This is a genomic window from Kitasatospora sp. NPDC048296 (assembly GCF_043201815.1).
Lineage (GTDB): Bacteria > Actinomycetota > Actinomycetes > Streptomycetales > Streptomycetaceae > Kitasatospora.
In genome coordinates this window covers 1-96,985 of sequence record NZ_JBICZB010000027.1, presented here as the reverse complement: position 1 = coordinate 96,985, position 96,985 = coordinate 1, and the positions used below count along the sequence as shown (strand labels likewise).

Genomic DNA, 96,985 nt, shown 5'->3' with positions numbered 1-96,985 from the left:
TGTCCCCCCCACCCCCCCCCCCCCACCCCTCCCCCCCACCGTCTTTTTGTGTATACGGTTTTTTCCCATTGGGGGGGGGCCCCCCCCCCCCCGGGGGGGCCCCCCCCCCCCCCCCGACGGGGTGAAGCAGGTGGGTGTCAGTGGAAGCTGTGCTCCGCCGCCGGGAAGGCTCCGGTGCGGACCTCCTCGGCGAACTCGCGGGCGGCCTCGCCCAGGACGCCGCGCAGGTTGGCGTACTTCTTGACGAACTTGGGCACCCGGCCCGCCGTCATGCCGGCCATGTCGGTCCAGACCAGCACCTGGGCGTCGGTCTCCGGCCCGCCGCCGATGCCGACGGTCGGGATCGCCAGCTGCTCGGTGACCTGGGCGGCCAGCTCGGCCGGGACGGCCTCCAGGACCACCGAGAAGGCGCCGGCCTGCTGGACGGCCTTGGCGTCGCGCAGCAGCTGGTGCGCCGCCTCGTCGCCGCGGCCCTGGACGGGGTAGCCGCCGAAGGCGTGCACGGACTGCGGGGTGAGGCCGATGTGCGCCATCACCGGGATGCCGGCCTCGACCAGCAGCTCGATCGAGCGGGCGCTGCGCTCGCCGCCCTCCAGCTTGACCGCGCCGACCCCGGCCTCCTTCATCAGCCGGGCGGCGTTGTGCATGGCCTGGGCGGGCGACTCCTGGTACGAGCCGAACGGCAGGTCGGCGACGATCATCGCGCGCTGGGTACCGCGGACGACGGCGGCGGAGAGCATCGCCATCTGATCCATGGTCACCGGCACGGTGGTCTCGTAGCCGAGGTGGCAGTTGCCGGCGGAGTCGCCGACCAGCAGGACGGGGATCCCGGCCTCGTCGAACACCCCTGCGGTGAGGGCGTCGTAGGCGGTCAGCATCGCCCACTTCTCGCCGCGCTGCTTGGCGGCGGCGAGGTCGCGGACGGTGACGCGGCGGTTGGTGATCCCGCCGTAGAGGGTGGTGGTCGACGCCTGGTTTTGGGCAGGCGAAGGCGAAGAAGCGTTCATCGAACGGACTCCTGAAGGGTTGTCGTCTCGTGGCGCCGTGCGGCGTCCCCGGATCACCTCCATGCTTGCACGCCCCGACGTGAGCGCAAAGAGGGGTGCGCGCGACCGGGTGCGATCCACGCCACACCGGCCCCTCCGGGCCATCCGGGCTTTGCCTCCATTTTACGAAACGGATTCGTCTCGTATCGTATTGGCCGCTACTCTGGTGCGGGGGGTTACGAGACGTCCGCGACTCGCAAATGCCCGCCAGTGCCACGCCAACACGGACGGGAAGACCAATGACCACCGCAGCCGCGCCACCCCGTGTGCCGGAAGCCATCCACCGCAGACGCTGGGCGATCCTGTGCACCCTGGTGCTCGCCCTGCTCGTCGTCGTGCTCGACAACTCGATCCTCAACGTCGCGATGAAGACCATCGCGACCCCCGCCCCGGTCGGTCTGGGCGCCACCCAGAGTGACCTCGAATGGGCGATCAACTCCTACACCCTGGTGTTCGCCGGGCTGCTCTTCACCTCGGGCCTGCTCGGTGACCGCTTCGGCCGCAAGCGTGCCCTGCTGGCCGGCATGGTGGTCTTCGGCATCGCCTCGCTGCTGTCCGCGATGGCCGGCTCGCCCGGCGAACTCATCGGCTACCGCGCCCTGATGGGCGTCGGCGGCGCGCTCGCGATGCCCGCCACGCTGGCGATCATCATGAACGTCTTCGAGCGCGAGGAGCAGCCCAAGGCGATCGGCATCTGGGCCGGCGCGGTCGGCCTGGCCATCGCCATCGGCCCGATCACCGGCGGCGTGCTGATCGAGCACTTCTGGTGGGGCTCGGTCTTCCTGGTCAACGTCCCGATCGTGGTCGTCGCGGTGATCGCGATGGCGATCCTGGTCCCCGAGTCCAAGGACCCGAACCCGGGCAAGATGGACCCGGTCGGGGTGCTGCTGTCGATCATCGGCCTGGTCGCGCTGATCTACGGCATCATCAAGGGCGGCGAGCTGGCCGACTTCACCTCCTTCGAGGCCTGGGGCCCGACCCTGCTCGGCGTGCTCGCGCTGGTCGCCTTCGTCTGGTTCGAGCGCCGCACGCCGTTCCCCGCGCTGGACGTCACCTGGTTCCGCAACAAGGTGTTCAGCGCCTCGGTGGTGGTCGTCGCCGTGATCTTCTTCGCGCTGATGGGCGTCTCCTTCTTCGGCGTCTTCTACACCCAGAGCGTGCGCGGCTACAGCGCCCTGCAGGCCGGTCTGCTGATGCTGCCGCTGGCCGTCGCCCAGCTGATGTTCGCCCCGCGGGCCCGGCTGGTGGTCGACCGCCTCGGCGTCGCCGCCACCGCCGCCGGCGGCATGGTGCTGGTCGCGATCGGCTTCGTCGGCTACACCGTGCTGACCGCGACCACCCCGATCTGGGTGCTGATCGTGCTCGGCCTGGTGATGGGTGCGGGCATGGCGCACGTCATGCCCCCGGTCACCGTCGCGATCATGGGCTCGCTGCCCCGCGAGAAGGCCGGCGCCGGATCGGCCGTCAACAACACCTTCCGCCAGGTCGGCGGCTCGCTCGGGGTCGCCGTGCTCGGCGCGGTGCTCTCCAGTGTCTACCGGGACGGGATGGCCGACACCCTCAACCACCTGCCCGAGGGGCTGCGCGAGAAGGCCGGCGAGTCGCTGGAGTCCACCCTGGCCATCGCCGAGCGGATCCCGAACGGCGCGGGCAAGGCGCTGATCGCCCCGGCGAACGACGCCTTCATCCACGCCATGCACGTGGTGGCCTCGCTCTCGGTGGGCATCTCGCTGGTCGGCGCGCTGGTCGCCTGGTTCCTGCTGCCGCGCCGCACCGCCGCCCCCGGCGGCCCGGCCGGACCGGCCCCGGCGCAGCCGGGCCAGGCCCGGGAGGCCGCGGCCGCCGACGCCTGATCTGCGGATCAGCTGCGCGACAATGGCCCTGCCGACCGGTGCACCCGGTCGGCAGGGCCTCGGTCCAGGCGGGGCCACCCGCCCGCGGACCCACCCACCGAAACGCCACGGCGCCCGCGCGCGCAGGGGTCAGCGAGGGAGAGACATCGGGGATGAGGACGGACACGCCGAGCGCCGACACCGGGCAGCACTGTGCGGCCGCACGCCGCGGCCGGCCCCGCAGTGAGGCCGCCGAGCAGGCCATCCTCACCGCCGTCGAGGAGATGATGGCGGCCGGCACCACACTCTCCGAGCTCACCATCGAGGGCATCGCCACCGCCGCCGGCGTCGGCAAGGCCACCATCTACCGGCGCTGGTCCAACAAGGAGGCCCTGCTGGTCGACGTGGTCAGCCGGCTGGAGGTCCCGGTACCGGAGCCGTCCGGCGGCAGTGCCCGGGACGACCTGATCGAGATGATCGACTACGTCCGCCGGCGCGGCCTCGCCAAGCGCACCCGCTGGGTGCTCAAGGCCGCCCTCGGTCAGATGCAGACCCTCCCCGAGCTGTACGCCGCGTACCGCGAGCGGGTGATCAAACCCCGCCGGGAGGCCGGGCTCGGCCTGATCCGCCAGGCCGTCGCCGAGGGCATCATCCGTGACGACCTCGACCTGGACCTGCTCGGCGACCTGCTGATGGGCCCGATCCTCTACCGCAGCATCCTGTGGGACGACTCCGACCTGGAGGACCCGGACCTCGCCCGCAAGATGGTCGACGCCCTGCTCGACGGCCTCGCGCCCAAGTAGCGCCCACGCAGCGCCCACGCAGCGCCCAAGCAGCGCCCGAGTGGATCGTGTCCGGACGTGGCCTGGCTCACCAAACCGGGCCACGCCGGAACCCGCTCCCGGGGGCGGGCGTCTGTCCCGGCATAGGCTGAGCCGGGTATCCGATCAAACCGGCACCAGTCCGGCACTCCGCCCGTACCCGCACGGACCGGACGCCGGACCGGCGACGGCACGAACGAGGGAGCCACGGCATGACGCAGGCGGACAGCACCGACCGCATCACGGCCGCCTGGGGCACGGGCGCCGCCCCCGGCGGCCGTACCGGCGGCTTCCTCGGCCTGCGGGGCTGGGGCCGGGACGGCCGCGGCAGCAGCACCTGGCGGCGCGGACTGGTGATCGCGCTGCTGGCCGTGCTCACCGCCGTGCTGCTGGCCTTCCACGCCGAGGTGCCCAACGGCGTCGGCAACCTCGGCAGCCTGCTGGAGACCTTCCTGCCCTGGCTGGGCCTGGCCGTCCCGGTGCTGCTGGTGCCCGCGCTGCTGCGCCGCTCCGCCACCGCGCTGCTCGCCCTGCTGCTACCCGCCGTGCTGTGGGCCAACCTGTTCGGCGGGCTGCTGACCGACAAGAGCGGCGGCAAGGGCGACTGGACGGTGGTCAGCCACAACGTCGCCGCCGACAACACCGACGTGCCGGGCACCATCCGCGGCCTGGTGGCCTCGGATGCCCAGATCGTCGCCCTGCAGGAGCTGGCCGGCAAGGCTCTGCGGGCCTACGAGACCGGCCTCGCCGACGCGTACCCGTACCACGCGGTGGAGGGGACGGTCGGGCTCTGGTCGAAGTACCCGATCAGCGGGGTCTCCCCGGTGGACCTGAAGATGGGCTGGACCAGGGCGTTCCGGGCTCAGGTGGCCACCCCGCAGGGCCCGGTCGCGGTGTACGTCGCGCACCTGCCGTCGGTCCGGCTCAAGGCCGAGAGCGGTTTCACCGTCGACCAGCGGGACGTCAGCGCCCAGGCGCTCGGGGACGCGATCCAGGGCGAGCAGCAGAAGAAGGTCCTGCTGCTCGGCGACCTGAACGGCACCATGAACGACCGCAGCCTGGCGCCGGTCACCTCGCAGATGCGCTCGGCCCAGGGGGCCGCCGGGGACGGCTTCGGCTTCAGCTGGCCGTCCGCCTTCCCGATGGCGCGGATCGACCAGATCATGAGCAAGGGCGGGCTCAAGCCGGTGGACTCCCGCACCCTGCCCCGGGACGGCAGCGACCACCTCGCGGTGGCCGCCGCCTACCGGTACTCCTCGTAGGTCAGCCGCGCCGCCAGCGGTTGGTGATCGGCAGCCGGCGGTCCCGGCCGAAGTTCTTCACCGAGATCTTCGGGCCCGGCGGGTACTGGCGCCGCTTGTACTCGGCGGTGTCGACCAGCCGGACCACCCGGTCCACCACGGCCGGGTCGAAGCCGGCCGCGACGATCGCATCCCGGCCCTCGTCGCCCTCGATGTAGCGGTCCAGCACGCTGTCCAGCAGGTCGTAGTCGGGCAGCGAGTCGGTGTCCTTCTGGTCCGGCCGCAGCTCGGCGGACGGCGGCTTGCTGATCGTGTTCTCCGGGATCGGCGGCATCTCGCCGCGCCGCTCGGCCTCCTCGTTGCGCCAGCGGGCCAGCCGGAAGATCAGCGACTTGTAGACGTCCTTGATCGGCCCGAACGCGCCCACCGAGTCGCCGTACAGGGTCGAGTAGCCGACCGCCAGCTCGCTCTTGTTGCCGGGCGCGAGCACGATGTGCCCCTCCTGGTTGGAGATCGCCATCAGCAGGGTGCCGCGCAGCCGGGACTGCAGGTTCTCCTCGGCCAGGCCGGTCAGCTCGGTGGCACTCAGGTAGGCGTCGAACATCGGGGCGATGGAGACGGTCCGGAAGTGCAGCCCGGTGCGGCGGGCCAGCTCGGCCGCGTCGTCCCGGGAGTGCTGGGAGGAGTAGCGGCTGGGCATCGAGACGCAGTACACGTTCGAGGGCCCGATCGCGTCCACCGCGATCGAGGCCACCAGCGCCGAGTCGATGCCGCCGGAGAGGCCGATCAGCACCGATTCGAAGCCGTTCTTGGTCACGTAGGCCCGGGTGCCGGCGACCAGTGCCGCCCAGATCTCGGCCTCGTCGGACAGCCGCGGCGCGACCCCTGCGTCGAGCCGTCCGGCGGGGGCCTCGGCCTGCTCGCCGCCCAGCTCGGTGCGGACCAGGCGGAGCCCGTCGCTCAGCAGCAGGCCGTCGGTGCGGTCGCTGCTGGCCGCCGGCAGGTCGAGGTCCAGCACCAGCAGGTGCTCCTCGAACTGCGGGGCGCGGGCGAGGACTTCGCCGTGCGCGCCGACCACGATCGAGTCGCCGTCGAAGACCAGCTCGTCCTGGCCGCCGACCATGTTGACGTACGCCAGGGTGCAGCCCGCCTCGGCCGCGCGCCGCTGGACCAGCTCCAGCCGCTGGTCGTCCTTGTTCCGCTCGTACGGCGAGCCGTTGACCACCAGCAGCAGTCCGGCCTCGGCCTCGCGGGCGGCGGTGACCCGGCCGCCGTCCTGCCAGATGTCCTCGCAGATGGCCAGCGCGACGTCCACCCCGTGCACCCGCAGCACCGGCAGCTGGTCGCCCGGGACGAACCAGCGGTACTCGTCGAAGACGCCGTAGTTGGGCAGGTGGTGCTTGGCGAAGCGGGTGACCACCTCACCCCGGTGCAGTACGGCGGCGCAGTTCTGCGGCGACCCGGCCGGGCGGCCGAAGCGCGGCGAGGCGTGGTCGGAGCGCCCGAGGTAGCCGACCACCACCGGCACCTCGCCCAGCCCGTCGTCGGCCAGCCGCCCGGCCAGCTCGACCAGCGCACCGCGGGAGGCCTCGACGAACGAGCTGCGCAGGGCGAGGTCCTCGACCGGGTACCCGGTCAGGGCCATCTCGGGGAACGCGACCAGCTGGGCACCGGACTCGACGGCCTGCCTGGTCCAGCGCACCACCTCATCGCTGTTGCGGGCGATGTCACCGACCCAGGGGTCGATCTGGCACAGGGCGAGACGGAGATTGGGCATGCCCCGAGTGTAATCGTCTAACTGACGCAATGTCCCGCGCGGGGGTCCGGAACCGGGGTCGGCACTGCCGGGCGGCGCGATGATCGGCCATGATGGGGGCAGTCGCCGCGCGAGGTCTTTCGGGGGTCGCCCGGGCGTAACACGAGCGTAAAGAGCAGAGGTGAGACTGTCCCCATGGGCAAGCAGCAGCAGTTCGTGCTTCGGACGCTCGAAGAGCGTGACATCCGGTTCGTCCGGCTGTGGTTCACCGATGTGCTCGGGTTCCTGAAGTCGGTCGCGGTGGCGCCGGCCGAACTGGAGCAGGCATTCGAGGAGGGCATCGGCTTCGACGGCTCGGCGATCGAGGGCTTCGCCCGGGTCTACGAGTCCGACATGATCGCCAAGCCGGACCCGACGACCTTCCAGATCCTGCCGTGGCGTTCGGAGACCCCGGGGACCGCCCGGATGTTCTGCGACATCCTGATGCCGGACGGCTCGCCCTCCTACGCCGACCCCCGGTTCGTGCTCAAGCGCACCCTGGAGAAGGCCTCGGACCTGGGCTTCACCTTCTACACCCACCCCGAGATCGAGTTCTTCCTGCTGAAGAACCTGCCGGGCGACGGCACCCCGCCGATCCCGGCCGACCAGTCCGGCTACTTCGACCACACCCCGCGCGGGGTGGGCCACGACTTCCGCCGCCAGGCGATCACCATGCTGGAGTCGATGGGCATCTCGGTCGAGTTCTCGCACCACGAGGGCGCCCCCGGCCAGCAGGAGATCGACCTGCGCTACGCCGACGCGCTGTCCACCGCCGACAACATCATGACCTTCCGGCTGGTCATGAAGGAGGTCGCGCTGGAGCAGGGCGTGCACGCGAGCTTCATGCCCAAGCCGTTCTCCGAGCACCCGGGCAGCGGCATGCACACCCACGTCTCGCTGTTCGAGGGCGACCGCAACGCCTTCCACGAGTCCGGCGCCGAGTACCAGCTCTCCAAGGTCGGCAGATCCTTCATCGCCGGCCTGCTGCGGCACGCCGCCGAGACCGCCGCCGTCACCAACCAGTGGGTGAACTCCTACAAGCGGATCTGGGGCGGCTCCCAGCGCACCGCCGGCGCCGGCGGCGAGGCCCCCTCGTACATCTGCTGGGGTCACAACAACCGCTCGGCGCTGATCCGGGTGCCGATGTACAAGCCGGGCAAGCAGGGCTCCACCCGGATCGAGGTCCGCTCCCTGGACACCGGCTGCAACCCGTACCTCGCCTACGCCGTCACCCTCGCGGCCGGCCTCAAGGGCATCGAGGAGGGCTACGAGCTCCCGCCCGGCGCCGACGACGACGTGTGGGCGCTGTCCGACTCCGAGCGCCGCGCCCTCGGCATCCAGCCGATGCCGCAGAACCTCGGCGAGGCGATCGACCTGATGCAGCGCAGCGAGTTGGTCGCGGAGACGCTGGGCGAGCACGTCTTCGACTTCTTCCTCAGGAACAAGCGCCAGGAGTGGGAGGAGTACCGCTCCGAGGTCACCCCGTTCGAGCTGCGGAAGAACCTCCAGGTGCTCTGAGCCCGGCTCAAACCCCTTCGGGCCCGTTGTCGTTCGTTCGGACGACGGCGGGCCCGCGGTGCGGCGGGGGCGGGTTCCAACGGCCGGGCCGGTCCACCCGCCGGTCATGCCCGGCGCCGCGCCGCGCGGGCGCGTAACCTGCTGGGGGGACGGATGGAGGGGCCGATGGCGGCGGAGGAGCAGCGGGCCGGGAGCCGGGTCAGCCGGCCCGAGATCAGGCTGGTCCGGCGCGGGTTCACCGACCCCGCGCAGGCGGTGCGGCTGCTGGCGGGCCCCGCACTGGTGGGCCTGGCCGACGACCCGGTGGTGCTGGACGCGCTCGGCGCCACCGCCGACCCCGACCTCGCGCTGCTGGGCCTGGCCCGGCTGCTGGAGGCCGCCGACGAAGGCGAGCGGCACACCCTGCGCGACACCCTCGCCACCTCCAAGCCGTTGCGCGACCGGCTGTTCGGCGTGCTCGGCGTCTCCACCGCGCTCGGCGACCACCTGGCCCGGCACCCGCACGACTGGCACGTGCTGGTCACCTTCGAGCTGCGCGACATGCACCCCGGCCCGGAGGACTTCCGCCGCGCCCTCGCCGAGGGCGTCCGGGACGACACCCTCGGCCCGGCGAACGCGCTGCGGGTCGCCTACCGCCGCTGCCTGCTGGCCATCGCCGCCCGCGACCTCACCGGCACCACCGACCTCGCCCAGACCGCCGCCGAACTCGCCGACCTGGCCGGCGCCACCCTGCAGACCGCCCTGGACCTCGCCGCCGAGCAGGACCCGGAGGCCGCCGCGGCCTGCCGGCTCGCGGTGATCGGCATGGGCAAGTGCGGCGGCCGCGAACTCAACTACGTCTCGGACGTGGACGTCATCTTCGTCGCCGAGCCGCGCGAGGGCGTGGACGAGCACGAGGCGGTCAAGGCCGCCACCCGGCTGGCCGCCGCACTCACCCGGCTCTGCTCGGACACCACCGGTGAGGGCACCATCTGGCCGGTGGACGCCAACCTGCGCCCGGAGGGCCGCAACGGCCCGCTGGTGCGCACCCTGGCCAGCCACCTCGCCTACTACCAGCGCTGGGCCAAGACCTGGGAGTTCCAGGCGCTGCTCAAGGCCCGCCCGGTCGCCGGGGACGCCGAACTCGGCGCCGCGTACGTCGAGGCGCTCGCCCCGATGGTCTGGCAGGCCGCCGCCCGGGAGAACTTCGTCACCGACGTGCAGCAGATGCGCCGCCGGGTGATCGACTCCATCCCGGTCACCGAACTGGACCGCCAGCTCAAGCTCGGCCCGGGCGGGCTGCGCGACGTCGAGTTCTCCGTCCAGCTGCTCCAGCTGGTGCACGGCCGCACCGATCCGGCGCTGCGCAGCGGCAACACCCTGGAGGCGCTGGCCGCGCTCTCCCGCGGCGGGTACGTCGGCCGGGCGGACGCCGCCTCGCTGGACGCCGCGTACCGCTTCCTGCGCTCGCTGGAGCACCGCATCCAGCTGCACCGGCTGCGCCGCACCCACCTGATGCCCACCGCCGAGGAGGACCAGCGCCGCCTCGCCCGCTCGCTCGCCGCGCTGATCAACGACGACACCCGCTCCGACCCGGTGGCCGCGCTGCAGCGCGAGTGGAAGCGGCACGCGGTGGAGGTCCGGCGGCTGAACGAGAAGCTGTTCTACCGTCCGCTGCTCGACGCCGTCGCCGAGCTGCCGCCCGGCGCCGCCGGGCTGACCCCGGACGCGGCCCGGGCCCGGCTGGAGGCGCTCGGCTACGCCGATCCGGCCGCCGCGCTGCGGCACATCAGTGCGCTCGCCTCCGGGGTGAGCCGCAAGGCGGCGATCCAGCGCACCCTGCTGCCGGTGCTGCTCGGCTGGTTCGCCGACTCGGCCGACCCGGACGCCGGGCTGCTCAACTTCCGCCAGGTCTCCGACGCGCTCGGCCGCACCCCCTGGTACCTGCGGCTGCTGCGGGACGAGAGCGCCGCCGCCGAGCAGCTGGCCCGGGTGCTGTCGGCCGGCCGGCTCGCCCCCGACCTACTGCTGCGCGCCCCCGAGGCGGTGGCCATGCTGGGCGACCCGCAGGGCCTGGTGCCGCGCGGCCGGGCGGCGCTGCAGTCGGAGATACTGGCCGCCGTCGGCCGGGCCGGGTCCACCGCCGCCGCCGTGGCCGCCGCCCGGTCGGTGCGCCGCCGGGAGCTGTTCCGTACGGCCGGGGCGGACGTGCTCGGCCGGCTCGGGGAGGACCCGGGCGAGGCGCTGGACACCGCGGGGGAGGCGCTGACCGCGCTCAACGGCGCCACCCTCCAGGGCGCGCTGCGCGCCTGCGTGGCCGGCTGGGAGGCCGAGCACGGGGACCTGCCGACCCGGATCGCGGTGATCGCGATGGGCCGTTTCGGCGGTCACGAGCTGGGCTACGGTTCGGACGCCGACGTGCTCTTCGTCCACGAGCCGCTGCTCGGCTCGCTGGAGCAGGAGGCGGCCCGGGCCGCCCAGGCGGTCTGCAACGAGCTGCGGACCCTGCTGGCCGCGCCGTCCACCGAGCCGCCGCTGCTGGTCGACGCCGACCTGCGGCCGGAGGGGCGCAGCGGCCCGCTGGTGCGCACCCTGGCCTCGTACGCCGCCTACTACCGGCGCTGGTCGCACGCCTGGGAGAGCCAGGCGCTGCTGCGGGCCGAGCCGGTGGCCGGGGACGAGGAGCTGGGGGCGCGGTTCCGGCAGCTGATCGACCCGCTGCGCTTCCCGGGCACCGGAGTGCCGGAGCGGGACCTGGTGGAGATCCGCCGGATCAAGGCGCGGATCGAGGCCGAGCGGCTGCCGCGCGGGGCCGATCCGACCACCCACACCAAGATCGGCCGGGGCGGGCTGGCGGACGTGGAGTGGACGGTGCAGTTGCTCCAGCTCCAGCACGGGCACGAGCTGCCGGCCCTGCGCACCACCAGGACCAGGGCCGCGCTGGCGGCCGCCACGGAGGCCGGGCTGGTCGAGCCGACGGACGCGGAGGTGCTGGACACGGCCTGGGTGCTGGCCTCGCGGGTGCGGGCGGCGGTGATGCTGGTGCGCGGGCGGCCGGGGGACAGCTTCCCGGGCGAGGCCCGGGAGCTGGCCGGGGTGGCCCGCTACCTGGGGTACGGCGCCGGGCACAGCGGGGAGCTGGTGGACGACTACCGGCGCACCACCCGGCGGGCCCGGGCGGTGGTGGACCGGCTGTTCTACGGGTCCGGCTGAGCCTTCACGGGCATGTGAAAGGGGCCCCCGCGTGAGGGGCCCCTGTTCGGTACGGCTACCGCCGCGCGGTGCTGACCGCCGGCTCGCTCCACTGCTCCGGGACGGTGATCGGCTCCTCCGTCGCCGTCTCCCGGGCGGGCACCTGCGGCAGCTTGTAGACCCACTCGTGGTAGATCCAGCGGGCGGTGAGGAAGCCCACCGCGAGGCAGATCTCGCCGCCGACGGCGTCCATCCAGAAGTGGTTGGCGGTCGAGATGATGACCGTCAGGGTGGTCAGCGGGTACATCAGGCCGAGCACCCGGACCCAGGTCCGGCGGGCCAGGTAGAAGATCGCCAGACCGCACCACATCGACCAGCCGATGTGCATCGAGGGCATGGCCGCGTACAGGTTGGAGACGTGCGCGGCGGGACCGGAGGCGAAGGAGCCCCAGGTGTGGTGGACCTGGACGGTGTCGATGAAGCCGCCGCCGGTCATCAGCCGGGGCGGGGCCAGCGGGAAGAAGTAGAAGCCGATCAGGGCGATCCCGGTGGTGACGAACAGCGTCGTGCGGGCCGCGACGTAGCGGCCGGGGTGGCTGCGGTAGAGCCAGACCAGCACGCCGATCGTGATGATGAAGTGCAGCGTCGCGTAGTAGTAGTTCATCCCGGTGATGAGCCACCCGACGCTGTCCATGGCGTGGTTGATCGAACGCTCGACGGCGATGCCGAGGTGCTGCTCCAGCTCCCAGATCCAGCGTGCGTTCCGCTGCGCCACCGCCTCCTGTTCGGGGACGGCGTTGCGCACGATCGAGTAGAGCCAGTAGCTGATCCCGATCAGGGCCAACTCGAACCAGATCCGCGGCCGGGCCGGTGAGCGGCGTTGGTCGCGGATGCGGCCGCGCAGAGCGGCGGTGCGGGACTGGGCGGCACGGGTGGCTCCATCGGGCAGCCGGGCCGGGGCGGCCGCCGCTGCTTCGGAACCGCCACCGTGGGCCGCGTCGGCGCGCCCGGCGTCGCCTCGCTGGATCTCGGTCGGTTCCCCCATGGTCGGCAAGTCTGCCAGACCGCTCGTAGCCGTCTGCTCATCCTCTGGAAGTGGATTCTTCACCGGCTGTCCCCCTTGAGGGCTAGGGGGCGGATCCCACCGGGGTAGGGGGTGCGATCGGTTCTGGTGCTTACCGGTGGAGCGGACATACGTCCCATTGTCAGGCCGGCGGCCGAAGGGGCGTAACCGGGGTGGTCCGGAGCGCCCGTGGCCTGGATTTTCCCGGCACGAAACGCTTTCTGCATCTTGCTGAAACATATTGCAGGCCGCTAGCTTCCTGGGAAATCGATCGCCCTTCCCCCTAAGGGAGCCCCTCAGTGGCCGATACGCCGCTCCGCCCCCGACGGAGCACCGCCCGACGGAGCACCGGCCGCCGCAGACCCGGCCGCACGGCCGTGCTGCTGGCCGCCGCACTGACCGCCGCCACCCTCGGCGGCGCCCCTGCGGCCCTCGCCGCCGCCCCGCCGCCCCCGCCCTCGGACGCCGCGCTGGCGGCCACCGCCGGGCGGCACGACCTCACCCGCGAGCAGTTCTACTTCGTCCTGCCCGACCGCTTCGCCAACGGCGACACCGCCAACGACACCGGCGGCATCACCGGAGGCCGGCTGGACAACGGCTTCGACCCCGGCGACAAGGGCTTCTACCACGGCGGCGACCTGGCCGGACTGATCCAGAAGCTCGATTACATCCAGAACCTCGGCACCACCGCGATCTGGATGGCCCCGATCTTCAAGAACAAGCCGGTGCAGGGCAGCGGAGCCGACGCCTCGGCCGGCTACCACGGCTACTGGATCACCGACTTCACCCAGGTCGACCCGCACTTCGGCACCAACGAGCAGCTGAAGGAGCTGATAGCCAAGGCGCACGCGCGCGGCATCAAGGTCTTCTTCGACGTCATCACCAACCACACCGCCGACGTCATCGACGACGCCGAGCAGCAGCACGGCTACCGCTCGGTCGGCGCGTACCCGACCCTCGACGCCGACGGCAATCCGGTCGACGAGACCGCGATCGCCGACGCCCGGGCCCCCTGGCCGAAGATCACCAAGGACTCCTTCCCCTACACCCCGGTCTTCCGCACCCCGGCCGACGCCAAGGCCAAGAGCCCGTCCTGGCTCAACGACCCGGCGCTGTACCACAACCGCGGCGACTCGACCTTCGTCGGCGAGTCCGCCACCGAGGGCGACTTCAACGGCCTGGACGACCTGGACACCCAGAACCCCCGGGTGGTGAAGGGCTTCGAGCAGGTCTACCAGCAGTGGGTCAAGGACACCGGTGTGGACGGCTTCCGGATCGACACCGTCAAGCATGTCGACATGGCCTTCTGGCAGCAGTGGGCGCCCGCGCTCAAGGACTTCGCCACCAAGCAGGGCAACAAGAAGTTCTTCATGTTCGGCGAGGTCTACTCCGGCGACCCGGCCGTCACCTCGCCGTACGTCACCAAGGGCAAGCTGCAGGCCACGCTCGACTTCCCGTTCCAGGGCGCGGCCCGCTCCTACGTCTCGCAGGGCGGCTCGGCCAGGAACCTCGCCGACGTCTATGCCCAGGACTACCGCTACACCAGCGCCGACACCGACGCGTACGAGCTGCCGACCTTCCTCGGCAACCACGACATGGGCCGCTTCGGCTCCTTCCTGCTCGCCGACAACCCGGGCGCCGACGACGCCACCCTGCTGAAGAAGGACCGGCTCGGCAGCGAGCTGCAGTTCCTCACCCGCGGCCAGCCCGTCGTCTACTACGGCGACGAGCAGGGCTTCACCGGCGCGGGCGGCGACAAGGACGCCCGGCAGGACATGTTCGCCTCCAGGACGCCCTCCTACAACAGCGACCGGGTGCTCGGCGGCGCCTCCGGCCCGGCCGACCGGTACGGGCAGGGCGGCGAGCTCTACCAGGGCATCGCGGGCCTGGCCAAGCTGCGCCGGGACAACCCGGCGCTGGCCGACGGCGCGCAGATCGAGCGCTACGCGGCCGACGGCGCGGGCGTGTACGCCTTCTCCCGGATCGACGCCGGCCAGCAGGTCGAGTACCTGGTGGCGGTCAACAACGCCACCGAGGCGAAGACCGTCACGCTGGACACCTTCTCGGCGGGGATGGGCTTCGACCCGATCTACCCCTCGGCCGGAGCGCGGGTCACCAGCGGCGCGGACCGCAAGGTGACCGTGACCGTCCCGGCGCTGTCCTCCGTGGTGCTCAAGGCGGGCGCCGAGCTGGCCGCCGCCACCGCCTCCAAAACCGGTGCCGCGCCGCAGCTCTCGGTGCAGCCGCCGACGGACGGCTCGACCGGCCCGGTCACGGTCGGCGCCACGGCGGACGGCGGCGGTTTCAACCGGGTGAGCTTCGCCGCGCAGATCGGCAACGGGCCCTGGCAGACCCTGGGGACGGCCGACACCGGGAAGTCCGGCTCCGACGGGCAGAGGCTCTTCGCCGTCACCCAGGACCTGAGCGCGGTCGCGCCCGGCACGGTCGTGCGGTACAAGGCCGTCGTGCAGGACTCCAGCGGCCATCTGCGCTCCGCCACCGCGAGCTTCACCACCGGCACCCCCGCGCCCAAGCCGGTGCCCACCGCCGGCGCCCGCCCGTACGCCGTCGTCCACTACAACCGGCCGGACGGCGACTACGACGGCTGGATCCTGTACGCCTGGGGCGACCTCGCCGACGGCGAGGGCACCCAGTGGCCGGCCGGGCACCCCTTCATCGGGCGGGACGCGTACGGGGCCTTCGCCTACGTGCGGCTGAAGCCCGGGGCCTCGGACGTCGGCTTCATCGTCGAGAAGAACGGCGTCAAGGACGTGGACGCCGACCGGCACATCGACGTCGGCGCCACCGGCGAGGTGTGGCTGAAGCAGGGCGACGCGACCGTCCGCACGGCCGACCCCGGCCCGGCGGCCGGGTCGACCGGTTCGGGAATCCCGGCGAACACCGCCGTGATCCACTACAACCGGGCCGACGGGAACTACGACGGCTGGGGCCTGCACGACTGGACCGGCGCCGCCAACCCCACCGACTGGGGCAAGCCGCTGATGCCGGCCCGCCGGGACGCCTTCGGCGCCGTCTTCGAGGTGCCGCTCGCCCCCGGGGCGACCAGCCTCAGCTACATCCTGCACAACGGCAACGACAAGGACCTGCCCGCCGACCAGTCGCTGGACTTCGCCGTCAACGGCAAGGAGGTGTGGATCCTCGGCGGCCGTGAGGGCTACCTGCTGCCGCAGAACCCCGCCGCCTCCTCGCAGTTGGACCTCTCCGGCGCCAAGGCCCAGTGGATCGACGCGAAGACCGTCGTCGTCCCGGCGAACTACGGCGCCACCGACCAGGCCCTGGCCGGCGGCACCAGCGCCCAGCTCGTCTACGACCCCGAGGGCGGCATCCGCGCCGACAAGGGCGTGCTGACCAAGCCGGGCAAGTGGATCCGCCTCAACCCCGTGGCCGGCGGGCTGACCGACGCCCAGAAGGCCAAGTACCCGCACCTGGCGGGCTACCGGGCCTTCTCCGTGGACGCCCGGGACACCGCCCGCGTCCCGGCCGCGCTGCGCGGCCAGCTGCTGTTCACCGAACACCTGCCGAGCGGCGCGGTGCTGGCCGGGACGGGCGTCCAGACCCCGGGCGTGCTGGACGACCTGTACGCGCGCCGCACCGGCAAGGTGGACTTCGGTCCGGCGTACTACGACGGCAAGGTCGCGCTCTCGCTCTGGGCGCCGACCGCCCAGGAGGTGTCCGTCCAGGTCTTCGACAGCGCCACCGGGGGCACCCCGAGGACGCTGCCGCTGAAGCTGGACGACGAGACCGGGGTGTGGGAGGTCGTCCGCGACAAGCAGGAGTTGGACGGCAAGTACTACCTGTACCAGGTGAAGGTCTGGGCACCGTCGGTGCAGCAGCTGGTGGTCAACACCGTCACCGACCCGTACTCGGTGGCGCTGTCCACCGACTCCAAGCGCAGCCTGGTCGCCGACCTGGACGCCAAGGAGCTCAAGCCGCAGGGCTGGGACGACCAGCCCCGCCCGCAGGCTGTCCCGCCCGCGCGGCAGCAGATCCAGGAGTTGCACGTCCGGGACTTCTCGGTGGAGGACACCACCGTCCCGGAGGCCGAGCGCGGCACCTACCTGGCGTTCACCGAGTCCGACTCGGCCGGGATGAAGCACCTCCGGGACCTCGCCAAGGCCGGGGTGACCACGGTGCACCTGCTGCCGACCTTCGACATCGCCACCATCCACGAGAACCGGGCCGACCAGAAGCTGCCGGCCTGCGACCTCAAGTCCCTGCCGCCGGACAGCCCGAAGCAGCAGGAGTGCGTGGCGGCCGTCGCCGCCGACGACGCGTACAACTGGGGCTACGACCCGCTGCACTACAACGTGCCGGAGGGCTCGTACGCCACCGACCCGAACGGTACGGCGCGCACCGTGCAGTTCCGGCAGATGGTGCAGGCGATGCACGCGGCCGGGCTGCGGGTGGTGCTGGACGTGGTCTACAACCACACCGCCGCCAGCGGCCAGGCCGAGCACTCGGTGCTGGACAAGGTCGTACCCGGCTACTACCAGCGGCTTGACGCCGACGGCAAGGTGACGGCGGACAGCTGCTGCGCCGACACCGCGCCCGAGCACGCCATGATGAACCGGCTGGTGGTCGACTCGGTGACCCTGTGGGCCCGCGAGTACCAGGTCGACGGCTTCCGCTTCGACCTGATGGGCTTGGACCCGAAGTCCACCATGCTGGACGTGCAGGCCGCGCTGCGGAAGATGACGCCCGAGTCGGACGGCGTGGACGGCAAGAACATCTTCCTCTACGGCGAGGGCTGGAACTTCGGCACCGTCGCCAACAACGCCCGGTTCCAGCAGGCCACCCAGCAGAACATGGCCGGCACCGGCATCGCCACCTTCGACGACCGGATCCGCGACGCCGCCCGCGGCGGCAACTTCATGCTGAGCTCGGCGCCGCAGCAGGGCTTCGCCTCGGGCCTGTACACCGACCCCAACGGCTCGCCCGCGAACGGCGGCCCGCAGGAGCAGAAGGCCCGACTGCTGCACCAGATGGACCAGTTGAAGGTCGGGCTGACCGGCAACCTGGCCGGCTACTCCTTCACCGACAGCTCGGGCAAGGCCGTCACCGGCGCCCAGGTCGACTACAACGGCGCCCCGACCGGGTACGCGGCCAAGCCGGGCGAGGCGGTGGAGTACGTGGACGCCCACGACAACACCGACCTGTTCGACGCGCTCGCGTACAAGCTGCCGACCGGCACCGCGCCCGCCGACCGGGCCCGGATGCAGGCGCTCGGGCTGTCGCTGACCGCGCTCACCCAGGGCGCGGGCTTCGCCCAGGCCGGCAGCGACCTGCTGCGCTCCAAGTCGCTGGACTCCAACGCCTACGACTCGGGCGACTGGTTCAACGCCATCCACTGGGACGCGACTCAGGGCAACGGCTGGGGCCGCGGCCTGCCGATGGCCAAGGACAACCAGGAGATGTGGCCGACCGCCCGATCCCTGCTGGCCAACCCGAAGTTGACGGTGGGCGCGGCCGACATCCGGGCGACGACCGCGCAGTTCCAGGACTTCCTGCGGATCAAGCAGTCCTCGCCGCTGTTCTCGCTCCCCACCCTGGCCGACGTCCAGCAGCGGCTGTCGTACCCGCTCTCCGGCACGTCCGGCGAGACGCCCGGGGTGATCACCCTGCACCTGGACGGCGCCGGGCTGCCGGGCGCGGAGAAGGGCATCACGGTGGTCTTCAACGCCACGCCCGCCACCCAGACCCAGGCCGTCGCCGAGCTGAAGGGGACCGGCCAGACGCTGCACCCCGTCCAGGCGGCCGGGGTGGACCAGGTGGTGAAGCAGTCCGGCTTCGACGCCGCGACCGGGACCTTCACCGTGCCGGGTCGTACCGTGGCGGTATTCGTCCAGAACTGACCAACTGATTCCGACTGTCCGGTAACTCCCGGGCCCCGCACCGCTGTTACAGCCGGTGCGGGGCCCGGTTCCGTTTCGGCCGGGGAATGGCCGGAATCCGGCGGTGGCACGGCCGGAACTGTGACGTGCCGCACCCGCGCGAGGCTGCCGCCCACCGCGCGGTAGGCGCCGGAGGACTGAGCGCTGGTCAGTCACCTCCGACTGTGATCGAACTTTGTCAGGACCATGAAAACCGTGTTCAAGACTTGGTCATGCCGTAACACAGCTGACGGACCGTTGTGCATACGGTTTCGGTAATGAATCGGCCAATCAGTGGCATGCATCTGTCATTAACGGCGCGTTTGCTGCCACGATTCCTCCGGCTGCAGACGAGGGGGCCCCACCCCCCGGTGCAGTCGCTCCAGTTGAGGTGCAGCGCGTCCCAACCCTGCAACGAACCCCTGCAACGCCCGTGAGCACCGCAACCGCACCCCCGTCGCACCGGGCGGGGGCCCCCACTGCGCCGCAACCCCGCGGCCCAGATTCTCTCCACCGCGCGCGAACCGGCGCCGGTCGGAAAAGGAGTCCGCATGTCCCGTTACGCTCACACCCGGAAGGCGGCGGTCGTCCTGGCCGCCACCACCGCGCTGCTGGTCACCGGCATACCCGTGATCGCCCAGGCCGCCCCGGACGCGCCGGCCGCCGTCGCCGCCCAGCAGACCACCCGGGCCGCGCTGATCGCCTCGGCGAACCAGCAGACCGCCTCCCTCGCCCAGACCCTCGGCCTGGACGGCAAGGAGAAGCTGGTCGCCAAGGACGTCGTCCAGGACGCCAACGGCGGTCGCCACCTGCGCTACGAGCGCACCTACGCCGGACTTCCGGTCCTCGGCGGCGACCTGATCGTCCACCAGGACGCGGCCGGCGCCACCAAGAGCGTGACCAAGGCCAGCGAGGCCAACCTCGCGGGCGTCGACACCACCCCGACCCTGGCCGCCCCGAAGGCCCAGGAGGCCGCCCTCGCCGCCGAGCAGGGCTCGGTCGACTCCGCCCCGCGCCTGGTAGTCTGGGCCGCCGACGGCACCCCGAAGCTCGCCTGGGAGACGGTCGTCAACGGTCGCGAGTCCGACGGCACCCCGAGCAAGCTGCACGTGGTCACCGACGCCAGGACCGGTGACGTGCTCAGCAAGGCCGACGGCATCAAGCGCGGCAGCGGCACCGGCGTGTTCGTCGGTCAGGTTCCGCTGACCACCACCCAGAGCGGCTCGCAGTTCCAGCTCAAGGACGCGAGCCGCGGCGGCCAGTACGCCACCGACATGGCCAACGGCACCTCCGGCAACGGCACGCTGTTCACCAACTCGACCGACACCTGGGGCAACGGCCAGGTCAGCAACCGTCAGTCCGCCGCCGTGGACGCCCAGTTCGGCGCCGCGGCCACCTGGGACTTCTACAAGAACACCTTCGGCCGCAGCGGCATCAAGAACGACGGTGTCGGCGCCATGAGCCGGGTCCACTACGACACCGGCTACGTCAACGCGTTCTGGGACGACGGCTGCTTCTGCATGACCTACGGCGACGGCGCGAGCGACACCCACCCGCTCACCGAACTCGACGTCTCCGGCCACGAGATGAGCCACGGCGTCACCTCGGCCACCGCCAACCTGAACTACTCGGGCGAGTCCGGCGGCCTCAACGAGGCGACCTCCGACATCATGGGCACCGGCGTCGAGTTCTACGCCAACCTGCCCGCCAACCCGCCGAACTACCTGATCGGCGAGCTGATCAACATCAACGGCAACGGCACGCCGCTGCGCTACATGGACAAGCCCTCCAAGGACGGCTCCTCGGCCGACTCCTGGTACTCGGGCGTGGGCAACCTGGACGTCCACTACTCGTCCGGTGTCGCCAACCACTTCTTCTACCTGCTGTCCGAGGGCAGCGGCGCCAAGACCATCAACGGTTTCAGCTACAACAGCCCGACGGTCAACAACATCACCGTCGCCGGCATCGGCCGGGACAAGGCGCTGCAGGTCTGGTACAAGGCGCTGACCGCCTACATGACCTCCACCACCGACTACGCCGCCGCCCGCACCGCGACCCTGAACGCGGCCACCGACCTGTACGGCGCGAACAGCACCGAGTACAACCAGGTCGCCACCGCCTGGGCCGCGGTCAACGTTGGCTCGCTGCCCAACCCGGGCGGCATCACCGTCACCAGCCCGGGCAACCAGTCCACCGCGGTGGGCGGCTCGGTCAACCTGCAGATCAAGGCCTCGGGCGGGACGGCTCCGCTGTCCTACTCGGCCACCGGTCTGCCGGCCGGCCTGGCCATCAACGCCGGCACCGGCGTGATCACCGGCACCGCGACCACCGCGGGCAACTCCAACGTGACGGTCACGGTCACCGACTCGGCCGGCAAGACCGGGACCACCAGCTTCACCTGGGCGGTCACCGGTGGTGGCGGCAGCTGCACCCCGGCGCAGCTGCTGGGCAACCCGGGCTTCGAGACGGGCACGGCGGCGCCGTGGACGGCGAGCTCGGGCGTGGTCGACAACAGCTCCTCGCAGGCGGCGCACGGCGGTTCGTGGAAGGCGTGGCTGAACGGCTACGGCAGCACCCACACCGACACGCTGTCCCAGACGGTGACGATCCCGGCGGGTTGCAAGGCGACGCTGAGCTTCTGGCTGCACATCGACACCGCCGAGTCGGGCTCGACCGCGTACGACAAGCTGGCCGTGTCGGTGAACGGCACCACGCTGAAGACCTACTCCAACGTGGACGCCGCGGCCGGTTACCAGCAGCGCACCTTCGACCTCTCGTCCTACGCGGGCCAGACGGTCACCCTGAAGTTCACCGGCACCGAGGACTCCTCGCTGCAGACGAGCTTCGTGATCGACGACACCTCGATCCAGACCAGCTGACGTCCGGTCGGTAGGCAAGGCCCGGCGGCCACGGCTGCCGGGCCTTCGCCGTGCTCCGGATGCTCAACTCCGATACTGATGCGGAAACGTTTCTGTCAGTTGCCTTGACGCTGTCTTTCCATGGCTCTAAGTTCTCTGCAAGTTTCCGGCAAGTTACAGAATTTTCTTGCAGGACAGGTCCAGAGATTCATCCCGGCTGCCCCACCCCAGCCACCCCCCATGGAGACAACGTGGTCACCACCCCCACCCGCCGGCCCGCCCGCGCGGCCGGTGCGCTCGCCGCCTCGGCGGCGCTCGCGCTCTCGCTCTCGCTCACCGGAAGTCTCGGCACCCCCGCCGCCCACGCCACCCCGCCCGCGAACAACGGCAAGGACGTCACCGCCACCCTCTTCGAGTGGCGCTTCGACTCGGTCGCCCAGGCCTGCACCTCCACCCTCGGCCCGAAGGGCTACGGCTTCGTCGAGGTCTCGCCGCCCCAGGAGCACATCCAGGGCCCGCAGTGGTGGACCTCGTACCAGCCGGTCAGCTACCAGATCGCCGGGCGGCTCGGCGACCGCACCTCCTTCAAGAACATGGTCGACACCTGCCACGCGGCCGGGGTCAAGGTGATCGCCGACGCCGTCGTCAACCACATGACGGCCGGCTCCGGGACGGGCACCGGCGGCACGGTGTACACCAAGTACAACTACCCCGGCACGTACCAGGACCAGGACTTCCACACCTGCCGCCAGCCGATCACCAACTACCAGGACCGCACCAACGTGCAGGACTGCGAACTGGTCAACCTGGCCGACCTGGACACCGGCAGCGCCTACGTCCAGACCACCATCGCGCACTACCTGGACGACCTGGGCTCGCTCGGCGTCGACGGCTACCGGATCGACGCCGCCAAGCACATCGCGGCCGGTGAGCTCGCCGCGATCAAGGCCAAGATGGCCAACCCCAACGCCTACTGGGTGCAGGAGGTCATCTACGGCGCCGGCGAGCCGATCCAGCCCTCCGAGTACACCGGCAACGGCGACGTCGACGAGTTCCGGGTCGGCACCGACCTCAAGCGCATCTTCACCAGCGACAAGCTCGCCAACCTCAGCGGCTGGGGCGCCTCCTGGGGCTACCTGCCGAGCAACCAGGCGCGCAGCTTCATCGACAACTGGGACACCGAGCGCAACGGCTCCACCCTCAACTACACCTACGGCAACACCTACACGCTGGCCAACATCTTCCTGCTGGCCTCGACCTACGGCTCGCCCAACATCTACTCGGGCTACAGCTTCACCAACAACGACGACGGCCCGCCCAACGGCGGCACCGTGAACGCCTGCTACCAGGACGGCTGGAACTGCACCCACGCCTGGCGGCAGATCGCCAACATGGTCGGCTTCCGCAACGCGGTCGCGGGCACCGGGGTGACCGACTGGTGGTCCAACGGCAACAACGCGATCGCCTTCGGCCGCGGCAACCGGGGCTACGTCGCGATCAACCACGAGAGCGGCGCGATCACCCAGACCTTCCAGACCGGGCTGCCGGCCGGGACGTACTGCGACGTCCAGCACGGCGACCCGCAGCCGGGCGGCGGCTGCACCGGCCCGACGTACCAGGTGGGCGCCAACGGGCAGTTCACCGCGACGGTCGGCGCGGGCGACGCGGTCGCGCTGTACGTGCAGCCCGGGACGAACGTCTCCGGCGCCTCCTTCAACGTCAACGCGACCACCTCGTACGGTCAGAACATCTATGTGGTCGGCGACGTCCCCGCGCTCGACGGCTGGGACCCGGCCAAGGCGCTGCCGCTCTCCTCGGCCGGCTACCCGGTCTGGTCGCTCGCGCTGTCGCTGCCGGGCGGCACGTCCTTCCAGTACAAGTACGTCCGCAAGGACGCGAGCGGGGTGGTGACCTGGGAGTCCGGGGCCAACCGCACGGCGACCGCGCCCTCCTCGGGGAACGTCACGCTGAACGACAGCTGGCAGTCGTAGCCCCGGGACCCTTGGTGACCCCCGTCGGCCCGGACCGACGGGGGTCACTCCTTCGGGTGGGAGTCCCCGTCAGGTACCGCCGGACGGGCGGGAGCGGAGCCTTCGGGCCCGAAAGCCCGTGGAGACGCCGGGTGAGGGCGTACGGGCCGACGTCCTCAGCCCCGCCCGATGTACGGCATCGCCGTCGCCATCACGGTGGCGAACTGCACATTGGCCTCCAGCGGCAGCCCGGCCATGTGCCGTACGGTGCGCGCCACATCGGCCACGTCCATGGTCGGCTCGGGCGCGATCCGGCCGTCCGCCTGCCGCACCCCGACGCTCATCGCGGCCGTCATGTCGGTCGCCGCGTTGCCGATGTCGATCTGGCCGCAGGCGATCCGGTACGGACGGCCGTCCAGCGAGAGCGACTTGGTCAGGCCGGTGATCGCGTGCTTGGTCGCGGTGTAGGCGATCGAGTGCGGGCGCGGGACGTGCGCGGAGATCGAGCCGTTGTTGATGATCCGGCCACCCTGCGGGTCCTGGGCCCGCATCTGCCGGAACGCGGCCCGGGCGCAGAGGAAGGCGCCGGTCAGGTTGAGGTCGACCACCGCCCGCCAGTCCTCGACCGCCAGCTCCTCCACCGGGACGGCCGGGCCGAAGGTGCCGGCGTTGTTGAACAGCAGGTCCACCCGGCCGTGGCGTTCGACGGCCGTCGCGAACAGCGCGTCCACCGCCGCCGGATCGGTGACGTCGGTCGGCACCACCTCGGCCGGGGCGGCGCAGAGCGCGGCCGTCCCCCGCAGCGGCTCGGCGCGGCGTCCGGCCAGCACCACCCACCAGCCGGCCGCGGTCAGCTCGACCGCCACGGCCCGGCCGACCCCGCTCCCGGCCCCGGTGACGACGGCGACTCCGGCGGCCGGGGCCGTTCCGGCGGTGGCGGCGGTGATCTGCTCGGACATCGTGCTCTCCTCGGTGGACGGGTACCGGTGCGGTCACTCTCCGGGCGTGCTGAGGAGATCGTTCCGGATGTGCGGGCCGCCGTCACTGGTCAAAGCACCCAAAAACCGGACGGCCCGACCGGTGGGCGGCTGTGGGCCCCGCCGTCCGGCCCCCGCCGTCCGGCGGGAGGGGTGAAGGCCTTTACCTGATCGCGAACAAACATTGGATTTCCGGTGGCCACCTCGCAACCGGCCCACCCCGGCCCACGTCATAAGATCGCAGGAAGGTGCGGTTCCGTAAGGGACGTCGCGCCCACCACTCCGGGGACCGCACCAGCACCGCGCCCCCGGGCCTGTCCGGCCCCACCGGGGGGCCGCCGCCCGGTCAGACGGACCGGGCGTGACATCGGTCGGAGAGTTCTCACCGTGCTTAGGCAGTCGTCCCGTTCCCGTGCCGTCCTGACCGGCGCCGCCGTCCTCACTTTGGCCGCCTCGCTCGCGGCCTGCGGGAGTTCCGGCGGCGGGAAGGGGAACGTCTCGGCGGACGGCACCCCGGCAGCGACCAGTGGTGCGGGCAGCCCGAGCGCCGGCGCCGCCGTCTCGGCCGTGCCCTCCGTCGAGCAGCCCACCGCGGCCAACGGGGCGGTGCAGATGCCGACCGGCCCGGCCCCCGCCATGAGCAAGGTCCGGGACACCGCGGCCGGCCCGATCATGATGACCAAGGTGGCCGGCGCCAAGTCCGGTGTCACCGGCCAGGTCTGGGTCTGGCTGCCGCCCGAGTACAACGACCCCAAGTTCGCCAAGACCGGCTTCCCGGTGCTCACCCTCTACGCGGGCGGCCAGAGCAACGGCTACAACACCTGGACCGACAACCAGTTGCCGATCCAGGAGGAGGACGAGCGGCTGGTCAAGGAGGGCAAGGCCCACCCGTTCATCATGATCATGCCGGTGCAGAACTTCAACAGCGACGAGAAGAACGCGCTGGACTGCTCCGACATCCCGGGCCAGCCCAAGATGGGCACCTGGATGGCCGAGGACATCCCGGACTGGGTCCGCGCCAGCTTCCGCACCCTGAAGGGCCGCGACAGCTGGGGCGTGATGGGCGCCTCCACCGGCGGCTTCTGCAGCGCCAAGATGGCCCTGCAGCACCCGGACGTCTACAAGGCCGCGGTGCCGATCGACGGCTACTTCATCCCGGACTCCGGGCTGTGGAAGGGCCACGACGCCGAGAAGGCGGCCAACAGCCCCAACCAGCTGATCACCCAGGGCAAGGCCGACGTGAAGATGTACGTCACCGCGGGCGGCGCCAACGGCTACGAGAAGGACGTCGTCAAGAGCTGGGTGGCCAAGGCCGTCCCGCCGGTGTCCATCGAGTACTACGAGCAGCCCGGCGGCAAGCACCTCACCTCGGACTTCAAGAAGATGATCCCGGACACCCTGCAGTGGCTCACCAAGAACCTGGCGGGCCCCGCCTCGGACTGAGCCGGAGGGTGGTTCGGCGGGAGGGCTTCGGCCCGTGCGCAGGCCCGTGACCTGCGCGTCAATCGGACATTGATTCGCTTCTGATCGACTGCGAGCACCTTGGCTGGGGCGGCCTTCACGGGCCGCCCCAGCCGTCCTGCCACGTCGTGAAGAGAGCCTCATGCCGATCCACCTGCTGCCCCAGCCCGCTCGCTCCGTGCCCGCGCAGGCGGAGTCCGCTGCCGACTCCCGGGGGACGGACACGTACGGGCGGACCACGGACGAGGAGCCGCTCATCGCCCGGTTCGCCGGGCTGCGGCTGGTGCACGCCGCACTGCGCCGGGACCTCGCCCGACTGCCCAACGCGCTGCGGCTGCTCCAGCCCGACGAGGAGCACAAGGGCGAGGCGCTGCTGCGGCACTGGACCTTCATGACCGCGATGCTGACCTGCCACCACGAGCAGCAGGACACCCGGATCTGGCCGATCGTGCGGCGCTTCGCACCCGAGCTGCGGCTGCTGCTCAACTGGCTGGAGGCCGACCACCACAACCTCGACCACTCCTTCACCCGGGTCACCACGCTGGTGCGGATCGCCAGCCGGGACACCGGCAGCGCCTGGCCGGTGGCGTACGCGATGGAGGACCTGGCGGCCCGGCTGGAGACCCATCTGCGGATCGAGGAGCGGCAGTTGCTGCCCCGGATGGAACGGGTGGTCACCGACAACTCCCGGCTCGGCGGCCTGGGCGAACTGCTCGACCTGCTGCGCTCGGCGGACGGCCCGGGCACCGCGGACGCGCTGGCCTGGCTGCTGGACGGGGTGGAGCCGGCGACGGTCGAGCGGCTGCTGGCCGAGTGCGACGACGACGTGGCCCGCAACTGGCCGCACTGGCAGGCGACCTACCAGCGCTGCACGGCGCCGCTGTGGGGGCCGTCGGGTGACCTGGGCGGGGGAGCGGTCGACGGCGGGCCGGTCGGCGGCAACCTGAGCATCTTCGGCGAGGGTCTCGGCGGCCTGGGGAGTGTCGTCGACTGACCCGCGGCTCTTTTCGCGGGCCGTTGATCTACGCGCGTGGCACCGGCCGCGGGCATATGACGACATCCGGTCGGTGTGCCCAACTCCTCTGCCCCATGGGGGATCGTGCTCCCGGCGCCCACTCCGGCAGGCGGTTGAGCCACTCCAGCGGAGCGACGATCCGCTCCGCCTCCCTCGCACCCACCACTGACGATCCACCGGCGTGGCCCCCGCCGGTGCGCCACCGCCCGCCGGTGACCGGGTCAGTGCGCGGCGAGCCGGAACTCCAGGTTGCCGAACCGCACCTGGTCGCCCGGCCGGACCGGCACCCCGCCCGCTATCCGCCGCCCGTTCACGTGCGTGCCGTTGGTCGAACCGAGGTCGTAGAGCACCCAGCCGCCGTTCTCGTGCCGCAGCTGTGCGTGGTGCCGGGAGACCGAGGCGTCGTGCAGCCGCAGCCCCGAGCCGGGGATCCGTCCGATCGTCAACTGCCCGGCCCCGGAGTGCGGAAGGCTCAGCCCGGGCAGTCGCTCGGTGCGCCAGGCCCGGTTCAGCCGGTCGCCGAAGCCGGACACCCGGCCGACCACCCGCAGCACGAAGCGCTCCACCGGCCCGCCGGTGGGCAGCCCGGCCACCGCCGCGTCCAACTCGGCGCGGCTGCTGGCCTGGAGGACGATCTCCATCCGGCCGAGGAAGGTGTCGTGCGACAGCCGGCCGCTGCCCGCGCCCTCGCGCAGCACCCCGAGCGCCGCTTCCCGTTCGGCGTCGGAGGGCCGGGCTTGGCCGGTGGGGAGCTCAGGCTGCGTCATGGCCCGATTGTCGGATCGACCGGCTCGGACTGTCCAGATCGCGCCGTGCTCCGGCGCTCGGTTCGTACGTCACTGCACTCCAGACGCCCGGACCGGGGACGCGGTTCCAGTTCCCCGGACGGGTCGTCAGACCTTGCGGGCGGCCGCGAGGATCTTCTCCGTGGTGTGCAGGAACCGGGAGGTGACCGACCCCCGGTAGCCCTTGCCGAACATGTCCTTGGTGACCCACTTGCCGTTCTGGAGGCGGACCACGATGTACGCGGCCCCGGGATCGGCACCGAGCACCTCGACGTCGCCCCTCGCCGAGCGGTGTGGGAGGGCGAGTTCGGCCGGCAGCGGCTCGGAGAGGAAGGCGACCACCAGCCGCACGTCCGGCGTCACCTCGACGCCCCGGAACGGTTCGGCGGCGAGCAGCCCGGCCACCTCGTCGACCGTCCGCAGCATGACCGGCACCGGGTAGCCGAGCGCCCGCTCCAGGTGCTCCTCGATCCGCCGGGTCAGCGCGGCGCGGTCGGTGGCTCGGTCCGGTCCGTCGGTGTCGAAGAAGACGTTGCCGCTCTGGATGTACGAGCGGACGTTCGCCAGCCCCAGTTCGGCGAAGAGCGCCCGCAGCCGCTCCATCCGCACCGTCCGGCCGCCGACGTTGATGGCCCGCAGGAACGCGATGTACGTGGTCGTGGTGGTCACCTTGCCAGTGTGGCACCGGCCGCCGACAACGCCCGGTCCGGACCGCGTGCCGCGCCCGGTCGCTCGTGCCCGGCGGTTGTCGGTGCCGACTGTCAGACTGGCGCCATGGCCACCTGGCAGGATTTCGAGCACGAGGCCCCCGAACTCGCAGCCCTGGTACGGGCCCGGTTCGAGGCGAACAAGCACCACGTCCTGGCGACGCTGCGCAGGGACGGTTCACCCCGGGTGAGCGGGACGGAGGTCGACTTCATCGGCGCCGACGCCTGGCTCGGATCGATGTACCCGGCGGTCAAGGCGCGCGACCTCCAGCGGGACGCCCGCTTCGCGCTGCACGCCCGCCCGGGCGACGAGACCATGGCCGGCGGGGACTCCAAGCTCTCCGGCCGCGCGGTGGAGGTCACCGACGAGGACGAGATCGCCGCCTTCTCGGCCGAGCTGCCCGAGCCGCCGCCCACCCCGTTCCACCTGTTCCGGCTGGACCTCCAGCAGGTGGTGCACACCGCCCTGGAGGGCGACCAGCTGCTGGTCCACAACTGGCACCCGGGCCGGCCGGTGGAGACGACCCGGCTCCACTGACCGGTCCCGACCGCTCCCGGCAGCCGTACCCGGCAGTCGCGGCGGCCGCCGGGAACGGTCGCTGGAAACGGCCGCCGGGAACGGCCAACCGCTCTACGGCAGGACGGACTTGAGGGCCTCGGGGGTCCGGGCCACGACGGCGTGGCCGTCGTCCGCGGTGATGATCGGTCGCTGGATCAGCACCGGGTGCTCGGCCATGGCGGCGATCCAGCGCGCCCGCTCGCCCGCCTCCCGGGGCCACGCCTTCATCCCCAGGTCCTTCGCGACCTGCTCGTCGGTGCGGGTGATGTCCCAGGGCTCCAGGCCCAGGCGCTCCAGCACCTGCTCCAGCTCGGCCGCCGTCGGCGGCTCCTCCAGGTAGCGCCGCACGGTGTACTCCACTCCGGCGCCGTTCAGCTCGCTGAGGGCCGTCCGGCACTTGCCGCAGCGCGGGTTGATCCAGATCTCCATGCCGGCCAGCCTATCGAGGGCCCTTCCCCGGACCCGCGTCCGAACCGCCCGGACGGGAACCGCGGCGTACCCGCCGGTGGTTCATGCATCAGGAACCATCGTCTTCGGAGGGGAGCACCGGATGGACGGCGCGACGATCATCGAGCAGCTGATGACGACGGAGGTCAGGACCGACCCGTACCCGCTGTACGCGCGGGCGCACGAGCTCGGCCCGGTGGTCCCGGCGGGGGGCGGGATGTACGTGGTGAGCGGGTACGCGGCGGTCAACAAGGTGCTGCGCACCCCCGCCTTCGGTGTCGCGACCGCCGACATGATGGCCGGCCTGGCCCCGGAGTTCGCCTCGCACTCCTCACTGGCCCTGTTCGGCCGCTCGATCCTCCAGCGCAACGCGCCCGACCAGCCCCGGGTCCGCTCGCTGATCGCCTCGGTGTTCACCGCCCGCCGGGTCGCCGCGCTGCGCCCGGCCGTGGAGGCGGCGGTCGACCGGCTGCTGGACGGGATGGCCGAGCAGGGCGCCGACGGCTCGCCGGTGGACTTCATGGACGCCTTCGCCTTCCGGCTGCCGGTCGGGGTGATCTGCGAGCTGCTCGGCGTCCCCGAGCAGGACCGTTACCGCTTCCGTGGCCTCGCCGCCGACCTGACCGTCGCCCTGGAGATCATCCAGGACCTCGACGAGTTGGACGACGCCGACCGGGCCGCCGACGAGCTGTCCAGGTACTTCACCGAGCTGGCCGCCGAACGCCTGGCCCGTCCGCAGGACGACCTGGTCAGCGACCTGGCCCGGATCGCCGCCGAGGACGACGGACGGCTCTCCGCCGAGGAGCTGCTGGCCAACCTGGTGCTGCTGCTGGTGGCCGGGTTCGAGACCACCACCAACCTGCTCGGCAACGGCCTCGCCCTGCTGTTCCGCCACCCCGGGGCGACCGCCGGCCTGCGCGGCGGCGCCGTCACCCCGGCCGGCTTCACCGACGAGGTGCTGCGCTTCGACTCCCCGGTCCAGGCCACCGGCCGGGTCGCGCTGGAGGAGGGGCTGAGCGTCGAGGGCCTTCCCGTCCCGCTCGGCAGCGGGGTGACCCTGCTGATCGGCGCGGCCCACCACGACCCGACCCGCTACGAGCGCCCGGAGGTGTTCGACCCGACCCGCACCGACAGCCAGCCGCTCAGCTTCGGCGGCGGCCAGCACTTCTGCCTGGGCTACCAGCTGGCCCGGCTGGAGGCCGAGGTCGCGATCCCGGCGCTGCTCGACCGCTTCCCCCGGCTCGCCCCGGGCGGGGTCCCCACCCGGCGCGACCGCCTGGTGCTGCGTGGCTTCGAGTCCCTGCCGGTGACCGTTCGCTGACCCCGGCCCCCGGCCCCCGGCGGCCCTGCGCCTCCGGGGCCGCCGTCGGCCCCGTCCGGCCATGTCGGTCCCGTCGGCTCCGGAACCCGGGACGTTCGGCCGTTCGTGACCGGTCCCGTTCGTGGGGGACCATGGAGGGACGAACCGGCCATTCCGGGCCTTTCCTCCCGGACCGGCCAGGCCGGTCAGCCAGGAGGTCCCCGTCGTGTCAGCACCCCGCCCGCCGCAGCTCGCGGTCGCGCAGCCCCGGGTGCCGCGCTGGGTGCCCTGGCTGCCCGTCCTACTGCTGGTCATCGACCTGATCGCCGAGGCCGTCGTCCCGGACGCCGTCGCCGCCGGCTTCCTGCTGACCGCTCTGCCGGTGGTGGCCGCGTTCAGCTACGGCCCGGTGCTGACCGCCGGCGCCACCGGCGGCTCGCTGGCGCTGCAAATGCTGCTGGCCCTGCGCGTGGGCCACATCAACGAGCAGCACCACGTCTGGGTCTACATCGCCACCCTGCTCTCCGGGGTGATGGGCACCGTCCTGTCCTGGCAGCGCACCCGGCAGAACCGCAACCTGCTCCAGGCCCGTACGGTCGCCGAGACCCTCCAGCGCACCGTTCTGCGGCCGGTCCCCGAGCGGGTCGGCGGCCTGCGGGTGGCCGGGCTCTACCGCCCGGCCCAGGCCGAGGTGCTGGTCGGCGGCGACCTGTACGAGGTGTGCGACACCCGCTTCGGGGTCCGGGTGCTGCTCGGCGACGTCCGCGGCAAGGGCCTCGGCGCGGTTCGTACGGTGGCCGACGTGCTCGGCGCCTTCCGGGCGGCCGCCCACGACACCCCGGGCCTGGTCGAGCTCGCCGACCAGCTGGACCGCGCGGTGCTGCGCGACGCGGCCGAGCGCGGCGACGACGAGCTCTTCGTCACCGCCGTCCTGCTCCAGTACCGGCCGGGCACCGACTGCGTGGAGATCGTCAACCGCGGCCACACCACCCCGCTGCTGCTCGCCGCCGGCACCATCGCCCCGGTGGCCTGCGTCGACGAGCTCCCGCTCGGCCTCGGCCACCTCGGGCCCGACGACGAGCCCGCCAAACCGACCACCGTCGCCCTGCCCCCGGGCCACACCGTCCTGGTCTACACCGACGGCGTCAGCGAGGCCCGCGACGGCGCCGGCGCCTTCTACCCGCTGGCCCCGCGCCTCGCCGTCCTGGGCAGCACCGCCCCCGACCGGGTGGTCTCCTTCCTGGCCCAGGACGTCCACCGGTTCGCCGGCCTGCTCGCCGACGACCTCGCCGTCCTCGCCCTCACCCCGGAGTAGCCCCCTGCCACTCCCACAGGTTCGCGAACAGCACCGCCTGCTCGCGCGCGTCGTCGAGCGCGTGGTGCGTGTGCGGTAGGTCCGGGAGCAGCTCCGGCGGCATCGACCGCTTCCCGATCCCGGCGAACGGCACCCCCGCCCGCGCCGCGTACAGCGTCTTCAGGTCCAGGCACCCGGAGTGCCCGAACGGGCTGGCACCGGTGAACCGCATCAGGTACCAGTACAGGAACTGCCAGTCGTACACCGCCGGGTAGGCCACCATCACCGGCCGGTACCGCTGCCCCTGCGGCCCGGTCCGCACCCGCTCCACCCACCGCCCGAACTCCCGCAGCGCCGCCCCGGGCTCCGCCCCACCCGCCTCCAGCGCGGCCCGCTCCAAGCCCGACACCGCCAGCGCCTGCGGGTCGTACTCCGCGCTGATCGGCCGCAACTCCCGGTAGAACGCCGCCGCCACCCCCGGCTCCGCCCGCCGGAACCCCTCCCCGTCGTGCCACCCGGCCACCACCGCCCCGAAGCTCACCATCGAGTACGGCCCCGGGATCGGCCCGTCCGCCTCCACGTCCACCGACACGTACACCGTCGGCGTCACCCCGCCGCTCCTGCTTCCCATGCCTCCATCCAACCCACCCCCGCAACCGGATTCCCGCCGGCGAAAACGCCTGCGGGGGCGCGGACGTGACGTCCGCGCCCCCGCAGGGTGGGTGCTTCCTTACAGGTCGTAGTACAGCTCGAACTCGTGCGGGTGGGGCCGGAGGGCGATCGGGGCGATCTCGTTGGTGCGCTTGAAGTCGATCCAGGTCTCGATCAGGTCCGGGGTGAAGACGTTGCCGGCGAGGAGGTACTCGTGGTCGGCCTCCAGGGCCTCCAGGACGGCGGGGAGGGAGGAGGGCACCTGCGGGACGTTGGCGTGCTCCTCGGGGGCGAGCTCGTAGAGGTCCTTGTCGACCGGCTCCAGCGGCTCGATCTTGTTGCGGATGCCGTCGAGGCCGGCCATCAGCATGGCGGAGAAGGCCAGGTAGGGGTTGGAGGACGGGTCCGGGGCGCGGAACTCGATGCGCTTGGCCTTGGCGTTGGAGCCGGTGATCGGGATGCGGATCGCGGCCGAGCGGTTGCGCTGCGAGTAGACCAGGTTGACCGGCGCCTCGAAGCCCGGCACCAGGCGGTGGTAGGAGTTCACCGAGGGGTTGGTGAAGGCCAGCAGCGAGGGGGCGTGCCGGAGCAGGCCGCCGATGTAGTAGCGGGCGGTGTCGGACAGGCCGGCGTAGCCCTGCTCGTCGTAGAAGAGCGGCGAGCCCTCGCTCCACAGCGACTGGTGGACGTGCATGCCCGAGCCGTTGTCGCCGAAGATCGGCTTCGGCATGAAGGTGGCCGTCTTGCCGTTGCGCCAGGCGACGTTCTTGATGATGTACTTGAACAGCATCAGGTCGTCGGCGGCGTGCAGCAGGGTGTTGAACTTGTAGTTGATCTCCGCCTGGCCGGCCGTGCCGACCTCGTGGTGCTGGCGCTCGACCTCGAGGCCGGCCTTGGCCAGCTCCAGCGACATCTCGGCGCGCAGGTCGGCGAAGTGGTCCACCGGCGGGACGGGGAAGTAGCCGCCCTTGTACTTGACCTTGTAGCCGCGCGCGTCGCCCTCGGCGGCGCCGGTGTTCCAGGCGCCCGCCTCCGAGTCGATGTGGTAGAAGGACGCGTTGGCGCTGGTCTCGAACCGCACCGAGTCGAAGACGTAGAACTCCGCCTCGGGCCCGAAGAAGGCGGTGTCGGCGATGCCGGAGGACGCGAGGTAGGCCTCGGCCTTCTTGGCGACGTTGCGGGGGTCACGGCTGTAGGCCTCGCCGGTGACCGGGTCCTGGATGAAGAAGTTGATGTTGAGGTGCTTCTCGGCCCGGAACGGGTCGAGGCGGGCGGTGGCGAGGTCCGGCACGAGGGCCATGTCGGACTCGTGAATGGCCTGGAAGCCGCGGATCGACGAGCCGTCGAACATCAGGATCTCGGACGGGTCGAAGGTCGCCGCAGGTACGGAGAAGTGCTGCAGTACGCCCGGCAGGTCGCAGAAGCGGACGTCGACGAACTTCACGTCGTTGTCCTGGATGAACTGCTTCACTTCGGCGGCGTTGTTGAACATCCATCCTCCTCGGCGTGCGAATTGGGCTCACCCTAGGAATGGGTCGTTTCCAGTCGGTGACCCGCTCGTTTCCTAGATGTTAACCAGGACCGCCGAACGGGTGGCAAAGGCGTACGGTACGGGGCAAATCGCCCCGCCGACCTGGAGACCCTTGGCTAAATGGTCTGGACCACTTGGTAAGCCAGGTGATCGGGATTCACCCGGTCGGGGCGGGGCCCGGTGCCGCGCCCCGCCCGGAGGGGAGCCGGTGCGGGCGCCCGGGGTCAGCCCGGTTAGTGTGGATTCGTGGACACCAGAGAAGCGTTGGGATCGTGGATCGACGGCCCGAAGGCGGCCGCCGAGAAGATGGGCGCCGACTTCGGCTACCGCGGCGAGCGCCTCGGACTGCCCGAGGAGGGCCCCGGCTCGATGGCCGGCCCCGGCCGACGGATCGGCTCCCTGTTCGTGGACGGCTGGCTGGTCGCCCTGGTCTCCTACGGCCTGATCGCCAAGGGTGACCAGGCCGAGGCCAACCTGTGGACCCTCCCGCTCTACTTCCTGGTCGCCGCCGTCCTGCTCGCCACCACCGGCACGACCGTCGGCAAGCGGCTGTTCGGCCTCCGGGTGGTCCGCCTGGACGGCCGCCGCGCGACCATCCCGCAGGTCCTGCTGCGCACCGTCCTGCTCTGCCTGGTGGTGCCGGCGCTGGTCTGGGACCGCGACACCCGCGGCCTGCACGACAAGGCGGTCGGCACGGTCGAGGTCCGGATCTGACGACGTCCACGTAGGCGGTCACGCACGACAGCTGCGACCGCCCAACGGCTGAACGCCGAACGGCCCCGCTGAGGAAACTCAGCGGGGCCGTTCTCGTGTCGTCAGGGGAGGGGAGAGGTCAGCGGGCCTGGCCGCCCTTGGGCATCCGGGCGCCCTTGGGCATCGGGCCCTTGGGGATCGGCGCCTTGGAGAGCAGGTCGCCCAGCGCGCGCAGGCGGTCGTTGGTCTCGGTGACCTGGGAGGCGGTGATGGCGCGGGGCAGGCGCATCAGGTGGATCTGCAGCTTCTTGAGCGGGATCTCGCCCTCGCCGTTGCCCACCACGATGTCGTGCACCGGCACGTCGCCGACCACGCGGGCCATCTTCTTCTTCTCGGAGGCCAGCAGCTGGCGCACCCGGTTCGGGTTGCCCTCGCCGATCAGCGCGATGCCGGCCCGGCCCACGGCGCGGTAGACCGCGTCCTGGTTACGGGTGACCGCGACCGGGGTGGAGTTGGAGCTCCAGCCGCGCCGGATGTTGTTCAGCACCGCCGCGACGGCGCCCGGCTGCCCCTCCATCTGACCGAACGCGGCGCGCTCGGCCCGGCGCCCGAAGACGATCGCCATGGCCAGGACGGCCACGATGAAGCCCAGGATGCCCAGGTAGATGGGGTGGTCGATCGCGAAGCCGATGGCGAGGAACACGCCGAAGGTCAGCAGGCCGACGCCGGCGATGATCAGGCCGATCTTGGTGTCGACCTTCTTGGTCATGGTGTACGCCAGGCGGATCTGCTTCAGTCGCCCGGGGTTCTCGGATGTTTCCCTCGCCATAACGCTCATGGTACGTGGCGCGGGTACGGGATATCCAAGCCCGGGTACCCGTTCGCCCGAACCGTGACCTGTGTGCCCGCGCACCGTCGCACACAGCGACGGCGGGGCCTCAGGGGCGTACGGAGCGTGCCCTCGCCGTGCCCGCCGCTGCCCCGCCTGCCAGGGCGTCGTGTCGGCGGTCCGCCGCGTACCGGCGGTTCTCGCACACCGCCGCCCAGGCGTTGAGTCGCGCGTGCCGCTGGCCGGGCGCCAGCAGGACGCTCTCGGCGAACCGCAGCGCCACCCCCACCGACCGGATCCGCATCCGCATGCCGAACAGCTCCTCTCGTGGCTGAGAAGAATCGAACGCTCACTGGGCGTCCATCATCCCCACCCCGTGTTACCAGTCCGTGACCAGGCAGTCAAAGCGTGGTGAAGCTCGAAAGGGCGGAGCCGCAGCTCCGCCCTTCGAATGGCCCAGTGGCCGAAACCTGCCCCGGAGCGTCAGACCGCGGCCTGTGCGCGCCGCTCCAGCGCCTGCCGGTACAGCCGGCCGGCCCGGTACGACGAACGCACCAGCGGCCCCGACATGACACCCGCGAAGCCCAGCTCCTCGGCCTCCTCCTGGAGCTCGACGAACTCCTGCGGCTTCACCCAGCGCTCCACCGGGTGGTGGCGCAGCGAGGGGCGCAGGTACTGGGTGATGGTGATCAGCTCGCAGCCGGCCCCGACCAGGTCGGCCAGCGCCTGGCTGACCTCCTCGCGGGTCTCGCCCATGCCCAGGATCAGGTTGGACTTGGTCACCAGCCCGGCCGCGCGGGCCTGGGTGATGACGTCGAGCGAGCGCTCGTACCGGAACGCCGGGCGGATCCGCTTGAAGATGCGCGGAACCGTCTCGACGTTGTGCGCGAGCACCTCGGGGCGGGAGGAGAAGACCTCGGCCAGCTGCTCGGGCACCGCGTTGAAGTCGGGGATGAGCAGCTCGACGCCGGTACGGCCGCCCGCGCGCTCGGCGGTCATCGCGTGCACCTGGCGCACGGTCTCGGCGTACAGCCAGGCGCCGCCGTCCTCCAGGTCGTCGCGGGCGACGCCGGTGATGGTGGCGTAGTTGAGGTCCATGGTGACGATGGACTCGGCGACCCGGCGCGGCTCGTCGCGGTCGAACTCGGCGGGCTTGCCGGTGTCGATCTGGCAGAAGTCGCAGCGGCGGGTGCACTGGTCACCGCCGATGAGGAAGGTCGCCTCGCGGTCCTCCCAGCACTCGAAGATGTTGGGGCAGCCGGCCTCCTGGCAGACCGTGTGCAGCCCCTCCTTCTTCACCAGCGACTGGAGGGCGTTGTACTCCGGGCCCATCTTCGCGCGGGTCTTGATCCACTCGGGCTTCCGCTCGATGGGGGTCTCGCTGTTGCGGACCTCCAGGCGGAGCAGCTTCCTGCCGTCGGGCGCGACAGCGGACACGTGCGACTCCTAGAACTAGACGGGGTACCCCCAGGGTACGCCTGTGGTTGTACGGCCTGTGCCGGGCCTGCCGCCCTGCAATCGCAGGGCAACGCGGCTACCGGCCAGTAGATTCCCAGCGGCTGACGGTTCCAGCCGCATCGGCACCGGGCTTCAGCGGCTGAACGGCGGCGGGCTTCAGCGGCTGAGCGCCGGCTCCGGCAGCTCGGCGAAGACGTCCTTCAGGTGCCGCTCGACGGCCGGCAGCGCCTCGCCGACGCCGAAATCGCGCCCCAGCTCGCCGGCCAGCGAGGCCACGCCCGCGTCCCGGATGCCGCAGGGCACGATCTTGTCGAAGTACGTCATGTCGGGGTCGCAGTTGAGCGCGAAGCCGTGCATGGTCACCCCGCGGGCGACCCGGACGCCGATCGCGGCGAGCTTGCGGTCGCCGCCGCGCTGCCCGGCGTTGGACGGGGCGTACTCGGGCCCGGCCAGGCGCGGGTCGATGCCCAGCGGCAGGCCCATCCGCAGGGTCAGCTTGCCGATGTCCACCACCTCGGCCGGGTCCACCACGGCGTCCGGGATGTTCTGGCCCAGCACCCAGACCCCGCTGCGGCCCTCGACCCGGGTGGTCTCGACGCCGAAGTCGGCGGCGGCGCGGATCAGCGCCTCCTCCAGCCGGCGGACGTACGCGATCACGTCGATCGGGTCGGGCAGCTTGATGATCGGGTAGCCGACCAGCTGGCCGGGGCCGTGCCAGGTGATCTCCCCGCCCCGGTTGACCTCGACCACGGGGGTGCCGTCCAGCGGCAGGTCGGCGGGGTTGGTGCGCTTGCCCATGGTGTAGACGGGCGGGTGCTCCAGCAGCAGCACGGTGTCGGGGATCTCGTCCGCGACCCGCAGCGCGTGCAGGCGCTGCTGCTCCTCCCACGCCTCCTCATAGGGGACGACGTGCTCGCCTATGCCCATCCGCACGAACCGCACGTTATCGCTCACCGCACCGCGCTCCTTGCCAGGCGTTCGGGGCCGGCCTTGCGTGACGGGACCAGCCTCGCGTTCGAGACCAACCTCGCCACTGTACGCCCACGCCCGTACCGGCCGTTCAGCCGCCCGAGAGCAGCTGCAGCCGCAGCGCCAACTGCAGCTCCAGCGAGCGCTCCGGCCGGCTCCAGTCCCGCCCGAGCAGCGCCTCGACCCGGTCCAGCCGCTGCACCACGGTGTTCACGTGGACGTGCAGCTCGTCCTTGGCCCGGGTGAGGCTGCCGCCGCAGTCGAAGTAGGCGCGCAGGGTGCGGACCAGCTCGGTGCCGCGCCGGGCGTCGTACGCGAGCAGCGGGCCGAGCGTCGCGCCGACGAAGCCGTCCACGTCGTGGCCGTCGCCGAGCAGCACCCCGAGGAAGCCCAGCGCGCCGGCCGAGGCGCCCTCCCCGGCGCGGCCGAGCACCCGCAGGGCGCGCACGCAGCGCAGGCCCTCGGCGTACGCGGCGGCCAGCGCCCGGGGGCCCGCGGCGGGGCGGCCGGCGCCGACGGTGACCGGGAAGCCGGCCAGCCGGGCCAGCCGCTCGGCGGCCTGCCGGGCGGTCCCCTCGGGATCGCCGGTCGTGCCCGCTTCGAGCGGCACCAGCAGCACCACCGCCTCGCCGTGCTCGGCGCCGACGCCCCGGGCGCCGAACAGGTACCGCCGGGCGGCGCCCGCGAGCCGTCCCCGCTCGTCGCCGTCGCCGTCCGCCGGTTCGGCGACCAGCACCAGGTGCGGCCGGGCGAGGTCGACCCCGAGCCGGCGGCCGCGCGCGGTGAGCCCGGCCGGGTCGCGTTCGGGGGCGGTGAGCAGGTCGGTGAGCAACTCGCCGCGGACCCGGTTCTCGGTCTCCGCCACCGAGCGGCGCAGCAGCAGGAGCAGCGCGGTCACCACGCTGGCCCGCTCGAACAGCCGCCGGTCGGCGTCGTCGAGGTCGGGCCGTCCGCGCAGCACCATGGTGCCGAGCGCGTCGTGTCCGGCCAGCACCGCGCACACCCACAGCCCGCCGTGCCGTACCGACCGGCCCTCGGTCCGGGACGCGGCCACTGCCCCGGCCAGCTCGGCGGCGGGCGTCGGCCGCCCGGCCAGCGGCTCGCCCTCGGCGTCCAGGACCGCTATCTCCCCGTCCAGCAGGAGTGCGACGGCGGCGGCGACGTCCGGCACCTCGGCGCCGCGCAGGACCAGGTCGGTGAGCCGGTCGTGCGCCTGCTCGGCGCGCTGGACGGCGGCGGAGTGGGCCCGGACCAGCTCGTTCGCGGTGTTCAGCTCGGCGATCGCGGCCCGGGTGTCGGCCAGGGACTTGGCGGTGTCCAGGGCGATCGCGGCGTGCGCGGCCAGCGTGCAGAGCAGCGCGACCTCGTCGGGGGAGAAGGCGCGCGGCGAGCGGTCGGCGGCGAACAGGACGCCGATGACCTGCCCGCCGAGCAGCAGCGGCACCCCGATGATCGCCACCAGGCCCTCGTCCAGCACGGCCGCGTCGATCGTGCCGGTGTGGCGGAAGCGTTCGTCGGTGCGGTAGTCGGGGGTGGCGTACGGGCGGGCGGTCTGGGCGACCAGCCCGCCCAGGCCGTCGCCGAGGCTGAGCCGCAGGGTCTGGAAGAGCACGGAGACCGAGCCGTCGGTGACCCGCATGTAGGTGTCGCCGGCGGCCTCGTCCGGCAGGGTCAGGTACGCGGTGTCGGTGCCGAGCAGCATCCGGGCCCGGCGGACGATCGCCTGCAGCACGGTGTCCAGCTCCCGGGAGGCGGCCAGGTCCCCGGCGGTGTCGAACAGTGCAGTCAACTCGGCCTCTCGGCGCCGGTGTTGACGCAACGTACGGTGCACCCGCAGGGCCTGCCAGGTGGCGTCGTCGATCTCGGCGAGGACGCCGGCCGGCGCCCCGCGGCGGCGGGCGTCGGCCAGCACCTCGGCGAAGTCCTCGGTGGCGGCGCCGGAGGCGAGCAGGTCGAGCAGCCGCCGCAGCGCGGGTGCGGCGCCCTCGTCGGGGTGGTTCATGGTGCGGGCCGCCAATCGGCGTCGGTTCCGACGGTTGCGAGGAATCGCGATGCTATCGGCTCAACCCTCAGGCCACGGCGGGCTTTCCGACCGCGGCGCCGTCCGCCGGCTGCTCCTCGACCTCGGTGAGGTCCTGCCCCCTGGTCTCCCGTGCGCACAGCACCGCCAGCGCGGTGATCGCCGCCGCGACGGCCACGTAGACCGCGATGGGGGTGGCGCTGCCGTAGTCCTTGAGCAGCGCGGTGGCGATCAGCGGGGCGGGCGCCCCGGCGGCCACCGAGGCGAACTGGGCGCCGATCGAGGCCCCCGAGTACCGCAGCCTGGTCGCGAACAGCTCGGTGAAGAAGGCCGCCTGCGGCGCGTACATCGCGCTGTGGAACACCAAACCGACGGTCACCGCGACCACCAGCGCCCCGAAGGACTCGGTGTCCACCATCCCGAAGAACACGAACGCCCAGACGCCGACCCCGGCCGCGCCCACCAGGTACACCGGTTTGCGCCCGACCCGGTCGGACAGCGCCCCGAACAGCGGGATCAGCGCGAACTGGATCGCCGAGGCGATCAGTACGGCGTTCAGCGCGCTCTGCTTGTCGAAGTGCGCGTGGTTGACGGCGTACGTGAGCACAAAGGTCGTCATCACGTAGTACGAGATGTTCTCCGCCATCCGCGCGCCCATGGCCACCAGCACCTCGCGCCAGTGGTGCTTCAACACCCCCACCAGCGGCGCCGGTTCGGCCTCCTTCCGGGCCTGCGCCGCCCGCAGCGCCTGCCGGAACAGCGGCGACTCGTCCACCGCCAGCCGGATCCACATCCCGACCCCGACCAGCACCGCCGACAACAGGAACGGCACCCGCCACCCCCACGCCAGGAACGCGCTGTCCGACTGCACCGCCGTCATCAACGACAGCACCCCCGCCGCCAGCAGGTTCCCGGCCGGTGCCCCGCCCTGCGGCCACGACGCCCAGAACCCCCGCCGCCGCTGGTCCCCGTGCTCCGACACCAGCAGCACCGCCCCGCCCCACTCCCCGCCGAGCGCGAACCCCTGCACCAGCCGGAGCGTCGTCAACAGCACCGGCGCCGCCACCCCGATCGACCCGTACGTCGGCAGCAGTCCGATCGCCGTGGTCGACCCGCCCATCAGCAGCAGGCTCACCACCAGCAGCTTCTTCCGCCCCACCCGGTCCCCGAAGTGACCGAACACCAAGGCCCCGAGCGGCCGCGCCGCGAACCCGATCGCATAGGTCAGGAACGACAGCAGCGTCCCGGTGAGCGGATCGGTGTTCGGGAAGAACAGCTTCCCGAACACCAGCGCCGCCGCCGTTCCGTACAGGAAGTAGTCGTACCACTCGATCGTCGTGCCGATCAGACTCGCGGCCACCACTCGCGGGAGTGAGCTGGTCGCCGCCGAACCACGTGCAGGGGCCTTCATGGGTCACCACTTCCAGGTCCAGAGGGGGAGGATGTCGCCACAAGGTAGGAACCCCACGCTCCCGGGACTATGTGACCGACCCACACATCGCCTCGGATGGATATGGCCGACCACCCCATGACCGCCTCGGTCCCTGGCCGTTGCCCACCTCCCACCCCTGACCCCGTCCCGCCGTGCTCGTAGGGGATCGACTCAGTGCGCCGTCCACCCGCCGTCGATCGGGAGGCTGACGCCGGTGATGTAGGAGGCGGGTGGGGAGCAGAGCCAGAGGGCGAGGGCGGCGACCTCGGAGGGTTCGATGAGGCGCTTGACGGCGGTGCGGTCGAGCATGACGCGGTCGACGACCTCGTCCTCGGGGATGCCGTGGGCGAGGGCCTGGGCGGCGATCTGCCGCTCGACCAGGGGGGTACGGACGTAGCCCGGGTTGAGGCAGTTGCTGGTGACGCCGTGGGGGGCGCCTTCGAGGGCGACGGTCTTGCTGAGGCCTTCCAGGGCGTGCTTGGCGGTGACGTACGCGGACTTGAAGGCGCTGGCGCGCAGGCCGTGGACGGAGGAGATGTTGACGATCCGGCCCCACCGCTGTCCGTACATGTGGGGGAGGGTGCGGCGCAGGATGCGGAACGGGGCCTCGACCATGACGCGTTGCATGAGGGTGAAGCGGTCGAGCGGGAACTCGTGCACGGGCGCGAGGTGTTGCAGGCCGGCGTTGTTGACCACGATGTCGGCGTCGTCCGGCAGGGCGTCCACGGCCTCGGGGTCCGCGAGGTCCGTGACGATCGCGCGCCCGCCGATCCGCTCGGCGAGGTCCCGGGCCGGGCCGGCCGCGAGGTCGACGACGTAGACCCGGGCGCCGGCCCCGGCGAAGGCCTCGGCGCAGGCGCGGCCGATGCCCGAGGCGGCGCCGGTCACCAGGGCCGTGCGGCCGTCGAGCGGGCGGGCAGTAGAGGTGTCCATGGCCGAGAACGGTAGGAATCCGGCGGCGCGGCTCCCATGTGGCGGGCCGCTACAGCAGCAGGGTTCCCCATGGCGGAAACCGACATGACGGTCGATCGGCGGTTCGACCCCGGAAGGCCAAACCCATCCTGACCTCGCTTCCCCACAATGGGCGCGGTTGCTTCACCCGTTCGGAGGATTGCTCGGTCAGATCCACCCATAGCGCCCGAATGCTCGCTACATTCACGCCGATTCCCGACAGGGGGCGCCGCCCCAGGCCGCCGAAGTGCTGGTAGAGCCCGGTGCGACGTCCGAGAGGTGTTGACTGACATGCCCCAACGGCCTGCAACCGACAGCCCGGCGTACGGACCGCTCGACCCGCTCGGCCAGCACCGAGGTCCGGTCGGCCGGACCCTTCCGGACGCCCCCGACGCCCTGGCCCCCAACGCCCTGACCGGCGACACGCTGACCACCGACGCCCCGACCGCAGACGAACTGCGGCTGCCCGTGCAGGCCGCACCGAACCGGCACGAAGCCACCGCCGCACCCGCCCCCGCGACCACCAGCGGCCACGGCAGCCACACCGGCCACTCCGGCCCGGCCCCGCAGAACGGCCAGCTCGCCGCGCTGATCGAGGAGGCCGGCTTCTCGCACGCCGGACTGGCCCGCCGGGTCGACCAGCTCGGCCTGGAGCACGGCCTCGACCTGCGCTACGACAAGACCTCGGTCACCCGCTGGCTGCGCGGCCAGCAGCCCCGCGGCGCCACCCCGGCGCTGATCGCCGAGGTCTTCACCCGCCGCCTCGGCCGCCGCCTCACCGCCCAGGACCTCGGCCTGGACGCCTGCGCCCCGGTCTACGCGGGCCTGGAGTTCGCCGAGACCCCGCAGGAGGCGGTGGACATCGTGGCGAGCATGTGGCGCAAGGACAACGGCCCGCAGTCCGAGCTGCGCCGGATCGCCTTCACCCCGGCCGGGCTGGTCGTCCCCAGCCGCGACTGGCTGATCGGCCGCACCGACGAGCGGGTCGCCCGGGACGGCTCCACCCTGGTCCGCCCGGACGCCGCCACCGGCCCGCCGGGCACCGCCCCCACCCCACCCGCGCAGAGCGCCACGAGCGCGCCCGGCGCCCTCGCCGTGAGCCCCGCGCGCGGCCAGGCCCCCGGCGTCCCCGGCTCCCGCAGCACCGCCGGAACCACCGGCACCGCCGCCACCATCGGTCGGGTGCCCACCCAGAGCCGCCGCCCGCCGGCCGCCGTCGAGCCGTCGTACACCGACCCGACCCGCGAGACGCGCCCCGCCCTACGGGTCGGCCGCGGCGACATCGCCGCCATCCGCGCCGTCGGCGACCTCTTCCGCGCGCTCGACCACGCCTACGGCGGCGGTCACGCCCGCCAGGCACTGGTCCGCTACCTGGAGAGCGAGGCCGAGCCGATGCTGCGCGGCCGCTACGGCGAGCAGATCGGCCGGGCCCTGTTCGGCGCGGTCGCCGACCTGACCAGGCTGGCCGGCTGGACGTCCTTCGACATCGCCGCGCACGGCCTCGCCCAGCGCTACTTCGTCCAGGCGCTGCGCCTCTCCCAGGCCGCCGGGGACCGCGCGCTCGGTGGCTACGTCCTGGTGACGATGAGCCATCAGGCCGTCCACCTGGGCCACGGCCGGGAGGCCGTCCAGCTCGCCCGGGTCGCCCAGCAGGGCGTGGGCACCGCCGTCCCGCCGGTGGTCCAGTCGCTGATGCACGCCGCCGAGGCGCGCGGGCACGGCCTGCTGGGCGACGTCCGCTCCTGCACCACCGCCCTGGTCCGGGCCGAGCGCTCGCTCGCCGCCTCCCGGACGGGCGACGAACTGCCCTCCTGGGCGCGGTACTTCGACGAGGCGCAGCTCTCCGACGAGTTCGCCCACTGCTACCGCGACCTCCAGCAGTGGCGCACCTCCGCGCAGCACGCCGAGAAGTCGCTGCGGCTGCGCTCTCCCGCCTACGCCCGCAGCCGGATCTTCTGCCGGCTGGTGCTGGCCACCGCCCGGCTCGGCATGGGCGACCTCGACGAGGCCTGCACGATGGCCACCGACGCGCTGCGGGCGGCGGGGGAGATGCGCTCGGCCCGCTCGCTGGAGTACGTCCGGGACTTCCACCGCCGTCTCACCCCCTACCGGGGCAGCCCGGTGGCCCGCGCCTTCGAGGAGACGGCCCGCCAGGCGGGGGTGATCTGAGCGCGCGCCTGACGACACCCGACCACACGGATCACCCGCCCGACCACCCGACAGCCGGGCCGAGCAGGATTACCGGTTCCCGGCCCGGACCCTCGGCTGCTCAGCCGAGGGTCCGGGCCGATCAGGGCACCGAGCACGATCTCGAACACGACGGTCGGTACGGCGGTATGGCGGTACGGCGGTACGGCGATCCACCGCGGCAGCCGGTCGGTGAGCAGTGGCGCGGCGACGGCTGCCGCGGGGATCAGGATCAGTGCGACCGGCTGGGCGGAGGCGCTCACCGCGAGACGGTCGATCGGCGGAAATCATCCGATGAACGGTCAGAGCGTGTACATCGGCATCCCGGCACGCCGTCGGTCTGTCACCCCGGCAGACCGCTGGCGTGTTCGGACGACCGAACAGCACGTCCGAGCAGCACGTCCGAGCAGCACGCCCCAAGGCCTACGGCCTCAGGCCGCCGCCTCGGCCTCCCGCGCGTCCGCCGGCAGCCCGAGGTCGCGCAGCACCGCCCACGCCGCCCGCCGCCCGGAGACCAGCGCACCCTGCACGGTGCTGGTGTCCCGGTGGTCCCCGGCGACGTACAGCCCGGCCAGCACCCGCACCGGCCGGCGCGGGTTGTGCGGCGGCGGCATCGCGGGCAGCGCGTCCGGGACGTGCCGCACGCTGAGGAACTGCCAACCCGCCGTCGAGGCCCCGTACAGCTCGGCCAGCCGGGCCCGGACGGCCGGTTCCAGTCCGGCCGGGCCGCCCGCGTCGAAGGAGCGCCGCCCGAGCACGGTGGTGGCGACCAGCGCCTGCCCGGCCGGGGCGAAGGACGGGTGCAGCTCGCTGAGCACCAGCGAGTGCGAGACCAGCGGCGGGTGCCCGTTCGGCCGGTCGCCGTCGAGCAGCAGCACGGCCTCGTTCAGCGGGGCGCGGTCGGCCGCGTGGAAGAAGGTGGTGACGGGGTGGAAGTCCGGCAGCCGTAGCCCGGGCAGCAGTTCGACGGCGGAGCGGGCGTCGGTGGCGACCACGACGGCCTGGGCGCCGATCCTCCCGTGGGCGAGGGTCTCCACACCGTCGGCGGTGACCGAGGTGACCTGCACCCCGGTCCGCACGGTGCCGGCGGGCAGCGCGGCGGCCAGCTGGGCGGGCACGGCCGCGATCCCGTCGGCGGGCAGACAGAGCCGTCCGCGGGCGTAGGAGCGCAGCACCAGGTCGGCGATCCGGCTGCTGGTGCCGAGCGCCTGATCGCTGAGCAGCGCGCTGAGCAACGGGCGCAGGAAGCCGTCCACGGTGCGCGGGGCGAGGCCGTGGCCGGCCAGGGCGCGGGCGGCGGTGGTCTCCGGGCGGGCCTGCAGCCGGCCGGCCGGGGTGGTGGCGATCCGGCCGAGCCAGCTGCCGAGGCGGGCCTTGTCCAGCGGGCTGCCGAGCGGCGCCCGGGTGGCGGCCTGGCGGGCGGTGGTGAGCTGTGGGTCCCCGGCGCGGTAGCGGCGTCCGGCGCTGTGCACCAGCACGCCGGGCGTGAGCTGGCGCAGGTCCAGGCGGTCGAGGTCGAGCGCCCGGCGCAGCTCGGGGAAGGCGGTGTTCAGCAGGTGGCTGCCGTCGTCGAGCCGGAATCCGTCCAGCTCGCGGGTGGCCATCCGGCCGCCGATCCGGTCGGTGGTCTCCAGGACCTGAACGGCGAGGCCGCGGCCGGTGAGTGCGCGGGCGGCGGCCAGGCCCGCGAGTCCGGCGCCGACCACGACGACGTCCGGGTCGGACGGTCGACGGGCGCGGCGGGTGAAGTCGTATGTGGGCACTGGCGTGCTCCCTCCCTGGTCCCGGGGCTCCGGCCGACGCAGGCAGCGGGGTGCCGGGACACGGTCCGTGGAAGGTGATGCCCAGTCAGTGTGAGCGTCAGACAAGCGCAACGAACCGGATGCGGGGGTCGGGAGGGGTTGTGCGGCGCCGGGCGGGGGCGCGGTCACGGACAGTGCGCCGTGGCGGCCGGGATGCGGGGTCGGCGGGCGCGTACGGTCACCGGGGGCGTGCGACGCGCCCGCCATGTGCTCCCGTGCGCCCCCTGCCGGAGCCCCGTCCGACCCCCGCCCGGCATATGCCCCTGGCCAGGGCAAATGCCGTAGGAGGCCTACGCGCGAAGCGGGAGTCAGAGGGCCGCGCGCACCGCCGAGTCCACGTCCGGGTGCGCGAAGCGGAACCCCGCGTCCAACAGCCGCCGCGGTACCACCCGGTGGCTGCCGACGACCTCCACCGCCAGCTCCCCGAGTACCGCCTTGAGCACCGCCTCCGGCACCGGGAACGGCGTCGGCCGCCCCAGCGCCCGGCCGATCGCCGTGGTCAGCTCGGCGTTGGTCACCGGCTCCGGTGCGGTGAGGTTGAAGGCGCCGGAGAGGTCCTCCCGGTCGATCAGGAACCGCAGTGCGGCCACCTCGTCGGCCAGTGAGATGTAGCTCCAGTACTGCCGCCCGCTGCCCAGCCGTCCGCCCAGGCCCAGCTTGAACAGCGGGAACAGCCGCCCGCCCGCCCCGCCGGCGGTGGAGAGCACCATCCCGGTGCGCGGGTGCACGACCCGGATCCCGGCCCGCTCGGCCGGCCGCGCCGCCGCCTCCCACTCCAGGCAGACCTCGGCCAGGAAGTCGTCCCCGGCGGGGGAGTCCTCGTCGATCACCCGGTCGCCGGTCTGTCCGTACCAGCCGACCGCGGAGGCGCTGACGAGCACCCGCGGCGGCTCCTTGAGTTCGGCCAGTGCGACGGCCAGGGTCTCGGTGCCGTAGACCCGGCTCTCCCGGATCTCCCGCTTGTACGCGTCCGTCCAGCGGCGGTCGCCGACCCCGGCACCGGCCAGGTGCACCACCGCCTCGACCCCGGCGAGGCCGTCCCGCTCGACCTGGCCGAGCAGCGGGTTCCAGCCGATCGCCGTACTGCCGTCGGGCTGCGGGCCCGTCCTGGTGTGGCGCCGGACCAGCCGGACCACCTCGTGGCCGTCCGCCAGCAGGGAGCGGACGAGTGCCGAACCGATCAATCCCGTGGAGCCTGTGACAGCGATGCGCATGGGCCCCATCCTCGCAGTACTTGATCCCCCTCACGTTCGCACGCGCGTCATTAGGCTGACGCGCATGCCCCGTGACTCCCATGACGATCTGATCATCCGTCCGGCGTGGCCGGAGGACGACCGCGAGCTCGCCGCCCTCGACCGGGCCTCCTGGTCCACCCTCTCCGACGTCTCCCCGGAGCCGCAGGCCAGGGACGGGATCTTCGACGAGCGGCACACTCCCGACCAGTACCTGCTCGCCGTGCTGGACGGCCGGATCGTCGGCTACACCCGCCAGGTCCCGCCGACCCCGCTGGCCAGCAACCGGCACGTCCGGCAGATCCAGGGCCTCGTCGTCGACGGCACGGTCCGCGGCCGGGGCATCGGCCGCCGCCTGGTCGAGGCGGCCTGCGCCGCGGCCCGGGCCGCGGGCGCCCGCAGGCTGACCCTGCGGGTGCTCGGCTGGAACGCCCCGGCCCGCCGGCTGTACGAGAGCTGCGGCTTCGTCGTGGAGGGCTCGCTGACCGAGGAGTTCCTGATCGACGGCCGGTACGTGGACGACATCTGGATGGCCCGCCGACTGGTCGACTGAGGCGCACGAGCTGACGCATCGTCAGTGGAGCGGGCGCTGCAGAGTCGTGACGTACCCGCCCTGTCTGGAGCCGCGCCCCGCCGGGTACCGTACGCCCGTGAGCAACTCGACGCCTCCCGGGTGGTACCCGGTCCCCGGTGCGGACGGCACCCCCGGTCACGAGCGCTGGTGGGACGGCAATGCCTGGACCAGCGAGGTCCGGCCGCTCCAGGGCGGAGCCGGACAGCTCGCCGACGCCCCGACCCAGGCCTGGCAGCCGCCGGCCCCGCAGCCCCCGCAGCCTGGCTACGGCTACCCGGCGCAGGGCGGCTCGCCCGCCCCCGGCTACGGCTACCCCGGCCAGGACGGCCGGGCCCCCGGCTACGGCTACCCGGGTCAGGACGCCGGCCAGGCCCCCGGGTACGGCTACCCCGGCCAGGAGGCCTACCAGGGCGGCGGCTACTACCCGGGCCAGGGCTACCCGCCGCCCGCCCCCGCGAGGACCAGGCCCGGTGTGATCATCGGGATCACGGTCGGCGTGCTGGCCGTGGGCGGGATCATCACCGGGCTCGTGCTCAGCCAGGGCGGCGACCCGAAGGCGGGCCCGACCCCGAGCCCCACCGTGTCGGTCAGCCAGAGCGACAGCCCCGGGCCGACCCCCTCCCCGACCGAGAGCACGACCACCGCCGCGCCGCCCAAGCCCGTCCCGGTCGTGAAGAGCACCGTCCCGGACGCCCAGCACGCGATAACCGTCCCGGTGCTGGACGGCTGGGACGTGTCGCCCAACCCGGCGCACTCCACGGTCTACCTCGGCAGCGGCCGCTACACCTGCGCGGACGGCAACGCGTGCATCCGCGGCCAGTTCTCGGTGGAGAAGGACACCATCCAGGGCGACTCGCCCAAGGCGGCCGCCGACGCCGCGATGCCGGCCTACGCCGGGGGCATCTTCACCGGGATCACCTCGCACACCGACTCCGGCTCAGGCTTCGTCAGCGTCGCCGGAGTGCTCGGCTACGCCACCCGCTGGCACGTCCGCACCTCGGACGGCACCCAGGGCTACGTCCTGCTGGCCGCCGTCCCGGCCAAGGGCGGCGGCTACGTGGTCTTCGAGGGCGGTGTGGACGACGACCCGGCCGCGCCGGACGCCTCGGTGCTGGACCAGATCCTCAAGGGCATCAAGCAGGACGGCAGCTCGGGCAGCAGCACCTGACCGATCCCGATCAGTCCCCGTAGCGCTCCCAGAGCTTGGGGAAGCGTTTCGCCATGACGTCCGGGTCGTCGAAGTCCAGCGCCGCCCCGGCCGGCCGCCCGGCCTGTCGACCGCCCACCTCGGGCAACGGCAGGCCGGTCAGCCGCTCGTACGCCTCGTCGGCCGCGTAGCCGAGGTCCTCGGCCTCGCCGTCCTCCTCCTCGTCGAACTCGGGCAGCAGGTCCGCCAGGTCGTCCGGCTCGGCCAGCCCGCCCTCGAAGACCTCCCGGCCCTGGCCGATCAGCCAGCAGCGGAAGAAGTCGAAGGTGTCCTCGGAGGCGCCGTCCAGCAGCAGGTAGGCCGCGCCCCACAGGTCGTAGCGGTAGGCGCGCTGGAACCGGGCCTCGAACAGCCGGGCGAAGTCGATCACGTCGTCCGGGGTCAGCCGGACGAGGTGATCGACCAGCCGGTCGGCCTGCTCGTCGGGATCGCCCTCGGCGGCCTCCCGGGTCTCGTCGATGATCTGCCAGAAGTCGGTCTCGTCCATCACCGCTCCAGCATCCCCGCTCGGCCGCCTCGGCGCATGCCGCGACCCGAGGAGAAGACGGCGGAATCCCGCGCCGTCCGGGAACGGCGGAACCCCGCGCCGTCCGGGGACGACGCGGGGTTCGGTACGACCGGGGTGCCTTACAGGCCGAGCTCGACCTCGAACTCGCCGGCCTCCAGGATCTCCTTGACCGCGACCAGGTAGCGGGCGGCGTCGGCGCCGTCCACCAGGCGGTGGTCGTAGGAGAGCGACAGGTAGGTCATGTCGCGGATGCCGATGGCGGTGCCGCCGTCGGCCTCGATGACGACCGGGCGCTTCACGGTGGCGCCGATGCCCAGGATGGCGGCCTGGTTCGGCGGCACGATCACGGTGTCGAACAGCGCACCGCGCGAGCCGGTGTTGCTGATGGTGAAGGTGGCGCCGGACAGCTCGTCCGGGGTGATCTTGCTGTCGCGGACCTTGGCGGCCAGCTCGGCGGTCTTCTTCGAGATGCCGGCGATGTTGAGGTCGCCCGCACCCTTGATGACCGGGGTCATCAGACCCTTCTCGGAGTCCACCGCGATACCGATGTTCTCGGTGTCGAAGTAGGTGATGGTGCCCTCGGCCTCGTTGATGCGGGCGTTGACGACCGCGTGGGTCTTCAGCGCCTGGGCGGCGGCCTTGACGAAGAACGGCATCGGGGAGAGCTTGACGCCCTCGCGGGCGAGGAAGCCGTCCTTGGCCTTGGCGCGCAGCGACATGATCTTGGTGATGTCCACCTCGACCACGCTGGTCAGCTGGGCCTGCTCGTGCAGGGCCTTCATCATGTTGTCGCCGATGACCTTGCGCATGCGGGTCATCTTGACCGTCTGGCCGCGCAGGGCGGACGGCGCGGCGGCGGCCTTCGGCGCGGCGGCCGGAGCGGCGGCGGCGACCGGGGCCGGGGCGGCCTTGGCGGCCTCCGCGGCGGCGATGACGTCCTGCTTGCGGATGCGACCGCCGACGCCGGTGCCGGCGACGGAGGACAGCTCGACACCCTGCTCGGCGGCGAGCTTGCGCACCAGCGGGGTGACGTAGGCGTCACCGGCGTCGGCGGCCGGGGCAGCCGGGGCAGCCGGGGCCGGAGCGGCGACCGGGGCCGGAGCGGCGACCGGGGCCGGAGCGGCCGGGGCAACCGGAGCGGCAACCGGAGCCGGCGCAGCGGCCGGAGCCGGAGCGGCAGCAGCGGCACCCGGGGCACCGATCAGCGCGAGCTGGGCGCCGACCTCGGCGGTCTCGTCCTCGCCGACCAGGATCTTGACGACGACGCCGGCGACCGGCGACGGGATCTCGGTGTCGACCTTGTCGGTGGAGACCTCGAGCAGCGGCTCGTCGACCTCGACCGTCTCACCCTCGGCCTTCAGCCAGCGGGTGACGGTGCCCTCGGTGACCGACTCGCCCAGCGCGGGCAGCAGCACCGGGTGGGCGTCGCCGGCCGGAGCGGCGGCAGCCGGAGCGGCAGCCGGAGCCTCGGCGACCGGAGCCGGAGCCGGAGCGGCGACCGGGGCGGCCGGGGCAGCGACCGGAGCGGCCTCGGCGGCGGGCGCCGGGGCGGCAGCGGCGGCCTCGGAGCCGTCGTGGATGATCGCCAGCTCGGCGCCGACCTCGACGGTCTCGTCCTCGCCGACCTTGATCGAGGCCAGGATGCCGGAGGCGGGAGCCGGGATCTCGGTGTCGACCTTGTCGGTCGACACCTCCAGCAGCGGCTCGTCGACCTCGACACGCTCACCCTCGGCCTTCAGCCAACGGGTGACGGTGCCCTCGGAAACGCTCTCGCCCAGCGCGGGCAGTGTTACTGAGACCGCCATGGTTTCAGCGACTCCTATCAAGTCTTGCGTACGGGAAGTACTGGAAAAGGGGGTGGTGGGCGCGATCAGTCGTGCGCGTGCAGCGGCTTGCCGGCCAGCGCCAGGTGCGCCTCGCCCAGGGCCTCGGACTGGGTCGGGTGCGCGTGGATCAGCTGCGCGACCTCGGCCGGCAGGGCCTCCCAGTTGTAGATCAGCTGGGCTTCGCCGACCTGCTCGCCCATGCGGGCGCCGACCATGTGGACGCCGACCACGGCGCCGTCCTTGACCTGGACGAGCTTGATCTCGCCGGCGGTCTTCAGGATCTTGCTCTTGCCGTTGCCGGCCAGGTTGTACTTGAGGGTGACGACCTTCTCCTTGCCGTACAGCTCGACGGCCTTGGCCTCGGAGATGCCGACGGAGGCGACCTCGGGGTTGGAGTAGGTCACCCGCGGGACGCCGTCGTAGTCGATCGGCATCGGCTTCAGGCCGGCCAGGCGCTCGGCGACCAGGATGCCCTCGGCGAAGCCGACGTGGGCGAGCTGCAGGGTCGGGGCGAGGTCGCCGACGGCCGAGATGGTGGGCACGTTGGTGCGCATGTACTCGTCGACCAGGACGTAGCCGCGGTCCATCGCGACGCCGTTCTCCTCGTAGCCGAGGCCGGCCGAGACCGGGCCGCGGCCGATGGCGACGAGCAGCAGGTCGGCGTCGATCTGCTTGCCGTTCTCGGTGGAGACGCGGACACCGGTCTCGGTGTACTCGACGCCCGAGAAGCGGGCCTTCAGCTCGAACTTGATGCCGCGCTTGCGGAACGCGCGCTCCAGCAGCTTGGAGGAGTTCTCGTCCTCGAGCGGGACGAGGTGCGGCAGCGCCTCGACGATGGTGACCTCGACGCCGAAGGACTTCCAGACCGAGGCGAACTCGACGCCGATGACGCCGCCGCCCAGGATGACGGCCGACTTCGGGATGCGGTCGAGCTTGAGGGCGTGGTCGGAGGAGATCACGCGGTTGCCGTCGATCTCCAGGCCCGGGATCGAGCGCGGCACCGAACCGGTGGCCAGGACGATGTGGCGGCCTTCGATGCGCTGGCCGTTGACGTCCACCGAGGTCTGCGAGGAGAGCTTGCCCTCGCCCTGGATGAAGGTGACCTTGCGGGACGCCACCAGGCCCTGCAGGCCCTTGTACAGGCCGGCGATGACGTCGTCCTTGTACTTGTGGACGCCGTTGATGTCGATGCCCTGGAAGGTGGCCAGCACGCCGAACTCGGCGGCCTCCTTCGTCTCGTCCGCGATCTCGGCGGCGTGCAGCAGTGCCTTGGTCGGGATGCAGCCGCGGTGCAGGCAGGTGCCGCCCAGCTCACCCTTCTCGACCAGGGCAACGCTCAGACCCAGCTGAGCGGCGCGGAGCGCCGCGGCGTAACCGCCGCTTCCGCCTCCGAGAATGACTACGTCGAAAACGGTGCTGGCGTCGTTCGCCACGTCACGTCCTCCATGCAATGGGGTGGGTCGCCGGGCCGGTCGCGGTCCGGTGGGTCGGATGCCTTTGTGAGGCGCCCAGTCGTGCCGGAAATACATCTTCGCACTTGTTCGCGGTGGCTGATGTCCGGGTCCGCCCCAGGGTCGTCCCACAGGGCGGTCACCGGGGCGGGAACACCCTAGACGGAAGGGCATCATCGCAGCTCAACGCGGTATTGACAGCCGCCGGACGGGCGCCTTCCGCCCTGTTCGCCGCTACCTCTTCCGCTCTGTGGAACAAAGTTTCGCCCGTGGCGAACAGAGGTGCGCCCGGGTGTCCCGGCCTACTCGCAGGTAACCCCCGCGGGAACGCCGACGGGGGCCCGGCGCGTGTGCGCCGGGCCCCCGTCGAGGCTCAGGTCCGGTCGGATCAGGCCTTGCCGTTGGCCGCGGTCTGCTCGGCGAAGCGGACCAGGGTGCGCACCGCGCTCGCGGTGCCGCCCTTCGGGGTGTAGCCGAACGGCGCGCTCTCGTGGAACGCCGGGCCGGCGATGTCCAGGTGCGCCCAGTCGGTGCCCTCGGCCACGAACTCCTTCAGGAACAGGCCGGCCACCAGGCCGCCGCCCATCCGCTCGCCCATGTTGGCCAGGTCGGCGATGGTCGACTCGGTGAAGCCCTTGCGCAGCTCGGCCGGCAGCGGCATCGGCCAGGACTGCTCGCCGACCTCGCCCGCGATGGCGTGCAGGTTCTCGCGCAGCTCGTCGCTGTTGGACATTACGCCGAAGGTGCGGGTGCCCAGGGCCAGCACCATGGCGCCGGTCAGGGTCGCCACGTCGACGATGACGTCCGGGTTCTCCTCGCCGGCCCGCACGATCGCGTCGGCCAGCACCAGACGGCCCTCGGCGTCGGTGTTCAGCACCTCGACGGTCTTGCCGCCGTACATGCGCAGCACGTCACCCGGGCGGGTGGCGGAGCCCGACGGCATGTTCTCGGCCAGCGCCAGCCAGCCGGTGACGTTGACGGCCAGGCCCAGGCGCTTGGCGGCCACCACGGCGGCGAACACGGCGGCGGCGCCGGCCATGTCGCACTTCATGGTCTCGTTGTGGCCGGCCGGCTTCAGCGAGATGCCGCCCGAGTCGTAGGTGATGCCCTTGCCGACGAAGGCCAGCGTGGCCCTCGCCTTCGGGTGGGTGTAGGCCACCTTCACCAGCCGCGGCGGGTTGGCCGAGCCACCGCCGACGCCCAGCAGGCCGCCGTAGCCGCCCTTGGTCAGGGCCTTCTCGTCCAGCACCTCGACCTTGAGGCCGTGCTCCTTGCCGGCCGCCTGGGCGATCGCGGCGAAGCTCTTCGGGTTCAGGTCGTTCGGCGCGGCGTTGACCAGGTCGCGGGCGCGGTTCATCTCCTCGCCGATCGCGGCGGCGCGCTCCACGGCGGCCTTGGCGTCCTTGCTGCCCTTGCGGGCGGCCAGCACGACCAGCTCGCCGACCGGCTCCTTGCCGTTGCCGTTGCCCTTGTACGTGCCGAAGGCGTACGAGCCGAGCAGACCGCCCAGCGCCAGCGCCTCCACGTCGTCCGCGGACTCGGTCGGCAGGGCCAGCGCGGCCTTCTTGGCGCCGGCCAGGGCGCGGGCGGCGACACCGGCGGCGCGGCGCAGCGCCTCCGGCTCGTAACGCTCCTCGGCGGCCTCGCCGAGGCCGACCGCGAGGACGAGCGGGGCCTTCAGGCCGGCGGGGGAGGGCACCTTGACGGTCTCGCCCTCGGCGCCGGTCGCGCCCAGGGTGCTGAGGACCTCGGCCAGCTTGCCCTCGAACGCCTCGTTCACGGCCTCGGCGCCGGGGGCCAGCACGATGCCCTTCGGGCCCTTCGCGAGACCGACCACCAGGGCGTCCGCGCGCAGCGAGGCGGCGGAGGAGGTGCTCACAGACAATGCAGTCACGTAATGCGTCCTGTTCTTTCGCGGGTCCACGGCCGGTCGCGGCGTGACTGCCGAACCGGCGCAGCCCGCCGTGGCAGGCCGTCCGCCGGCGGGTCTGCGGGGTCCGGGCCCCCTGGTGTGCGCGGCCGCCACGGCGGACGCGCACACCAGAGGCCCCGGCTCCTCGGTACCCGCCGGCGGGCAGGACCTGCCACGGTGCAGGGCTGCGGTGCTTCACGCATGGTAGTCCGCATGGTGGGATCACGCGCCGCCCGGTGTCAGCCGAGCAACGCCAAGGCGAACAGCGTGCCGGTGGCCGCCGTCTCCGCCGTCGCGCCGAGCACGTCCCCGGTGATTCCGCCGAACCGTCGGACACAGCGTCCGAGCAGCAGCCGGGCGCAGCCGACGCCGAACACAACGGCCAGCGGGAGTCGAAGAGCTGACCATCCGTCGAACAGCCCGGCCGCGGCGACGGTCAGTGCCCCGAGGGCCGTTCCGGCGGCGGCCCCGGCGGGCGTCACGGTGCTCGCCACCATCGCCCCGAGCCCACCCGGACGGGCGGCCGGTACCGACCGCAGACAGCCCCAACCGAGCGCGCACCGGGCGGCCACCGCGGAGGCGAGCACCGCGAGCGCGCCGCGCGGCACCGAGTGCCCGAACTGCCCGGCCAGTGCGGCGACCTGGGCCAGCAGTACGAGAAGGAGGGTCAGTACGCCGAACGGGCCGATGTCGGACTGCTTCATGATCCGCAGCGCGTCCTCGGCCGGCTTGCCGCTGCCCAGCCCGTCGGCGACGTCCGCCAGACCGTCCAGGTGCAGCCCCCGGGTCAGCGCGGCGAGCGCCCCCACCGCCGTCACCGCCCCGAGCAGCCCGCCCGCCCGCCAGGCCACCAGCGCCCCCGCCCCGGCCGCGACGGCGCCCAGCACCAACCCCACCGCCGGGGCCACCGTCATCGCCCGCGCCCCCGCCGCGCGGTCCCACCGCTCCACCCGCACCCGCAGCACCGACAGCGTCCCGAACGCGAACCGCAGCCCCTCGCCCCACGTCGCCCGCTCGCCGTCGCCGGTCATCGCTCCCACTCCCTCACCGCACCGCACCGCACGAACCAAACCCCCGGGCCCCGCACCGACCGAAGCCCCGCGCCCCGGACAAACAGAATCCCCGCGCCCCGAAAGGGACGCGGGGAACTGCGCGAAGCGGAAGAGCCGGGCCTGCCGCCTGAGCACCAACGCTCAGTCGCAGGCACCCCGCCCCTGCTACAGCCTCCTGAGCAGATCCGCCGCCGAGGGCAGCTTCGGCTGCTCCTTGGGAGCCGCCGGGACGAACGGCCTCGGCGCCTCGTCCGCGAGCGCGTCGCCCGCCGCCTGGAGCAGCGGCAGCGCCAGCAGCGCGCCGACACCCTCGCCCATGGTGATCCCCTGGTCCTGCAGCGGCGTCAGGGTCAGTCGGTCGTACGCCTTCGCCTGGGCCGGCTCGCCGCTGGACTGCCCGGCCCGCCACCACTCCGGGGCCCGGAAGGCGATCCGCTGCGCGACCAGCGCGCAGGCGGCCGAGACCACACCGTCCAGCACCACCGGCAGTCGGCGGACGGCGGCCTGCAGCAGGAAGCCGGTGATCGCCGCGAAGTCGGCCCCGCCGGTCGCGCCGAGCAGGGCGATCTGGTCGCCGAGCACCGGCCGGGCCCGCCGCAGCGAGTCCCTGATGGTGGCGCACTTGACCATCCACACCCGGTCGTCGATGCCCGAGCCGCGTCCGCAGACCGCGGCGGCGTCCGTCCCGCACAGCGCGCCGACCAGGACGGCGGCCACCGTGGTGGCGCCGACCCCGAGGTCGCCGAGCAGCACCAGGTCGGTGCCGGAGTCGGCCTCCTCGTCGGCCACGGCCATGCCGGCCCGGAACGCCCGTACGGTCTCCTCCGGGGTGAGCGCGTCCTCGACGTCGATCCGGCCGGAGCCGCGCCGGATCCGGTGGGTGACCACCTCGTCCGGGAAGTTCGCGGCGTCGGTGTCCACGCCGACGTCGACCACCCGCACCTCGGCGCCGTAGCGCGCGGCCAGCCGGGCCACCGGCGCGGTGCCGTCGAGCACCGCCCGCACCCGGGCCGCGGTGCCGCCCTGGGCGGGCAGCCGGGAGACCCCGAGCGCGGCCACACCGTGGTCCGCGGCGAACAGCAGCACCTTGGGCGCCGACACCGGCCGTACCGGGGAGCGCCCCTGTACGGACGACAGCCAGCTGCCCAGCTCCTCCAGCTTGCCGAGCCCGCCGCGCGGCCGGCCGGCCTCCTGCCAGCGCTCCTCGGCGGCCCGCCGGGCGCTGTCGTCGGGGCGCTCGACGAGCGAGGAGAACGTATCGAGATCCACGGTCGTGTCCATCGTCCGGAAGGCTACACGCCACAGGTGTTCAGGCTGCGGTTGGCTTGATTGTTACAACCTGCCCGGCCACCACCAGCAGCACACGCTCCGAGGCGTCCGCCACGGCCATGTTGAGCCGGCCCAGCGTGTCGCGGAAGCGCCGGCCGGCGGCGGTCGCCGGGACGACACCCATGCCGACCTCGTTGCTCACCGCGACGACCGTCCGCGAGGTGGCCGTCCAGGCCGCGGCCAGCGCCTGGCAGCGGCGCTGCACCGCGGCCTCGCCGCCGTCCGCCCAGGCCCGGTCGTCCCAGGCGTCGCACTCGTCCATCACCGAGGTCAGCCACAGCGCCAGGCAGTCGATCAGCACCGGCGCCGGGTCGGCGGCGTCGGTGAGCACGGCCTCCAGGTCGCAGGTCTCGGCGGTGCGCCAGCTCGCCGGCCGCCGCTCCCGGTGCAGCTCGATCCGCTGGGCCCACTCGGCGTCGCCGTCCCGGGTACCGCCGGTGGCCACGTACAGGACGTCCGGCCGGTCGGCGAGCAACTGCTCGGCGCGGGTGGACTTGCCGGAGCGCGCGCCGCCGAGCAGCAGCGTGCGGGGGAGCGGGGAGTGGGGCGACATGGCGCCCATCCTGCCCGACCAGGCATACGGAAGATCGAGCCGGGCAGGCTATGGTGCGCACCACATAGGCAGCGGGAAGCGCGGGAGGAGCCGGGCATGGTCTGGACGTGGCGGTACGAGAAGGCGGACGGCAGTGCGGTGACGCCCACCGGCGGCCAGGAGGAGTTCGCCGGCCAGGGGGACGCCGAGACCTGGATCGGGGAGAGCTGGAAGCAGCTCGTCGAGGACGGCGTGGACACCGCGGTCCTGCTGGACGACGGTCAGCAGATCTACGCGATGAGCCTGCACGAGGCCTGAGCCCCCGCCCCCCGAGCCGAAGGGCGCGCCGCTGCCGAAAGCGAGGAGCGACAAGCGAGGCACGAGCGCCGGAGCGACGAACGTCGACAGCGGATCAGAGCGCCCGGAGGCGAGCGGGGGAGAAGAAGCGGGCGGGCGATCAGCCGCTACTTCGCCCCGATCACGTGCAGCAGCGCAGCGACCCGCCGGTACGGGTCGGTGCGGGCGGCCCGGTCCTCGGCTTCCAGCAGCTGGGCCAGCTGGCGCCCGTCCACCGGCGGGGTCGCGTCGTCGGGCGCGTTGTCGGTGAAGACCCGCACGCCGTACCAGTGCTTGAGCGGCACCGACACCTCGGAGAGGGTGACGGTCAGGTCGGCGAGCCGGTCGGCCCGGGCGGCCAGCCCGAGCCGGTTGTAGTACCGGTCGCTCTCGAAGGCGTGCAGGGCGGCCCGCCAGTCCCCGGCGGCGGCGGGCCGCAGCGCCAGCGCGTCGCGGTTGCGGACCAGCAGCGAGAGCAGACCGCCGGGCGCCAGCAGCCGGGCCAGCGAGGCGATCATCGGGTCCGGGTCGGGCAGGTACATCAGGACGCCGTGGCAGAGCACCACGTCGAAGCTGCGCGGGCCGAACCAGCGCCCGCACTGGTGGCCGTCACCGCTGAGCAGCTGCAGCCGGCCGCGCACCTCGGGCGGCTCCTCGGCCAGCGCCCCCTGGGCGACGCCGAGCGCGACCGGGTCGGAGTCGATCCCGGTGACGTAGTGGCCGGCCCGCGCGAGCCGCAGGGCCTGGGTGCCCTGGCCGCAGCCGATGTCGAGGACGCGCTGCGCGGTGCGGCCGGTCAGCTGCTCGGCGAGCTGGCGGGAGACGAGCTCCTGGCGGACGAAGTTGCGCAGTCCGCCGAGCCGGTCCAGCCAGGCGCCGGCGCCGCCGGCGAAGGAGCCGCTGCGCGAGGGCAGCCGACGCTCCTGGCCGAGCCGGTCGTGGCCGCCGTCCCCCTGTCCGGGAAGCGCGTACAGGCCGGGCCCCTCCCAGGAAGGCGGGGCCCAGCCGGAGTCCACCGGTTCGGCGGTCAGGGCTTCTCCCCGCGCCGCACCTGCGGCTTGGGCAGGCGCAGCCGGCGCATCTGCAGGGTGCGCATGATGCCGTAGGCGACCACGCCGCGGGTGTTCTGCCCGGCGAAGCGCTCGGCCAGCTGCTTGCGCAGGCCGAAGCCGAGGCGCACGAAGTCCAGGACCACCAGGATGAAGAACAGCAGGAACAGCAGCGTCGACAGCAGCTGCAGGGCCTGCACCTTGATGATGCTGAGCACCAGGATGACGACGGCGGCGGGCAGGAAGAACTCGGCCAGCGACCAGCGCGAGTCGATGTAGTCACGGGCGAACTTGCGCACCGGGCCCTTGTCGCGGGCCGGCAGGTGGCGCTCGTCGCCGTCCATCAGGGCCTGGCGCTGCTTCTCGCGCTCGACCCGCATCCGGTCGCGCGCCTGGCGGGAGGCCTCCTTGCGGTCCTTGGGCACCGTCACCCGGGTACGCCGGTTGGCCTCGGCCTCACTGCGCTTGGGGGTGGGGCGGCCCTTCTTGGCCTGCGGGTGGCGGGCCTGGGTCGTCTCGTCCTGCTTCTCCAGCACGGTGGCGGAGGCGGCGGCATCATCTGAACGGCGTCGGAACACACCACCAGCCTACGGGGTGCGTCGCCGCGACCACGGGTCCCCTCGGACCCAAACGCATATCGATCCTCCGGGTCCGGCCCCGAACCGGGTTTCCCGAGCCCTTCCCGTAGGGGATCAGTCGGATGGACTATGGGGAGGATGAGAGTCGGATCCACCCGGGGGATGAGGAACTGCCACCGGTCGCTGTAGCAGTCTTGTTGCAGGCAGGTGCACTGCGGCGACGGGCTCGCTGCACATACACTCGTCGTGTCTGGTAACGAGATATACACCGCAGGCCGGAGAAGGGGGCACCCGAGGCCCATGAGCGACGGAATCATGAAGCGTATGGGGCTGATCTTCCGCTCCAAGGCGAACAAGGCCTTGGACCGGGCGGAGGATCCGCGTGAGACGCTTGACTACTCCTACCAGAAGCAGCTCGAACTACTGCAGAAGGTACGGCGTGGTGTCGCGGACGTCGCGACCTCGCGCAAGCGCCTGGAACTCCAGCTGACCCAGCTCCAGCAGCAGTCCGCGAAGTACGAGGACCAGGGCCGCAAGGCGCTGTCGCTCGGCCGCGAGGACCTTGCGCGCGAGGCGCTGACCCGCAAGGCCAACATGCAGTCCCAGATCAACGACCTGGAGACGCAGTACCAGGCCCTGCAGGCCGAGGAGGAGAAGCTCACGCTCGCCTCCCAGCGGCTGCAGGCCAAGGTGGACGCCTTCCGTACCAAGAAGGAGACCATCAAGGCCACCTACACCGCGGCCCAGGCGCAGACCCGCATCGCCGAGTCCTTCTCCGGCATCTCGGAGGAGATGGGCGACGTCGGCCTGGCCATCCAGCGTGCCGAGGACAAGACCGCGCAGATGCAGGCCCGGGCCGGTGCGATCGACGAGCTGCTGGCCTCCGGCGCGCTCGATGACGCGAGCGGTCTCGGCCGCAAGGACGACATCGAGGCCGAGCTGGAGCGGGTGGCCGGCGGCTCCGACGTCGAGCTGGAGCTCGCCCGGATGAAGGCCGAGCTGTCCGGCGGTTCCTCCTCCGGTCCGGCGGCGATCGAGCAGGGGCAGCCGCAGCAGCAGCCGCAGCCCCAGCAGCAGCCGCAGGACACCCCGCGCATCAACTACAACAAGTGATCTGAGCTCGACCCCACGAACCAGGGAGACGCACGGCATGATCATGAGGGTCATGGGTGAGGGGCAGTTCGAGGTGGGCGAGGACCACCTGAACCTGCTCAACCAGCTCGACGACGAGTTGCTCACCGCAGTGGAGTCGGGCGACGAGGAGAACTTCCGCCAGGCCTACGGCAAGCTGCTGGACGCGGTGATGCGGTACGGCAGCCGGCTGCCCGACGACGCTCTGGAGCCGTCCGACCTGATCCTGCCGAACTCCGAGGCGACGATCAGCGAGGTCCGCGCGCTGCTGCTGTCCGAGGGCGAGGGCGTGATCCCGGGGTTCCCCGAGTACGAGTAGCTCCTCCGGCTGTTGCCAGACGAAAGGGCGGGCCCCCTCCGATGGGAGGGGGCCCGCCCTTCGGTGCTAGTCGCCCGCTCGCCTCCGGGGCGCTTGGACCCGGTGCCGACGGTCGGCGCTCCGGCGCTCGTACCTCGCTTGTCGCTTCTCCCTTTCGGCACCGGCGCGCCCCTTCGGCTCGGGGCGGTGCTATTCGCCCGCTCGCCTGTGACTCGCCGGCCCGGGGCGGTGACCCGCCCGCTCGCCTCCGGGCGGGCAGGCGGGTGGCGGGGCCGGACTACGGCAGGGCCAGCATCCGGTCCAGCGCCTCCTTGGCGTACTTCTCGGTCTCCGGGTCGACGGTGATCACGTTCGGAACCCGGCCCTCGACCAGCGACTCCAGCGCCCAGACCAGGTGCGGCAGGTCGATCCGGTTCATGGTCGAGCAGAAGCAGACCGCGCGGTCCAGGAAGACGATCTCCTTGTCCGGGTGCGCCTTGGCCAGGCGGCGGACCAGGTTCAGCTCGGTGCCGATGGCCCACTTGGTGCCGGGCTCGGCCGCGTCCAGGGCCTTGATGATGTACTCCGTCGAGCCCACCATGTCGGCGGCCGCGACGACCTCGTGCTTGCACTCGGGGTGCACCAGGACGGTCACGCCGGGGATCCGCTCGCGGACGTCGTTCACCGAGTCCAGGCTGAACCGGCCGTGCACCGAGCAGTGGCCGCGCCAGAGGATCATCTTCGCGTTCCGCAGCTGCTCGGCGGTCAGGCCGCCGTTCGGCTTGTGCGGGTTGTAGACGACGCAGTCGTCCAGCGAGAAGCCCATGTCGCGCACGGCGGTGTTGCGGCCGAGGTGCTGGTCGGGCAGGAAGAGCACCTTCTCGCCCTGCTCGAACGCCCACTCCAGGGCGCGCTTGGCGTTGGAGGAGGTGCAGATGAGGCCGCCGTGCCTGCCGGTGAAGGCCTTGATGTCGGCGGAGGAGTTCATGTACGAGACCGGGACGGTGACGTCGGCTATGCCGGCGTCGGCCAGCACGTCCCAGCACTCGGCGACCTGTTCGGCGGTGGCCATGTCGGCCATCGAACAGCCGGCCGCGAGGTCCGGCAGGACGACCTGCTGCCGGTCGCTGGTGAGGATGTCCGCGGACTCGGCCATGAAGTGCACGCCGCAGAAGACGATGTACTCGGCCTCGGGGCGGGCCGCCGCGTCTCGGGCGAGCTTGAAGGAGTCGCCGGTGACGTCGGCGAACTCGATCACCTCGTCGCGCTGGTAGTGGTGTCCGAGGATGAAGACGCGGTCGCCGAGCGCGGACTTGGCCGCGCGGGCGCGCTCGACGAGGTCCGGGTCGGACGCCGGGGGGAGGTCGCCGGGGCACTCGACGCCGCGCTCGCTGTTCGGATCGGCCTCCCGGCCGAGCAGCAGCAGAGCGAGCGGCGTCGGAGTGGGGTCGACGCCGTAGGTCTCGGTGATGGTGGTGGTCACGGGCGGGTGCCCTTCTGTGCGGCCGATCAAGCGGTTGAGCCTTTTCGTCTATCTGACGCTATCTATTCTAACCGGTTAGCGTCAGAGTGACGATGGCCATCCTGTCGATGTGACGAGAACCGCTCGCCAAAACGAATGCTTCCGGGCGTGGCCGAATCGATATTTCGAAGCCGCCGGGTATGGCTGAGCCCATGAAGGCAATCGCGATCAACCGCTACGGCGGCCCCGAGGTGGTCGAGTACACCGACCTGCCCGACCCCAAGGTCGGGCCCGACTCGGTCCTGGTGCAGGTACGGGCGGCCGGGGTGAACCCGGTGGACTGGAAGATCCGGGACGGCGCCCTGGACGGCATGCTGGACGTCCACTTCCCGCTGGTCATGGGCTGGGACGTGGCCGGCGTGGTCCGCGCCGTCGGCGGCGGGGTGACCGAGTTCACCCCCGGCGACGAGGTGTACGGCTACGTCCGCAAGGACGCCGTCGAGCACGGGACCTACGCCGAGCTGGTCTCCGCCCCCGTCCGCACCCTCGCCCGCCGGCCCGCCGCGCTGGACTGGGCGCAGTGCGGCGGCCTGCCGCTGGCCGGGCTCACCGCGCTGCAGAGCCTGCGGGCGCTGCGGCTCGCCGAGGGGGAGACCTTGCTGGTGCACGCCGCGGCCGGCGGGGTCGGCCACCTGGCCGTCCAGATCGCCCGCGCCCGCGGCGCCCGGGTGATCGGCACGGCGGGCGAGCGCAACCACGACTACCTGCGCGGCCTGGGCGCCGAGCCGGTCGCCTACGGCGAGGGCCTGGCCGAACGGGTCCGCGCGCTCGCCCCGGACGGCGTGGACGCGGCCCTCGATCTGATCGGCCGCGGCGCCGTCCAGGTCTCGGCCGGGCTGGTGGCCGACCCGGGCCGGATCGCCTCGATCACCGACTTCGGCGTGAAGGCCCTCGGTGGCCACTACGTCTGGGTCCGCCCGGACGCGGCGGACCTGGCCGAACTGGCCGCGCTCGCCGACGACGGCCGGCTGACCGTCACCGTCGCCTCCACCTTCCCGCTCGCCCAGGCGGCCTCCGCCCAGGCGCTCAGCGCCGAGGGCCGTACCCGGGGGAAGATCGTCCTGCTGATGGACTAGAGGCCTGTCCGGCGGATCCCCGTCGGACAGGCCCGGGCCTTCTCCCCGTCATCCGCCAGCGATGAACTCGTTCAGGTCATCCGCCAGAATGGGTGGCGAACCGTTTCGGCAGCGGCCGTGGCCGAGCACCAGCCGCCGCCGGGACGTCCCCTCGACCCCCCGCACGATCCGTGGAGCCCCGCACCGATGACCAGCAGCCGAGCGCACGAGGTGATCGGGGCCGACCTGGACGAGACCGATCGCCAGCTCCTCGCCCGCCTCGGCAGCGACGGCCGCGCCTCCTACGCCGAGATCGGCCTGCAGGTGAACCTCTCCGCCACCGCCGTGCGCCGTCGGATCGACCGGCTCCGGGCGCGCGGTGTGGTGCGGGGCTTCACCGTGGTGCTGGACCCGGCCGTGCTCGGCTGGCAGACCGAGGCCTTCGTCGAGGTCTACTGCCGCGAGCGCACCGCCCCCGAGGAGATCCTCGCCAGCCTGCGCCAGTTCCCCGAGGTGGTCGCCGCCTGGACGGTCACCGGCGACCCGGACGCCCTGGTCCACCTGCGGGCCGCCGACATGCGCCAGCTGGAGGCCGTCATCGAGCGCATCCGGCGCGAGCCCGGCGTCCAGCGCAGCCGCTCCTCGGTGGTCCTCTCCCAGCTGATCGGCTGACCCGTCCGGCCCCACGCAGGAATCCTGCGCGGACCCGCCCGAAGACGCTCGAAACCTGCCTGACCAGCCGCGTTCCGACGCGCGTCGAAGCACCGCCGCTGCCTACGCTGATCACGTCCGGTCAGCGCGGTGAGGCGTCCCGCGGACCGGATCCCCCCGACACCCACAGCCGAGAGGGACAGCCGTGTCCGCAGCACCCGACCGCATGCACCGGCCCGACAACGAACTGGTCGACCTGGTTTTCGACTACATGCGGGAGCGACTGCAGTACGACCCCGTTCCGCTCGACCACCCCGGTGACGGCGAGCACCTGCGCGCCCAGCTGTCCGGCCTGCTGAACCAGGACGGCAACAACCCGGCCGACGTGCTCAAGCTCTACGACCACGAGCTGTCCCGCGCGGTCATCTCCGCCGACAGCCCGCGCTACCTGTCCTTCATCCCGTGCGCCCCCACCAAGGCCGCGCTGCTGTTCGACATGGTCGTCTCCTGCGCCTCGCTGCAGGGCATCTCCTGGCTGGAGGCGGCCGGCGCGATAGCCGCCGAGAACCAGGTGCTGCGCCTGATCGCCGACCGCGCCGGCCTGCCCCAGACGGCCGGCGGCTGCTTCGTCTCCGGCGGATCGGCGGGCAACCTGTCCGCGCTGGTCGTCGCCCGCGACACCGCCCGCCGCCGCCTCGGCGTCGGGCCGGAGGCGCGGCTGCGGATAGCCGTCGCCGACCAGGTGCACTCCTCGGTCAAGAACACCTTCAACATCATCGGCGTCGAGGCCTTCAAGGTCCCGACCGTCAACCGGCGCTTCACCGGCGAGGCGCTGCGCGCCGCCCTGGCCGACGACCCCAACCCCGAAACCGTGATCGCGGTCGTCGGCACCGCCGGCACCACCAACGAGGGCATCGTCGACGACCTCAAGGGCCTGGCAGAGGTCGCCCGTGAGCGCGACCTGTGGTTCCACGTGGACGGCGCCTACGGCGGCGCGGGTCTGTTCGCCCCCTCGGTGCGCGAGCGCTACGACGGCATCGAGCACGCCGACTCCTTCGTGGTCGACCCGCACAAGTGGCTGTTCGCCCCCTTCGACTGCGCCGCGCTGATCTACCGCAACCCGCAGCTCGCCCGCGCCGTGCACACCCAGGACGCCTCCTACCTGGACGTCCTGCACACCGAGGGCGACGAGTGGAACCCCACCGACTACGCCTACCACCTGACCCGGCGCGCCCGCGGCCTGCCGCTCTGGTTCTCGCTGGCCGTGCACGGCGTCCAGGCCTACACCGACGCCATCGAGACGGGCCTCCAGCTGGCCCGGGACACCGCCCAGCTGATCCGTGACACCGAGCACCTGGAGCTGCTGTTCGACCCGCAGCTCTCCGCCGTCTGCTTCAAGCGCAAGGGCTGGACCAACGAGGACTACTACCGCTGGTCGCAGCAGTTGCTCGCGGACCAGATCGGCTTCGTGACCCCGACCGGCTGGGACGGCGAGACGGTGGCCCGCTTCGCCTTCCTGCACCCGGGCACGACCATGGAGATGGTCCGGGAGATCCTGGACACCATGGCCTGATCGACGCTCCGCGCGTACGGCCCCACCGGCTCGCCCGGCGGGGCCGTACGCGTACCTACAGGAACGCTCCGCTCGGCAGGTACGGGCTCGGCGGCCGCATCCCGCGCACCCCGACGAAGCCTCTGGTCTCCGGCGTCAACCCGACCTCCAGGCCGACGTCCAGCGCCCACTCCTGCTCGGCGGTCAGGTACTCCACCCGCGCCTCGACCCCGTCCGGCACCCGGGCCAGCGCCTCGCGCAGCAGCCGGGCGGCGATCCGCTTGCTGGTGGCCGCCAGCAGCCGCACCGTGCCGCCGTCCCGGTAGCAGTAGCCGCTGCCGGCCAGCGCGTCGGCGACCAGCAGCTCCTCGAAGTGCCCGAGCATCAGCTCGTGGTCCGGGCCGTGCGCCGACCCGCGCAGCCGCCGGTCCACCGAGTCCAGCAGGTGCAGCTGGGTGGCGTTGCCGCGGTGCACCGGGATGTCCCCCGGGTCGATCAGCCCGTTCCGGTCCACCCGTCCGGTCAGCCGCATCGCCGGGTGCAGGGTGAACCCGGCCAGCCGGTAGCGGCGGGCCGCCGCCGGGGAGGAGGAGGCGCAGACCATCCCGCGCAGACAGCCCCGCGCGTGCGCCGTGGCCCGTTCCAGCAGCAGCCGGCCGACCCCCTTGCCCTGCGCGGACGGGCGGACGGCGAACAGCGAGGGCGTCCACAGGCCCTCGCGGCGCATCGACAGCACCACCCCGACCGCCTCCCCACCGCTTTCCGCCAGCCAGCAGCCCCCGGGATCGGTGCGTGCCAGGTGCCGGGTCCGGGCCAGCTGCAGCGGTGTCGGTTCGGGCGGCGCCGGAGCGGTGGTCGGCTCGGGCGGCGCCGGAGCGGTGGTCGGCTCGGTGAAGGCGGCGAAGGACAGTTCCTGGACGACCTCCGCGTCCCCTGCGGTGTCCCTGACCTGGCGAAGGATCATGCCGACCATCCTGGCGTCCGACGGACGGCTGCGGGGCCGGTTCACCCGGATCCAGGACCAGGGCGGTGACCCGCACTGCTCGGTTGTGCGAGCATGGGGAGCGTAAGGGAGACGGGTGGCACACCCGGCCCACGGAAACCAGCCGTCGAACAGGCCGCAGAAATCCATCGCCGTCCGGGAAATGAATCCGGACGGCCGTTGGTTGGCACTGGCGGCAGACCGTCGTCAAGACCGGGAGAAAGCAGATGACCGTCCAGGACGAGACCACCGTCGAGAGTGGCATCCTCCTCACCGATGCCGCCGCGGCAAAGGTCAAGGCCCTGCTGGAGCAGGAAGGCCGCGAGGACCTCGCGCTGCGCGTCGCCGTCCAGCCCGGTGGCTGCTCCGGCCTTCGTTACCAGCTGTTCTTCGACGAGCGCTCGCTCGACGGCGACGTGGTGAAGGACTTCAACGGCGTCAAGGTCGTCACCGACCGGATGAGCGCCCCGTACCTGGGCGGCGCCACCGTCGACTTCGTCGACACCATCGAGAAGCAGGGCTTCACGATCGACAACCCGAACGCCACCGGCTCCTGCGCCTGCGGCGACTCCTTCAGCTAAGCCTGAAGCGCGGGCCCAGCCCGAAACGCGGGTGGGGGGGGGCGGGGGCGGGGCCCCGGGCCGCGCACCCGCGGGCCCCGGCCGCGCGGGCCCCCCGCCCGCGGCGCCCCCGGCGCGGCCGCGGGGGCGGGGCCCGCCCACTCCTCCCACGCGGTCCCGGGCGGCCCCCGCCGCCGGGGGGGGCGGCGCCGCGGGCTGGGGCCCGGGGCCCCCCCACACGCGTTTCCACGGCTAGCGGGCCGCGCCGTCCGGGGTCACCGGGTCCGGGCCGGCGTGCGGGTCGCCCTCCAGCGGCACCTCCTGGCCGCTCGTCCGGTCGACCACCGTCCGCCCGGCCAGCGGCGAGCGCAGATCGGCGGCGACCGCCTGCCGCTTGGCCAGCGCGGTGCAGACCTGCCCCGGCTGGACGGCCGGCGGGCCCGGCACGACCTCGACGGCCACCTTGCCCGCCTGCGACTCGTCCGCCTTCAGCGCGTACTTGGTGCAGACCCCGCCGAAGAAGTAGACGGTCAGCTTGTTGCCGCCGTCCGCCCGGTAGGCGATCGGCGGACGCACCGCAGGACCGGCCCCGGTGCCGACCGGGTTGGGCTCGCCCGGGGCGATCGCGTTGCCCGGGGGAGTGGCCGCCCCCGACGGCTGCCCCGGGGCGGGCTGGGCCGGAGTGGGGGCCCCGCCGGTCGGCGGCGTCCGGGCCGGCTCGCCGGTCGCGCCGGACGCCGTCGCGGGCGGGGTGCCGGGGGGCGTCGGGGCCTGCGGGGCGCCACTCACCGAGGCCGAGGAACTCGCGGAGGCGGAGGCGCCCGCCGAGTCCGCCGAGCTCTTGCCGTCCCCGTTGCACCCGGCCACCGTCACCACCGCCGCCAGCGCCACAGCCGCCAGGGCCACCGCTCGCCGACCGCGCCGGGGCATCGTCTCCAGGTCCATCTGCACATCCTCCCGAGGGCTCAGCGGCGCCGCCCCTCGGCCGCTCCGCGCGGATGTGACGTGCCCCGGTCGGATCCGGTTCCGCTCTCAGACGGAACGGATCATGCCGTACTCGGCCATCCCGGCGACCAGCCGCTGCGCCCCGGACGGGACCCGGACGCCGACGGACGCGGGGGCGGTCGGCTCCGGGTCCGCCGCCAGCAGCGGCCAGAACCGGCGCAGCTGCCGCGAGGAGCTCACCAGCGCGTCGAGGGTCTCGCCGTCGGCTTCACCCCGGAGGGCGGACGGCGGAGAGTGTTTGGGCATCATCGGGCATCGCTCCGATCCAGAGCCGTGGCGGCACTGCCACGGTCGAAGTCGGGACCCGCCCGGTCCGGCCGGACCCCTCTAAGGCCGACCCTAGGCCCGGTTTCCGTACACCCACCAGTGCTACCCGGAGGTAGTACACGTTCGAGGGCAAGGGGTGCCACCATGGCCGGAGGGGGACAGCTTGAGCGGCACTCTTGCTGGCGCACGGTGCGGGCCCGGTACCGTGAGTGGGTTCATCCGACCCCGCCCGCTGGCCCTGCTGCCATCTTGAGGAGACCTTCCGTGCGTATCGCCGTCGCCGGCTCGATCGCCACCGACCACCTGATGACGTTCCCCGGTCGGTTCGCCGACCAGCTCGTCGCCGAGCAGCTGCACACCGTGTCGCTGTCGTTCCTGGTCGACGCCCTGGACATCCGCCGCGGCGGCGTCGCGCCGAACATCGCGTTCGGCATGGGCGTGCTCGGGCTCCGGCCGGTCCTGGTCGGCGCCGCCGGTGCGGACTTCGCCGAGTACCGCAGCTGGCTGGAGCGCAACAACGTGGACTGCGACTCCGTCCACATCTCCGAGACCCGGCACACCGCCCGCTTCATGTGCACCACGGACGAGGACCACAACCAGATCGCCTCGTTCTACACCGGTGCCATGGCCGAGGCCCGCAACATCGAGCTCAAGCCGATCGCCGACCGCGTCGGCGGTCTCGACCTCGTCCTGGTCGGCGCCGACGACCCGCAGGGCATGGTCCGCCACACCCAGGAGTGCCGCACCCGCGGCTACTCCTTCGCCGCCGACCCCTCCCAGCAGCTGGCCCGCCTGGAGGGCGACGACATCCGCGAGCTGGTGGACGGCGCCGCGTACCTGTTCACCAACGAGTACGAGGCCGCGCTGATCGAGAACAAGACCGGCTGGGGCGCCGAGGAGCTGCTCACCCGCGTCGGCACCCGGGTCACCACCCTGGGCAGCAAGGGCGTCCGGATCGACCGCAAGGGCGAGGCCCCGATCCTGGTCGGCTGCGCGAAGGAGGAGGCCAAGGTCGACCCGACCGGCGTCGGCGACGCCTTCCGGGCCGGCTTCCTGACCGGCCTGTCCTGGCAGCTCGACCTGGAGCGCGCCGCCCAGCTCGGCTGCATGCTCGCCACCCTGGTGATCGAGACCGTCGGCACCCAGGAGTACGAGCTGCGCCCGAGCGCCTTCCTGAAGCGCTTCGAGGAGAACTACGGCGCCGAGGCCGCCGCGGAGATCCGCGCCCACCTCGTCAAGTAGGCCCGCTCCCTCAGGAGCGGCGCAGCACCAGGTAGGCCGAGCCCCGGTCGCCGCCGTACTCGGCGGCCGGGGCCTCGCCCGCGTACTCCTGCCCGCGCATCTCGCACCAGGCCGGGATGTCCAGCCGGGCCGCCTCGTCGTCCGAGAGCACGGCGACCGTGCCGCCCACCGGCACCTCGCCGATCCGCTTCGCCAGCTCGATCACCGGCAGCGGGCAGCGCTGGCCCAAGGCGTCGATGACTGTCACTCGCCCGCTCGCTGTGACTCGCCCGCTCGCCTCCGGGCGCTCGGACCCGGTGCCGACGCTCTTCGCTCCGGCACTCCCTCCTTCGTCGGTCGCTTGTCGCTCCTCGCTTTCGGCACCGGCGCGCCCTTCGGCTCGGGGCGGGACTCGCCCGCTCGCGGTCTGTGCAACCGGCCCCGGCGCCACCGCCACCGGCGCCGGTAGGTCCAGCCCGAGCGGGGCCCGGACGCCCGCCACCAGGTCCGGCAGCACGGTGAGGAAGCGCTCCACGTCCGCCTCGGCCGTCCCGTACGGCAGCGAGACCCGGACGTTGCCCTCGGTGAGCACCCCCATCGCGGCCAGCACATGGCTCGGTGTCAGCGTCGAGGAGGTGCAGGAGGAGCCGGAGGAGACCGCGAAGCCCGCCCGGTCCAGCTCGGTGAGCAGCACCTCGCCGTCCACGTACAGACAGGAGAAGGTGACGATGTGCGGCAGCCGCCGCACCGGGTCGCCGACCACCTCGACCTCGGGCACCAGCTGCGGCACCCGGGTGCGGATCCGCTCCACCAGCGCGTGCAGCCGGGCGTTCTCCCGCTCGGCCTCGGCCCGTACGGCGCGCAGCGAGGCGGCCGCGGCCACGATCGCCGGGACGTTGACGTAGCCGGGCACCCGGCCGCCCTCGCGCTCGTCGGCCGGCAGTGGCGAGGAGTACCGGACCCCCTTGCGCACGGCGAGGACCCCGACCCCGGGTGGCCCGCCCCACTTGTGCGCGCTCGCGGTCAGCAGCGACCAGCCCGCCGGGACGTCCGTCCGCCCGACGCTCTGCGCCGCGTCCACCAGCAGCGGCACCCCGGCCTCGGCGCACAGTGCGGCGACCTCGCCGACCGGCTGGACGGTGCCCACCTCGTGGTTGGCGCTCTGCAGCGCGGCCAGCGCGGTGTCCGGGCGCAGCAGGGCGCCGAAGACCTCCGGGTCCACGCGCCCGGTGCGGTCCACCGGGGCGACCGAGACCGAGCCCCCGCCCGCCTCTCCTCCGGCCTCCGGCCGGGGGTACTCCCATCGCTCGGCGACGTGCAGCACGCTGGAGTGCTCCACCGCGGAGTACACCAGGTGCGCGCCGCGCCGCCGGTTCCCGGTCAGGGCGCCCAGCAGGCCGAGTTGGACGGCCTGGGTCCCGCTCGCGGTGAAGGCGATCTCGTCCGCCCGCGCGCCCAGGACGGCGGCCACCGTCTCGCGGGCGGCGTCCAACAGCATCCGGGCCTGTCGGCCGGAGCGGTACAGCCGGGCCGGATCGGCCCAGCCCTCGTCCAGGGCGGCGGTCAGGGCCTGCCGCGCGACGGGGTGCAGAGGGGCCGTCGAAGCCACGTCGAAGTACACGGTGCCATTTAACGACACACCCGGGAGCGCCTCCGCTCCGGTCGCGTGGCTCACCGGCCGTCAGTCGATCATCCTTAATGTCCGCTTCGTCCGCGACCGACGGGCCGTCACTCACGTTGTTCGAGGCCATCCCCCGATCGGGCGTAAGGACCTCGAATGCCTACGATGACCTGCGGCGTAGCCCTTGCCGGGCCTGATCGGGCGACCGGGCGGCGCGTTACCGGGGGCTGCCCGTCAGGAGCGCATAAGGCTGGAGTAGGGTTTGGCCCGCATAAGCATTCAAACCGTGCCCGTGGACGGGTCGCCAGGGAGGCTCACAATCCTCCTTCGGTGCGACGCGAAGGCGGGCGAGACTTCGGGAAGGCGCTACGTGAGTCCCAACGGCTCCGACCGCTCGCCGCGGCGCACGATGCGGCGGAAGCTGCCTCAGGCGCTGGCACTGGGCCTCGTCATCGCGACCGCCACCGGCTGCTCGGCCAACGACCTCCCCAGGCTTGGCCTCCCGAGCCCCGTCACGTCGGAAGGGCCCTTGGTCCTCCGGATGTGGCAGGGCTCCTGGATCGCGGCGCTGGTGGTCGGCGTACTGATGTGGGGTCTGATCATCTGGAGCGTGATCTTCCACCGGCGCAAGCGCACCGGTGTGGAGATCCCCCCGCAGACCCGGTACAACGTGCCCATCGAGGCGCTCTACACCGCGGTCCCCATCATCATCGTCTCGGTCCTCTTCTACTTCGTCGCCCGCGACGAGGCGAAGCTGACGTCGGTCTCCGCGAAGCCGCAGCACTACGTCAACGTGGTGGGCTTCCAGTGGAGCTGGGCGTTCAACTACGAGAACACCGAGACCCCCGACCCGGCCAACAAGGACGCCGCGTACGAGGTCGGTACGCCCAAGGACGCTCCGACGCTCTGGCTGCCGGTCAACGAGACGGTGCAGTTCCGGCTCACCTCTCGTGACGTCATCCACGACTTCTGGCCCGTCAACTTCATGATGAAGATGGACGTCGTGCCGGGCGTGGTGAACAAGTTCGAGGTCACCCCGACCGTCAAGGGCGACTACGTGGGCAAGTGTGCCGAGCTCTGCGGCGTGGACCACTCGCGCATGCTGTTCAACGTCAAGGTCGTCGACCGCGCCGACTACGACAAGCACCTGGCCGACCTTCGTGCCAAGGGCCAGGAAGGTGCGGTGCCTTCCGGCGTCATCACCATGGGAAGTGAAGCGAAGTGACCATCCTCAACGAGCCCGCCGCGGCCGGCGGGGGCGCCGAGGCCGTCACGGTCGGGGCGCAGCGGACCCGGAAGCCGGGTTCGACCATCATCAAGTGGTTGACCACCACTGACCACAAGACGATCGGCACCCTGTACCTGGGCACGTCGTTCGCCTTCTTCCTGATCGGTGGCATCCTCGCCCTGGTCATGCGTGCCGAGCTGGCTCGTCCCGGGACCCAGATCCTGTCGAACGAGCAGTTCAACCAGGCGTTCACGATGCACGGCACGATCATGCTGCTGATGTTCGCGACGCCGCTGTTCGCGGGCTTCGCGAACTGGATCATGCCGCTGCAGATCGGCTCCCCGGACGTGGCCTTCCCGCGTCTGAACATGTTCGCGTACTGGCTGTACCTCTTCGGTTCGACCATCGCGGTCTGCGGCTTCCTGACCCCGAACGGTGCCGCCGACTTCGGCTGGTTCGCCTACTCCCCGCTGTCGGACGCGGTGCACTCGCCCGGCATCGGCGGCGACATGTGGATCATGGGTCTGGCCTTCTCCGGCTTCGGCACGATCCTCGGTGCGGTCAACTTCATCACCACGATCATCTGCATGCGCGCCCCGGGCATGACGATGTTCCGGATGTCGATCTTCGTCTGGAACGTCCTGCTGACCTCGGTGCTGGTCCTGCTGGCCTTCCCGGTCCTGGCCGCCGCGCTGTTCGCCCTGGAGGCCGACCGCAAGTTCGGTGCCCACGTCTTCGACCCGGCCAACGGCGGGGCGATGCTGTGGCAACACCTGTTCTGGTTCTTCGGCCACCCCGAGGTGTACATCATCGCGCTGCCGTTCTTCGGCATCGTGTCGGAGATCATCCCGGTCTTCAGCCGCAAGCCGATGTTCGGCTACTCCGGTCTGATCGCGGCCACCATCGCGATCGCCGGTCTGTCCGTGACGGTGTGGGCGCACCACATGTACGTCACCGGACAGGTACTGCTGCCGTTCTTCTCCTTCATGACCTTCCTGATCGCGGTCCCGACCGGTGTGAAGTTCTTCAACTGGGTCGGCACCATGTGGAAGGGCTCGCTGAGCTTCGAGACGCCGATGCTGTGGACGGTCGGCTTCCTGGTCACCTTCCTCTTCGGTGGTCTGACCGGTGTCCTGCTGGCCTCGCCGCCGATCGACTTCCACGTCTCGGACTCGTACTTCGTCGTCGCCCACTTCCACTACGTGGTCTTCGGCACCGTCGTCTTCGCGATGTTCGCCGGCTTCCACTTCTGGTGGCCGAAGATGACCGGCAAGATGCTGGACGAGCGCCTCGGCAAGATCACCTTCTGGACGCTGTTCTTCGGCTTCCACACCACCTTCCTGGTGCAGCACTGGCTCGGTGCGGAGGGCATGCCCCGCCGTTACGCCGACTACCTGGCCTCGGACGGCTTCACCACCCTGAACACCGTCTCGACCATCGGCTCCTTCGTGCTCGGCCTGTCGATCCTGCCGTTCCTCTACAACGTCTGGAAGACCGCCAAGTACGGCGAGAAGGTCGCCGTGGACGACCCGTGGGGCTTCGGCCGCTCGCTGGAGTGGGCGACCTCCTGCCCGCCGCCGCGGCACAACTTCCTCACCCTGCCCCGGATCCGCTCCGAATCCCCGGCCTTCGACCTCCACCACCCGGAGATCGCCGCGCTGGACTACCTGGAGAACCACGGTGAGCCGGCCAAGCACCTCGCCGGTGTGACCCCGGCGAAGTACGACGCCCCGCAGCTGGGCAAGGGCAAGAAGGAGGGCGACGCCTGATGAAGGAACAGGGAAAGATCTTCCTCGGCCTGTCGGTCTTCGTGCTGGCCATGGCCATCACCTACGGCCTGTGGACCAACAACTCGGGCCCGGGTCTGGAGGCCGCCGGTACCACGGCGCTGTTCCTGGCCTTCGCCCTCTGCGCCTTCATCGGGTACTACCTCGCCTTCACCGCCCGCCGGGTGGACAGCGGCGCGGGTGACAACCCCGAGGCCGAGGTCGCGGACGACTCCGGCGAGCTGGGCTTCTTCGCCCCGCACAGCTGGCAGCCGCTCTCGCTGGCGCTCGGTGGCGCGCTCGCCTTCCTGGGCGTGATCTTCGGCTGGTGGCTGATGTTCTGGGCCGCCCCGATCATCGCGATCGGCATCTTCGGATGGGTCTTCGAGTTCTACCGCGGCGAGAACCAGAACCAGTAGGGTTCAGCTTCCGCCGACAGGGCCGGTTCCCCCGCACGGGGGAACCGGCCCTGTCGTTTCCCGGGGTGACCGCCTCACTCGCCCGGGTGAACGGCGGGTCGCTCGGATGTCGTTCGGATCAGGGCGTTCCTACGATCTGATTAATCGTGCGAAATCCTGGGAGGCGGCCATGGCCGACAGGCGCGGAATCGCAGGTATAGGCGGCATCTCGCTGACCCTCGCAGTGCTGGCCCCGCTGGCCGCCTGCTCATCCGGTGACGACTCCGGACCCCACCGGGTGGACGCGGCCCGGCTCGTCCACCTCTCGGCCAAGGACAAGGTCGATCCGTCCCAGCCGGTCACCGTGACGGCCGTGGAGGGCAGCCGGATCACCGACGTCACGGTGGTCGGCCCGGACGGCCGAGTGGTGGCCGGCAAGCTCGCCGACGACCAGCGCAGCTGGCAGACCACCGGCCGACTGAAGGCCGACACCGCGTACAGCGTCCGGATCTCCGCCGACGACGGCAGGAACGGCCGCGGCGACGCCACCGTCGGCTTCAGCACCCTGGCCGGCCAGCGCGTGCTCAATGCCAAGCTCGGCCCGGACTCCTCCGGCAGCGGCCTCTACGGCGTCGGCCAGCCGCTCACCGTGCAGCTCTCCCAGGCGGTGAAGGACCCGCAGGCCCGCCAGGAGGTCGAACGGGCCCTGACGGTGACCTCCCTGCCCGCCGTCACGGGCGCCTGGTACTGGGTGGACGACAAGAACCTGCACTTCCGCCCGGAGGAGTACTGGCCGGTCGGGACGACCGTCTCGCTGGCCTTCGACGGCACCGGCACCCGGATCGCGGACGGCCTCTACGGCGGCGACCGCAGCTCGCTGCGGCTGCGGATCGGGGCGCGGGTCGAGACGGTGATCGACGCGGCCGCCCACGAGCTCACCCTGAAGCGCGACGGCCAGGTGCTCCGGACCATCCCGGTGACCACCGGCAGGCCCGGCTTCGACACCCGCAACGGCATCAAGGTGGTGCTCGGCCAGGAGCGCTCGGTCCGGATGAACGGCGAGACGATCGGTATCCCGACCGGCACCTCGGATTCCTACGACCTGAACGTCGAGTGGGCCACCCGGGTGACGTGGAGCGGCGAGTACGTCCACGCGGCGCCCTGGTCGGTGAGCTCCCAGGGCATCGAGAACGTCAGCCACGGGTGCACCGGCATGAGTACCGACAACGCCAAGTGGTACTACGACAACACCCGGGTGGGGGACCTGGTCACGGTGGTGAACAGCCGCGGCGCCAAGATGGAGCCCTTCGGCAACGGCTTCGGGGACTGGAACGTCTCCTGGACGGACTGGGTCAAGCACAGCGCCCTCGGACAGCCCCTCAGCACCAACGCGCCGGACTCCCAGGCCCCCGCCGCAGGGATGATGCGACCGGAGGTCTGAGGCTGATACTCGCCCGCTCGCCTCCGGGGCGCTCTGATCCGGTGCCGACGGTCGGCGCACTGATTATCGCCCGCTCGCCTCCGGGGCGCTCTGATCCGGTGCCGACGGTCGGCGCTCCGGCGCTCGTGCCTCGCTTGTCGCTTCTCCTTTTCGGCACCGGCGCGCCCCTTCGGCTCGGGGCGGGGACTCGCCCGCTCGCCTCCGGGGCGCTCTGACCCGGTGCCGACGGTCGGCGCTCCGGCGCTCGTGCCTCGCTTGTCGCTTCTCCCTTTCGGCGCCGGCGCGCCCCTTCGGCTCGGGGCGGGGACTCGCCCGCTGGCCTCCGGGGCGACTCAGGCCTCGGGGTAGGCCAGCTGCAGCGCGGTGACCGCGGCGGCCAGGGCGTCGGCGTGGGACAAGCCCAGACGGTTCGCCCGTTCGGCGTACTCGCCGGCGGCCTCGGCGGCCAGCCGGTGGGCGGTGTCCCCGGTGGCGGCGATCAGGGTGCCGCGCCGGCCGTGGGTCTCCACCACGCCGTCCGCCTCCAGCTCCCGGTAGGCCCGCGCCACCGTCCCGGCGGCCAGGCCCAGTTCCTCGGCCAGTGCCCGGACGGTGGGCAGCCGCAGCCCGGTCGGCAGATCGCCGGAGCGGGCCCGCTCGGCGATCTGGGCGCGGATCTGCTCGTACGGGGGAGTGGCGGCGGCGGGGTCGACGGACAGCTGCACGGGGGCTCCTGGAGAGGCGGTGCGGGTACAGGAAAGCCCGAGGGCCGCCGACCAGGTGAACTCTGGTCAGCGGCCCTCGGGGTGACGCCGGGGTGCGTACGGGATCAGTGGTGGCCGTGGCCGCTGGTGATCTCGTGGTGCTCCTCGCTGGTCGGCTTGGGGATCTGGCTTCCCTCGCCGTAGAAGCCGCGGGAGAGCTTGGCCCGGGTGCGGGTGAGGACGCCGGCCTTGCGGGCCACGCCGTTCTCGTCCGTCTGGGCCGGCAGCTCGACCGGCTGGACCTGCTCGTGCGCCGTGAGCTTGAACAGGTCCTTCTGCGGCAGCTGGGCGTGGACCTCGACGAACTCACCGTGCGGCAGGCGCTTGATGACACCCGTCTCGCGGCCGTGCAGCACCTTCTCCTTGTCACGGCGCTGCAGGCCGAGGCACCAGCGCTTGGTGACGATGAAGGTGATGACCGGCACCGCGAAGAAGCCGACGCGCACGAAGTAGGTGATCGCGTTCAGCGACAGGTGCAGGTGGGTGGCGAACAGGTCGTTGCCACCACCGATCAGCAGCACCAGGTACAGGCTGATCCAGGCGGCACCCAGGGCGGTGCGGACCGGGGCGTTGCGCGGACGGTCCAGGATGTGGTGCTCGCGCTTGTCGCCGGTGATCCAGCCCTCGATGAACGGGTAGACCGCGATCGAGACCAGGACCAGCGGGAAGACCACCATCAGCGGGATGAAGACACCCAGGTTCAGGGTGTGGCCCCACAGGCTGATCTCCCAGCCCGGCATGACGCGGATCAGGCCCTCGGAGAAGCCCATGTACCAGTCCGGCTGGGCGTCGGTGGACACCTGGTCCGGGCGGTACGGGCCGTACGCCCAGATCGGGTTGATCGAGGCGATCGCCGAGATGCCGGCGATCAGACCGAACACCAGGAAGAAGAAGCCACCGGCCTTGGCCATGTAGACCGGCATCAGCGGCATGCCGACGACGTTCTTCTCGGTCTTGCCCGGGCCCGCCCACTGGGTGTGCTTGTGGTAGAAGACCAGGATCAGGTGCGCCACCAGCAGGCCGAGCATGATGCCCGGGATCAGCAGCACGTGGATCGTGAAGAACCGCGGCACGATGTCGTGGCCGGGGAACTCGCCCCCGAACAGGAACATCTGGATGTAGGTACCGATCAGCGGGGTCGCGAGGACCGCGCCCTCCATGAAGCGGATACCGGTACCCGACAGCAGGTCGTCCGGCAGCGAGTAGCCGAAGAAGCCGTCGAACATGCCCAGGACCAGCAGCAGGAAGCCGAAGACCCAGTTGATCTCACGCGGCTTGCGGAACGCGCCGGTGAAGAACACGCGCATCATGTGGACGAGCATCGAGGCCACGAAGACCAGGGCGGCCCAGTGGTGGATCTGGCGGATCAGCAGACCGCCGCGGATCTCGAAGCTGATGTCCACGGTGGAGGCGTAGGCCTCCGACATCGAGATGCCCTTGAGCGGGACGTACGAGCCGTTGTAGACGACCTCGGCCATCGACGGCTTGAAGAACAGCGTCAGGTAGACACCGGTCAGGATGATGATGATGAAGGTGTAGAGGCAGATCTCGCCCAGCATGAAGGACCAGTGGTCCGGGAAGATCTTGCGCAGGTTGGCCTTGGCGAGGGAGTAGATCCCCAGCCGGCCGTCCGTCCAGTCAGCCGCGGCTTCCCACTTGTTGGCGGGCTTGGCGCGCGTGCTGGAGGGCTTGGCGGCACCGGTCGTGGTGCTGCTCGCGCTACTCATCGAGCACGCTCCCAGAAGCTCGGGCCGACAGGCTTCTCGAAGTCGCCGGTGGCGACCAGATTGCCCTTCTCGTCAGTGGTGATCTTCAGCTGCGGCAGCGGGTGGCCGGCCGGGCCGAAGATGACGCGCGCGCCGTCCGCCAGGTCGAAGGTCGACTGGTGGCAGGGGCAGAGCGCGTGGTGGGTCTGCTGCTCGTACAGGCTGATCGGGCAGCCGACGTGGGTGCAGATCTTGGAGTAGGCGAGGATGCCCTCGAAGCCCAGGTCCTTGGACTTGTCGTCCTTGATGTCGTCCGGCGCGATGCGCACCAGCATCAGGGCGTCCTTGGCGATCCGCTGCTGGAAGTCCTCGCTGTGGGTGGTCAGACCCTCCGGCATGGCGAAGGTCAGCGAGCCGACGGCGATGTCCTCGGGCTTCATCGGCTGCATGGTGTTCATGTTGATGAGCGCCAGCGGCTGGGCCTGGGTCGCCTCCTTCCAGCCCGTCTCCTGCAGCTTCTTCTCGGGCAGCGGGCCCAGGTCGCGGAGCAGGACCACGCCGGAGAGCGGGACCAGCGCCATCGAGCCGATGAGGGTGTTGCGGATCATCTTGCGGCGACCGAAGCCGGACTCGGCGGCACCGGTCTTGAACTGCTCGATGACGTCCGCGCGAACCTCGTCGGGGGCCTCGATCGGGTGACGCTCGGCCGGCATCTCGACGTCCGACATCAGGGTGCGGGCCCAGTGGACCGCGCCCGCGCCGATCATGAACAGGGCGACGCCCAGGGTCAGACCGAGCGCGAAGTTCAGCGCGCTGACCTTCCCCAGCGGGAAGATGTAGACGATCTTGTCCGGGTCGATGGCCACGTACGAGGCGATGAAGCCGATGGTGGCGAGCATCGAGATCACGAACATCAGCGAGACCTGGCGCTCGGCGCGCTTGGCGGCTCGCTCGTCGATGTCGGTGCGACGGGGCTCGTGGGCCGGCAGGCCCGGGTCGGCGAAGGGGTTGCCGTGCTCGGCGACCTCGCCGGCGGAGCCGTGCGGCTCCGGGAGCTTCTCTTCTGACATGTCGTGGCTCATGACTTCTTGGCCTTGGTGGTGTGGGCGGCGACCCAGATCGCGACCGCGATGAGCGTGCCGAGACCGAAGATCCAGCCGAACAGACCCTCGGTCACCGGACCGAGGCTGCCCAGCGTGAGACCACCGGGGTTGGGCTCTTCGCTAGTGGTGTGGCGGACGAAGGCCACGATCTGCTTCTTCTGCTCCTCGGGCATGGTGGTGTCCGGGAACGACGGCATGTTCTGCGGGCCGGTCTGCATGGCCTCGTAGATGTGCTTGGCGTCCACGCCCTCCAGCGACGGGGCGTACTTGCCCTTGGTCAGGGCACCGCCCTGGCCGGCGAAGTTGTGGCACTGGGCGCAGTTGGTGCGGAACAGCTCGCCACCCTTGGAGATGTCCTCGGGGTCGGTCGAGGTGTACTGCTTCTCCTCCGGCGTCACCGGGCCGGGGCCGAGGGAGGCGACGAAGGCGGCGAGCTGGTCGATCTCGGCCTGCGTGTAGATGTTCTTCTTGCGCGGCACCTGGGCGCCGGGCTGCTGGGCCGGCATGCGGCCGGTGCCGACCTGGAAGTCGACAGCGGCGGAGCCCACGCCGACCAGGCTCGGACCCTCGCTGCCGCCCTGGCCGTTCAGGCCGTGGCAGGAGGAGCAGCCCACGGCGAAGAGCTTCTTGCCCTCATCGATCGCGAGCGACTGCGCGGCGACGTCGGCCTGCGCCTTGTCGGCGGGCGCGAACGCGGCGTACAGCCCCCCGGTTGCCGCCAGGGCGAGAAGTAGGACGACCAGCGCCGCCAATGGGTGGCGCCGTCGTGCGGAGAGCTTTTTCACGGAATAACCCCGGTGTCAGGATCTGGTCGACTGGTGGGTGCACCCGGCTGCCGGTCTGGCCGGCACGAGGCTGCCTGTTCCAAGGCTGCGCGCGCGGTCGGTCGGTGGGAGCGTCGGCACCGGCAGAAGCGGCCCGTCGCCGATGAGGGCGGGGGCCGCAGCCGGTGGCCAGCGACCTGATCAGCTGGTTACTTGATCAGGTAGATGGTCGCGAACAGGCCGATCCACACGACGTCGACGAAGTGCCAGTAGTACGACACGACGATCGCGGCGGTGGCCTGCTCGTGCGTGAAGCGCTTGGCTGCGTACGTCCGTCCCAGGACCAGCAGGAAGGCGATCAGACCACCCGTCACGTGCAGCCCGTGGAAGCCGGTGGTCAGGTAGAACACCGTGCCGTACGGGTCGGAGGACAGCGAGAGGCCGTCCTTCTTGACCAGCTCGGTGTACTCGAAGACCTGGCCGCCGATGAAGATCGCGCCCATCATGAACGTGATGATGAACCACATGCGGAGCTTCTTCACGTCCCCGCGCTCGGCGGCGAACACACCGAGCTGACAGGTCAGCGAGGAGAGCACCAGGATGGTCGTGTTGACCGAGGAGAACGGCACGTTGAGGGCGTGCGCCTTCTCGGTCCAGAACTCGGCTCCCTTGACGGAGCGGAGCGTGAAGTACATCGCGAAGAGGGCCGCGAAGAACATCAACTCGGAACTGAGCCAGACGATCGTTCCGACGCTGACCATGTTCGGTCGGTTGACCGATCCGTGCGCGTGCCCGGTTTCTACTGCTGTTGCTGTCGCCACGACGGACATTATGTCGGTCCCTTATTCCGTCTTCACGTCGGGGGGTGTCCCTCGGAGTGTCCGGTGCGTGCGGTATGCCCGCTTGGCCGTCGACGGGGTGTCCGGGCGGGGGCCGAGCAGCGGCGTGTCCCTTTTCTGACGGTTCCTAGGCGAGGCCCGCGACCCCCTTGCCCGGCGCGTCGTTGCACGGTCGGCGCAGCGTCGGGTTGTAGGGGACAGGGTGCCGCATCGGCCGTCCGGGTGGTCTCGGCGGGTCCGGGTGACGGGTCGTCCTCCGGGTGGGTGAGCCGTGGGCGCGGCGGCTTGAGCGGGAACGTGCGCGAGGGGGACCCGGGACGGGGGGAAACGGGAGTAGCATCCGGATCAGGTGAACGTGGTCCGGATCACACTTGAGGGAGCAGGGTCCATGGCGTACACGACCGACGAGACGCTCACCGTCCTCGTCTACAGCGACGACCGCAACACCCGCGAGCAGGTGCTGACGGCGCTCGGCCGTCGACCCGCCGAGGATCTTCCGGAGCTGTCCTACCTGGAGTGCGCGACCACCCCCGCGGTGCTCAAGGCGCTGGAGAAGGGCGGCATCGACCTCTGCATCCTGGACGGCGAGGCGGTGCCGGCCGGCGGGCTCGGCCTCGGGCGCCAGCTCAAGGACGAGATCTACGGCTGCCCGCCGGTGCTGGTGCTGATCGGCCGGCCGCAGGACTCCTGGCTGGCCGCCTGGAGCAGGGCCGATGCCGCGATCTCCCGCCCGGTGGACCCGGTCGCGCTGGCCGGGGCGGTCGCCACCCTGCTGCGGGCGCGACTGGCGAAGCGGGCCCCGGTCACGCGTTGAGCGGGGTTGTCTCAGTACTAGAGAAGACACCGCCGTAGGAACCCCACCGCTCGATAGGCTGGCTCCATCCGTACGGACCTCCCCGGTACAGGGGAACCCACGACAGCTGGAGTCAGCCATGGTGAACGTGAACCCTGCGAACGGCGGTAGCGACCCCGCGCAGGTGGTCCGCACCTGGCCGGACCTCCTGGCGGCACTGTTGAAGGGGGAGGACCTCGACCGCTCGTCCACCGCGTGGGCGATGGACCGGATCATGAGCGGCGAGGCGTCCCCCGTCCAGGTGGCCGGGTTCATGGTGGCGCTGCGGGCCAAGGGCGAGTCGGTCGACGAGATCGCCGGTCTGGTCGACGCGATGTACGAGCACGCCGAGCCGCTGAACATCCCCGGCCCGGCGGTGGACATCGTCGGCACCGGCGGGGACCGGGCGAAGACCGTCAACATCTCCACCATGTCGGCGATCGTCGCGGCGGCCGCCGGGGCCAAGGTGGTCAAGCACGGCAACCGGTCGGCCTCCTCCGCCAGCGGCTCCTCGGACGTGCTGGAGAAGCTCGGGGTGGCGCTGGACCTGTCGGCCCGCCGGGTGGCCGAGGTGGCCGAGGAGGTCGGGCTCACCTTCTGCTTCGCGGCGAAGTTCCACCCCTCGATGCGGCACGCCGCCACCGCGCGGCGCGACCTCGGGGTGCCGACCGCCTTCAACATCCTCGGCCCGCTGACCAACCCGGCCAAGGTCACCTCGCACGCGATCGGCTGCTTCGACACCCGGCTCGCCGGGCTGATCGCCGGGGTGCTCGCCGGGCGCGGGGCGACCGCGCTGGTGTTCCGCGGCGACGACGGGCTGGACGAACTGACCATCACCACCACCTCGCAGGTGTGGCTGGTGCGCGACGGGGTGGTCACCGAGACCTCCTTCGACCCGCGGGACGTCGGCATCGAGCTGGTCGGCATCGAGGCGCTGCGCGGGGCGGACGCCGCCTACAACGCCGAGGTCGCGCGCAGGCTGCTGGCCGGAGAGCACGGGCCGGTGCGGGACGCCGTGCTGCTGAACACCGCGGCGGCGCTGGTGGCGCTCGACCTGGGCGACGCGCCGCTGACGGAGCAGCTCGCCGCGGGCATGGCGCGGGCGGCGGAGGCGATCGACTCGGGCGCCGCGCGGGACCTGCTGCGGCGCTGGGCGGACGCCACCAGCCGGTAGCCGAGGCGGAAGTCGAGGGCCCGTACCGGTTCGCCGGTGCGGGCCCTTCGCACGCCCCGAGCACACGCCCCGAGCACACGCCCCGAGCCGAAGGGGCGCGCCGGTGCCGAAAGTTGAGGAGCGACAAGCGAGGTACGAGCGCCGGAGTGACGAGCGTCGGCGCCGGATTGGAGCGCCCCGGAGGCGAGCGGGCGAAGGAGGGGTACGAGCGCCGGAGTGACGAGCGTCGGCGCCGGATTGGAGTGCCCCGGAGGCGAGCGGGCGAAGGCACCGTCCGGATGGTGGATGCCTGTTTGACCACTCAGCGGGCCCAACCTAGAGTCTTGGCCAGGTCATGAGTGACAGCGTCAAGCCCCAGCTTGCTGTCCGGCAACCCTCCGTCCGTGGCGGGGTGCCCTGGGTGAGGACCGGGTCGCTCGGCAAGCCGTCCGTGCGACAAGCGCGGACGCCCGACGACTAGCACTCCCGGGGTCCCTCATCCCTGAAGGAGTGCATCCTCATGTCTCTCTCCACCGAAATCTGCGCGCCGCTCGCCGTCCTGGGCCACGACGTCCAGGTCCCGCTGGCCAGCGGCGAGAAGGTCGGCTACGCGGCGCTCGACTACGCCGCCAGCGCGCCGGCGCTCCAGCGGGTGTGGGACGACGTCGCCGCCTACGCGCCGTACTACGGCAGCGTGCACCGCGGCGCCGGGTACCTCTCCCAGCTCTCCACCGACCTGTTCGAGCAGAGCCGCCGGACCGTGGCCGAGTTCCTCGACCTGCGCGAGGGCGACCAGGTGGTCTTCACCCGCGCCACCACCGACTCGCTCAACCTGCTGGCCGCCGCCGTGCCGGCCGGCACCCGGGTGTTCGCCTTCGAGACCGAGCACCACGCCTCGCTGCTGCCCTGGGCGCACGCCGGGCTGGAGGTCAGCTACCTGCGGGCGCCGCGCTCGCGGGCCGAGGCGGTGGCCGCACTGGACGCCGCACTGGACGCGGCGCCCGAGGGCCCGAAGCTGCTGTGCGTCACCGGTGCCTCCAATGTGACCGGCGAGCTGTGGCCGGTCGCCGAGCTGACCGGGACCGCGCACCGGCGCGGCGCCCGGGTGGTGCTGGACGCCGCCCAGCTGGCCCCGCACCACCGGGTCTCGGTGCGCGAGCTGGACGTCGACTGGATCGCCTTCTCCGGCCACAAGCTGTACGCGCCGTTCGGCGCCGGGGTGCTGGCCGGGCGCTCCGACTGGCTGGACGCGGCCCGGCCGTACCTGGCCGGCGGCGGGGCGACCCGGACGGTGGCGCGGGAGGTGGACGGCTCGGTGGCCGTCCAGTGGCACACCGGCCCGGCCCGGCACGAGGCCGGTTCGCCGAACGTCATCGGCGCCTACGCGATCGCCTCGGCCTGCCGGGCGCTGACCGAGGCCGGCTTCGACGCGCTGGAGGCCCGGGAGCGGCAGCTGGTCGAGCGGCTGACGGCGGGGCTGGCGGAGATCCCGCAGGTCAAGGTGCTGAACCTGTTCGGGGCGGGCTCGGCCCGGGTGGGCGTGCTGTCCTTCGTCGTGCGGGGCTGGAACAGCTCGCACTTCTCGGCCGCGCTGTCCGCCGAGTACGGCATCGGGGTGCGCGACGGGCTGTTCTGCGCGCACCCGCTGGTGCGCACCCTGCTCGGCGACGAGGACGTCCCCCCGTCCGAGTGCGGGGCGCCCGAGCCCTCGCTGCCGGGCGAGCGAAGCCTGAACGCGATCCGGGTGAGCTTCGGCGCCGGGACCCCGGACGAGCACGTCGAGCGCTTCCTGACCGCCGTCCGCGAGCTGGTCACGGACGGCGCGGCCTGGAACTACCGCAACGAGGGCGGCCGTTGTGTGGCGACTGTGCAGATCGACAGGGGGCGTCGCGAGGGCTGAGCCCTACTCGTCCAGGCCGAGGGCGAAGGCCGCTTCCAGGTCGTGCTGGGAGTAGGTGCGGAAGGCGATCTGGGTCTCGGTGTGGGCCACACCCGGGACCTTGTTGAGCCGGCCCGGGATGACCTCGGCCAGGTCGTCGTGGCGGCGCACCCGGACCATCGCCACCAGGTCGTAGCCGCCGGTCACCGAGTACACCTCGCTGACGCCCTCGATGGCAGCGATGGCCTCGGCGATCTCCGGGATGCGGTCGACACTGGTCTTGATCAGGACGATGGCGGTGATCACTGTTCGGGCTCCTTTGTGGGGTGCCGCCAGCGTATCGGGCCTCAGCGGGGGCGTCTCGGGGGGTGGCCGACGACGGTGCAGGCGTAGAGGAAGCCGGCCGAGAAGCCGATCACGTGGACCAGGTAGGCCACCCCGGGCCCGGCCGAGTGCAGCGACCACCACTGCAGGGCGAACCAGAGGCCGAGCACCAGCCAGGCCGGGAAGCGCAGCGGAAGGAAGAGGAGCAGCGGGACCAGGGTGGTCACCCGAGCCCGCGGGTGGAAGCGCAGATAGGCGCCGAGCACTCCGGAGATCGCGCCGGAGGCGCCGATCAGGACCCGGGTGGCATCCGCCGAGTGCGCCTCGGCGAGGGCGAAGCCGTACGCGGCCAGGCTGCCGGCCGCCAGGTAGAAGAGGAGGAACCTGGGCCGGCCGAGCCGTCGTTCGACGGTGGGACCGAAGACATAGAGGAAGAGCAGGTTGCCCAGCAGGTGCAGCCAGCCGGCGTGCAGGAAGAGGCCGGTGAGGGCGGACACCGCCGGGTGCTTGCCCGGGGTGGGGGCGGCCGGGCAGCCGGGGACGGGGTCGGGCGCCTCGGCGAGCTGTTCGGCGGTCAGCGGGTGTCCGGTCAGCAGTTCGACCGGGACGGCGCCCCAGCGCTGCTCGTACCTCTGCTCGGCACAGAGCCGGGCCTGGCCCCGGCCGTACAGCGGGTTGAGCCCGGCGGCGGGGCCGAGCAGGAAGACCAGCGTGTTGACCGCGATCAGGGCGTAGGTGACCGCCCGGGCGGTCACCGCGGGGCGGCCGTCCCGCGCGTCGGTGTGGTCGGGGGCCGCGAGCGCCATGCGGCCAAGCATCCCTCCGGACGGCGCAGGTGACACGGCGGTTTACGGCAGGTGGACTAGCCCTCACTGTTCCGGCAACCGGTGGTCGTGACGGTTGCCCCAGGCAATAGGCTGGGGGCGGGCATTCCCGCCTCCCGCCGCCGACGCCGGGGCTCCGGGGGGAGCGCCTAGCCCACCCAGGGACCAGCCGAGAGGATCCCCGATGACCGTCCCCGCTCTGACCGCCGAGACGCGCTGGCGCTGCACGCTGTGCAGCAACCTCACCCGCTTCGACGTGACCCGCACCGCGCGGGTGACCGAGTTCCTGCACTTCGACCTGGCCGGCGAATCCAAGGTCGAGGAGACCGAGGTGCTCAGCGAGACGATCGAGTCGGTGCGCTGCCGCTGGTGCAACGCGGTGGACCAGGTCGAGCTGGTGGCCCGTCCGGGCGCCGAGGGCGCGGAGGCCCCCGCCGCGTAGGGCTGATCCCCGCCGCACGGGACAATACAGACAAGACGCACGGAGCGTGACGACAGGGGCGGCCGCGGCCGCACCCGCTGGACCAGGATCGGAGCCGAGGACGTGGTGGACGCAGCGAAGGAGCCCGCCGAAGCGCAGGGGCTTCAGCCCGCTGCGCCGGCACCGGAGCCGGGCGCCGAGACGGTCCCGTCGGAGACCCCGCTCACGGAGACCCCCCTCCCGGCGGCCGCTGCCCCGGAGACCGCGGAGTCCGGTGACTCAGGTGACTCCGGTGATGCCGACGCCGCTTCGGAGCTTGCGGTCGAGAAGCTCGAACGGCCGCTGCCCGAGGGGGTGCGCCGGCGGGTGGTCGGGCTGGCCTCGGACGCGCTGGGCGGGCTGCCGCCCGCGGAGCTGCCGCAGAGCCTGCGTCAGTACGTCAAGTTCACCCCCGCGCGGCGCGCCAAGTACGCGGCCACCGCGCTGGCGGCGGCGCTGGAGTCCGAGCCGGCCTTCCGGGTGCGGATAGCGGAGCGGCTGCGGCTGGGCCAGCCGGATCTGGTGAAGGCGCTGGAGTCGGGCACCGTTCCCAGCGCCGCCGATCCGATGGACGTCGCAGCCGCCGCCTACCTGGTGCGTTCGGCCGGCTGGAGCCGGCTGGTCGCCGAGGCCGGCGAGGAGGCCGAGCGGGCGGGCGCCGAGGACGCGGCCGCGGAGGCCACCCGGCTGGTGGAGAAGCTGCAGGCCGAGCTGGCCGAGGTGCGGGCGGCCGCGCGGACCGACCTGGACCGGCAGCGCGCGGAGTTCGAGGGCGTCCGGCGGGAGGCCGAGTCGCTGCGCAAGAAGGTGCGCTCGCTGGAGAGCGACACCCGCCGGGCGCAGGCCGAGACCCGGCGGGTGACCGGGGAGCTGGAGGCCGCGAAGGCGCAGGCCGTGACCGAGCGCAGCGCGGCCGAGAGCGAGGCGCGGCGGCTGCGGCACCGGGTGTCCGAGCTGGAGAACGCCGCCGAGCAGGGCCGCCGTTCGGCCCGCGAGGGGCGCGGCGTCGAGGACATGCGGCTGCGGCTGCTGCTGGACACCGTGCTGCAGTCGGCGCAGGGGCTGCAGCGGGAGTTGGCGCTGCCGGTCTCCCAGATCCGCCCGGCGGACCTGGTGGAGGCGGTGGTGCCGGGGGCGGCCTCGCCGCACGACGTGGCTCGGCGCGGCCTGGCCGAGGACGATCCGGCGCTGCTGGACCAGCTGCTGGCGATCCCGCAGGTTCACCTGGTGGTGGACGGCTACAACGTGACCAAGACCGGCTATCCGACGCTGCCGTTGGAGCAGCAGCGGATCCGGCTGCTGGGCGGGCTGGCGATGCTGGCGCAGCGCACCCAGGCGGAGGTCACCTGTGTGTTCGACGGGCAGGACCTGGACGTTCCGGTGATCATGGCGCCACCGCGCGGGGTTCGGGTACGGTTCAGTCGGACCGGGGAGACCGCGGACGAGTTGATCCGTCGTCTGGTGCGGGCCGAGCCGCAGGGCCGTCCGGTGGTGGTGGTGTCCACCGACCGGGAGGTCGCGGAGGGCGTGCGGAAGGCGGGCGCGCGCCCGGTGGCCTCGGTGCTGCTGCTGAACCGGCTGGCCCGGCCCTGACCTCGGGTCGGACGGTGTGAAGTCCGGGCAGTGTCCGTTTTGCGAGGGTGTGCGGATCCCGTGAAGTCAGCATGGGGGCCGGAGTTCACGCCTTCGGGGAGTGGCAAAACGGATAGATCTTCACTAGGGTCTGGCGTCAAACCTATTTTCCGGAATCTCATCCGATCAGGTGAGTCCGATGGAAGAAGGAGCCGGTCCCTTGGCCTCCCACCGCCGTCCCAAGCAGCCGAGCCGCGCGCGGGTCTCCGTGCTCACCGCTGCCGCTGCGACCGCGGTCGCCCTCTCCGCCCAGGTGGGCGCGCACGCGGCGCCGCAGCCGAGCAAGGACGACGTCAAGGCGCAGATCGACCAGCTCCAGCAGGAGCAGGAGCAGGCGGCGGAGAAGTACAACGGCGCCAAGGAGCGGGCCGACCAGCTCCGCAAGCAGGCCGACCAGCTGCAGGACCAGGTGGCCCGCAGCCAGGACCAGATGACCCAGCTGCAGACGGGCCTGGCCGAGGTGGCGGGCGACCAGTACCGCACCGGCGGCATCGACCCGTCCGTCCAGCTGATGCTCTCCTCCGACCCGTCCGGCTACCTGGAGAAGGCCTCCAGCGTCCAGCAGGCCAGCGCCAGCCAGACCGAGGCGCTCAAGAGCCTGCTCGACCAGCAGCGACGGCTGGACCAGGAGAAGGCCGAGGCCGCCGCCGTTCTGTCCTCGCTGGACTCCACCACCAAGGACCTGAACCAGGCGAAGTCGGACGTCAATCAGAAGCTGAAGGCCGCGCAGGACCTGCTGAACTCGCTCAGTGCCGCCGACCGCGCCGCGCTGAAGGCCCAGCAGCAGCAGGACGACCGCGCCTCGCGCGGCACGGCCCGGGTCGACCTCAGCAGCCTGCCGCCGGCCAGCGGCTACGCGGCCGTGGCCGTCGCCAAGGCGATGAGCAAGCAGGGCTCGCCGTACGTCTGGGGCGCCACCGGGTCGAGCACCTTCGACTGCTCGGGCCTGATGGTCTGGTCGTACGCCCAGGCCGGCGTCTCGCTGCCGCGCACCTCGCAGGAGCAGGGCAACGTCGGCACCCGGGTGCCCTCGCTGGACCAGGCCCAGCCGGGCGACCTGGTGATCTACGGCAGCGACCGGCACCACGTCGGGATGTACATCGGCAACGGCATGGTGGTCCACGCGCCGCACACCGGTGACGTGGTGAAGGTGATGAAGGCCGACGCGATGCCGATCAACACGATCCGCCGGGTCTGACGCCCCGACACGCCCGAAAGTCCGGGTTCCGGCCCTGTGATCCGCGCCACCCTCCTGCCGGGGGTGGCGCTTCGGGCTTGTCTGTTCCGTGGTCGGCCGGTGAGACCTGATCAGCTTTGCGTGCGGTGGCGATCACCATCGGTCATTTTCACAAAAGAACACGGGTAATCTTCCGTCTTTTTTCTGACAAGGATTTGAACGGATCACGGTTCAGTTACTAGGGTCGTGCCCCGAACCACCGCACTGTCGATCACCCAGCCTGGGTGGCGGCGGTGGTTACCGTCGAGTTCGCGAAACAGCGGGGCAGGTCGAAGCGACTGTCCGACAGGGGAGCCCAGTGGTCGGGGGCGCTGCGGAGCGGAGCCGGGGAACCACGTTCCTCCGGGGTGAATCGGCGCCAGGTCGGCCGGTGGAACGGCCGTGAGGCGTCGTAGGGCATGCTTCCGGCCCGAACCCGTCAGCTCACCCGGTAGGCGGCCGTAGGAAGAAGGAGTCCGCCTTCGTGGCGTCCCATCGTCGTCCCAAGCCCGCCAGCCGCGCCCGTGTCTCGATCCTGACCGGTGTCGCCGCGGCAGCCGTTGCCCTCTCCGCGCAGTCCGGCGCGCACGCCGACCCGCAGCCGACCAAGGACCAGGTCAAGGAGCAGGTCGACCAGCTCAACGAGCAGGCTGAGCAGGCGACCGAGAAGTACAACGCCGCCCAGGAGAAGCAGCAGGCCCTGGAGAAGCAGGTCTCCGGCCTGCAGGACCAGGTGGCCCGGCAGCAGGCCCAGGTGACCGACATGCAGGGCGGGCTCGCCGAGATCGCCGGGGAGCAGTACCGCAACGGCGGCATATCCCCGACCGTCCAGCTGATGCTCTCCACCAGCCCGGACAACTTCCTCAACCAGGCCGGTGCGCTCAACCAGGCCGGTGACACCCAGAAGAACCAGCTGAAGCAGCTCCAGGAGGAGCAGCGCAAGCTCGACCAGGACCGCACCGAGGCCCAGGGCAAGCTCGCCGAGCTGGAGTCCACCACCCAGCAGCTGAAGACCTCCAAGGAGGAGGTCCAGAACAAGCTGAAGGCCGCGCAGGACCTGCTCAACACCCTGACCGAGCAGGAGCGTCAGGCGATCCGTCAGGCCGAGGAGAAGGCCGCGGCCGACGCCAAGGCCCAGGCCGACGCCGCCGCGAAGGCCGCCGCCCAGCAGCAGGCCGCCGCCGACCGTGCCTCGCGCGACAGCGGCCGTACCGACATCAGCTCGGGTTCGGGCTCCTCGGGTTCCGCCACCTCCTCCTCGCCGGTTGCCAAGCCGGCCGCCCCCGGCAGCTCGCACGGTGCCGCCGCGCTGGCCGCCGCCGCGGGCAAGGTCGGCAGCCCGTACGTGTGGGGTGCCACCGGCCCGGGCTCCTTCGACTGCTCCGGCCTGATGGTCTGGGCGTTCAACCAGGTCGGCGTGTCGCTGCCGCGCACCTCGCAGGAGCAGGCCGGCGCCGGCACCCGGATCGGCTCGGACATCTCCCAGGCCCAGCCCGGCGACCTGCTGATCTTCTTCAGCGACGCCCACCATGTCGGCATCTACGCGGGCAACGGCCAGGTGCTGCACGCGCCCAAGCCGGGCGCCTCGGTCCGCTACGAGGCGGTCTCCAACATGCCGCTGGCCTCCATCGTGCGGGTCTGATCTCCGCCCAGGCCGTTTCGGGCCCGGTCCTCCATTGCGGAGGGCCGGGCCTGCGGCTTTTCCGGCGGCTCGGGCGAATGTCCGATTAGTGGTCAAATATTCGGGTCGGGAGGGGTTTGGACTCGCTTGCCCGGACTCGCTAACGTCTGCCACCGGACTCCCGCTCGACGGCCGCCCGTTGGGGCGCGGCCGCGGGGCCGCGCCGCAGGATTGGAGCCGCTGCCGCCATGTCCGTGCACCGTCGTTCCCCACTGCTCGTCCGTGCGCTGGTGCTGACCGCGGCCGCCACCACGGCCCTGAGTGTGACGGCCGGCGGCAGCGCCCAGGCCGCTCCCGGTGCACCGGGCACGCCCGACCTCAGGGACGTCAAGGCGCAGGTCGAGCAGCTGTACGACGAGGCCGAGCGGGCGTCCGAGAAGTGCAACGCCGCGCAGGAGGCGCAGAAGCGGCTCCAGAGCGAGACCGCGCTCCTGCAGGGCGAGGTCGCCGCCGGCCAGGACCAGCTCAACCAGCTACGCGGGGACCTCGCGACCGTGGCCGGGGCGCAGTACCGCGGCGGCGGGATGACCCAGACCGCCCAGCTGATGCTCTCCAGTGACCCCGAGTCCTACCTCGCCCGCGCCCGCACCCTCGGGCAGGCCGCCGAGCGGCAGCGGGAGACGCTGCACGAGCTGGTCAGCCGTCAGCGCACGCTCGACCAGCGCCGCACCGAGACCGCGGGCAAGCTCGCGGAACTGGACCAGGCCCGGCGCTCGCTGGCCGAGAACAAGCAGCAGATCCAGCAGCGGCTGGCCAAGGCCCAGAAGCTGCTCAACAGCCTGGGCGCGGCCGAGCGGGCCCGGATGCTCGTCCAGGACGCCAACGACGCCGAGCGGCGCGCCACCCGCGGCACCGACCGGCTGGACCTCGGCACCACCCCGGCCGCCTCCGAGCGGGGGGCGGCCGCGCTGGCCGCCGCGGTGCGGATGATCGGCTCGCCGTACGTCTACGGATCCACCGGGCCCCGCGCCTTCGACTGCTCCGGTCTGATGTACTACAGCTGGCGGCAGGCCGGAGTGACCCTGCCGCGCACCTCGCAGGCCCAGGCTTTCGCCGGGCAGCGGATCAGCCTCTCCGAAGCGCGGCCGGGAGACCTGGTGATCTTCTACCGGGACATGCACCACGTCGGGATGTACGCCGGCGGCGGGGTGATGGTGCACGCCCCCTACCCGGGAGCCAAGGTGCGGTACGAGAGCGTCAACGCGATGCCGGTCGCGGGAGTGGTCCGGCTCTGAGCGCGACGACCTCCGGCCCGGCCGAGATACCCGGTCGCGTACTGTCCCGGCGCGCCGCGCTGCTGCTGGCGGCCGGCGGGCTGACCCAGCTGTCGCTGCCCCCGGCCGCGCCGCCGGCACCCGGGCGGCCGGCCGACCAGCGGGCCGAGGTGGCCGATCTGCTGGCGGCGCGGGCGCGCTCGCTGCCCGCCCGGTCCGGGCTCACGGGGGCCGAGGCGGTCTACCGCAACCTGGTGCTGTCGCCCGATCAGGGGTCGTCGGCGGCCGACGGGCCGGACCGGCTGACCGCCTCCGTCGAACTGGCGGTGCGGATCGCCGGCTACGACGAGTACCCGGTGGTGTACCCGCGCCGGATCGCGCTGGTCCGGGAGGCGGGTGGCTGGCGGGTCGAGCGGGAGGAGGCCGCGAGCGGGCCCCCGGCGCTGTGGGACCTCGGCCCCGCCCGTACCGCCCCCGGCGCGCACTGCCTGGTGCTCGGCCTGGCCGAGGGGCCGGACCCGGCCGGGCTGGTCGCGGTCGGGGACAAGGCGGTGCCGGCCGTCAGCGCGGTGTGGGGCGGCGCCTGGCCGGGCCGGCTACTGCTCGAACTGCCGGCCACCGAGAACCAGTTCGCCCAGCTGCTGGAAGCCGACCCGGCGGGCTGGACGGGCATGGCGGCGGTCACCGTGGCCGCCCCCGGAGCGCCCTGGCACACCCCGGCGGACCGGGTGGTGGTCAACCCCGAGGCGTTCGGGCGGCTCAGCGACTTCGGCCGGCAGGTGGTCGTCACCCACGAGGCCACCCACGTCGCGACCAGGGCCGACACCCGGGCCTGGACCCCGCTGTGGCTCTCCGAGGGCGTCGCCGACTGGACCGCCTACCGGGACTCCGGCCGCCGCCCCCAGCAGATCGCCCCCGAGCTGGCCCGGGACGTCGCGGCCGGGAAGCTGCCCACCGCGCTGCCCGTCGACGCGGACTTCACCGCCGGTGCCACCGGCATCGCCCAGGCCTACGAGCAGTCCTGGCTCGCCTGCGACCTGATCGCCAGCCGCTGGGGGACCGACCGGCTGGTCGCCTTCTACCGGGCGGTCGGCGCGGGCGACGGGCAGGGCGAGGAGCGGGAGCCCCGCATCGACCGGCTGCTGCGCGGTGAGCTGGGCGTCGGGCTGGCCGGGTTCACCGCGCTCTGGCTGGCCGAGGTCTCGTCCCTGAAGGCCTAGCCAGGGCGGCCGGCGCCCGGCCGGGCCCAAGGGTCAACGGCCGGCGGGGTGGTCGATGCCGTCCAGCAGGTCCTGCTCGTACGCGATGCCCGGGCGGACCGGGTAGGAGGAGGCGGCCGGCAGCGCCGGGGCCTTGTCCAGCACCACGGTGGGCGGCAGGGCCGCCGCGGCGCGGGTGGAGCGCCAGAGCCGGATGCCGGAGAGCACGGCGGCGGTCAGCAGCAGCAGGTTGCGCAGGGTCAGTACGGTGATGGCCCAGGGGTCGCTGGCGAGGATCTGGGTGAACATGGTCGGGAACTCGACCAGCGTCAGCGGACAGGCGATCAGGATCAGCAGCGCCACCGGGCGCTGGCTGGTGCCGCGTACGGTCAGGCAGACCGCGGCGACGCCGATCAGCCAGACCAGGTACTGCGGGCTGATCACCCGGCTGGTCACCACGAAGACCAGCAGCGCGCACAGCGCGGCGTCGTACATGGTGGCCGCGTTGCGGCGGCGGGCGGTGAAGCGCCACAGCAGCAGCCAGAGGAAGCCGAGCACGGTGCCGGCCAACATCACCTTGCTGATCACGCCGACCCACGGCCCGAGCATCTCGGGGGAGCCGTAGTTCATGGTGACCTTGCCGTCCCAGGCCCCGGCGATCCGGGCGAAGTGCAGCGGCAGCGCGCCGACCGACTCGACCTCGATGCCGCGGTCCGCCTGGAAGGTCAGGAAGTCGAAGGCGCCGTTCATCCCGGCCGCGAGCACGAACCCCACCGAGACGGCGGTGGCCGCGGCCAGCGTCCAGGCGCGGCGGGTGCGACGGCCGGAGGGGGTGCCGATCAGGCCGAGCAGCGGCCAGATCTTGACGATTCCGCCCAGGCCCAGCAGCAGCCCGCCGACCGCCGGGCGGCGGATCAGCGCCAGCAGGCCGGCCAGGGTGAGCGCGGTGACCAGGAGGTCGAAGCGGTTGTAGATCATCGGGCCGAGCAGCGGAACGGCGACCACCCACATCCAGGCGCCGGTCAGCGCCCTGCCCTTGCGCAGGCCGGTGCGGATCAGCAGCGCGGCCGCGGCGGCGTCGGCGATCCCGCAGATCACCCAGAAGGAGACCAGGTACGACCAGGGCAGCAGGCCCGGCAGCAGGATCACCAGGGCGGCGCCCGGCGGGTACTGCCAGGTCACGTCGTCGAACGGGAAGGTGCCGGTCTGCAACACCCCGTACCAGGCGTGGTAGATCATCCAGACGTCGGCGGTGACGTCGCCGCCGGGCGCCTTCAGCACGCCGGTCATCAGTAGTACCAGCACGGTACGGGTGGCCACCCAGGTCGCCCCGAGGGCGGCGAGCGCCCCGAGCGGGCGGCCGAGGCGGCCGCGCGAAGAACCTGGCTCGGTGGCCGGGGCCAATTCCACTGCGCTCCCTCGTTCGTCTCGGACGTCCTCACCGGAGGCGTCGTACAGACGGACGCCCGGGCCGCGGTCCTCCACGGCCTAGGTACTAGGACTGACCCGGGGGTCAAACGGTTGCCGTGCGCGGATCCGTTCCCGACGGGTCATGGTGTTGACCTATCGTACGGATCACCCAGCGGTACACCGCGCACCCCCCGACCGAGCGAGCCGTGGCCTGATGCACAGAACCTTGATCGTCACCAATGACTTCCCGCCCCGCCCCGGGGGCATCCAGGCCTTCGTGCACAACATGGCTGTCCGTCAGCCCGCCGGGAGCGTCGTGGTGTACGCCTCGACCTGGCGGGACGGCAGCGAGGTGCGGCGGTTCGACGCCGAGCAGCCGTTCCCGGTGATCCGGGACCGTACGAAGGTGATGGTTCCCACACCCCGGGTCACCCGGCGGGCCGCCGAGATCCTGCGCGCCGAGAAGTGCGACTCGGTCTGGTTCGGCGCCGCCGCCCCGCTCGGCCTGATGGCGCCCACGTTGCGCCGCGCCGGGGCCGGGCGGCTGCTGGGCATGACCCACGGGCACGAGGCCGCCTGGGCCCAGTTGCCGGTCTCCCGGCAGCTGCTGCGGCGGATCGGCGCCGGCACCGACGTGCTCACCTATCTGGGCGAGTACACCCGCTCGCGGATCGCCGCCGCGGTCGGGCCGCAGGCCGCGGCCCGGATGGTGCAGCTGCCGCCGGGCGTGGACGAGACGACCTTCAACCCGGAGTCGGGGGGTGCCGAGGTGCGCAGCCGGCTGGGACTGGCGGACCGGCCGGTGGTGGTCTGCGTCTCCCGGCTGGTGCCGCGCAAGGGCCAGGACACCCTGATCGAGGCGATGCCGCAGATCCTCGCGGACGTGCCGGACGCGGTGCTGCTGATCGTCGGCGGCGGCCCGTACCGGGCGGACCTGGAGAAGCTGGCGGACGCCAAGGGCGTACGGGACTCGGTGCGGTTCACCGGCTCGGTGCCGTGGGAGGAGCTGCCCGCCCACTTCGGGGCCGGGGACGTCTTCGCGATGCCCTGCCGGACCAGGCGCGGCGGGCTGGACGTGGAGGGCCTGGGCATCGTCTACCTGGAGGCGTCGGCGACCGGCCTGCCGGTGGTCGCGGGGGACTCCGGCGGTGCGCCCGACGCCGTGCTGGAGGGCGAGACCGGGTACGTGGTGCCGGGCGGCTCGGCCGCGGCGGCCGCGGAGCGGATCGTGCGGCTGCTGCGGGACGAGGAGCTGCGGCGGCAGATGGGCGAGGCCGGGCGGCGCTGGGTGGAGCGCTCCTGGCGCTGGGACCTGCTGGCCGGGCGGCTGACCTCGCTCCTGGCGGGCTAGTACCAACGCCGTGTAGATAGAGCCTGCGGGTTCCGGTCACGGGTCTGGTGTCGTCAGGATGTCGATGCTGATGGTGGCCTTGTAGCTGGTCCGGTCG

At 72.2% G+C, this 96,985-nt stretch carries 78 protein-coding genes, 1 pseudogene and 2 riboswitches; of the genes and pseudogenes, 39 read left to right on the top strand and 40 right to left on the bottom strand.

Translation table 11 applies throughout. From position 1 onward, the window contains the following. Positions 1–137: 137 nt before the first annotated feature. Positions 138–1,007, bottom strand: coding sequence for a 3-methyl-2-oxobutanoate hydroxymethyltransferase (gene panB / locus ACGF12_RS18430; protein WP_393030643.1), 870 nt, complete (start codon positions 1,005–1,007; stop codon positions 138–140). Positions 1,008–1,285: 278 nt separating this feature from the next. Here panB and ACGF12_RS18425 point away from each other — a divergent pair, with 278 nt between their 5' ends. The 3 genes from ACGF12_RS18425 to ACGF12_RS18415 all read left to right on the top strand — a co-directional run bounded on the left by ACGF12_RS18425 (position 1,286) and on the right by ACGF12_RS18415 (position 4,961). Then, positions 1,286–2,899, top strand: coding sequence for an MFS transporter (locus ACGF12_RS18425; RefSeq protein ID WP_393030640.1), 1,614 nt, complete (start codon positions 1,286–1,288; stop codon positions 2,897–2,899). A gap of 152 nt (positions 2,900–3,051) precedes the next feature. Further along, entirely contained in the window at positions 3,052–3,681 is a 630-nt protein-coding gene (locus ACGF12_RS18420) for a TetR/AcrR family transcriptional regulator (protein ID WP_393030637.1), read from the top strand. A gap of 230 nt (positions 3,682–3,911) precedes the next feature. Then, positions 3,912–4,961: an endonuclease/exonuclease/phosphatase family protein gene (locus ACGF12_RS18415; RefSeq protein ID WP_393030634.1), complete on the top strand. Its 1,050-nt coding sequence runs from the start codon at positions 3,912–3,914 to the stop codon at positions 4,959–4,961. Position 4,962: 1 nt separating this feature from the next. Here the strand turns inward: ACGF12_RS18415 and ACGF12_RS18410 are convergent, their stop codons facing one another. Beyond that, entirely contained in the window at positions 4,963–6,717 is a 1,755-nt protein-coding gene (locus ACGF12_RS18410; RefSeq protein ID WP_393030631.1) for an NAD+ synthase, read from the bottom strand. Between the two features lie 174 nt (positions 6,718–6,891). On the opposite strand from ACGF12_RS18410, the gene glnA (ACGF12_RS18405) reads away from it, so the two are divergent. Together glnA (ACGF12_RS18405) and ACGF12_RS18400 are read left to right on the top strand one after the other, a co-directional pair. Next, entirely contained in the window at positions 6,892–8,253 is a 1,362-nt protein-coding gene (glnA, locus tag ACGF12_RS18405; RefSeq protein WP_380609224.1) for a type I glutamate--ammonia ligase, read from the top strand. A 165-nt stretch (positions 8,254–8,418) separates the two neighbouring features. Continuing rightward, positions 8,419–11,445, top strand: a complete 3,027-nt coding sequence (locus ACGF12_RS18400; protein ID WP_393030627.1) for a bifunctional [glutamine synthetase] adenylyltransferase/[glutamine synthetase]-adenylyl-L-tyrosine phosphorylase — start codon at positions 8,419–8,421, stop codon at positions 11,443–11,445. Between the two features lie 55 nt (positions 11,446–11,500). Here the strand turns inward: ACGF12_RS18400 and ACGF12_RS18395 are convergent, their stop codons facing one another. Beyond that, the gene (locus ACGF12_RS18395; protein ID WP_393030625.1) at positions 11,501–12,469 is read right to left on the bottom strand and encodes a phosphatase PAP2 family protein; all 969 of its coding nucleotides are present in this window, start codon (positions 12,467–12,469) and stop codon (positions 11,501–11,503) included. Between the two features lie 317 nt (positions 12,470–12,786). On the opposite strand from ACGF12_RS18395, the gene pulA reads away from it, so the two are divergent. The 3 genes from pulA to ACGF12_RS18380 all read left to right on the top strand — a co-directional run bounded on the left by pulA (position 12,787) and on the right by ACGF12_RS18380 (position 23,227). After that, complete coding sequence (gene pulA / locus ACGF12_RS18390; protein WP_393030622.1) at positions 12,787–18,360, top strand: pullulanase-type alpha-1,6-glucosidase; 5,574 nt, start codon at positions 12,787–12,789, stop codon at positions 18,358–18,360. Positions 18,361–18,929: 569 nt separating this feature from the next. After that, positions 18,930–21,257 (top strand): M4 family metallopeptidase, encoded by a 2,328-nt coding sequence (locus tag ACGF12_RS18385; RefSeq protein ID WP_393030619.1) that lies wholly within the window; start codon positions 18,930–18,932, stop codon positions 21,255–21,257. 230 nt (positions 21,258–21,487) lie between these two features. Beyond that, the gene (locus ACGF12_RS18380; RefSeq protein ID WP_393030616.1) at positions 21,488–23,227 is read left to right on the top strand and encodes a carbohydrate-binding module family 20 domain-containing protein; all 1,740 of its coding nucleotides are present in this window, start codon (positions 21,488–21,490) and stop codon (positions 23,225–23,227) included. Between the two features lie 155 nt (positions 23,228–23,382). Here the strand turns inward: ACGF12_RS18380 and ACGF12_RS18375 are convergent, their stop codons facing one another. After that, positions 23,383–24,165 carry an SDR family oxidoreductase gene (locus tag ACGF12_RS18375; protein WP_393030613.1) on the bottom strand — a complete coding sequence of 261 codons (783 nt, stop codon included), beginning with the start codon at positions 24,163–24,165 and terminating at the stop codon, positions 23,383–23,385. A 405-nt stretch (positions 24,166–24,570) separates the two neighbouring features. Between ACGF12_RS18375 and ACGF12_RS18370 the strand changes: the two genes are divergently transcribed. Both ACGF12_RS18370 and ACGF12_RS18365 read left to right on the top strand, forming a co-directional pair. Then, positions 24,571–25,626 (top strand): alpha/beta hydrolase, encoded by a 1,056-nt coding sequence (locus ACGF12_RS18370; RefSeq protein ID WP_393030610.1) that lies wholly within the window; start codon positions 24,571–24,573, stop codon positions 25,624–25,626. A gap of 160 nt (positions 25,627–25,786) precedes the next feature. Beyond that, positions 25,787–26,638, top strand: a complete 852-nt coding sequence (locus ACGF12_RS18365; protein WP_393030607.1) for a hemerythrin domain-containing protein — start codon at positions 25,787–25,789, stop codon at positions 26,636–26,638. 242 nt (positions 26,639–26,880) lie between these two features. On the opposite strand, the gene ACGF12_RS18360 is transcribed toward ACGF12_RS18365, so the two are convergent. Next, positions 26,881–27,426: an FHA domain-containing protein gene (locus ACGF12_RS18360; protein WP_393030604.1), complete on the bottom strand. Its 546-nt coding sequence runs from the start codon at positions 27,424–27,426 to the stop codon at positions 26,881–26,883. A gap of 126 nt (positions 27,427–27,552) precedes the next feature. Next, on the bottom strand, positions 27,553–28,113 hold the full coding sequence (locus ACGF12_RS18355; protein ID WP_393030601.1) for a DUF1697 domain-containing protein: 561 nt from the start codon (positions 28,111–28,113) through the stop codon (positions 27,553–27,555). A gap of 105 nt (positions 28,114–28,218) precedes the next feature. Here ACGF12_RS18355 and ACGF12_RS18350 point away from each other — a divergent pair, with 105 nt between their 5' ends. Further along, positions 28,219–28,689 (top strand): pyridoxamine 5'-phosphate oxidase family protein, encoded by a 471-nt coding sequence (locus ACGF12_RS18350; RefSeq protein ID WP_393030598.1) that lies wholly within the window; start codon positions 28,219–28,221, stop codon positions 28,687–28,689. A gap of 93 nt (positions 28,690–28,782) precedes the next feature. Here ACGF12_RS18350 and ACGF12_RS18345 read toward each other — a convergent pair whose 3' ends face one another. Further along, entirely contained in the window at positions 28,783–29,139 is a 357-nt protein-coding gene (locus tag ACGF12_RS18345; protein ID WP_393030596.1) for an arsenate reductase family protein, read from the bottom strand. A gap of 121 nt (positions 29,140–29,260) precedes the next feature. Between ACGF12_RS18345 and ACGF12_RS18340 the strand changes: the two genes are divergently transcribed. Together ACGF12_RS18340 and ACGF12_RS18335 are read left to right on the top strand one after the other, a co-directional pair. After that, positions 29,261–30,478 (top strand): cytochrome P450, encoded by a 1,218-nt coding sequence (locus ACGF12_RS18340; RefSeq protein WP_393030593.1) that lies wholly within the window; start codon positions 29,261–29,263, stop codon positions 30,476–30,478. 205 nt (positions 30,479–30,683) lie between these two features. Continuing rightward, entirely contained in the window at positions 30,684–31,772 is a 1,089-nt protein-coding gene (locus tag ACGF12_RS18335; protein ID WP_393030590.1) for a PP2C family protein-serine/threonine phosphatase, read from the top strand. Here the strand turns inward: ACGF12_RS18335 and ACGF12_RS18330 are convergent. Together ACGF12_RS18330 and glnA (ACGF12_RS18325) are read right to left on the bottom strand one after the other, a co-directional pair. Further along, on the bottom strand, positions 31,759–32,382 hold the full coding sequence (locus ACGF12_RS18330; RefSeq protein ID WP_393030587.1) for an exonuclease: 624 nt from the start codon (positions 32,380–32,382) through the stop codon (positions 31,759–31,761). The genes ACGF12_RS18335 and ACGF12_RS18330 overlap by 14 nt on opposite strands. Positions 32,383–32,481: 99 nt before the next feature. Next, on the bottom strand, positions 32,482–33,894 hold the full coding sequence (glnA, locus tag ACGF12_RS18325; protein ID WP_393030584.1) for a type I glutamate--ammonia ligase: 1,413 nt from the start codon (positions 33,892–33,894) through the stop codon (positions 32,482–32,484). A gap of 285 nt (positions 33,895–34,179) precedes the next feature. Here glnA (ACGF12_RS18325) and ACGF12_RS18320 point away from each other — a divergent pair, with 285 nt between their 5' ends. Further along, positions 34,180–34,647 (top strand): RDD family protein, encoded by a 468-nt coding sequence (locus tag ACGF12_RS18320; RefSeq protein WP_393030581.1) that lies wholly within the window; start codon positions 34,180–34,182, stop codon positions 34,645–34,647. A 118-nt stretch (positions 34,648–34,765) separates the two neighbouring features. Here ACGF12_RS18320 and ACGF12_RS18315 read toward each other — a convergent pair whose 3' ends face one another. From ACGF12_RS18315 to ACGF12_RS18285, 7 genes are all read right to left on the bottom strand, one after another. Continuing rightward, positions 34,766–35,464 carry a DUF4191 domain-containing protein gene (locus tag ACGF12_RS18315; RefSeq protein ID WP_393030578.1) on the bottom strand — a complete coding sequence of 233 codons (699 nt, stop codon included), beginning with the start codon at positions 35,462–35,464 and terminating at the stop codon, positions 34,766–34,768. A gap of 100 nt (positions 35,465–35,564) precedes the next feature. After that, positions 35,565–35,765, bottom strand: a complete 201-nt coding sequence (locus ACGF12_RS18310; protein ID WP_387623167.1) for a hypothetical protein — start codon at positions 35,763–35,765, stop codon at positions 35,565–35,567. Between the two features lie 173 nt (positions 35,766–35,938). Next, entirely contained in the window at positions 35,939–36,892 is a 954-nt protein-coding gene (gene lipA, locus ACGF12_RS18305; RefSeq protein ID WP_380609178.1) for a lipoyl synthase, read from the bottom strand. Between the two features lie 177 nt (positions 36,893–37,069). Next, on the bottom strand, positions 37,070–37,840 hold the full coding sequence (gene lipB, locus ACGF12_RS18300) for a lipoyl(octanoyl) transferase LipB (RefSeq protein WP_393030669.1): 771 nt from the start codon (positions 37,838–37,840) through the stop codon (positions 37,070–37,072). Positions 37,841–37,973: 133 nt separating this feature from the next. After that, the gene (locus ACGF12_RS18295; RefSeq protein ID WP_393030575.1) at positions 37,974–39,884 is read right to left on the bottom strand and encodes a helix-turn-helix domain-containing protein; all 1,911 of its coding nucleotides are present in this window, start codon (positions 39,882–39,884) and stop codon (positions 37,974–37,976) included. A gap of 67 nt (positions 39,885–39,951) precedes the next feature. Further along, complete coding sequence (locus ACGF12_RS18290) at positions 39,952–41,313, bottom strand: MFS transporter (RefSeq protein WP_393030572.1); 1,362 nt, start codon at positions 41,311–41,313, stop codon at positions 39,952–39,954. 192 nt (positions 41,314–41,505) lie between these two features. Next, complete coding sequence (locus ACGF12_RS18285; protein WP_393030569.1) at positions 41,506–42,267, bottom strand: 3-hydroxybutyrate dehydrogenase; 762 nt, start codon at positions 42,265–42,267, stop codon at positions 41,506–41,508. Positions 42,268–42,576: 309 nt separating this feature from the next. On the opposite strand from ACGF12_RS18285, the gene ACGF12_RS18280 reads away from it, so the two are divergent. Next, entirely contained in the window at positions 42,577–44,454 is a 1,878-nt protein-coding gene (locus tag ACGF12_RS18280) for a regulator (RefSeq protein ID WP_393030566.1), read from the top strand. Positions 44,455–44,903: 449 nt separating this feature from the next. Here ACGF12_RS18280 and ACGF12_RS18275 read toward each other — a convergent pair whose 3' ends face one another. Both ACGF12_RS18275 and ACGF12_RS18270 read right to left on the bottom strand, forming a co-directional pair. After that, positions 44,904–46,235, bottom strand: coding sequence for an FAD-dependent oxidoreductase (locus tag ACGF12_RS18275; protein ID WP_393030564.1), 1,332 nt, complete (start codon positions 46,233–46,235; stop codon positions 44,904–44,906). Between the two features lie 347 nt (positions 46,236–46,582). After that, positions 46,583–47,497: a TIGR01777 family oxidoreductase gene (locus ACGF12_RS18270; protein WP_393030561.1), complete on the bottom strand. Its 915-nt coding sequence runs from the start codon at positions 47,495–47,497 to the stop codon at positions 46,583–46,585. Positions 47,498–47,552: 55 nt separating this feature from the next. Here ACGF12_RS18270 and ACGF12_RS18265 point away from each other — a divergent pair, with 55 nt between their 5' ends. Both ACGF12_RS18265 and ACGF12_RS18260 read left to right on the top strand, forming a co-directional pair. Continuing rightward, entirely contained in the window at positions 47,553–48,059 is a 507-nt protein-coding gene (locus ACGF12_RS18265) for a GNAT family N-acetyltransferase (protein ID WP_393030558.1), read from the top strand. A 97-nt stretch (positions 48,060–48,156) separates the two neighbouring features. Beyond that, on the top strand, positions 48,157–49,248 hold the full coding sequence (locus ACGF12_RS18260) for a DUF2510 domain-containing protein (RefSeq protein ID WP_393030555.1): 1,092 nt from the start codon (positions 48,157–48,159) through the stop codon (positions 49,246–49,248). Positions 49,249–49,258: 10 nt separating this feature from the next. Here the strand turns inward: ACGF12_RS18260 and ACGF12_RS18255 are convergent, their stop codons facing one another. From ACGF12_RS18255 to cobU, 7 genes and pseudogenes are all read right to left on the bottom strand, one after another. Further along, a complete protein-coding gene (locus ACGF12_RS18255) occupies positions 49,259–49,774 on the bottom strand; it encodes a DUF4240 domain-containing protein (RefSeq protein WP_393030552.1) in 516 nt (171 codons plus the stop codon). A gap of 140 nt (positions 49,775–49,914) precedes the next feature. Next, a complete protein-coding gene (gene sucB, locus ACGF12_RS18250; RefSeq protein WP_393030550.1) occupies positions 49,915–51,600 on the bottom strand; it encodes a 2-oxoglutarate dehydrogenase, E2 component, dihydrolipoamide succinyltransferase in 1,686 nt (561 codons plus the stop codon). 65 nt (positions 51,601–51,665) lie between these two features. Further along, positions 51,666–53,054, bottom strand: a complete 1,389-nt coding sequence (gene lpdA / locus ACGF12_RS18245; protein WP_224284763.1) for a dihydrolipoyl dehydrogenase — start codon at positions 53,052–53,054, stop codon at positions 51,666–51,668. 406 nt (positions 53,055–53,460) lie between these two features. Beyond that, entirely contained in the window at positions 53,461–54,966 is a 1,506-nt protein-coding gene (locus ACGF12_RS18240) for a leucyl aminopeptidase (protein ID WP_393030546.1), read from the bottom strand. 257 nt (positions 54,967–55,223) lie between these two features. Continuing rightward, a complete protein-coding gene (locus ACGF12_RS18235) occupies positions 55,224–56,015 on the bottom strand; it encodes an adenosylcobinamide-GDP ribazoletransferase (RefSeq protein WP_393030543.1) in 792 nt (263 codons plus the stop codon). Positions 56,016–56,201: 186 nt separating this feature from the next. After that, entirely contained in the window at positions 56,202–57,317 is a 1,116-nt protein-coding gene (locus tag ACGF12_RS18230; RefSeq protein WP_393030540.1) for a nicotinate-nucleotide--dimethylbenzimidazole phosphoribosyltransferase, read from the bottom strand. A 28-nt stretch (positions 57,318–57,345) separates the two neighbouring features. Continuing rightward, positions 57,346–57,894: pseudogene (gene cobU, locus ACGF12_RS18225) on the bottom strand (bifunctional adenosylcobinamide kinase/adenosylcobinamide-phosphate guanylyltransferase); the annotation flags it as partial. Between the two features lie 120 nt (positions 57,895–58,014). Between cobU and ACGF12_RS18220 the strand changes: the two are divergent. After that, positions 58,015–58,215: a hypothetical protein gene (locus tag ACGF12_RS18220; protein WP_387623127.1), complete on the top strand. Its 201-nt coding sequence runs from the start codon at positions 58,015–58,017 to the stop codon at positions 58,213–58,215. Positions 58,216–58,361: 146 nt separating this feature from the next. On the opposite strand, the gene ACGF12_RS18215 is transcribed toward ACGF12_RS18220, so the two are convergent. Together ACGF12_RS18215 and ACGF12_RS18210 are read right to left on the bottom strand one after the other, a co-directional pair. Next, the gene (locus tag ACGF12_RS18215) at positions 58,362–59,102 is read right to left on the bottom strand and encodes a class I SAM-dependent methyltransferase (protein ID WP_393030666.1); all 741 of its coding nucleotides are present in this window, start codon (positions 59,100–59,102) and stop codon (positions 58,362–58,364) included. Between the two features lie 158 nt (positions 59,103–59,260). Further along, positions 59,261–59,860, bottom strand: coding sequence for a DUF3043 domain-containing protein (locus tag ACGF12_RS18210; protein WP_393030537.1), 600 nt, complete (start codon positions 59,858–59,860; stop codon positions 59,261–59,263). 300 nt (positions 59,861–60,160) lie between these two features. Here ACGF12_RS18210 and ACGF12_RS18205 point away from each other — a divergent pair, with 300 nt between their 5' ends. Both ACGF12_RS18205 and ACGF12_RS18200 read left to right on the top strand, forming a co-directional pair. After that, positions 60,161–60,973: a PspA/IM30 family protein gene (locus ACGF12_RS18205; protein WP_393030534.1), complete on the top strand. Its 813-nt coding sequence runs from the start codon at positions 60,161–60,163 to the stop codon at positions 60,971–60,973. Positions 60,974–61,010: 37 nt separating this feature from the next. Beyond that, a complete protein-coding gene (locus tag ACGF12_RS18200; RefSeq protein ID WP_393030531.1) occupies positions 61,011–61,310 on the top strand; it encodes a hypothetical protein in 300 nt (99 codons plus the stop codon). Positions 61,311–61,587: 277 nt separating this feature from the next. On the opposite strand, the gene nadA is transcribed toward ACGF12_RS18200, so the two are convergent. Beyond that, positions 61,588–62,772: a quinolinate synthase NadA gene (nadA, locus tag ACGF12_RS18195; protein ID WP_393030528.1), complete on the bottom strand. Its 1,185-nt coding sequence runs from the start codon at positions 62,770–62,772 to the stop codon at positions 61,588–61,590. A 191-nt stretch (positions 62,773–62,963) separates the two neighbouring features. Between nadA and ACGF12_RS18190 the strand changes: the two genes are divergently transcribed. The 3 genes from ACGF12_RS18190 to ACGF12_RS18180 all read left to right on the top strand — a co-directional run bounded on the left by ACGF12_RS18190 (position 62,964) and on the right by ACGF12_RS18180 (position 66,090). Continuing rightward, entirely contained in the window at positions 62,964–63,887 is a 924-nt protein-coding gene (locus ACGF12_RS18190) for an NADP-dependent oxidoreductase (RefSeq protein WP_393030525.1), read from the top strand. A gap of 186 nt (positions 63,888–64,073) precedes the next feature. Next, complete coding sequence (locus ACGF12_RS18185; protein WP_393030522.1) at positions 64,074–64,538, top strand: Lrp/AsnC family transcriptional regulator; 465 nt, start codon at positions 64,074–64,076, stop codon at positions 64,536–64,538. A gap of 184 nt (positions 64,539–64,722) precedes the next feature. Further along, positions 64,723–66,090, top strand: coding sequence for a pyridoxal phosphate-dependent decarboxylase family protein (locus ACGF12_RS18180; protein ID WP_393030519.1), 1,368 nt, complete (start codon positions 64,723–64,725; stop codon positions 66,088–66,090). Positions 66,091–66,145: 55 nt separating this feature from the next. Here ACGF12_RS18180 and ACGF12_RS18175 read toward each other — a convergent pair whose 3' ends face one another. Beyond that, on the bottom strand, positions 66,146–67,033 hold the full coding sequence (locus ACGF12_RS18175; protein WP_393030516.1) for a GNAT family N-acetyltransferase: 888 nt from the start codon (positions 67,031–67,033) through the stop codon (positions 66,146–66,148). Positions 67,034–67,278: 245 nt separating this feature from the next. Here ACGF12_RS18175 and erpA point away from each other — a divergent pair, with 245 nt between their 5' ends. Beyond that, positions 67,279–67,632 carry an iron-sulfur cluster insertion protein ErpA gene (gene erpA, locus ACGF12_RS18170; protein ID WP_387623529.1) on the top strand — a complete coding sequence of 118 codons (354 nt, stop codon included), beginning with the start codon at positions 67,279–67,281 and terminating at the stop codon, positions 67,630–67,632. Positions 67,633–67,863: 231 nt separating this feature from the next. Here erpA and ACGF12_RS18165 read toward each other — a convergent pair whose 3' ends face one another. Both ACGF12_RS18165 and ACGF12_RS18160 read right to left on the bottom strand, forming a co-directional pair. Further along, positions 67,864–68,556 carry a hypothetical protein gene (locus ACGF12_RS18165; protein WP_393030512.1) on the bottom strand — a complete coding sequence of 231 codons (693 nt, stop codon included), beginning with the start codon at positions 68,554–68,556 and terminating at the stop codon, positions 67,864–67,866. An 87-nt stretch (positions 68,557–68,643) separates the two neighbouring features. Then, positions 68,644–68,862, bottom strand: coding sequence for a hypothetical protein (locus ACGF12_RS18160; RefSeq protein ID WP_393030509.1), 219 nt, complete (start codon positions 68,860–68,862; stop codon positions 68,644–68,646). Between the two features lie 285 nt (positions 68,863–69,147). Between ACGF12_RS18160 and ACGF12_RS18155 the strand changes: the two genes are divergently transcribed. Then, positions 69,148–70,125 (top strand): carbohydrate kinase family protein, encoded by a 978-nt coding sequence (locus tag ACGF12_RS18155; RefSeq protein WP_393030506.1) that lies wholly within the window; start codon positions 69,148–69,150, stop codon positions 70,123–70,125. Positions 70,126–70,135: 10 nt separating this feature from the next. Here ACGF12_RS18155 and ACGF12_RS18150 read toward each other — a convergent pair whose 3' ends face one another. Then, entirely contained in the window at positions 70,136–71,725 is a 1,590-nt protein-coding gene (locus ACGF12_RS18150) for a cysteine desulfurase/sulfurtransferase TusA family protein (RefSeq protein WP_393030503.1), read from the bottom strand. 370 nt (positions 71,726–72,095) lie between these two features. Between ACGF12_RS18150 and coxB the strand changes: the two genes are divergently transcribed. From coxB to ACGF12_RS18130, 4 genes are all read left to right on the top strand, one after another. Then, positions 72,096–72,950, top strand: a complete 855-nt coding sequence (gene coxB / locus ACGF12_RS18145; RefSeq protein WP_393030500.1) for a cytochrome c oxidase subunit II — start codon at positions 72,096–72,098, stop codon at positions 72,948–72,950. Next, on the top strand, positions 72,947–74,722 hold the full coding sequence (ctaD, locus tag ACGF12_RS18140) for a cytochrome c oxidase subunit I (protein WP_387623514.1): 1,776 nt from the start codon (positions 72,947–72,949) through the stop codon (positions 74,720–74,722). Before coxB ends, ctaD begins: the two co-directional genes overlap by 4 nt. Beyond that, positions 74,722–75,138, top strand: coding sequence for a cytochrome c oxidase subunit 4 (locus ACGF12_RS18135; RefSeq protein WP_387623511.1), 417 nt, complete (start codon positions 74,722–74,724; stop codon positions 75,136–75,138). The genes ctaD and ACGF12_RS18135 overlap by 1 nt, the downstream gene beginning before the upstream one ends. A gap of 169 nt (positions 75,139–75,307) precedes the next feature. Then, positions 75,308–76,558 (top strand): Ig-like domain-containing protein, encoded by a 1,251-nt coding sequence (locus ACGF12_RS18130; protein WP_393030496.1) that lies wholly within the window; start codon positions 75,308–75,310, stop codon positions 76,556–76,558. Between the two features lie 332 nt (positions 76,559–76,890). Here the strand turns inward: ACGF12_RS18130 and ACGF12_RS18125 are convergent, their stop codons facing one another. The 5 genes from ACGF12_RS18125 to ACGF12_RS18105 all read right to left on the bottom strand — a co-directional run bounded on the left by ACGF12_RS18125 (position 76,891) and on the right by ACGF12_RS18105 (position 81,704). Next, a complete protein-coding gene (locus tag ACGF12_RS18125) occupies positions 76,891–77,262 on the bottom strand; it encodes a GntR family transcriptional regulator (protein ID WP_393030493.1) in 372 nt (123 codons plus the stop codon). 104 nt (positions 77,263–77,366) lie between these two features. Continuing rightward, a complete protein-coding gene (locus ACGF12_RS18120) occupies positions 77,367–79,028 on the bottom strand; it encodes a cytochrome bc complex cytochrome b subunit (protein ID WP_393030490.1) in 1,662 nt (553 codons plus the stop codon). Next, positions 79,025–80,077, bottom strand: a complete 1,053-nt coding sequence (locus ACGF12_RS18115) for a Rieske 2Fe-2S domain-containing protein (RefSeq protein ID WP_393030487.1) — start codon at positions 80,075–80,077, stop codon at positions 79,025–79,027. Before ACGF12_RS18115 ends, ACGF12_RS18120 begins: the two co-directional genes overlap by 4 nt. A gap of 8 nt (positions 80,078–80,085) precedes the next feature. Then, a complete protein-coding gene (locus ACGF12_RS18110) occupies positions 80,086–80,895 on the bottom strand; it encodes a c-type cytochrome (protein ID WP_393030484.1) in 810 nt (269 codons plus the stop codon). 188 nt (positions 80,896–81,083) lie between these two features. Then, the gene (locus ACGF12_RS18105) at positions 81,084–81,704 is read right to left on the bottom strand and encodes a heme-copper oxidase subunit III (RefSeq protein WP_393030481.1); all 621 of its coding nucleotides are present in this window, start codon (positions 81,702–81,704) and stop codon (positions 81,084–81,086) included. A 397-nt stretch (positions 81,705–82,101) separates the two neighbouring features. Here ACGF12_RS18105 and ACGF12_RS18100 point away from each other — a divergent pair, with 397 nt between their 5' ends. The 3 genes from ACGF12_RS18100 (at position 82,102) to ACGF12_RS18090 (ending at position 85,598) form a co-directional block, all read left to right on the top strand. After that, complete coding sequence (locus tag ACGF12_RS18100; protein WP_393030479.1) at positions 82,102–82,527, top strand: hypothetical protein; 426 nt, start codon at positions 82,102–82,104, stop codon at positions 82,525–82,527. Between the two features lie 118 nt (positions 82,528–82,645). Continuing rightward, positions 82,646–83,719: an anthranilate phosphoribosyltransferase gene (gene trpD, locus ACGF12_RS18095; RefSeq protein ID WP_393030476.1), complete on the top strand. Its 1,074-nt coding sequence runs from the start codon at positions 82,646–82,648 to the stop codon at positions 83,717–83,719. A 330-nt stretch (positions 83,720–84,049) separates the two neighbouring features. Beyond that, positions 84,050–84,167: riboswitch (SAM riboswitch) on the top strand. Between the two features lie 51 nt (positions 84,168–84,218). Further along, the gene (locus ACGF12_RS18090) at positions 84,219–85,598 is read left to right on the top strand and encodes an aminotransferase class V-fold PLP-dependent enzyme (RefSeq protein WP_393030473.1); all 1,380 of its coding nucleotides are present in this window, start codon (positions 84,219–84,221) and stop codon (positions 85,596–85,598) included. A gap of 3 nt (positions 85,599–85,601) precedes the next feature. On the opposite strand, the gene ACGF12_RS18085 is transcribed toward ACGF12_RS18090, so the two are convergent. Both ACGF12_RS18085 and ACGF12_RS18080 read right to left on the bottom strand, forming a co-directional pair. Then, on the bottom strand, positions 85,602–85,883 hold the full coding sequence (locus ACGF12_RS18085; RefSeq protein ID WP_030240061.1) for an Lrp/AsnC ligand binding domain-containing protein: 282 nt from the start codon (positions 85,881–85,883) through the stop codon (positions 85,602–85,604). 41 nt (positions 85,884–85,924) lie between these two features. Beyond that, positions 85,925–86,707, bottom strand: coding sequence for a rhomboid family intramembrane serine protease (locus tag ACGF12_RS18080; protein ID WP_393030470.1), 783 nt, complete (start codon positions 86,705–86,707; stop codon positions 85,925–85,927). Positions 86,708–86,909: 202 nt separating this feature from the next. Here ACGF12_RS18080 and ACGF12_RS18075 point away from each other — a divergent pair, with 202 nt between their 5' ends. The 6 genes from ACGF12_RS18075 to ACGF12_RS18050 all read left to right on the top strand — a co-directional run bounded on the left by ACGF12_RS18075 (position 86,910) and on the right by ACGF12_RS18050 (position 94,148). Beyond that, positions 86,910–87,167 carry a hypothetical protein gene (locus tag ACGF12_RS18075; RefSeq protein ID WP_387623486.1) on the top strand — a complete coding sequence of 86 codons (258 nt, stop codon included), beginning with the start codon at positions 86,910–86,912 and terminating at the stop codon, positions 87,165–87,167. Positions 87,168–87,269: 102 nt separating this feature from the next. Continuing rightward, positions 87,270–88,778 carry an NYN domain-containing protein gene (locus ACGF12_RS18070; protein WP_393030467.1) on the top strand — a complete coding sequence of 503 codons (1,509 nt, stop codon included), beginning with the start codon at positions 87,270–87,272 and terminating at the stop codon, positions 88,776–88,778. 199 nt (positions 88,779–88,977) lie between these two features. Beyond that, positions 88,978–90,015, top strand: a complete 1,038-nt coding sequence (locus tag ACGF12_RS18065) for an NlpC/P60 family protein (RefSeq protein ID WP_393030465.1) — start codon at positions 88,978–88,980, stop codon at positions 90,013–90,015. A 338-nt stretch (positions 90,016–90,353) separates the two neighbouring features. After that, positions 90,354–90,507, top strand: a riboswitch (cyclic di-AMP (ydaO/yuaA leader). A gap of 10 nt (positions 90,508–90,517) precedes the next feature. Continuing rightward, positions 90,518–91,675, top strand: a complete 1,158-nt coding sequence (locus ACGF12_RS18060) for an NlpC/P60 family protein (RefSeq protein WP_393030462.1) — start codon at positions 90,518–90,520, stop codon at positions 91,673–91,675. Between the two features lie 227 nt (positions 91,676–91,902). Beyond that, positions 91,903–92,949, top strand: a complete 1,047-nt coding sequence (locus ACGF12_RS18055) for an NlpC/P60 family protein (RefSeq protein WP_393030459.1) — start codon at positions 91,903–91,905, stop codon at positions 92,947–92,949. Between the two features lie 149 nt (positions 92,950–93,098). Next, complete coding sequence (locus ACGF12_RS18050; RefSeq protein WP_393030456.1) at positions 93,099–94,148, top strand: hypothetical protein; 1,050 nt, start codon at positions 93,099–93,101, stop codon at positions 94,146–94,148. Between the two features lie 33 nt (positions 94,149–94,181). Here ACGF12_RS18050 and ACGF12_RS18045 read toward each other — a convergent pair whose 3' ends face one another. After that, positions 94,182–95,537, bottom strand: coding sequence for a glycosyltransferase 87 family protein (locus tag ACGF12_RS18045; RefSeq protein WP_393030453.1), 1,356 nt, complete (start codon positions 95,535–95,537; stop codon positions 94,182–94,184). Between the two features lie 214 nt (positions 95,538–95,751). Here ACGF12_RS18045 and ACGF12_RS18040 point away from each other — a divergent pair, with 214 nt between their 5' ends. Continuing rightward, the gene (locus ACGF12_RS18040) at positions 95,752–96,888 is read left to right on the top strand and encodes a glycosyltransferase family 4 protein (protein WP_393030450.1); all 1,137 of its coding nucleotides are present in this window, start codon (positions 95,752–95,754) and stop codon (positions 96,886–96,888) included. Positions 96,889–96,985 lie beyond the last annotated feature (97 nt).

Coding starts and splice junctions, on each gene's coding strand:
- ACGF12_RS18230 (WP_393030540.1), bottom strand. CDS start 57,317: ATGGACACGACCGTGGATCTCGATACGTTCTCCTCGCTCGTCGAGCGC.
- ACGF12_RS18310 (WP_387623167.1), bottom strand. CDS start 35,765: ATGCGGATGCGGATCCGGTCGGTGGGGGTGGCGCTGCGGTTCGCCGAG.
- ACGF12_RS18185 (WP_393030522.1), top strand. CDS start 64,074: ATGACCAGCAGCCGAGCGCACGAGGTGATCGGGGCCGACCTGGACGAG.
- glnA (WP_393030584.1), bottom strand. CDS start 33,894: ATGTTCAACAACGCCGCCGAAGTGAAGCAGTTCATCCAGGACAACGAC.
- ACGF12_RS18340 (WP_393030593.1), top strand. CDS start 29,261: ATGGACGGCGCGACGATCATCGAGCAGCTGATGACGACGGAGGTCAGG.
- glnA (WP_380609224.1), top strand. CDS start 6,892: ATGGGCAAGCAGCAGCAGTTCGTGCTTCGGACGCTCGAAGAGCGTGAC.
- ACGF12_RS18235 (WP_393030543.1), bottom strand. CDS start 56,015: ATGACCGGCGACGGCGAGCGGGCGACGTGGGGCGAGGGGCTGCGGTTC.
- ACGF12_RS18395 (WP_393030625.1), bottom strand. CDS start 12,469: ATGGGGGAACCGACCGAGATCCAGCGAGGCGACGCCGGGCGCGCCGAC.
- ACGF12_RS18330 (WP_393030587.1), bottom strand. CDS start 32,382: ATGGGAAGCAGGAGCGGCGGGGTGACGCCGACGGTGTACGTGTCGGTG.
- ACGF12_RS18290 (WP_393030572.1), bottom strand. CDS start 41,313: ATGAAGGCCCCTGCACGTGGTTCGGCGGCGACCAGCTCACTCCCGCGA.
- erpA (WP_387623529.1), top strand. CDS start 67,279: ATGACCGTCCAGGACGAGACCACCGTCGAGAGTGGCATCCTCCTCACC.
- ACGF12_RS18075 (WP_387623486.1), top strand. CDS start 86,910: ATGACCGTCCCCGCTCTGACCGCCGAGACGCGCTGGCGCTGCACGCTG.
- ACGF12_RS18345 (WP_393030596.1), bottom strand. CDS start 29,139: ATGGAGATCTGGATCAACCCGCGCTGCGGCAAGTGCCGGACGGCCCTC.
- ACGF12_RS18080 (WP_393030470.1), bottom strand. CDS start 86,707: ATGGCGCTCGCGGCCCCCGACCACACCGACGCGCGGGACGGCCGCCCC.
- ACGF12_RS18165 (WP_393030512.1), bottom strand. CDS start 68,556: ATGGACCTGGAGACGATGCCCCGGCGCGGTCGGCGAGCGGTGGCCCTG.
- ACGF12_RS18285 (WP_393030569.1), bottom strand. CDS start 42,267: ATGGACACCTCTACTGCCCGCCCGCTCGACGGCCGCACGGCCCTGGTG.
- ACGF12_RS18365 (WP_393030607.1), top strand. CDS start 25,787: ATGCCGATCCACCTGCTGCCCCAGCCCGCTCGCTCCGTGCCCGCGCAG.
- ACGF12_RS18410 (WP_393030631.1), bottom strand. CDS start 6,717: ATGCCCAATCTCCGTCTCGCCCTGTGCCAGATCGACCCCTGGGTCGGT.
- ACGF12_RS18265 (WP_393030558.1), top strand. CDS start 47,553: ATGCCCCGTGACTCCCATGACGATCTGATCATCCGTCCGGCGTGGCCG.
- ACGF12_RS18200 (WP_393030531.1), top strand. CDS start 61,011: ATGATCATGAGGGTCATGGGTGAGGGGCAGTTCGAGGTGGGCGAGGAC.
- trpD (WP_393030476.1), top strand. CDS start 82,646: ATGGTGAACGTGAACCCTGCGAACGGCGGTAGCGACCCCGCGCAGGTG.
- ACGF12_RS18120 (WP_393030490.1), bottom strand. CDS start 79,028: ATGAGTAGCGCGAGCAGCACCACGACCGGTGCCGCCAAGCCCTCCAGC.
- ACGF12_RS18400 (WP_393030627.1), top strand. CDS start 8,419: ATGGCGGCGGAGGAGCAGCGGGCCGGGAGCCGGGTCAGCCGGCCCGAG.
- ACGF12_RS18100 (WP_393030479.1), top strand. CDS start 82,102: ATGGCGTACACGACCGACGAGACGCTCACCGTCCTCGTCTACAGCGAC.
- ACGF12_RS18090 (WP_393030473.1), top strand. CDS start 84,219: ATGTCTCTCTCCACCGAAATCTGCGCGCCGCTCGCCGTCCTGGGCCAC.
- ACGF12_RS18255 (WP_393030552.1), bottom strand. CDS start 49,774: ATGGACGAGACCGACTTCTGGCAGATCATCGACGAGACCCGGGAGGCC.
- ACGF12_RS18295 (WP_393030575.1), bottom strand. CDS start 39,884: ATGAACCACCCCGACGAGGGCGCCGCACCCGCGCTGCGGCGGCTGCTC.
- ACGF12_RS18105 (WP_393030481.1), bottom strand. CDS start 81,704: ATGTCCGTCGTGGCGACAGCAACAGCAGTAGAAACCGGGCACGCGCAC.
- ACGF12_RS18190 (WP_393030525.1), top strand. CDS start 62,964: ATGAAGGCAATCGCGATCAACCGCTACGGCGGCCCCGAGGTGGTCGAG.
- ACGF12_RS18055 (WP_393030459.1), top strand. CDS start 91,903: ATGTCCGTGCACCGTCGTTCCCCACTGCTCGTCCGTGCGCTGGTGCTG.
- ACGF12_RS18420 (WP_393030637.1), top strand. CDS start 3,052: ATGAGGACGGACACGCCGAGCGCCGACACCGGGCAGCACTGTGCGGCC.
- ACGF12_RS18425 (WP_393030640.1), top strand. CDS start 1,286: ATGACCACCGCAGCCGCGCCACCCCGTGTGCCGGAAGCCATCCACCGC.
- ACGF12_RS18130 (WP_393030496.1), top strand. CDS start 75,308: ATGGCCGACAGGCGCGGAATCGCAGGTATAGGCGGCATCTCGCTGACC.
- ACGF12_RS18350 (WP_393030598.1), top strand. CDS start 28,219: ATGGCCACCTGGCAGGATTTCGAGCACGAGGCCCCCGAACTCGCAGCC.
- ACGF12_RS18175 (WP_393030516.1), bottom strand. CDS start 67,033: ATGATCCTTCGCCAGGTCAGGGACACCGCAGGGGACGCGGAGGTCGTC.
- ACGF12_RS18160 (WP_393030509.1), bottom strand. CDS start 68,862: ATGCCCAAACACTCTCCGCCGTCCGCCCTCCGGGGTGAAGCCGACGGC.
- ACGF12_RS18115 (WP_393030487.1), bottom strand. CDS start 80,077: ATGTCAGAAGAGAAGCTCCCGGAGCCGCACGGCTCCGCCGGCGAGGTC.
- ACGF12_RS18415 (WP_393030634.1), top strand. CDS start 3,912: ATGACGCAGGCGGACAGCACCGACCGCATCACGGCCGCCTGGGGCACG.
- lipB (WP_393030669.1), bottom strand. CDS start 37,840: ATGGGCATAGGCGAGCACGTCGTCCCCTATGAGGAGGCGTGGGAGGAG.
- panB (WP_393030643.1), bottom strand. CDS start 1,007: ATGAACGCTTCTTCGCCTTCGCCTGCCCAAAACCAGGCGTCGACCACC.
- ACGF12_RS18135 (WP_387623511.1), top strand. CDS start 74,722: ATGAAGGAACAGGGAAAGATCTTCCTCGGCCTGTCGGTCTTCGTGCTG.
- ACGF12_RS18205 (WP_393030534.1), top strand. CDS start 60,161: ATGAGCGACGGAATCATGAAGCGTATGGGGCTGATCTTCCGCTCCAAG.
- sucB (WP_393030550.1), bottom strand. CDS start 51,600: ATGGCGGTCTCAGTAACACTGCCCGCGCTGGGCGAGAGCGTTTCCGAG.
- ACGF12_RS18270 (WP_393030561.1), bottom strand. CDS start 47,497: ATGGGGCCCATGCGCATCGCTGTCACAGGCTCCACGGGATTGATCGGT.
- ACGF12_RS18315 (WP_393030578.1), bottom strand. CDS start 35,464: ATGAGCGTTATGGCGAGGGAAACATCCGAGAACCCCGGGCGACTGAAG.
- ACGF12_RS18280 (WP_393030566.1), top strand. CDS start 42,577: ATGCCCCAACGGCCTGCAACCGACAGCCCGGCGTACGGACCGCTCGAC.
- ACGF12_RS18220 (WP_387623127.1), top strand. CDS start 58,015: ATGGTCTGGACGTGGCGGTACGAGAAGGCGGACGGCAGTGCGGTGACG.
- ACGF12_RS18385 (WP_393030619.1), top strand. CDS start 18,930: ATGTCCCGTTACGCTCACACCCGGAAGGCGGCGGTCGTCCTGGCCGCC.
- ACGF12_RS18375 (WP_393030613.1), bottom strand. CDS start 24,165: ATGTCCGAGCAGATCACCGCCGCCACCGCCGGAACGGCCCCGGCCGCC.
- ACGF12_RS18040 (WP_393030450.1), top strand. CDS start 95,752: ATGCACAGAACCTTGATCGTCACCAATGACTTCCCGCCCCGCCCCGGG.
- ACGF12_RS18360 (WP_393030604.1), bottom strand. CDS start 27,426: ATGACGCAGCCTGAGCTCCCCACCGGCCAAGCCCGGCCCTCCGACGCC.